This window comes from Streptomyces sp. NPDC091280 (assembly GCF_044768565.1).
Classification (GTDB): Bacteria; Actinomycetota; Actinomycetes; order Streptomycetales; family Streptomycetaceae; genus Streptomyces.
The window spans coordinates 167,909-281,023 of the sequence record NZ_JBIVUZ010000010.1; the positions used below are offsets into that span (position 1 = coordinate 167,909).

Annotated in this window: 102 protein-coding genes and 1 tRNA gene (2 of these 103 only partly in view); 54 read left to right on the top strand and 49 right to left on the bottom strand. The window is 70.1% G+C overall.

The window, feature by feature from the left end:
* Window positions 1-1,674, bottom strand: the 5' portion of a protein-coding gene (locus ACIQPR_RS29265) for a bifunctional glycosyltransferase 87/phosphatase PAP2 family protein (RefSeq protein WP_403654322.1). 375 nt of this gene lie to the left of the window's left edge; 1,674 of the gene's 2,049 nt are visible here — the first part of the coding sequence; the start codon lies at window positions 1,672-1,674; its stop codon lies beyond the left edge, outside the window.
* Window positions 1,675-1,991: 317 nt separating this feature from the next.
* On the opposite strand from ACIQPR_RS29265, the gene ACIQPR_RS29270 reads away from it, so the two are divergent.
* Window positions 1,992-2,663 carry an O-methyltransferase gene (locus tag ACIQPR_RS29270; RefSeq protein WP_403654323.1) on the top strand — a complete coding sequence of 224 codons (672 nt, stop codon included), beginning with the start codon at window positions 1,992-1,994 and terminating at the stop codon, window positions 2,661-2,663.
* A gap of 64 nt (window positions 2,664-2,727) precedes the next feature.
* On the opposite strand, the gene ACIQPR_RS29275 is transcribed toward ACIQPR_RS29270, so the two are convergent.
* On the bottom strand, window positions 2,728-3,120 hold the full coding sequence (locus tag ACIQPR_RS29275) for a hypothetical protein (protein WP_403654325.1): 393 nt from the start codon (window positions 3,118-3,120) through the stop codon (window positions 2,728-2,730).
* Between the two features lie 82 nt (window positions 3,121-3,202).
* On the opposite strand from ACIQPR_RS29275, the gene ACIQPR_RS29280 reads away from it, so the two are divergent.
* Window positions 3,203-3,640, top strand: coding sequence for a DUF1992 domain-containing protein (locus ACIQPR_RS29280; RefSeq protein ID WP_403654327.1), 438 nt, complete (start codon window positions 3,203-3,205; stop codon window positions 3,638-3,640).
* Here ACIQPR_RS29280 and ACIQPR_RS29285 read toward each other — a convergent pair.
* The 3 genes from ACIQPR_RS29285 to ACIQPR_RS29295 form a co-directional block, all read right to left on the bottom strand.
* Window positions 3,629-4,252, bottom strand: coding sequence for a hypothetical protein (locus tag ACIQPR_RS29285; RefSeq protein WP_403654329.1), 624 nt, complete (start codon window positions 4,250-4,252; stop codon window positions 3,629-3,631). The genes ACIQPR_RS29280 and ACIQPR_RS29285 overlap by 12 nt on opposite strands.
* Window positions 4,253-4,257: 5 nt before the next feature.
* Window positions 4,258-4,896 carry a hypothetical protein gene (locus ACIQPR_RS29290; RefSeq protein WP_403654331.1) on the bottom strand — a complete coding sequence of 213 codons (639 nt, stop codon included), beginning with the start codon at window positions 4,894-4,896 and terminating at the stop codon, window positions 4,258-4,260.
* A gap of 153 nt (window positions 4,897-5,049) precedes the next feature.
* Window positions 5,050-7,131, bottom strand: coding sequence for a DHA2 family efflux MFS transporter permease subunit (locus ACIQPR_RS29295; RefSeq protein WP_403654333.1), 2,082 nt, complete (start codon window positions 7,129-7,131; stop codon window positions 5,050-5,052).
* 157 nt (window positions 7,132-7,288) lie between these two features.
* Here ACIQPR_RS29295 and ACIQPR_RS29300 point away from each other — a divergent pair, with 157 nt between their 5' ends.
* Window positions 7,289-8,260, top strand: coding sequence for a peptidoglycan-binding protein (locus tag ACIQPR_RS29300; protein WP_403654335.1), 972 nt, complete (start codon window positions 7,289-7,291; stop codon window positions 8,258-8,260).
* 187 nt (window positions 8,261-8,447) lie between these two features.
* Here ACIQPR_RS29300 and ACIQPR_RS29305 read toward each other — a convergent pair whose 3' ends face one another.
* Both ACIQPR_RS29305 and ACIQPR_RS29310 read right to left on the bottom strand, forming a co-directional pair.
* Window positions 8,448-9,104 (bottom strand): HAD-IA family hydrolase, encoded by a 657-nt coding sequence (locus ACIQPR_RS29305; RefSeq protein WP_403654337.1) that lies wholly within the window; start codon window positions 9,102-9,104, stop codon window positions 8,448-8,450.
* 222 nt (window positions 9,105-9,326) lie between these two features.
* On the bottom strand, window positions 9,327-9,908 hold the full coding sequence (locus tag ACIQPR_RS29310; RefSeq protein WP_403654339.1) for a TMEM165/GDT1 family protein: 582 nt from the start codon (window positions 9,906-9,908) through the stop codon (window positions 9,327-9,329).
* Window positions 9,909-10,264: 356 nt separating this feature from the next.
* Between ACIQPR_RS29310 and ACIQPR_RS29315 the strand changes: the two genes are divergently transcribed.
* The 3 genes from ACIQPR_RS29315 (at window position 10,265) to ACIQPR_RS29325 (ending at window position 14,779) form a co-directional block, all read left to right on the top strand.
* Complete coding sequence (locus ACIQPR_RS29315) at window positions 10,265-10,909, top strand: HNH endonuclease family protein (RefSeq protein WP_403654341.1); 645 nt, start codon at window positions 10,265-10,267, stop codon at window positions 10,907-10,909.
* A gap of 91 nt (window positions 10,910-11,000) precedes the next feature.
* Window positions 11,001-12,629, top strand: coding sequence for an alkaline phosphatase D family protein (locus ACIQPR_RS29320; RefSeq protein ID WP_403654343.1), 1,629 nt, complete (start codon window positions 11,001-11,003; stop codon window positions 12,627-12,629).
* 140 nt (window positions 12,630-12,769) lie between these two features.
* Entirely contained in the window at window positions 12,770-14,779 is a 2,010-nt protein-coding gene (locus ACIQPR_RS29325) for an FAD/NAD(P)-binding protein (RefSeq protein WP_403654828.1), read from the top strand.
* Here the strand turns inward: ACIQPR_RS29325 and ACIQPR_RS29330 are convergent.
* Window positions 14,751-15,296 (bottom strand): superoxide dismutase family protein, encoded by a 546-nt coding sequence (locus ACIQPR_RS29330; RefSeq protein ID WP_403654345.1) that lies wholly within the window; start codon window positions 15,294-15,296, stop codon window positions 14,751-14,753. The genes ACIQPR_RS29325 and ACIQPR_RS29330 overlap by 29 nt on opposite strands.
* A 227-nt stretch (window positions 15,297-15,523) precedes the next feature.
* Between ACIQPR_RS29330 and ACIQPR_RS29335 the strand changes: the two genes are divergently transcribed.
* A complete protein-coding gene (locus tag ACIQPR_RS29335) occupies window positions 15,524-16,168 on the top strand; it encodes a DedA family protein (protein WP_403654347.1) in 645 nt (214 codons plus the stop codon).
* 353 nt (window positions 16,169-16,521) lie between these two features.
* Here the strand turns inward: ACIQPR_RS29335 and ACIQPR_RS29340 are convergent, their stop codons facing one another.
* A complete protein-coding gene (locus tag ACIQPR_RS29340; protein ID WP_403654349.1) occupies window positions 16,522-16,785 on the bottom strand; it encodes a DUF2277 domain-containing protein in 264 nt (87 codons plus the stop codon).
* Window positions 16,786-16,929: 144 nt separating this feature from the next.
* Between ACIQPR_RS29340 and ACIQPR_RS29345 the strand changes: the two genes are divergently transcribed.
* Together ACIQPR_RS29345 and ACIQPR_RS29350 are read left to right on the top strand one after the other, a co-directional pair.
* Window positions 16,930-17,286, top strand: a complete 357-nt coding sequence (locus ACIQPR_RS29345; protein ID WP_403654351.1) for a hypothetical protein — start codon at window positions 16,930-16,932, stop codon at window positions 17,284-17,286.
* A gap of 45 nt (window positions 17,287-17,331) precedes the next feature.
* Window positions 17,332-17,727 carry a nuclear transport factor 2 family protein gene (locus ACIQPR_RS29350; RefSeq protein WP_403654353.1) on the top strand — a complete coding sequence of 132 codons (396 nt, stop codon included), beginning with the start codon at window positions 17,332-17,334 and terminating at the stop codon, window positions 17,725-17,727.
* 19 nt (window positions 17,728-17,746) lie between these two features.
* Here the strand turns inward: ACIQPR_RS29350 and ACIQPR_RS29355 are convergent, their stop codons facing one another.
* Both ACIQPR_RS29355 and ACIQPR_RS29360 read right to left on the bottom strand, forming a co-directional pair.
* Entirely contained in the window at window positions 17,747-18,157 is a 411-nt protein-coding gene (locus tag ACIQPR_RS29355; RefSeq protein ID WP_403654354.1) for a hypothetical protein, read from the bottom strand.
* A 102-nt stretch (window positions 18,158-18,259) separates the two neighbouring features.
* Window positions 18,260-18,334 (bottom strand) — tRNA-Val (locus ACIQPR_RS29360).
* 191 nt (window positions 18,335-18,525) lie between these two features.
* On the opposite strand from ACIQPR_RS29360, the gene ACIQPR_RS29365 reads away from it, so the two are divergent.
* Entirely contained in the window at window positions 18,526-19,308 is a 783-nt protein-coding gene (locus ACIQPR_RS29365; protein ID WP_403654356.1) for a DUF4097 family beta strand repeat-containing protein, read from the top strand.
* Window positions 19,309-19,379: 71 nt separating this feature from the next.
* Entirely contained in the window at window positions 19,380-20,771 is a 1,392-nt protein-coding gene (locus ACIQPR_RS29370) for a hypothetical protein (RefSeq protein ID WP_403654358.1), read from the top strand.
* Window positions 20,772-20,800: 29 nt separating this feature from the next.
* Here the strand turns inward: ACIQPR_RS29370 and ACIQPR_RS29375 are convergent, their stop codons facing one another.
* From ACIQPR_RS29375 to ACIQPR_RS29385, 3 genes are all read right to left on the bottom strand, one after another.
* Window positions 20,801-21,970 (bottom strand): amidase domain-containing protein, encoded by a 1,170-nt coding sequence (locus tag ACIQPR_RS29375; protein ID WP_403654360.1) that lies wholly within the window; start codon window positions 21,968-21,970, stop codon window positions 20,801-20,803.
* Between the two features lie 109 nt (window positions 21,971-22,079).
* Window positions 22,080-23,357, bottom strand: coding sequence for a hypothetical protein (locus tag ACIQPR_RS29380; RefSeq protein WP_403654362.1), 1,278 nt, complete (start codon window positions 23,355-23,357; stop codon window positions 22,080-22,082).
* Window positions 23,358-23,400: 43 nt separating this feature from the next.
* Entirely contained in the window at window positions 23,401-25,581 is a 2,181-nt protein-coding gene (locus ACIQPR_RS29385; protein ID WP_403654830.1) for a transglycosylase domain-containing protein, read from the bottom strand.
* Window positions 25,582-25,880: 299 nt separating this feature from the next.
* Here ACIQPR_RS29385 and ACIQPR_RS29390 point away from each other — a divergent pair, with 299 nt between their 5' ends.
* On the top strand, window positions 25,881-26,093 hold the full coding sequence (locus tag ACIQPR_RS29390; protein WP_403654364.1) for a zinc ribbon domain-containing protein: 213 nt from the start codon (window positions 25,881-25,883) through the stop codon (window positions 26,091-26,093).
* Between the two features lie 60 nt (window positions 26,094-26,153).
* Here the strand turns inward: ACIQPR_RS29390 and ACIQPR_RS29395 are convergent, their stop codons facing one another.
* From ACIQPR_RS29395 to ACIQPR_RS29405, 3 genes are read right to left on the bottom strand one after another with little or no spacing between them, the layout of a single operon-like run.
* The gene (locus ACIQPR_RS29395; protein ID WP_403654366.1) at window positions 26,154-26,969 is read right to left on the bottom strand and encodes an HAD family hydrolase; all 816 of its coding nucleotides are present in this window, start codon (window positions 26,967-26,969) and stop codon (window positions 26,154-26,156) included.
* Window positions 26,969-29,395: a phosphoribosyltransferase gene (locus tag ACIQPR_RS29400; RefSeq protein WP_403654368.1), complete on the bottom strand. Its 2,427-nt coding sequence runs from the start codon at window positions 29,393-29,395 to the stop codon at window positions 26,969-26,971. Before ACIQPR_RS29400 ends, ACIQPR_RS29395 begins: the two co-directional genes overlap by 1 nt.
* A 14-nt stretch (window positions 29,396-29,409) precedes the next feature.
* Window positions 29,410-30,576, bottom strand: a complete 1,167-nt coding sequence (locus tag ACIQPR_RS29405; protein ID WP_403654370.1) for an HpcH/HpaI aldolase/citrate lyase family protein — start codon at window positions 30,574-30,576, stop codon at window positions 29,410-29,412.
* A gap of 175 nt (window positions 30,577-30,751) precedes the next feature.
* On the opposite strand from ACIQPR_RS29405, the gene ACIQPR_RS29410 reads away from it, so the two are divergent.
* Window positions 30,752-31,534, top strand: a complete 783-nt coding sequence (locus tag ACIQPR_RS29410) for a TerD family protein (protein WP_403654372.1) — start codon at window positions 30,752-30,754, stop codon at window positions 31,532-31,534.
* Between the two features lie 12 nt (window positions 31,535-31,546).
* On the opposite strand, the gene ACIQPR_RS29415 is transcribed toward ACIQPR_RS29410, so the two are convergent.
* The 6 genes from ACIQPR_RS29415 to ACIQPR_RS29440 form a co-directional block, all read right to left on the bottom strand.
* Entirely contained in the window at window positions 31,547-32,281 is a 735-nt protein-coding gene (locus tag ACIQPR_RS29415; RefSeq protein ID WP_403654832.1) for a Tellurium resistance, read from the bottom strand.
* A gap of 109 nt (window positions 32,282-32,390) precedes the next feature.
* Window positions 32,391-33,536 (bottom strand): DUF475 domain-containing protein, encoded by a 1,146-nt coding sequence (locus ACIQPR_RS29420; protein WP_403654374.1) that lies wholly within the window; start codon window positions 33,534-33,536, stop codon window positions 32,391-32,393.
* A 195-nt stretch (window positions 33,537-33,731) separates the two neighbouring features.
* Window positions 33,732-34,307, bottom strand: a complete 576-nt coding sequence (locus ACIQPR_RS29425; RefSeq protein ID WP_019067108.1) for a TerD family protein — start codon at window positions 34,305-34,307, stop codon at window positions 33,732-33,734.
* A 112-nt stretch (window positions 34,308-34,419) separates the two neighbouring features.
* A complete protein-coding gene (locus tag ACIQPR_RS29430) occupies window positions 34,420-34,995 on the bottom strand; it encodes a TerD family protein (protein ID WP_019060360.1) in 576 nt (191 codons plus the stop codon).
* Window positions 34,996-35,108: 113 nt separating this feature from the next.
* Complete coding sequence (locus tag ACIQPR_RS29435; RefSeq protein WP_403654376.1) at window positions 35,109-35,567, bottom strand: peroxiredoxin; 459 nt, start codon at window positions 35,565-35,567, stop codon at window positions 35,109-35,111.
* 141 nt (window positions 35,568-35,708) lie between these two features.
* Entirely contained in the window at window positions 35,709-36,146 is a 438-nt protein-coding gene (locus ACIQPR_RS29440; RefSeq protein ID WP_019067106.1) for a DUF3052 domain-containing protein, read from the bottom strand.
* A 374-nt stretch (window positions 36,147-36,520) separates the two neighbouring features.
* On the opposite strand from ACIQPR_RS29440, the gene aceE reads away from it, so the two are divergent.
* Together aceE and ACIQPR_RS29450 are read left to right on the top strand one after the other, a co-directional pair.
* The gene (gene aceE / locus ACIQPR_RS29445) at window positions 36,521-39,253 is read left to right on the top strand and encodes a pyruvate dehydrogenase (acetyl-transferring), homodimeric type (RefSeq protein WP_403654378.1); all 2,733 of its coding nucleotides are present in this window, start codon (window positions 36,521-36,523) and stop codon (window positions 39,251-39,253) included.
* 80 nt (window positions 39,254-39,333) lie between these two features.
* A complete protein-coding gene (locus ACIQPR_RS29450) occupies window positions 39,334-40,161 on the top strand; it encodes a potassium channel family protein (protein ID WP_403654380.1) in 828 nt (275 codons plus the stop codon).
* Window positions 40,162-40,258: 97 nt separating this feature from the next.
* Here the strand turns inward: ACIQPR_RS29450 and ACIQPR_RS29455 are convergent, their stop codons facing one another.
* Both ACIQPR_RS29455 and ACIQPR_RS29460 read right to left on the bottom strand, forming a co-directional pair.
* Window positions 40,259-40,510, bottom strand: coding sequence for a hypothetical protein (locus ACIQPR_RS29455; protein WP_403654382.1), 252 nt, complete (start codon window positions 40,508-40,510; stop codon window positions 40,259-40,261).
* Window positions 40,511-40,733: 223 nt separating this feature from the next.
* Window positions 40,734-42,353, bottom strand: coding sequence for an MFS transporter (locus ACIQPR_RS29460; protein ID WP_403654384.1), 1,620 nt, complete (start codon window positions 42,351-42,353; stop codon window positions 40,734-40,736).
* A gap of 83 nt (window positions 42,354-42,436) precedes the next feature.
* On the opposite strand from ACIQPR_RS29460, the gene ACIQPR_RS29465 reads away from it, so the two are divergent.
* The 3 genes from ACIQPR_RS29465 to ACIQPR_RS29475 all read left to right on the top strand — a co-directional run bounded on the left by ACIQPR_RS29465 (window position 42,437) and on the right by ACIQPR_RS29475 (window position 45,292).
* Window positions 42,437-43,072 carry a TetR family transcriptional regulator gene (locus tag ACIQPR_RS29465; RefSeq protein WP_403654386.1) on the top strand — a complete coding sequence of 212 codons (636 nt, stop codon included), beginning with the start codon at window positions 42,437-42,439 and terminating at the stop codon, window positions 43,070-43,072.
* 83 nt (window positions 43,073-43,155) lie between these two features.
* Window positions 43,156-44,385 carry an alpha/beta hydrolase gene (locus ACIQPR_RS29470; protein WP_403654388.1) on the top strand — a complete coding sequence of 410 codons (1,230 nt, stop codon included), beginning with the start codon at window positions 43,156-43,158 and terminating at the stop codon, window positions 44,383-44,385.
* Between the two features lie 58 nt (window positions 44,386-44,443).
* The gene (locus tag ACIQPR_RS29475) at window positions 44,444-45,292 is read left to right on the top strand and encodes a DUF4429 domain-containing protein (protein ID WP_403654390.1); all 849 of its coding nucleotides are present in this window, start codon (window positions 44,444-44,446) and stop codon (window positions 45,290-45,292) included.
* Window positions 45,293-45,340: 48 nt separating this feature from the next.
* Here the strand turns inward: ACIQPR_RS29475 and ACIQPR_RS29480 are convergent, their stop codons facing one another.
* Window positions 45,341-46,357, bottom strand: coding sequence for an aldo/keto reductase (locus tag ACIQPR_RS29480; RefSeq protein ID WP_403654392.1), 1,017 nt, complete (start codon window positions 46,355-46,357; stop codon window positions 45,341-45,343).
* On the bottom strand, window positions 46,354-46,815 hold the full coding sequence (locus ACIQPR_RS29485) for a MerR family transcriptional regulator (protein ID WP_403654394.1): 462 nt from the start codon (window positions 46,813-46,815) through the stop codon (window positions 46,354-46,356). The genes ACIQPR_RS29480 and ACIQPR_RS29485 overlap by 4 nt, the downstream gene beginning before the upstream one ends.
* Window positions 46,816-46,910: 95 nt before the next feature.
* On the opposite strand from ACIQPR_RS29485, the gene ACIQPR_RS29490 reads away from it, so the two are divergent.
* The gene (locus ACIQPR_RS29490; RefSeq protein ID WP_403654396.1) at window positions 46,911-47,735 is read left to right on the top strand and encodes a serine hydrolase domain-containing protein; all 825 of its coding nucleotides are present in this window, start codon (window positions 46,911-46,913) and stop codon (window positions 47,733-47,735) included.
* 16 nt (window positions 47,736-47,751) lie between these two features.
* Here the strand turns inward: ACIQPR_RS29490 and ACIQPR_RS29495 are convergent, their stop codons facing one another.
* On the bottom strand, window positions 47,752-48,414 hold the full coding sequence (locus tag ACIQPR_RS29495; RefSeq protein WP_403654398.1) for a pirin family protein: 663 nt from the start codon (window positions 48,412-48,414) through the stop codon (window positions 47,752-47,754).
* 204 nt (window positions 48,415-48,618) lie between these two features.
* On the opposite strand from ACIQPR_RS29495, the gene fasR reads away from it, so the two are divergent.
* The 5 genes from fasR (at window position 48,619) to fabF (ending at window position 53,569) form a co-directional block, all read left to right on the top strand.
* Window positions 48,619-49,824, top strand: a complete 1,206-nt coding sequence (fasR, locus tag ACIQPR_RS29500) for a fatty acid biosynthesis transcriptional regulator FasR (RefSeq protein ID WP_403654400.1) — start codon at window positions 48,619-48,621, stop codon at window positions 49,822-49,824.
* Window positions 49,825-49,913: 89 nt separating this feature from the next.
* Entirely contained in the window at window positions 49,914-50,831 is a 918-nt protein-coding gene (locus tag ACIQPR_RS29505; RefSeq protein WP_403654402.1) for an ACP S-malonyltransferase, read from the top strand.
* Window positions 50,832-50,848: 17 nt separating this feature from the next.
* Complete coding sequence (locus ACIQPR_RS29510) at window positions 50,849-51,847, top strand: ketoacyl-ACP synthase III (protein WP_403654404.1); 999 nt, start codon at window positions 50,849-50,851, stop codon at window positions 51,845-51,847.
* A gap of 83 nt (window positions 51,848-51,930) precedes the next feature.
* A complete protein-coding gene (locus ACIQPR_RS29515; protein ID WP_019067091.1) occupies window positions 51,931-52,179 on the top strand; it encodes an acyl carrier protein in 249 nt (82 codons plus the stop codon).
* A 118-nt stretch (window positions 52,180-52,297) separates the two neighbouring features.
* Window positions 52,298-53,569, top strand: coding sequence for a beta-ketoacyl-ACP synthase II (gene fabF, locus ACIQPR_RS29520; protein WP_403654406.1), 1,272 nt, complete (start codon window positions 52,298-52,300; stop codon window positions 53,567-53,569).
* 98 nt (window positions 53,570-53,667) lie between these two features.
* Here the strand turns inward: fabF and ACIQPR_RS29525 are convergent, their stop codons facing one another.
* Window positions 53,668-54,162: a DUF3145 domain-containing protein gene (locus ACIQPR_RS29525; protein ID WP_317880013.1), complete on the bottom strand. Its 495-nt coding sequence runs from the start codon at window positions 54,160-54,162 to the stop codon at window positions 53,668-53,670.
* A gap of 247 nt (window positions 54,163-54,409) precedes the next feature.
* Between ACIQPR_RS29525 and ACIQPR_RS29530 the strand changes: the two genes are divergently transcribed.
* Window positions 54,410-55,315 (top strand): SGNH/GDSL hydrolase family protein, encoded by a 906-nt coding sequence (locus ACIQPR_RS29530; RefSeq protein WP_403654408.1) that lies wholly within the window; start codon window positions 54,410-54,412, stop codon window positions 55,313-55,315.
* Between the two features lie 10 nt (window positions 55,316-55,325).
* Entirely contained in the window at window positions 55,326-56,297 is a 972-nt protein-coding gene (locus ACIQPR_RS29535; protein ID WP_403654410.1) for an aldose epimerase family protein, read from the top strand.
* Window positions 56,298-56,384: 87 nt separating this feature from the next.
* Here the strand turns inward: ACIQPR_RS29535 and ACIQPR_RS29540 are convergent, their stop codons facing one another.
* A complete protein-coding gene (locus ACIQPR_RS29540) occupies window positions 56,385-58,871 on the bottom strand; it encodes a glycoside hydrolase family 3 protein (RefSeq protein WP_403654412.1) in 2,487 nt (828 codons plus the stop codon).
* Between the two features lie 64 nt (window positions 58,872-58,935).
* On the opposite strand from ACIQPR_RS29540, the gene ACIQPR_RS29545 reads away from it, so the two are divergent.
* Window positions 58,936-59,511: a TetR/AcrR family transcriptional regulator gene (locus ACIQPR_RS29545; RefSeq protein ID WP_403654414.1), complete on the top strand. Its 576-nt coding sequence runs from the start codon at window positions 58,936-58,938 to the stop codon at window positions 59,509-59,511.
* Between the two features lie 15 nt (window positions 59,512-59,526).
* Here ACIQPR_RS29545 and ACIQPR_RS29550 read toward each other — a convergent pair whose 3' ends face one another.
* Window positions 59,527-59,877 (bottom strand): YrdB family protein, encoded by a 351-nt coding sequence (locus ACIQPR_RS29550; RefSeq protein WP_403654416.1) that lies wholly within the window; start codon window positions 59,875-59,877, stop codon window positions 59,527-59,529.
* A gap of 160 nt (window positions 59,878-60,037) precedes the next feature.
* Between ACIQPR_RS29550 and ACIQPR_RS29555 the strand changes: the two genes are divergently transcribed.
* On the top strand, window positions 60,038-61,291 hold the full coding sequence (locus ACIQPR_RS29555) for a pyroglutamyl peptidase (protein WP_403654418.1): 1,254 nt from the start codon (window positions 60,038-60,040) through the stop codon (window positions 61,289-61,291).
* Here ACIQPR_RS29555 and ACIQPR_RS29560 read toward each other — a convergent pair.
* Both ACIQPR_RS29560 and ACIQPR_RS29565 read right to left on the bottom strand, forming a co-directional pair.
* Window positions 61,277-62,095: an EI24 domain-containing protein gene (locus ACIQPR_RS29560; RefSeq protein ID WP_403654420.1), complete on the bottom strand. Its 819-nt coding sequence runs from the start codon at window positions 62,093-62,095 to the stop codon at window positions 61,277-61,279. The genes ACIQPR_RS29555 and ACIQPR_RS29560 overlap by 15 nt on opposite strands.
* A gap of 36 nt (window positions 62,096-62,131) precedes the next feature.
* A complete protein-coding gene (locus ACIQPR_RS29565; protein ID WP_403654422.1) occupies window positions 62,132-62,998 on the bottom strand; it encodes a hypothetical protein in 867 nt (288 codons plus the stop codon).
* A gap of 245 nt (window positions 62,999-63,243) precedes the next feature.
* Between ACIQPR_RS29565 and ACIQPR_RS29570 the strand changes: the two genes are divergently transcribed.
* Window positions 63,244-64,392: a serine hydrolase domain-containing protein gene (locus ACIQPR_RS29570; protein ID WP_403654424.1), complete on the top strand. Its 1,149-nt coding sequence runs from the start codon at window positions 63,244-63,246 to the stop codon at window positions 64,390-64,392.
* A 41-nt stretch (window positions 64,393-64,433) separates the two neighbouring features.
* Here the strand turns inward: ACIQPR_RS29570 and ACIQPR_RS29575 are convergent, their stop codons facing one another.
* A complete protein-coding gene (locus tag ACIQPR_RS29575) occupies window positions 64,434-65,432 on the bottom strand; it encodes an NADP-dependent oxidoreductase (RefSeq protein WP_403654426.1) in 999 nt (332 codons plus the stop codon).
* Window positions 65,433-65,568: 136 nt separating this feature from the next.
* On the opposite strand from ACIQPR_RS29575, the gene ACIQPR_RS29580 reads away from it, so the two are divergent.
* From ACIQPR_RS29580 to ACIQPR_RS29625, 10 genes are all read left to right on the top strand, one after another.
* On the top strand, window positions 65,569-66,021 hold the full coding sequence (locus tag ACIQPR_RS29580; RefSeq protein ID WP_403654428.1) for a MarR family winged helix-turn-helix transcriptional regulator: 453 nt from the start codon (window positions 65,569-65,571) through the stop codon (window positions 66,019-66,021).
* Window positions 66,022-66,082: 61 nt separating this feature from the next.
* The gene (locus ACIQPR_RS29585) at window positions 66,083-66,772 is read left to right on the top strand and encodes a hypothetical protein (RefSeq protein ID WP_403654430.1); all 690 of its coding nucleotides are present in this window, start codon (window positions 66,083-66,085) and stop codon (window positions 66,770-66,772) included.
* 229 nt (window positions 66,773-67,001) lie between these two features.
* The gene (locus ACIQPR_RS29590) at window positions 67,002-68,162 is read left to right on the top strand and encodes a mandelate racemase/muconate lactonizing enzyme family protein (protein WP_403654432.1); all 1,161 of its coding nucleotides are present in this window, start codon (window positions 67,002-67,004) and stop codon (window positions 68,160-68,162) included.
* 17 nt (window positions 68,163-68,179) lie between these two features.
* Entirely contained in the window at window positions 68,180-69,184 is a 1,005-nt protein-coding gene (locus ACIQPR_RS29595; RefSeq protein ID WP_403654834.1) for a zinc-binding dehydrogenase, read from the top strand.
* A gap of 122 nt (window positions 69,185-69,306) precedes the next feature.
* Window positions 69,307-70,281: a hypothetical protein gene (locus ACIQPR_RS29600; protein ID WP_403654434.1), complete on the top strand. Its 975-nt coding sequence runs from the start codon at window positions 69,307-69,309 to the stop codon at window positions 70,279-70,281.
* A 196-nt stretch (window positions 70,282-70,477) separates the two neighbouring features.
* Window positions 70,478-71,587: a multiple monosaccharide ABC transporter substrate-binding protein gene (chvE, locus tag ACIQPR_RS29605; protein ID WP_403654436.1), complete on the top strand. Its 1,110-nt coding sequence runs from the start codon at window positions 70,478-70,480 to the stop codon at window positions 71,585-71,587.
* Window positions 71,588-71,634: 47 nt separating this feature from the next.
* A complete protein-coding gene (mmsA, locus tag ACIQPR_RS29610) occupies window positions 71,635-73,185 on the top strand; it encodes a multiple monosaccharide ABC transporter ATP-binding protein (RefSeq protein WP_403654438.1) in 1,551 nt (516 codons plus the stop codon).
* Window positions 73,182-74,426, top strand: coding sequence for a multiple monosaccharide ABC transporter permease (mmsB, locus tag ACIQPR_RS29615; RefSeq protein WP_403654440.1), 1,245 nt, complete (start codon window positions 73,182-73,184; stop codon window positions 74,424-74,426). The genes mmsA and mmsB overlap by 4 nt, the downstream gene beginning before the upstream one ends.
* A 73-nt stretch (window positions 74,427-74,499) precedes the next feature.
* Window positions 74,500-75,654, top strand: coding sequence for an aldose epimerase family protein (locus ACIQPR_RS29620; protein ID WP_403654442.1), 1,155 nt, complete (start codon window positions 74,500-74,502; stop codon window positions 75,652-75,654).
* Window positions 75,655-75,820: 166 nt separating this feature from the next.
* Window positions 75,821-77,494, top strand: coding sequence for a pyridoxal phosphate-dependent aminotransferase (locus ACIQPR_RS29625; protein ID WP_403654444.1), 1,674 nt, complete (start codon window positions 75,821-75,823; stop codon window positions 77,492-77,494).
* Window positions 77,495-77,520: 26 nt separating this feature from the next.
* On the opposite strand, the gene ACIQPR_RS29630 is transcribed toward ACIQPR_RS29625, so the two are convergent.
* Complete coding sequence (locus tag ACIQPR_RS29630) at window positions 77,521-77,937, bottom strand: hypothetical protein (RefSeq protein ID WP_403654446.1); 417 nt, start codon at window positions 77,935-77,937, stop codon at window positions 77,521-77,523.
* A gap of 4 nt (window positions 77,938-77,941) precedes the next feature.
* Entirely contained in the window at window positions 77,942-81,922 is a 3,981-nt protein-coding gene (locus tag ACIQPR_RS29635) for an SGNH/GDSL hydrolase family protein (RefSeq protein ID WP_403654448.1), read from the bottom strand.
* A gap of 420 nt (window positions 81,923-82,342) precedes the next feature.
* On the opposite strand from ACIQPR_RS29635, the gene ACIQPR_RS29640 reads away from it, so the two are divergent.
* From ACIQPR_RS29640 to ACIQPR_RS29650, 3 genes are read left to right on the top strand one after another with little or no spacing between them, the layout of a single operon-like run.
* Window positions 82,343-82,840 (top strand): DUF2690 domain-containing protein, encoded by a 498-nt coding sequence (locus tag ACIQPR_RS29640; RefSeq protein ID WP_403654450.1) that lies wholly within the window; start codon window positions 82,343-82,345, stop codon window positions 82,838-82,840.
* 8 nt (window positions 82,841-82,848) lie between these two features.
* Window positions 82,849-85,887 (top strand): hypothetical protein, encoded by a 3,039-nt coding sequence (locus tag ACIQPR_RS29645; protein WP_403654452.1) that lies wholly within the window; start codon window positions 82,849-82,851, stop codon window positions 85,885-85,887.
* The gene (locus ACIQPR_RS29650; protein ID WP_403654454.1) at window positions 85,860-86,570 is read left to right on the top strand and encodes a hypothetical protein; all 711 of its coding nucleotides are present in this window, start codon (window positions 85,860-85,862) and stop codon (window positions 86,568-86,570) included. The genes ACIQPR_RS29645 and ACIQPR_RS29650 overlap by 28 nt, the downstream gene beginning before the upstream one ends.
* Before the next feature lie 73 nt (window positions 86,571-86,643).
* Here the strand turns inward: ACIQPR_RS29650 and ACIQPR_RS29655 are convergent, their stop codons facing one another.
* From ACIQPR_RS29655 to ACIQPR_RS29670, 4 genes are all read right to left on the bottom strand, one after another.
* On the bottom strand, window positions 86,644-88,242 hold the full coding sequence (locus ACIQPR_RS29655) for a methyltransferase (protein WP_403654456.1): 1,599 nt from the start codon (window positions 88,240-88,242) through the stop codon (window positions 86,644-86,646).
* 27 nt (window positions 88,243-88,269) lie between these two features.
* Window positions 88,270-89,445: a 4-hydroxybenzoate 3-monooxygenase gene (locus ACIQPR_RS29660; protein WP_403654458.1), complete on the bottom strand. Its 1,176-nt coding sequence runs from the start codon at window positions 89,443-89,445 to the stop codon at window positions 88,270-88,272.
* Between the two features lie 109 nt (window positions 89,446-89,554).
* Window positions 89,555-90,859 carry a DUF3500 domain-containing protein gene (locus tag ACIQPR_RS29665; RefSeq protein WP_403654460.1) on the bottom strand — a complete coding sequence of 435 codons (1,305 nt, stop codon included), beginning with the start codon at window positions 90,857-90,859 and terminating at the stop codon, window positions 89,555-89,557.
* Between the two features lie 37 nt (window positions 90,860-90,896).
* On the bottom strand, window positions 90,897-91,355 hold the full coding sequence (locus ACIQPR_RS29670; protein WP_403654462.1) for an ATP-binding protein: 459 nt from the start codon (window positions 91,353-91,355) through the stop codon (window positions 90,897-90,899).
* A 130-nt stretch (window positions 91,356-91,485) separates the two neighbouring features.
* Here ACIQPR_RS29670 and ACIQPR_RS29675 point away from each other — a divergent pair, with 130 nt between their 5' ends.
* Both ACIQPR_RS29675 and ACIQPR_RS29680 read left to right on the top strand, forming a co-directional pair.
* Complete coding sequence (locus tag ACIQPR_RS29675; protein ID WP_403654464.1) at window positions 91,486-92,310, top strand: helix-turn-helix domain-containing protein; 825 nt, start codon at window positions 91,486-91,488, stop codon at window positions 92,308-92,310.
* Entirely contained in the window at window positions 92,307-92,552 is a 246-nt protein-coding gene (locus ACIQPR_RS29680; RefSeq protein WP_403654466.1) for a DUF397 domain-containing protein, read from the top strand. The genes ACIQPR_RS29675 and ACIQPR_RS29680 overlap by 4 nt, the downstream gene beginning before the upstream one ends.
* On the opposite strand, the gene ACIQPR_RS29685 is transcribed toward ACIQPR_RS29680, so the two are convergent.
* Window positions 92,542-93,021: a hypothetical protein gene (locus tag ACIQPR_RS29685; RefSeq protein WP_403654468.1), complete on the bottom strand. Its 480-nt coding sequence runs from the start codon at window positions 93,019-93,021 to the stop codon at window positions 92,542-92,544. The genes ACIQPR_RS29680 and ACIQPR_RS29685 overlap by 11 nt on opposite strands.
* A gap of 220 nt (window positions 93,022-93,241) precedes the next feature.
* On the opposite strand from ACIQPR_RS29685, the gene ACIQPR_RS29690 reads away from it, so the two are divergent.
* A complete protein-coding gene (locus tag ACIQPR_RS29690; RefSeq protein ID WP_403654470.1) occupies window positions 93,242-94,978 on the top strand; it encodes a hypothetical protein in 1,737 nt (578 codons plus the stop codon).
* Between the two features lie 592 nt (window positions 94,979-95,570).
* Here ACIQPR_RS29690 and ACIQPR_RS29695 read toward each other — a convergent pair.
* On the bottom strand, window positions 95,571-95,969 hold the full coding sequence (locus tag ACIQPR_RS29695; RefSeq protein WP_403654472.1) for a MerR family transcriptional regulator: 399 nt from the start codon (window positions 95,967-95,969) through the stop codon (window positions 95,571-95,573).
* A gap of 64 nt (window positions 95,970-96,033) precedes the next feature.
* On the opposite strand from ACIQPR_RS29695, the gene ACIQPR_RS29700 reads away from it, so the two are divergent.
* Entirely contained in the window at window positions 96,034-96,453 is a 420-nt protein-coding gene (locus ACIQPR_RS29700) for a hypothetical protein (protein ID WP_403654474.1), read from the top strand.
* A gap of 7 nt (window positions 96,454-96,460) precedes the next feature.
* Here ACIQPR_RS29700 and ACIQPR_RS29705 read toward each other — a convergent pair whose 3' ends face one another.
* Complete coding sequence (locus ACIQPR_RS29705) at window positions 96,461-96,997, bottom strand: hypothetical protein (protein WP_403654476.1); 537 nt, start codon at window positions 96,995-96,997, stop codon at window positions 96,461-96,463.
* A 146-nt stretch (window positions 96,998-97,143) separates the two neighbouring features.
* Between ACIQPR_RS29705 and ACIQPR_RS29710 the strand changes: the two genes are divergently transcribed.
* Entirely contained in the window at window positions 97,144-97,938 is a 795-nt protein-coding gene (locus ACIQPR_RS29710; RefSeq protein WP_403654478.1) for an intradiol ring-cleavage dioxygenase, read from the top strand.
* 56 nt (window positions 97,939-97,994) lie between these two features.
* Here ACIQPR_RS29710 and ACIQPR_RS29715 read toward each other — a convergent pair whose 3' ends face one another.
* Window positions 97,995-98,651 carry a DUF4360 domain-containing protein gene (locus tag ACIQPR_RS29715; RefSeq protein WP_403654480.1) on the bottom strand — a complete coding sequence of 219 codons (657 nt, stop codon included), beginning with the start codon at window positions 98,649-98,651 and terminating at the stop codon, window positions 97,995-97,997.
* A gap of 269 nt (window positions 98,652-98,920) precedes the next feature.
* Between ACIQPR_RS29715 and ACIQPR_RS29720 the strand changes: the two genes are divergently transcribed.
* On the top strand, window positions 98,921-99,769 hold the full coding sequence (locus tag ACIQPR_RS29720; protein ID WP_403654482.1) for an intradiol ring-cleavage dioxygenase: 849 nt from the start codon (window positions 98,921-98,923) through the stop codon (window positions 99,767-99,769).
* Between the two features lie 43 nt (window positions 99,770-99,812).
* On the opposite strand, the gene ACIQPR_RS29725 is transcribed toward ACIQPR_RS29720, so the two are convergent.
* Window positions 99,813-100,736: a sulfite exporter TauE/SafE family protein gene (locus tag ACIQPR_RS29725; RefSeq protein WP_403654484.1), complete on the bottom strand. Its 924-nt coding sequence runs from the start codon at window positions 100,734-100,736 to the stop codon at window positions 99,813-99,815.
* A 106-nt stretch (window positions 100,737-100,842) separates the two neighbouring features.
* Window positions 100,843-101,301: an RrF2 family transcriptional regulator gene (locus tag ACIQPR_RS29730; protein WP_403654486.1), complete on the bottom strand. Its 459-nt coding sequence runs from the start codon at window positions 101,299-101,301 to the stop codon at window positions 100,843-100,845.
* A gap of 118 nt (window positions 101,302-101,419) precedes the next feature.
* Between ACIQPR_RS29730 and ACIQPR_RS29735 the strand changes: the two genes are divergently transcribed.
* Window positions 101,420-104,404, top strand: a complete 2,985-nt coding sequence (locus tag ACIQPR_RS29735; RefSeq protein ID WP_403654488.1) for a beta-galactosidase — start codon at window positions 101,420-101,422, stop codon at window positions 104,402-104,404.
* 1 nt (window position 104,405) lies between these two features.
* Here ACIQPR_RS29735 and ACIQPR_RS29740 read toward each other — a convergent pair whose 3' ends face one another.
* Window positions 104,406-105,923 (bottom strand): alpha-N-arabinofuranosidase, encoded by a 1,518-nt coding sequence (locus tag ACIQPR_RS29740; protein WP_403654490.1) that lies wholly within the window; start codon window positions 105,921-105,923, stop codon window positions 104,406-104,408.
* A gap of 516 nt (window positions 105,924-106,439) precedes the next feature.
* Between ACIQPR_RS29740 and ACIQPR_RS29745 the strand changes: the two genes are divergently transcribed.
* From ACIQPR_RS29745 to ACIQPR_RS29760, 4 genes are all read left to right on the top strand, one after another.
* Window positions 106,440-106,976, top strand: coding sequence for a toxin (locus ACIQPR_RS29745; protein ID WP_403654492.1), 537 nt, complete (start codon window positions 106,440-106,442; stop codon window positions 106,974-106,976).
* Window positions 106,973-108,148, top strand: coding sequence for an MAB_1171c family putative transporter (locus ACIQPR_RS29750; RefSeq protein ID WP_403654494.1), 1,176 nt, complete (start codon window positions 106,973-106,975; stop codon window positions 108,146-108,148). The genes ACIQPR_RS29745 and ACIQPR_RS29750 overlap by 4 nt, the downstream gene beginning before the upstream one ends.
* Window positions 108,145-109,320 (top strand): MAB_1171c family putative transporter, encoded by a 1,176-nt coding sequence (locus ACIQPR_RS29755; protein WP_403654496.1) that lies wholly within the window; start codon window positions 108,145-108,147, stop codon window positions 109,318-109,320. The genes ACIQPR_RS29750 and ACIQPR_RS29755 overlap by 4 nt, the downstream gene beginning before the upstream one ends.
* 70 nt (window positions 109,321-109,390) lie before the next feature.
* Complete coding sequence (locus ACIQPR_RS29760) at window positions 109,391-110,782, top strand: NAD(P)/FAD-dependent oxidoreductase (protein WP_403654498.1); 1,392 nt, start codon at window positions 109,391-109,393, stop codon at window positions 110,780-110,782.
* A gap of 30 nt (window positions 110,783-110,812) precedes the next feature.
* On the opposite strand, the gene ACIQPR_RS29765 is transcribed toward ACIQPR_RS29760, so the two are convergent.
* Complete coding sequence (locus tag ACIQPR_RS29765) at window positions 110,813-111,655, bottom strand: SMP-30/gluconolactonase/LRE family protein (RefSeq protein WP_403654500.1); 843 nt, start codon at window positions 111,653-111,655, stop codon at window positions 110,813-110,815.
* Window positions 111,652-112,425 carry an IclR family transcriptional regulator gene (locus ACIQPR_RS29770; protein ID WP_403654502.1) on the bottom strand — a complete coding sequence of 258 codons (774 nt, stop codon included), beginning with the start codon at window positions 112,423-112,425 and terminating at the stop codon, window positions 111,652-111,654. The genes ACIQPR_RS29765 and ACIQPR_RS29770 overlap by 4 nt, the downstream gene beginning before the upstream one ends.
* A 142-nt stretch (window positions 112,426-112,567) precedes the next feature.
* Here ACIQPR_RS29770 and ACIQPR_RS29775 point away from each other — a divergent pair, with 142 nt between their 5' ends.
* A protein-coding gene (locus tag ACIQPR_RS29775; RefSeq protein WP_403654504.1) for a hypothetical protein crosses the window boundary here: on the top strand, window positions 112,568-113,115 show its 5' portion. 52 nt of this gene lie beyond the right edge of the window; the window shows 548 of its 600 coding nt (coding positions 1-548); it begins with the start codon at window positions 112,568-112,570; its stop codon lies beyond the right edge, outside the window.

Here is a 113,115-nt window from a genome sequence, read left to right on the forward strand (position 1 = left end):
GAGCAGGCGCGGCGGGGCCAGGGGGTAGAGCCAGAAGCCGACCAGGGCGAGGAGGGTGGCGAAGCCGAGGGAGGAGCGGGCCCAGCGGTAGTCGACCGGGCGGCGCCAGTACAGGACGGCCATCACGCTCAGCGGGACCACGAAGTGGAACGACTCGTAGTAGAAGTTGAAGAACTCCCGCAGGAAGTCGACCTTCACGACCCAGTGGTTGACCGCGTGCTCGATGTCGATGTGCAGGAAGCGCTCGATCGAGAGGATCTGGTGGCCGTGGTGCTCGGCCGTGGCCCGGCCGCCCGAGTTCGTGCCGCCGGTCGCCGCGAGGCGGACCTGCTGGTAGGCGGCGTAGGTGACCCGGATGAGGAGCAGTTCGAGGAGCAGGTTCGGGCGGGTCAGGACGCGGCGCAGCTGCGGGATCAGCGGGACGTGCTTCCAGCGGGCCGGGACCGGCTCGGCGTACTCCGTGGGAACCGGCCGCCGGTAGTACTCCGACGTACGGGGCAGGAACGGCACGACCGTCGCCGCCGCGAGCGCCATGAGCAGGACGACGTTGTCACGCACCGGGTACATGGCCGGCATGTTCGGCAGCATCATCTTCGCGGGCAGCGTGACGACGAGGACCACCGCCACCGGCCACACGTACCGGTCCGAGGCCCGCTTGCCGACCCGGCCCACCACCGCGAGCAGCACCCACAGCAGCTGGTGCTGCCAGGTCGTCGGCGACACGGCGATGGCCGCGCAGCCGGTGACCGCGACCGCGAGCAGCAGCTGCCCGTCGCGCGCGTAGCGCACGGCCCGGCGCAGCCCCAGGAAGGCGACGACCGCGCCCAGCGTCAGGAAGACACCGATCTCCAGCGGCCCGGTCAGGTCGAAGCGCAGCAGCGCGCCGTGCAACGACTGGTTGCCGAGGTCGTCCGCCTTGCCGCCGAGGCCGACCCCCGCCATGTGGTGCACCCAGTAGGTGTACGAGTCGTGCGGCATCGCCGCCCAGGCGACCAGCACGCTCGCGGCGAACGTCAGCGCGGAGGTCACCGCGGCCCGCCGCCGGTCGGTGAACCACAGCAGCGGCGCGAACAGCAGCACCGTCGGCTGGAGCGCGGCGGCCAGCCCGATCAGCACACCGCTGGCCCGCTCGCCGCGCACCGTGAAGCAGGCGAGCAGCACGAGCAGGACCGGGATGATGCTGGTCTGGCCGAGCCAGAGCGTGTTGCGCACCGGCAGCGACAGCATCAGCAGGCTGATCGCTACAGGCGCGGCGAGCAGCGAGGCACGGCGGGTGACGGGCTGCGGCAGCGCCCGGGAGACGACCAGGCCGAGCGCGACGACCAGCAGCAGCGTGCCGAAGGTCCAGCCCCAGCCGAGGGCCTGCTCGGCGGCCCGGGTGAGCGGCTTGAGGACGAGCCCGGCGAAGGGGGTGCCGGTGAACTGCGTCGAGTCGTACAGCGAGCCCTTCACATGCAGCACGCCGTTCGGACCGACCCAGGTCTCCAGGTCGGTCAGCCGGTCCCCGCGCGGCGTGCTGAGGACCACGGCCACCTGTCGTACGGCCAGGACCGCGGCCACCAGCCACAGGACCAGCCGCGCCGCGCGCAGCCGTGCCCTGGCCGTGCCGCCGGCCGTCGACCCGAAAGCTCCCACGGCTCCCGCCGGTCGCCCGCTGTGCTCCACGTTCGCCACGCCTCGTAGGCCTCCCGCCCCGCTCGTCCCACGCGTCGCACGCGTGGCTGTTCCCTCTGCGAACCCTATGAGGTTCGCACCCCCTGCGGGAGGGACGCAGGCAACCCCCTCTTCACCTGTCGGCCGCCCTCCTTTTGTCCGGATGACGATAGTCGGCCCCGGGTTGCCTGGGCACGGCGGACAACGGCGCATCCGTAGAGTGAGGGATCGCACACGAACGCACACGAACGGGTCGCAACGATTCTCACCGGATTCACGATCAACGGATTCACGATCACAGGATCCACGGTCACCGGATTCACGAAAGGCACCGGCACATGAGCCAGTCGCAAGTGTGGAACGACGTCGACGACTACCTGACCGGCCACCTCGCGCCGCACGACGAGGTCCTGGAGGCGGCCCTGCGCGACAGCGACGCCGCGGGTCTGCCGCAGATCGCGGTGTCCGCCGCCGCGGGCAAGCTGCTGCACCTCCTCGCCGCCGTCCAGGGCGCCGCCCGCATCCTGGAGATCGGCACGCTCGGCGGCTACAGCACGATCCTGCTGGCCCGCGCGCTGCCCGCCGACGGCCGCCTGGTCACCCTGGAGTACAGCCCCAAGCACGCCGAGGTCGCCGCCCGCAACATCGCCCGCGCGGGCCTCGACAAGCTCGTCGAGATCCGCGTGGGGTCCGCCCTGGACTCACTGGCCGCGCTCGCCGACGAGCACGCGGCCCCCTTCGACCTGGTCTTCATCGACGCCGACAAGGCCAACAACCCGCACTACGTGGAGTGGGCCCTCAAGCTCACCCGCCCGGGCAGCCTGATCATCATCGACAACGTGGTCCGCGGCGGCCGGGTCGCCGACCCGGCCAGCACCGACCCGGACGTCCTGGGCACCCGCGCGGCCATCGAACTCATCGGCTCCCACCCGCGCCTCACCGGCACCGCGATCCAGACGGTGGGCGAGAAGGGCTACGACGGCTTCGCGCTGGCCCGCGTCATCGACTGAGAGCCGTTCTCCCGTCTCCTCGTCTCCTCCTCGCCTGTCCGTCTGCCTCGGCTCTCTTGCTGCCTCAACTCTCGTGGTAGAAGCCGACGTTGACGCTGCGCGGTCCGGTCCGGTCCTTGATGACGATCTCGCCGCTGCCACCGCGGGGCAACGGCACGCTCCCGCCGTAGCCGACGGTCTGGGCGTACTCCCCGACGATCAGCCGCACTTCGGAGGACGGGTCGGACTGGGAGCCGCGCAACCAGCTCACCTGCCAGGTGCCCTCTGGTCCGCACAGGAACTCCAGATGGACCCGTGAGATGAACAGCCAGTCGTCCGGTGTCACCAGCCGGCACACCGATTCGTCCCGGCCCACCCGCAGCACCGCGCCCGGGTCGTCGGGCGCCTCGGCCATCAGCATGCCGGCCGTGGCGCCCTCGTCCGTCCCGGAGACCGAGGCCATGGTGAGTTCGAGCACGTGCGCTTCCCCCTTGAAGTGTCCTTACACAGCCGCCGCATGATAAATCGCCCGGCCGCGTCACGTCCGGCACAATGAAGTCATGACCGAGCGAAAGCCACCGGGTGTGTCCTTCGAGTCCTGGGTCGACAAGCAGATCCGGGACGCCGAGCGGGACGGCGAGTTCGCCCAACTCCCGGGCGCGGGGAAGCCGTTGCCCTCCGGTTCCGACACGACGTACGACGAACTGTGGTGGATCAAGCAGAAGATGGCCCGCGAGGGCATCTCCGTGCTCCCCCCGACGCTGGCACTGCGCAAAGAGGCCGAGGACGCCCTGGCTGCGGCGTACTCGGCCCCTTCGGAACGGATCGCACGGCAGATCATCACCGAAGTCAACGTGAAGATCCGCGACATGATGTTCAAGCCACCGCCCGGCCCTCCGCTGGGGATGAAGCCGTACGACGTGGAAGAGGTCGCACGGGAGTGGCGGGAGCGCCGGGCGGCCGGCGGGGCGGGTGGCCCCGGCGGGTCAGATGTGTAGCAGCCGTTCCGTCAGCTCGCGGTAGTCCCGCAGGGCGAGCCGGAGTTGCTCGGTGTCGCTGTCGTCCGGGCCCGCGGACTCCCAGGACTTGTGCAGGTTGTCCCGGCGCCTGGTGACGGCCTCCGCGAGCCGGTCGGCGACGTCCTCAAGGACGTGCGCGGCCTCCTCCACGGCGGAACGGGGCTCGTCGACGAACCCGGTCACCGCGTGCTGCAAGCGCAGGCTGAACTTGTCGCTCTCGTCGTGCGGCAGCAGGCTGCCGTCCGTGGCGGCCGGACGGTCGTGCCGCTTGTCGGCGGCGGTGGTCATCGCCGTGCCCGTACCCGTGCCCATGCCCGTGCCCGTCGTGGGCGCGGTGGCGACGGGGGCGGGAGGGGGCTCGGGGGCGTGCACCGGCCGGGGTGTTCCCTTGCCGTCCTGGCGGTCGCCCGGCCGCTCGCTCTGCCGTTCGCTCTGCCGTTCGCTCTGCCGCGGGATCGGCGTGACGACCGTGGGCTCCCGCCGATCCGTGCCCGTGCCCGTACTCGTACCGGTATCCGTGCTCGCGCCCTTGCGCTCGTCGCCCGTGTCGCTGTCGCCGGTGTCGCCGTTGGGTCGTGTCACATCGGTCATGCGGCTCAACTTCCCTTCACTGCTTGCCTGTTGAATGAGCCGAACGCATGGCGTCCGGTACCTCCGCGACCACTGCCGCCGCTGTCGTCCGCGCTCATCAGGTCGTCGAAGAGGGCACGGGCTTCGAGCATGGCCTCGCGCATCTCCTCGGTACCGGCCTGGCTCTCCGGGGCGCCGTTCGTACGCGCGGTGACGACTCGGTGCACGCGTCGGTAGCCGTGGACGTGGTCCGCGTGGTGCACGGACAGCGCGTCGAACTGCTTCTCGTACTCCTCGACACCGGGGAAGCCCCGGGCCCCGGCCACCTCGCCGAGCAACTCGTCCACGTCGGTCACGGCCTGCCGGGGCGAGTCGACGAAGAGCTCCTGGGCGGCGGCCCAGCGGGCCTGGTACTGCTCACGGGCCGCGGGCTCCAACGGCTGCTCCCGCAGCGCGCCGTGCTGTTGGACGCGCTCGCCGAGTTCCCGCTCGGCGGCCTTCGTGTCGCCGTCGTGCCGGGCCACGGTCCGGTCGTACTCGGGGCCGAAGCGGCGCTTCAGTCCCGAGCCGCCGAGCGCGCCTCGGTTGCGCAGCGCCAGGGCCGCCGCGGCAGCGACCACGCCGACCACGATCACGATCAAAACGATGATCACGCCTGTGGACATGAGTGCCTTCCCGGTTCTTGGCCGACCGGCTCCCTTAGTCGGTCGGTTCCCGTACCGGGTTGCCGCAAAGGCACCCTTCAAACGACGGCCACGACTCCGGGGATTCCGTGGCGGCGGTGTGTCGACGCGCCCCGCGAGAGCGTCGACACGGCATCAACGCGCCTCGCCGACCGTCCCGTTGTGCGGTTGCTCCCGGTCGGAGCCGCACAGCTCGCCGTTGAGTTCGTGCACCAGCTGGATCAGATCCGTGGGCCGGTCCGGCCCCCACCAGTCGCCCAGGGTCTGCGCGAGGGACTCCTCCCGTGCCTGCGCGAGCCGTTCGGCCGTCTCCCGCCCCTGGTCGGTCAGTCGGAGGTCCAGGCCTTCGCGCACCGCGAGCCGCCGTCCCTCGATCTGGCGGACGGCGGCGAGGATGACCGGCAGGGGCACGGAGCTGCGTTCGGCCAGCACTCCGGGTTCCGCCCAGCCGTCCCGTCTGATCCGCAGCAGCAGCCAACTCGCCGCCGGCTGAAGGTCGTAGCCCGCCTTCGCGGTGATCGTCCGGTAGATCTCGCGGCGCCCCTCCCGGGTGCCGAGCACGGACAGCGCGCGGCACACCTCGTCGTAGGAGGAACGTTGGACGGGGTTGCTGGCGAGGGTCTCGGTGAGGTCGGGTGCCGTGACCGAGCCGCGCAGCTTGTCCTCCTTGAGGAACCACGCCAGGACGAAGCCGACGAGGGCGACGGGAGCCGCGTACAGGAAGACGTCGGTGATCGAGGACGCGTACGCGTGCAGGGCCTCCGGCCTTACCGCGACCGGCAGTTGGGAGATGCCGCGCGGGTCGGACTCAAGACCGTCCGGTGTGACGCCCGCGGGCAGCGACGTGCCCCGAAGCGCCTCCGTCAGCTTGTCGCCCAGCCGGCTCGCGAAGATCGTGCCGAAGATGGCGACGCCGAACGAGGCCCCGATGGACCGGAAGAAGGTCGCGCCGGAGGTGGCGACGCCGAGATCCTCGTACGACACGGCGTTCTGCACGATGAGCACCAACACCTGCATGACCAGGCCGAGTCCGAGCCCGAAGACGAAGAAGTAGGCACTCATCTCGCCGGTGGAACTGTTCTCGTCGAGCTGGTGGAGCAGCAACAGACCGAGCGCGGTGACACCGGTGCCCGCGATCGGGAAGACCTTCCAGCGGCCGGTGCGGCTGACGATCTGGCCGGAGGCGGTGGACGAGATCAGCATGCCGAACACCATCGGCAGCATGTGCACACCGGACATGGTCGGCGAGATGCCCTGCACGACCTGGAGGAAGGTCGGCAGATAGGTCATCGCGCCGAACATCGCGAAGCCGACGATGAAGCTGATGACGGCGGCGAGCGAGAAGGTGCGGACGCGGAACAGCTTGAGCGGGAGGACGGGTTCGGCGGCGCGTCGTTCCACGGCCACGAACGCCACGGCGAGGACCACCCCGAGCACCGCGAGCCCGATGATCTGCGGCGAGCCCCAGCCCCAGGTCGTGCCGCCGAGCGAGGCGACCAGCACCAGGCAGGTCGCGACGGCGGCGATGAGGAAGGTGCCGAGATAGTCGATGACATGGCGGGTGGACCTGCGCGGGATGTGCAGGGCGGTCGCGATGACGGCGAGGGCGACGACACCGACGGGGAGGTTGACGTAGAAGACCCAGCGCCAGCTGAGGTGTTCGGTGAACAGCCCGCCGAGCAGCGGCCCGAGGACACTCGTCGCGCCGAAGACGGCGCCGAACAGCCCCTGGTAGCGCCCGCGTTCGCGCGGCGAAACGACATCGCCGACGATCGCCATCGACAGCACGATCAGCCCGCCGCCGCCGAGTCCCTGCAACGCCCTGAAGCCGATCAGCTGGGGCATGTTCTGCGCCGCTCCGCAGAGCGCGGACCCGACGAGGAAGATCACGATCGCGATCTGGAACAGCCGTTTCCGGCCGTACTGGTCGCCCAGCTTGCCCCACAGCGGGGTCGCGGCGGTCGAGGCCAGCAGATACGCCGTGACCACCCACGACAGATGCTCCAGCCCGCCCAGATCGCTGACGATCGTGGGCAGCGCGGTCGACACGATGGTCTGGTCGAGGGCTGCCAGCAGCAGCCCGAGGAGCAGCGCCCCGATGGAGACGAGGACGTTGCCCGACACATGTTCCTGGGCGGCGCTGCCCCGCCGCGGGGACTTCTCCGGTGGCTGCGCGTCGTGCACATTCCCTGTCATACCGTGCGCATCGCCGGCCATGAAGACCTCCCGAGGCTCTCGTTACACATCCATGGTGATCGGTGTGTCCCGTTACGGCCTGTCGAGTCCGAATGGAAGCGGTCATTCCGGGGGTCGGAGGAGACGGTGTGGAGGAGACCCGAATAACCTCGGGAGTCCGACGGGGAGGGACGAACACGTGAACGAGGCGAAGGGCCACATATGCCCGCGGTGCGGGGCGCCCCGGGCGACCGACGGTTCCCCGTCCTGCGCCTGCACCCAACGGGCGTCCGACGCGCTGCGTGACGCGCGCACGGCGGAGGCGGCAGCGGCGGAGGACTTCGACCCGCTGCGGATCAGACCGTATGTGGAACTGCACGGCGACACACGGGAGCAGCCGTCGGCGTCGTCGGCACCTTCGGCGGCGGCTGGTTTCGAGGGTGAGACACAGCGGCTGCCCGCGGTCGAGGAGACGATGCCGCTGCGCGCGGTGCCGCCCGCGCCGGCGGAGACGTCACTCCTCCCGGTCCTCGCCACCCCGGAGCCGCCCGAGCAGGACGCCTCCCCGCGCCGTCGCCGCCGTACCGTGCTGCTCGCCGCGACCGGAGCCGTCGTGGCGGTGGTCGCGGCGGCCGGTTTCGCGAGCGGCCTGCTCTCGTACCAGACGCCGTCGCGCGACGAGGCGGCCCCCAAGGACGTCCGCGCGAGCGTCCCCACCCTGACGAAGAGCTCGGCACCGGCGGCACCGTCCACGAGCGCCGCCACGTCCGTACAGCCGACGTCGGCGCCCCCGTCCCCGACGCTCAGCGCGAGCCCCTCGCCGTCGACGACGAGCAGCCCGTCCGCCACGGCGTCACGGTCCGCGGTGTCCAGTCCGACCGCGACGACCAGCGCCACGGCGTCGGGCGCGGCCGGTACCGAGCGACAGGCCGGCGGCAGCAGCACGGCCCCGGTCCTACAGCGCGGCGACGAGGGCCCCGAGGTCACCGAACTCCAGCTCCGGCTGGCCCAGTTGAACCTCTACACCGGCCCGGACAACGGCGTCTTCGACAAGCAGGTCCAGGCCTCGGTACGCACGTACCAACTGGCCCGCGGCATCCAGTCCGACGCGGCCGGGGTGTACGGGGCGGCGACCCGGGCGAAGCTGGAATCAGAGACCACGGAGCCGTGAGCAACGGGTGTTGGCCTACGGGCGTTGGCCAACGAGTGTTGACCAACGGCTGTTGCCTTGCGGGGGGCGTTGGCCTACGGCCGTAGGCCAACGGTTGTGTGCCAACGGTCGGGCCAACAGTCGTAGGCCTACAGCCGTGGGCCAACAGCCGTAGGCCTAGAACCGTAGGCCAACACCCGTAGGCCCACTACCCCACATGCAACCGAATCTCCCCGCCCACACCCTCCACCCGCACCCCACGCAGATCCCGCACCAGCACATCCGGCCGGTGATACGCGGCCTGCGGCCCGACCCCCACCACCCGCATCCCCGCGGCGCGCCCCGCCGCGATCCCCGCCCCCGAGTCCTCGAAGACGACACAGTCCGCGGGCGCGACGCCCAGTTCGGCCGCGCCCTTCAGGAAGCCCTCGGGGTCGGGCTTGCTGGCGCCGACCGACTCCGCGGTGATGCGGACGTCGGGGAGTTCCAGTCCGGCCGCGCCCATCCGCGCCGTGGACAGCGCGACGTCCGCCGAGGTCACCAGCGCGTGCGGCAGTCCCCGCAGCGCGGCCAGGAACTCCGGCGCGCCCGGGATCGGGACGACGCCCTCGATGTCGGCGGTCTCCTCAGCGAGCATGCGGGCGTTCTCCGCGTGGTTCTGCTCCATGGGCCGGTTGGGCAGCAGCAGCGCCATCGACGCGTAGCCCTGGCGGCCGTGCACGACCTTCATGACCTCGTCCGCGTTCAGCCCGTGCCGCTCGGACCAGCGCCGCCAGATCCGCTCGACGACGGCGTGCGAGTCGACGAGGGTGCCGTCCATGTCCAGCAGGAGGGCGCGGGCGGTGAGCACGGTGGTGGCCGTCATCGGCAAGCTCCAAGACGCGTGGGAGGGACAAGGCGGCCCCGTCCGCCGGTCAGGGAAAACGGACGGGAGCCACTTTGTTTCTCTACGGTACAAAATCGGAGCGGCATCGCGCCACCACCCCCGGAAACAGTTCACCCACCGTTCAGCTCGCGCACCCGCCCGGCCGGCGACGGCCCGCGGCCGGACGACCACGGCCCGCCGTCGGACGACCGCGGCCCGCCGTCAGCCGGCCACCGCCTCCCACAGGCTCCACGCCCCCAGCGCCAGCATCAGCACCGCCGCGATCCGCGTGATCAGCTCCAGCGGCACCCGCTTCATCAGCGCCTTTCCGCCGACGATACCGAGACCGGCGACCGCCCACAGCGCGAGCACCGCGCCGAGACCGACCGAGAACGGGTCGTCGTAGCGGGCCGCGAGGTTGGCCGTCATGATCTGGGTCAGGTCACCGAACTCGGCGACCAGGATGAGCATGAAACCGGCGCCGGAGACCTTCCAGAAGGACTGGTCCTTGGGCTTGCGGACCTCCTCCTCGTCGTCGCCCTTCTTGAAGAGGAGCACCGCGGCCCCGCCCAGGAAGAGCGCACCGGTCACGGCGGCCACGAGCCGCTGCGGGAGCAGCGTGAGCACGCTGCCCGCCGCCACCGCCAGCACCACGTGCAGCAGGAACGCGGCGGCGACGCCGGCGAAGACGTACGAGGCGCGGTAGCGGGTGCCGAGGACGAGTCCGGCGAGCGCGGTCTTGTCGGGGAGTTCGGCCAGGAAGACGACGCCGAAGACGAGCGCCGTCACACTGATGCTGATCAAGGTTCCTCAATCGGTCGGGGGCTGCCCCACCGAGAGTGCGAAAACCGCCTGCGGACACCTCGGCACGGCAGCACACACGGGTGGTGCACTGCGTTGCCGAAGGTCTCGCTGGCCGATCCACAAGAGATCGTCCTCCGGGCGCCGGCTCAGACGAGCTGAGCAGTATGTCGACGGTCCGGCGAAGAGCTACTCCCCTTCTGCGCCGTCAACTGTACGCGACGACAAGTTCGACCGTAAACCTTGTCTTGTCATGCGCGCGTCACTAACTTCTTACCGGACGCACACCCGGCCGCAACACGGCACCGCAAGCATTCCTTCGCTCGACTCCAACACCCCCACACCCCAAGGGAGTTCGTATGCCGAAGTTCTACGCGCGTCGACGGCTGAGCATACTCGCGGCCTTCACCGGACTCATAGCCTCCGTCGCGCTTTTCAACGGTCCGACCGCCTCCGCCGCCCTCCCCACACCGGTCAGCGCGGCCACCGCCCGCACCTACCTCGCCTCCCTCACCGTCGCGACCGAGGTCCGCACCGGCTACGCGCGCGACCTGTTCCCGACCTGGGACACCATCAGCGGCACCTGCAACACCCGTGAGTGGATCCTCAAGCGCGACGGTACGAACGTCGTCACCAACTCCGCCTGCACCGCGACCAGCGGCAGCTGGTACTCCCCCTACGACGGCGCCACCTGGACCGCCGCCTCCGACGTCGACATCGACCACCTCGTGCCGCTGGCCGAGGCCTGGGACTCCGGCGCCCGCAACTGGACCACCGCCCAGCGCGAGGCCTTCGCCAACGACGTGACCCGCCCGCAGCTCCTCGCGGTCACGGACAACGTCAACCAGTCCAAGGGCGACAAGGACCCGGCCGAGTGGATGCCCTCGCTCACCTCGTACCGCTGCACGTACGTCCGTGCCTGGGTGCAGGTGAAGTACTACTACGACCTCTCGGTCGACACCGCCGAGAAGACCGCGCTGACGAACTACCTCGCCGGCTGCTGACCCCCCGCTGATCCTTTCGTACCGCACCGGACCTGGTCACCGGCCTCCGTCGTTCCGTACCGTACGGGGCGACGGAGGAGAGTGATCACCCGTGGCCGGACTGCGTCTTGGACCACTGCTGCGCTACGCCGACGGCTCGTCCGCGACCGTATGGGTCGAGGCGAGCCGTCCGTGCACCGCCGAGGTGCGCTGCGCGGACGGCGCGGCCGGCAGCGCCCGCACCTTCCAAGTCGCGGGCCACCACTACGCGTTGGTGCCGGTGGAGGGCCTCACACCCGGGACCTCGACGCACTACGACGTGCTCCTCGACGGGACACGGGTGTGGCCGCTGCCCGACTCCCCGTTCCCGCCCTCCGCGATCCACACCCCGGACGCCGACGGAACCGTCCGGGTCGCCTTCGGCTCCTGCCGGTGGGCCGCGCCGCCCGCCGACGACCACGACCCGGTGGGCCCGGACGCCCTGGACACACTGGCCTCGCGCATCGCGCGCGACCCGGAGGCCGAACGGCCGGACGTACTCCTCCTGTTGGGCGACCAGGTGTACGCCGACGAGGTCTCCGACGCGACCCGCCGCTGGCTCTCCGCCCGCCGCGACCTGAGCGAACCGCCCGGCGGCGAGGTCGCGGACTACGAGGAGTACACGCGCCTCTACTACGAGTCCTGGCTGGACCCCGAGATCCGCTGGCTGCTCTCCACCGTGCCCTCGTGCATGATCTTCGACGACCACGACGTCATCGACGACTGGAACACCTCCGCCGCCTGGCTGGCGGACATGCGGGCCACCCCGTGGTGGCGTGAGCGGCTGCTGAGCGGACTGATGTCGTACTGGGTGCATCAGCACCTAGGGAACCTCTCCCCCGCCGAACTGGCCGCCGATCCCCTCTACTCGGCGGTCCGTGACACCCCGGACGGCACCGACGCGCTCCGTGCCTTCGCCTGCCGCGCCGACGCCGACCCGGCCTCCGCGCGCTGGAGCTACCGGCGCGACTTCGGGCGGGTACGCCTGCTGATGGTGGACAGCCGCGCCGCCCGCGTCCTCGACGAACAGCACCGCGCGATGCTCGACCCCGGCGAGGCCGCCTGGCTGCGCACCGAGGCACTCGCCGACCCCGGTTCCTACGACCATCTCCTCATCGGCACCTCACTGCCCTGGCTGCTGCCCCACCTCGTGCACGACGCCGAGGCCTGGGACGCGGCCCTGTGCCGGGGCGAACGAGGCGCCCGCTGGGCCGAGTTCGGGGAGAGGCTGCGGCGGGCGGGCGATCTGGAGCACTGGGCGGCGTTCCCGGAGTCCTTCGAGGAGCTGGCGGGGCTCATCGCCGAGGCGGGGTCGGGGAAGGCGGCACCGGCGTCGGTGCTCGTACTGTCGGGGGACGTGCACCACGCGTACGTCGCGGAGCCCAAGTGGCGTACCGGCGGGCCGACTTCACGCGTCCTCCAGCTGACCTGCTCGCCCGTCCACAACTCGATCCCCCGCTATGTCCGGGTCGGTTTCCGCTTCGGCTGGAGTGCCGTGGCCCGCGGCCTGGGCCGCCGCTTCGCCCGGCACGGCCGCTGCGCGGAGCCCTCGGTCACCTGGCGCAGGACGGGCGGGCCCTGGTTCGGCAACCAGCTCATGACCCTTACGCTGCGCGGCCGTTCGGCCCGGCTGCGACTGGAGCAGGCACGGTCGGACGGGACGCTGCGGACGGTCGAGGAATCCCCACTGACCTCTCCCTGACCTCTCCCTGATCCCTCACCGGCCTCCCCGCTGACATCGCCGTGATGTCGCTGAGGGCATGATGAGGCGGACCGTCCGCTTCCGGTGGGCGGTCTGCTCCATCGCGCCCCACACGCCTGGGAGTCCACCTTTTGTCTGTAGTGAACGCGTCCGACGACGAACGGGCATCGATCTCCGGCACCGCCGTCTCCGTCCCCGTCTCCGTCGCCGTGGTCGGTGCCGGTCCGCGTGGCACCAGCGTCCTGGAACGCCTCTGCGCCTCGGCTCCCGAACTCCTCCCGCCCGGCACCCGGCTCACCGTCCATGTCGTCGACCCGGCGCCCCCGGGCCCCGGCCGCGTCTGGCGCTCCGCGCAGTCCCCCGAGCTGCTGATGAACACCGTGGCCTGTCAGGTCACCCTCTTCACCGACGACAGCGTCGACTGCTCCGGCCCGATCCGCCCCGGCCCGAGCCTGCACGAATGGGCACCCGCCGAACTCGGTCCCGACGACTACCCCACCCGCGCCCACTACGGCCGCTATCTGGAGTGGGTGTTCGCCCGCACGGTCCGCGAGGCGCCGGACTCCGTCGAGATCACCACCCACCGGGCGAGCGCGGTACGGCTCGACGACACACCCGACGGCCACCAGACCCTCACCCTGGACAACGGCCGTACTCTGACCGCCCTTTCGGCGGTGGTCCTGGCCCAGGGCCACCTCCCGAGCGCCGGTGACCCGGCCCAACAGCGCCTCGCCGCCTACGCCTGCCACCAGGGCCTGCGCCACCTCCCGCCCGGCAACCCGGCCGACGCCGACCTGTCCGCCGTAGCACCGGGTGAACCAACGCTGTTGCGCGGCCTCGGTCTCAACTTCTTCGACCACACCGCCCTGTTGACGACGGGCCGGGGCGGCCGTTTCGTCCGCGCGGAGGACGGCGCGCTCCGCTATCTGCCCTCCGGCAACGAGCCCCGCCTGTACGCCGGTTCACGCCGAGGTGTCCCGTACCAGGCGCGCGGCGACAACGCGAAGGGCCCGCACGGCCGCCACACCCCGCTCGTCCTCACCCCGGAGGCCACCGCCGCCTTCCGCAAACGCGCGGACTCCGGCGAGCCCCCCGAATTCCGCACGGAGATATGGCCGTTGGTGGCCAAGGAGGTGGAGACGGTCTACTACTCCACCCTGCTCCGGACGCCAAGGACGCGAGGGACGCTACGGCCGTCCCCGTCCACGCGCCCATCCCCATCCCCATCCCCGTGGGCGGCGTCGGAGTTCGCGGAGCGCTTCCTCTCCGTCCCGCACCGCGATCCTCAAGAGGCCCTGATGCTGGGCGAGTTCGGGATACCGGCGGCCGACCGCTGGAGCTGGGACCGGCTGTCGCGCCCGTACCCGGACCGCGCGCTCGCCGACCCGGCGGCCTGGCGGGACTGGCTGCTGGGGTATCTGCGCGAGGACGCCGGGCAGGCCGCGCTCGGCAATGTGGACGGCCCGCTCAAGGCCGCGCTGGACGTGCTGCGCGATCTGCGCAACGAACTCCGGCTGGTCGTCGACCACCGCGGCCTCGCGGGCGACTCGCGCCGCGAGCACCTGGACCGCTGGTACACCCCGCTCAACGCGTTCCTGTCCATCGGCCCGCCCCGGCGCCGGATCGAGGAACTGGCCGCGCTGGTGACGGCGGGCGTGGTGGAGGTGCTCGGACCGGGGCTGGAGGTGCGGGAGGCGGACGGCGCCTGGGTGGCGCGCTCCCCCGCGATACCGGGCTCGGCGGTGCGGGTGACCACGCTCGTCGAGGCCCGGCTCCCGGAACCGGACCTGCGGCGCACCGCCGACCCGCTGCTGGGCCGGCTGCTGAGGACGGGCGGCTGCCGGCCGCACACCGTGGACGGCTACGAGACGGGCGGGCTGGACGTCACACCGCGCCCGTACCGCCTGATAGACCGTCAGGGGCAGCCGCACGCACGGCGGTTCGCGTTCGGAGTGCCCACGGAGGGCGTGCACTGGGTGACGGCGGCGGGTGCCCGGCCCGGCGTCGACTCGGTCACGCTCTCGGACGCCGACGCGGTGGCGCGGGCGGCGCTCCGGGCCGCGACGACGAGAGGGCGGGTGCCGTCGGCCGACGGCACCCGCCCCTGGACGTGTCCCCCGCTCAGGGAGCCCAGCCGAACGGCACGGTGAAGCAGGCGGCGCGGACGCGGCTGCCGGGCATGTCGTGGATCACGACGGAGGACGCCTCGCCCTCCCGGAAGTTCCAGTCGTGCCGGGCGCTCGCCTCGGCGGCGCCGTGCTCGTCGGCGGTGAAGTCGAGCCAGACCTCGTTGTCGGCGGTGGCGTCGGCCGGGTCGGTGGACGGCTTGTGCTGGAAGTGCCCGCCCGCGGCGGCGGGGTCGGCGCCGCACGGCTTCTGGTGCACATGGACGGCGTACGCGTGCCCCGGCACCATCCCGTCGACCCGCAACCGTACGGTCGTGGCGCCGTTCGCGGCGGTCCGCTGGCCGACCTCGATCCACGCGGCGGCGGGGACGAGCTTCGTGTCGTACGTCACCGCCGCGGACGGCACGAGGGCGGCGACCGGCGCGAACCGGGCGTCCGTCCGCATCGAGTAGCCGTCCGGGGCGCCGCTGCCGCCCGCGCCGCCCGTGCCGCTCGCCAGTAGGGCCGCGACGACGGCGCCCGCACATATGCCTGCCACCATGATGTGTACCGTTCCTCACGTTAAGGTGCGCTTCAGCGCTTCAGTCCCCTTTACGTTGCTACGGGATGCGGGCCCGTCCCGCCCCTCGGGACGGGGCAGCCGAGTGAACAAGCTGTGCCGATCACACGTGCCCCCCGTGGATCTCCTGTCACGGCCCAGGCGTACGCTGTATGGCTGTCACTGGCCGTCCTTGCCGCGGCCCACGGGGGAGTTCACGGGGAGCCGCGTTGTTCGAGAGTGTGGGGTCGCTGACCGGCAGCCCATGGATCTACGCCATGATCGCCCTGTCCGTGCTCCTTGATGTGTTCCTGCCGGTCCTGCCGAGCGGGGTGCTGGTCGTCGCGGCGGCCACGGCGGCGGCAGCGGGCACCGGCGCGGCGACCGACGCCGTACCCGTCCCGCACGAGGTCCCCAGCATCCTGGCCCTGATCGCGTCGGCCGCCGCCGCGTCCGTCCTGGGCGACCTGGTGGCGTACCGCCTGGCCTGGCTGGGTGGCGAACGTCTCGACCGCGCCATCTCCCGTTCCCGCCGGCTCACCACCGCGCAGGAACGTCTCGGCCACGCCCTGGCCCGGGGCGGCGGCGCCCTGGTCATCCTGGCCCGCTTCGCCCCCGCCGGCCGCTCGGTCGTCTCCCTCGGCGCGGGCGCCGCCCACCGCCGCGCCCGCGACTTCCTCCCCTGGTCGGCCCTGGCGGGCCTGTCCTGGGCGGCGTACAGCGTGGCACTGGGCTACTACGGCGCACAGTGGCTCGGCGCGACGTGGCTGGCGACGGCGGTGTCGTTCGCGGCGCTGTTCGGCGCGGGAGCGGGAGCGGCGTACGTCATGCGCCGCCAGCCGACGGGGACGCCGGAGGCGACGGCCGCGCAGTAGCGGAGCCGGCCCGCTCCGAGGGCTGGGTGCCGAGCCGCCGCGCCCCGCCCCCAAGGATCGGGCGCGGAGTCGGCACGACCCAGGGACGGGGCCGAGCCGACGCACCCCAGAGACCAGGCGCCCCCGGAATCAGCCCCCGAGCCAGCCCGCCCCGGAGACCGGGCGCCGAACCCACACGCCCCCATCGGACGGACGCCGAGCGGCTGTCGCCCTCAAGGGGCAGGGCGCCGCAGGCAACTGCCTTCAGAGGCACGGCTCCACACGCAACCACCCCCAGGCCCGCGCGACTACGCCCCCCGCGGCTCCGCCGCCTGAGCGCCACCGGTCTCCGCCGACCCCGCCCGCCGCTCCACTCAAGGCGCCCCCCGCGAAGCCCCGGCCCCGGCGCCGGCGCCGGCGCCCGCGCCCGTGCCCCTCACCTCCAGTCCCGCGAGGAGTTCCGCCGTCGCTTCGGCGATCGTGGTGACCGCGCGGTCGAAGACCTCGCGGTTGTGGGCGGCGGGTGCGCGGAAGCCGGAGACCTTGCGGACGTACTGCAACGCGGCGGCGCGGATCTCCTCCTCCGTGGCCTCGTCGGGCAGGGCGGGCGGGCGAAGGGTCTTGATGCTGCGGCACATGCGTCCAGTCTCGCGCCCCGCGAGCGATACCGCCGCCCCTCTCTCGAACACACCGTCGACGACCACGGGCCCCGTTCGTGTGAAGTCCCGCGAAGTCCCCGAAGGAACTCGCGACCCAAATTCGAACAGGCGTAGCATTAGCGCGTGGCAACGACCTATGACTTCCCGAGTGACCTCCTCGCCGGTCAGGAGGAGCTGCATCAGGTCCGGGCGGAGCTGTCGGCCCTGCTGAAGCGGCTGCCCTGGTCGGTCGAGCCCCTGGACGGGTTCAGCGACACGGGCGGCTGGCGCAAGGTGGAACGCCCCGCCTCCCCCGGCTGGACGCCCGACGAACAGGCCGAGGTGGAGAAGCTCCGGCAGCGCGAGCACGAACTCGCGGTCTTCGTCAGCGGCCACCGCTTCTGGACGGAGGTGACCGCGACGGAGCGCGTGGAGTCACGGATGAAGCTGAAGCACGCCCACGAGGTGCCAACGGCGGACGAAGAGGCGGACAATCACTGAGAGAAGCCACATATCGCCGAAGCAACCGAGAGGCGGCGATCGACCATGGCCGACCACCCGCACGCACTCCTCGTCCGCGAGGGCTACGACGCCTTCGTCCGCGGTGACATGGACACCCTGCGCGGGCTGATGTCCTCCGACGTCACGCACCACGTCCCCGGCAGCCACCCGCTGTCCGGCGACTTCAAGGGCCTGGACGCGACCATCGACATGTACGGGCAGCTGTTCGCGCAGACGAACGGCACCCTGCACGTCGAACTGCGCGACGTCCTCGTCGACGGCCGGGGCCACGCGGTCGCGCTCCACCGCATCACGGCCGAGCGCGACGGCAAGCACCTCGACGAGACCGGCGCCATCGTCTTCCGCGTCCTCGGCGACAGGATCACGGACCTGGACGAATGCGTCGAGGACATCGACAGGTCGAACGCGTTCTGGTCCTGACCGCCGAGCCGTACCCGAACTACGGCTTGCGCAGCGCCCGTTGGGCCAGCGTCAGGGCCGCCACCGCACCGACCGCCGCGACGACCCCGGCCGTACCGACGACCGGCACCCCGCCGAAACGGACCCCGGTGCCGGTCCCCGTCCCGGCCCCGACCGCCCGGAAGCCGCGCGTCGCACGCCACGACAGCACCGACCACCGCGACTGCGCGGACAGTGCGGAACCCATGCTCAGCCACGAGCCCGCCGAGACCAGCGACAGCGCCGAGCCGATCGAACCGACCGACAGCGAACTGCCGATCGACCCGATGGACAGCGCCGACCCGACGGACCCGATGGACAGCACCGAGCCCACCGAACCGATCGACAGCACCGAGTCGTGCGACCACAGGGACAACACGGAGCCCGAGGGCGTGGCGCCAGGTTGAGTCATGCGCCCATCCTGCCCACCACCCCCGGAAACCGCGAGCCCCCGACCACAGAAAAGAGGCCTCCCGCGGAACTCCGCGGAAGGCCTCCGACCTGCTGTCCATCCTGGTGGGCGCGGACGGTTTCGAACCGCCGACATTCGCCTTGTAAGGGCGACGCTCTACCCCTGAGCTACGCGCCCAGGACGAGTCGACAGCCTACATGGCCAGGGGGCCTGTCCCGAAACCCGTATCGCCGAGGTGGAGTGCCGGGGGTTTTCCCCACCCCGGGTCCGGGAGTGCGCCGGATGCCGTCGCCGAGCCCGGCTCTCTACGGTCGAGGGGAGCCGTAGGAGTCACCGGGACTCCGCGACCGCCTCAGGGGGAAAGCATCGTGACCCGCACCCGCAGCACCCGCCGTGTCCTCGCCGCCACCGGCGGCCTCGCCCTGCTCCTGGTCGGCGTCACCGCGTGCGGTGGCGCCTCCGCCGGGGACGACAAGCACCCGGACCACCGGACCTTCGCGCTGTCCGGCCGCACGCTCACCGTCGACTCGGACGACTCGGCGCTCGACATCGTCGCCTCGGACGCGAATCCGGCGGGGAAGATCGAGGTCACCCGGTGGTGGCAGGGCAGCGTGGCGCTCGGTTCGGACCCCAAGGTGACCTGGGCCATGAAGGGCGACCGGCTGGTGCTGCGGCTGAAGTGCTCCGGAGTGGTCGCCGACTGCGCGGCCAAGCACCGGATCGAGGTGCCGCGCGGGGTCACCGTGAAGGTGGAGGACGGGGACGGGAGTGTGCGGGCGCGCGGGTTCAAGGACGCGCTGAGTGTGCGGACCGGCGACGGCTCCGTGCTGGTGACCGACTCCACCGGGCCGCTGACCCTGCACACCGGGGACGGTTCCGTGCACGCCCAGGTGTCGTCCCGGGAGGTGCGCACGAGCACCAGCGACGGGTCGGTGCACCTGGAACTCGGGGTCGTACCGGACCTGGTGGAGTCCCGCAGCGGCGACGGGTCGGTGACGGTCGCGCTGCCCAAGGGGGACACCAAGTACCGGGTGACGACCAGGACCGGGGACGGCGGGGTGGACGTGTCGGTGCCCCGGGACGCGTCGAGTTCCCATGTGGTGAGCGCCCGTACGGGCGACGGGAAAGTCACGGTGCGGAACGCGAACTGACCGGCTCGTGTGTTCGTCCTCTACCGGTGGGAGAATGACAACGGTCAGGACGCAAGACACGGGAGAGGGATGTGACGGCGACACCTGCGCAGCCGTATTCGCCGCTCACACGGTCCCGGCGCGGTTCCGCCGCCGCCCGTGCCGCCTTCGACACCCTCACGCTGCTGGGCCTGCCGCTGCTCGCCGCGCCGGTGCTGGCCGCCGCGTTCGCGGGCGGTGGCACCCGGCGCTGGTTCGGCGGGCGGGCGGAGAGCCAGCGGGCCGAGGCGCAGGCGGCGAAGGACGCCGCGGCGGCGGCGTTCTACGAGCTGGACACCGCCCAGCGGGATCTGCGGATCTCGATAGACACCATCACCGCGGTCGACGACTCGCCGGCCGCGCGGCGCGCGGTGACCGACTTCGAGGCGCTGGGCCGGCGGATCGACGAGGCGAGCGGCCGGTACATCAACGCCGTCGACGCGCACGACCTCGACCGCGACGACCTGGAGGCCGCCGCCGCCAACCGCGCCCGCGCCGAGCTGACCGCCGCCAAGGACCAACTCGGCCAGGTCAAGCAGGAGTTGGACCGGTTCGAGAACGGGCTCGGGCCGCTGCTCGGCAAGGCGGAGACACAGCTCGCGCGGCTGGCGCCGGCCGTGGAGCGGGCCCGGCAGGCGCTGCTGGCCGCGAGCAACGCGCTGGACGCCGTACGGGCGTCGGGGCTGCGGGCCGACGATCTCGCCGGGCGGCTGGCCAGGCTCGGGCCGGAGCTGACGAAGCTGAACCAGGGCGCGGGGCAGCACGGCGTGCCGCAGACGCTGGAGCGGGCGACGCAGGTCGCGCGGGAGGCGGAGGCCATCACGGCCGAGGCGGGTCAACTGCCCGAGCGGGCCGCCGAGATCGACCATCGGCTGGTGTCGCTGCGCACCCGCGCCCAGGCGCTGACCACCCGCGCGGGGCAGGTCGACCCGGTGCTGAGCGAGCTGCGGCGGCGGTTCTCGGCCGCCTGCTGGCAGGACCTCCAGCACGTGCCCGACCAGGCCGGCGAGAACGTGCGGCAGGCCGAGCTGAAGCTGACGGAGGCGCAGGCCGCGCGGGACGCGCAGCGCTGGCCGGACGCCACGTCACTGCTGTCGACGGTACGGGCGCTGCTGAACACCACCGACGAGGCCGTGTCGGCGGCCGGTGACCGGCTGCGGCGGCTGAACGCCGTGCAGAAGGACCCCCAGCAGGAGATCGACCGCACCCGGTTCGCGATCCGGGACGCGCAGCGGCTGGCGATGTCGGGCCGGACCACGCCCGAGCCGCGGCACGCCCGCCCGCTGGACGACGCGGTGGCGCGCCTGGACCGCGCGGTCGCCACGCTGGAGGGCCGCCACCCGGACTACTGGCACTTCCTGACCGAGACGGAGGCCGTACGGCAGACCGTCGCGCGGGTGGTCGGGCAGATCCGCGAGGAGCGCGGGACCGCCGCCGGGCACTGAGCCCGGCGACGGACGAGGACCTGAACGGATCAGGTGCGGTACGCGTAGTAGTAGGCGTTCGGGTACGACGCGATGAGGCTCGACAGCGACCTGCGGTAGGTGTTGTTCGAGTGGTAGGTGACGTACGGGATGCCGTTGGCCTTGTACGTCACGATCATCGTGTGGTCCTTGGAGCCGTCCCGGTCGAAGTCGACCTGGATGACGTCGCCGACCTCGGCCTGGTACACGTTGGCGAGCGGGGTGGTCCGCTTGGAGTTCTGGGCGAACCAGGACCACTCGTTGACGCCGACGAAGGAGTCCGACTGGATGTCGGCGGTGCCGAACCACTTCGTGTAGTCGTAGACGTAGCCCGGGACGTGCTTCCAGCCGCCGGCCTTCAGGGACTGGCTGACGAAGTTGGTGCAGTCGCCGCCGTCCGCGTGGCCGTTGAAGTTCGGGTAGTCCGTGTTGTAGACGTTCCAGTACTTCTCGGCGTACGCGGCCATCGCCTTGTAGTCGTACGTCGTGCCGGTCTTCGGGACCGCCACCGGGTTGCGGGTGATGGCGGCGCGCGGCGCGTCCGGCGTGGTGTTGCCGTCGTCGGCCGGGGCGGGCGACGCCTTGACCGCGGGCTTGGCCACCGTGTTGACGGCGAGGCCGCCCGTGTCGGTGTCCTGGATCTTCGACAGCTGCCAGGTGCCCTGCTGGTCGGCCTTGAAGGTCAGCTCGTGGTGGGCCTGGAAGCCGGTGGTCTTCGGCGCGCCCGCGGTGGCCTTCGCGTACGTCAGCGTGGTCGTCTCGGTGACGTCGGCCTTGGCGGTACGGCCGGTGACCCGGGTCGCGTCGAGCGTGACCTTGGTGCTGCCGGCGCTGTACGTCTCGCCGAGCTTCGCGATGCTGCTCTGCCGCCCCCGCAGTCGGCTCAGCGCCGACTTCTCGTCGCGCGACTGGGTGCTGGAGAGCCGGACGTCGCCGGAGAAGCGCGAGGTGCTCTGCTTGGTGCCCGCGCCGCGGACCAGGGCCTGGGTGCGGTCGGTGAAGACCGCGTCGGCCAGCTTCTGGAAGGTCGCCTTGGTCGAGGCGTCCACGGTCGGGTCGTTCACGACGGCCGCGCCCGCGCTCCAGTTGGGCACGAGGGCGACTCCGGCGACGACCGAGACGGCCGCCGCCGAGACTATGGCCGTACGGCTCCTGTTACGGCTCAGTTTTCTGGATTTCAATGGGGTTCCCCTCTACGCCGGTACGCCTACCGGGCGAGGGCATCTTCGCACGCCATGTGTGGCTCCTGTGAAGGGGGTTGCGCTTCGTGACCTCAGCGGTCCCCACAGGTCACTTGACCACCGTGGACCAGTCGGGCGACTGGGCCGGGTCCAGACTGCGCAGCTGCTGGAGGGTCTGCGGCGACTGCACGTCCATCCAGTCGGACAGCTCCTTGAAGGACACGCACTTCACGCCCTTCTTGGTGCAGATCTTCGGGATGATCTGGTCGATGGCCTTCATGTAGATGCTGCCGTTCCAGTTCTCGAAGTGGTTGCCGATGAACAGGGGCGCGCGGCTGCCGTAGTAGACCCGGTTGAAGCCGGCCATGTACGAGTCGACGGTCTTCTGTTCCCACTCGGCGTACTTCGAGGGGTCGCCCTGGGTGGCGCCGTTGGACTGGTTGTAGAGGAAGTTGAAGTCCATCGACAGGGCCTGGATGTTGTTCCCGTAGGGGAGCAGTTCGAGCGGGAAGTCCCAGAGGCCGTCCTTCTTGGTGGGCCATATCTGGAAGTCGCCCGGGGAGCTGGCGTCGTACTTCCAGCCGTAACCCTTCAGCGCCTTCAGGAGGTTGGGCTGGCCCTCCAGGCAGGGGGCACGGCCGCCGACGACCTCCTTCTTGAAGTCGAAGGGCAGGGCCGGGATGTCGGTGTAGCCGGTGTTGGTCTTCCAGTTCTCGACGAAGGAGAAGAACTGGTCGATCTCGCTCTTCCACTGGGCGACGCTCCAGTCGCCGCCGCCCTTGGCCTCGCAGAAGTGGCCGTTGAAGTGGGTGCCGATGTCGTTGCCCTGCTCGTAGGCCAGGCGCAGCTGTTCCAGGGTGTCGCGGATGTGCTGGTCGGTGGGGAAGTCGATCGCGGCCGAGCCCACCGGGTGCATCGGCGGGTGGTAGAGGTCCCGCTTGCTCTTGGGCAGCAGATAGATGCCCGTGAGGAAGAAGGTCATGTGGGCGTTGTACTCCTTGGCCATCTCCCGGTAGTGCGAGAAGAGTTTGTCGTCGCCCTGGAGTGCCCCGTCCCAGGAGAACACCACGAACTGGGGTGGTTTCTCACCGGGCTTGAGCGGTACGGCCTTCAACTGGTCCTTCTGCGGCCCCGTGTACGAGGTCGAGCCGTCCCCCAGCACCTGCGTCTTGCCGTCCCAGACGGGTTCCTTGGTCGACTTCGGCTCGGTGTTCCTGCCCGCCGAGGCGGTCGGCGTCGTGCTGTCCCGGTTCAACGCCAGATACCCGGTCACCAGGGAGGCGACGACGAGGAACAGGGCCAGGGTGAGGAATCCCGGCTTGGGGGTGCGGCGAGGCTCACGGGCTCGGCGGCGCCTGCCTGACGGCGCCTGCTTCGGGGACTTCATGGGCGGCTCATTCTGCGAGGAGGTGGCGGGTGCGCTGCGGTGGTCAGCCGAGCGGGGTCATGGCTCTCGACCAGATGCCGTAGGGGACGTCGGTGACTGGGGTGCCGGAGATTCCTTTCAGCGGCAGGGGTTCGAGGCTCTTGCTCAGGTCGATGCGGTAGACGACGACGGCGGTGGACACGGACTTGGCCGTGCCCACGTACCAGGCGGCGGTGTCGTCCTGGGTGGTGCCGGTCTTGCCCGCCACCCCGGCACCGGCGGCCTGGGCGGCGGGGTGCGCGAGACCGTAGGAGTCGGTGAGCGCCTGCGTCACCTCGGCGGCGGTCGCCTTGCTCATCGCCCGGTTGGGTCGCGGCCGCTCCAGCGGCACGGCGGCGCCGTTGCGGGTGATACGGCGGACCGAGTACGGCTCGGTGTGGACGCCCCCGGCGTCGAACGTGCCGTAGGCGCTGGCCATCCGCAGGGCGCTGGGTGTGGCGTTGCCCAGGGACAGCGCGGGCACCTGTGCCCCGAAGCTGGACGAGAGCAGCCCGGCCGCCTCGGCGGTCTTCCGTACGGTCGACAGGCCGGTGTCCATGCCGAGCTGCATGAACGGCGTGTTCACGGAGCGCGCGAGGGCCTGGCTCAGACTGATCTGCCCGTAGGACTTGTTGCCGTCGTTGTGGGCGGCGACCTTCTTGCCGCTGCGGTCCCAGTAGGGGCCCTCCGGTGTGGTGACGGGCACGCCGTCGTTCCCGTCGTACAGCGTCTCGGGGGTGACCGGGGTCGGCGGGCTGCCCCGGGTCTTGGTGACCCCGTGCTCCAACGCGGCGGCGTAGACGAAGGGTTCGAAGGCCGAGCCCGCCGGGACGGTGGTCGCGTTGGACTCGTTGTAGCCCTGCGTACGGTGGTCCGGGCCGCCGTAGACGGCGAGGATGCGGCCGTCGGAGGCCACCGAGGTGGCGCCGTAGTGGGCGGCCTTGGCGTTGGCCGGGTCGCTCTTCTGCGCGTCCTTGCGGGCCTTGGTGACGGCGTCCGTCAGCTGGGTCTCGCGGTCGCGGTCGAAGGTCGTGTAGATCTGGTAGCCGCCGAGGTCGAAGTCCTTGTCCGAGATGTGCGCGGTCTTCTTCACGTACTGCGTGGCCAGTTCGACCAGGTAGTCGCTCTGCTTGCCGGTGTCGTAGGTCCTCGACTGCTTGAGCGGCTCGGGGAACTTCGTGTACTTGGCGCGCTCGGCCGGCGACAGCTTGCCGATCTTCACCATGCGGTCCAGGATCCACGACCAACGGGCCACCGCGCGGGCGTGGTTGGCCTTGCTGATGGTCGGGTCGTAGAGGCCGGCGCCCTTCAGCAGGGAGGCGAGGAAGGCGCCCTCGCTGGCGTTGAGCTGGCTGACGTCCTTGCCGTAGTAGGCCTGCGAGGCGCGTTGCAGTCCGTAGGTGCCGCGGCCGAACCAGCTGGTGTTGAGATAGCCCTCAAGGATCTTGTCCTTGCTCATCTTGTTGTCGAGTTTGAGGGAGATCATCGCTTCGGTGAATTTGCGGCTCACCGTCTGGTTCTGGGTCAGATAGACGTTTTTGACGTACTGCTGGGTGATCGTCGAACCGCCCTCGGTGTCACCCTGCCCGACCGTGCGGTAGAGGGCGCGGGCGATGCCTTTCATGGAGATGCCGGGGTCGCTGTAGAAGCTCTCGTTCTCGGCGGCGAGCACCGCCCAGCGGACGTCGGTGGGGATGTCCTTCAGCGGCATCGCCTGCCGCTGCACCCAGCCGGTACGGGCCATGGGCGTGCCGTCGGACCAGAAGTACACGTTGTCCTGCTGGGTCGCGTACGAGTTCAGGTTCGAGGGGATGTCGGTGGCCGCGTAGGCGACCACCAGGAACAGTCCGCTGAGGCCGACGGAGGCGAGCGCTCCGCCGAGCCACTGCCGCCAGGACGGTATCCAGCGGCGCCAGTCGGTACGGCCGGGCCGTGGGTACTGCGGGCGCATCCTGCGGACGTACGGCGTGAGGAAAATCACGACCGGGGCGAGGCGGGCGATGAGGGGAGCGAAGCGGGGGCCGAGTGCCTGGGCGAGGCGGGAGAGACGGGTGCGGAGGGACGGGCGGGGTGCCTTGCGGCCCCGGTGACGTACCGGTTTCGTCTCCCCCTCGGGTATCTCGGGTGCCTCCGGAACCGCCAGATCGGACAACCGCAACTGCATCGTCTCGTCCGGCCGGAATCCGGCGGGGAGCTTCAACTGCATGGTCTCGTCCGGTCGCTGAGGCTCCTCCCCCTCCCCCTCGTGGGTCACTGACGACTCCCTCCGCACTCCGAATTGCTCGCACAGGCAGACGCACAGACGTACGAGGGTCTTACAAGGTTGCCGTGAACACGACCGCAAATCCCGGTTCCCCCCGGCCTCGCAGGTCACGCGGCGAACTCAAATTACCAGTGGTCTTCGCAAGTTCTCCATATAAGAAGACCGCAGAACGGGACACAGGGGAAACCTTCATGAAAAAAGAAGGTGCCGTACTCATGTGAGAGCGGCGTTAGCCTGATGACATGCCTCGCTACGAGTACCGCTGCCGCACCTGCGGGTCCACGTTCGAAGTCAGCCGGCCGATGGCGGAGTCCGCGGCACCGGCCGCGTGCCCCTCCGGGCACGACGACACCGTCAAGCTGCTGTCCGCCGTCGCCGTGGGCGGTACGAAGTCCGCCCCCTCGCCCGGAGCGGGCGGAGGGGGCGGGTGCTGTGGTGGAGGGTGCTGCGGCTGAGAGCCCGGTGCGTTGTCGGGTGCGGGTACGTTGTGGCTGGTCGCGCAGTTCCCCTCGCCCCTAGGGAGTTGCCCTCAGGAACTCCTGGAGGATGCGTTCCCCCGCCAGCACTCCTCGCTCCGGCAGGGCCGTGATGTTGGGGGCCGTCCAGGTCTCGTCCGCCAGTTCGCCGTGGCCCGGGCGCCAGCCCCTGTCCGCGGCCAGCAGGAGGTCGGCGTCCAGCAGGGAGTCGCCGGCCGCGAGGGTCAGGGTCGCGCCGGTGCGGCGGGCCACTTCCCGCATGGCCGCGCTCTTGGTCAGCGGCTTCGGCACGGCGTAGATCTTGCGGCCCTGGAGGGAGACCGTCCAGCCCCGGTCCTCGGCCCAGACCGCGAGTTCCTTCACCCACTCCGCCGGGAGGAGCTCGCGTTCCACGACGAGGTAGGCGAAGAGGTCCTCGGCGACGCGGTGCTTGCGCACCCAGGCCGGGTCGGCGGAGTCGGCCAGGTACTGGCGGACCTCCTCCAGCGGCGCGCACTCGGCCGCCAGCCTCGACTGCACTCCGGCGTGCCAGTCCTCGTCCGTCGTGCCGTCGACGAGGAGATGGCCGCCGTTGGCGCAGATCGCGTACCTCGGCTGCGGGCCGGGCAGGCTGATGCGCTGGTACTGCTTGCGGGTACGGGTCGTGGTCGGTACGAACACGGCCGTGTCCGCACCGAGCCCGCCGAGTTCGGTGAGGAGCCCGGCCGCGGTCTCGGTCATGAAGGAGAGCGGCCTGCTCTCGTGCACCTCGACACAGAGCAGCCGGGGCGCCCGCGCGTCCGGCATGGTCAGGGCGAGGGCCGCCGAGGAGTAGATGAGCGTACGGTCGAGGTCGCTCGCGACGAGTACCGGCATCAGACCGCCACCGCCCTGCCGTCGGCACCGGTCGCCCCGCGCGTGTACTTGGGATGGATCAACCCCACGCAGGTGTACGGCAGTTCGGCCACCTCCTCGACGGGTACGCCGCGTTGCTCGGCGAGCAGTCTGACGTGGTCGAGGTCGGCGCCCGCACCGGCCCGCGCGAGGATCTTCCAGGGCACCCGGCGCAGCAGCACCCGGGTGGTCTCGCCGACGCCGGGCTTGACGAGGTTCACGTCGTGGATGCCGTACTCCTCGCTGATGCGCTCGACCGCCGCCCAGCCCTCCCAGGTCGGGGTGCGGTCGGCGGCCAGCAGTTCCTTGGTGAGGGTCGCCACCGCGTCCGAGACCTCCGGGAAGCGGGCGGCCACCGCGTCCAGGAAGTCCACCGAGACGTCCGCGCCGGCGAGTTCGCGGTAGAACTTCGCGCCGTGGAAGTCGTGCGGGCCGACCAGGTCCGAGCGCAGGACCGTACGGGAGATCAGGCCCGACACCGTCGAGTTGAGGCACGCGGAGGGGATGAGGAAGTCCTCGCGGGTGCCGTACGTCCTGACGCAGGAGCCGGGGTCGGCCAGGACCGCGATCTCCGGGTCGAAGCCGGTGACGCCGTCCGACTCCTCGAACTCCGCGATCGCGTCGGCGAGTTCGCGGGTGATGGCGCCCTTGCCGGTCCAGCCGTCGACGAACACGACGTCGGCGGGGTCGTGATGGGCGGCGAGATAGCGCAGCGCGTTGGCGTCGATCCCGCGACCGCGCACGATCGACACGGCGTAGTGCGGGAGTTCGAGGCCGTGGCGGTACTGGGCCCAGCGGCGCATCAGGATGCCGACCGGGGTGCCGGCGCGGGCGAGCGAGACCAGCACGGGGCGCGGGGAGCGTTCGGCGAGGACCAGTTCGGTGACCGCGCCGACCGCCAGCGCGAGACGGCCGGCCGCCTCGTCCAGGGCGGTGTGGAACAGCTCCTGGTACTGCTCGCTGGGCTGGTACTCCACCGGCAGCGACTCCGCGTAGTGCGCGCCGCCGCTCTGGATGGCCTCCTCGCGCTCCTCGGTCGGCGCCTCCAGCGTCACGTCCGAGAGGTCCTGGAGCAGCCAGCCGACCTCTTCCGGCGCGTACGAGGAGAAGGCGGGGCCACGGAGGGGCTCGGGCAGCATGGGGGGCCTTTCGGGGACGTACGAGGGGACCACCGCGAGGACGACATGCGGGGTGTGTGCGGCCAACTCGGCCAGCAGGCCGTGCAGTTCGGGGGTGTCGCCGTGGGAGTCGACGACCGCGACCACCGCGTCGAAACCGGCGCCGGCGATGTTGTAGGCGTAGCGGTCGCCGGGGCCGTCCGCGGGGTCGTCGTGGGCCGGGAAGACGATGCGGGTGCGGATCGCGTAGCCGGGGTCGTCCACCGCGAGGACGGGGGAACGGGTGGTGGTGGAGTAGGTGACGTCGGCGTCGACTATCTGCTCCAGTTCGCGGGCGAGTCTGAGGGGGGCGTACATCAGCTCTTCGAAACCGAGGACGTGCACGCGGTGCGCGTCCTCCGGGAGTGCCTCAGCGAGGCGGGCCGCCATGGCCGGGAGGGCCGCCTCCAGGCGTATTCGGTGGTGGGGCGTGAAGCCGTGGCGTCCGCCGTCGGGGAGGTTGTGGGGCCAGCGCAGGTCGACTCGTCCCGGGTGCGGGCCGGTGGGGGCCGGTCGCGCATCCGAAGCAGCCGCCTCGTACCGTGCGACCAGTTCCTGGCCCTTCTCCAGTACGCCGTCCGGCAGCCGTACCGTTCCCGATGCCGCTGCCACCAGGTCCACCCGGGCGCCCAGTTCCGCCGCGAACTCGTCCAGGCGGCCCGCGTCGGCCGCCGAGCGCATGTCGACCAGGGCGACGACCACGTACCGCTCCCGCGGGTAGCGGCCGTGCAGCTCCCTGATCGTGTTCAGGACGGTGTTGCCGGTCGAGAACTCGTCGTCCACCAGGACCAACGGCCCCTCGCCGGACAGCAGTTCGGGGTTCTCCGGCAGCAGCAGATGCGATGTCGCGTGGGAGTGGGACTCCTCGAAGCCGCCCGCGGGGGCGACGCCGGGGACGGGGCGGCGGGTGGAGTGGAGGTAGGGCGCGACGGCGATGCCGTCGGCCACCGCGTGGCCCAGGCCCGTCGCGGTCTCCGCGTAGCCGAGGACCACCGCCCGGCGGGACTCCTCCGGGCCCAGCAGCTCCCGCACCCGGCGGCCCAGGGTGACGCCGTGGCCGTAGACGATCGACGGGGACTGGGGGACGTGTTTGCCGAGCACGTTCGAGACCAGGAGGTGGGCCCGTTTGGGGTTGCGGCGGAGGGCCAGGCCCAGGAGGCCGGTCAGTCCGGGGTCGCCGAGGAGTTCGACGCCGAGTCGCTCCGCGACCCAACTGCCGGACCAGACCGAGTCGTTCACTGCCTTGTTCATGCGTCCCTTGGGATTCAGCCGGGGATTCCGGCGGCGAGCAGCTCCACGAAGCCGACGTCCTCGCGTGCGACACCGAAGATCTCGGCGCGCAGCATGGTCCGCTCGGCCCAGGCGCGGTGCGGCTTCACCTCGTTCATCTTGTTCGTGTACGCCGAGCGCAGCACGCCCCCGCCGCCCCGCTCCGGCCGCAGGATGTCCTGCGCGTCGCAGAACTCCTCGTGGCTGACCACGGACAGCGCGTGCACGGGCAGCACGTGCGAGGGGTGGATGCAGGTCTTGCCGGTCAGCCCGTTGGCCTGGTCGAGGGCGATCTCGCGCAGCAGCCCGTCCATGGCGTGCTCGATCAGCGCCTCGCGCAGCTCCTCGGCCTGGCCCTCCAGGAAGGGGCTGCGGCGCAGCTGCGGTTTGAACATGCGCTCCTGGACCCGGAAGTACTCCCACACCGGGCCGGTCACCGTGAAGCCGGTGCCGTCGGCGCGGCCCAGCATGTTCACCACGTCGGCGATCACGTTGGCGACGATCTGGACGTCGTAGGCCGTCATGTCGGAGGCCCGGCGCAGGCCGTAGGAGGAGCAGAAGTCGGTGACGCCCAGGCGCAGGGCGAGGACCCGGTCCCGGTACTTGTCGACCGCGCGGGAGATGCCCTCCAGGGTCTCCACCCGGGACTCGCGGTAGAGCAGCTCGGGCGACTCCAGGACCGGCATGCCGAACAGCCGGTGGCCGCTGGCCGCCTCGGCGTCGGAGAGGGCCTCCAGGAAGGGCATCCCGCGTTCCTCGGTGAACTTCGGCATCACGAAGCCGGAGAGGAGTCGTACGGCCGGGCCCATGCGCCGCACGAGGTCGGGGATCTGTTCGGGCACCCGGACCCGGATGAAGAGGAGGGGCAGTTCGGCGGCCGGGCGGGCGGCCAGCTCGGTGAACTGCCGGACCAGGTTCTCCTCGGCGGCCGGGACGTCCTCGTCGCCGATCGAGTCCTCCAGGCACAGCACCATCGACACCACGCCGCGCCCGGCCAGCTTGACGATGTCGTCGGCGAGGCGGGGCCGGGTGGCGGGGCTGTAGAGCGTGGCGCCGAGGGCGGCGGCGAGCAGCCGGGCCGGGGAGTCCGCGTCGAACTCGCACGGCTCCTGGAAGAAGAGACGCTGCCGCACCTCAGGGGCAATGTGCCCGAAATGACGCATAAAGCTCCCCCGTGGTGACGTTGTGAACCGTGAGTGTTGTCGATAGGTGGCCGGTAATAGTACGTACAAACCCATGTCAGGGGTTCCCGCCGGGCATGAACTTCAGGTAACTCGGCCGTGTCGGAGTCCGCACCCCACGTTGTCGTGACCAGGACCGAGAAGGCAGGATGACCGCATGACGCACGCCATGCTGAAGGGGTCGAACGTCCCGCTGGAGGCCACCACGGTACGTGCCGTGCTGCGCTGGACGCCCGGGCAGGGGGGCCCGGACGTGGATGTCTCGGCGCTGCTCCTCGGCCCCGCCGGTCGGGTGCGTTCCGACGAGGACTTCGTCTTCTACAACCAGCCCCGGCACCCCTCCGGGAAGGTCTGGCGGCTCGGCAAGAAGCGCGTCGCCGAGGGTCCCACCGACACGATCCAGACAGATCTGGCCGGTGTCGAGCCCGAAGTCAGCCGGATTCTGGTGGTCGCATCGGCGGAGGACGAGACCTTCGACCGCGTACAGGGCCTGCGCATCATGCTGTACGACGCGGCGGTCGCCGAGGGCGATCCGCTGCTGTATTTCGACATCAAACCGGAGACCGGCGAGGAGACCGCGCTGATCTGCGGGGAGCTGTACCGGCGGGGCGAGGGGTGGAAGTTCCGGGCGCTCGGGGAGGGGTACTCCAACGGGCTGCGGGGGCTGGCCACGGACTTCGGCATCACGGTGGACGAGTCGGAGGCCTCGGCCGGGCCCGAGGTCTCGCAGCCGTTGCCTCCGGCGGTTCCGGCGGTCACGGCGGTTCCGGTGCAGTCCGGGTACGGGTATCCGCAGACGCAGGAGCCGGTGACCCAGCCCGCGTACGGGTACCCGCAGCCGGCTCCCGCCGGGACGTACGGGTATCCGCAGCCGATGCCTGTCGCCTCCGCGGTGGACCCGGATTTCCGGTTGCCGCCGCAGGGGCCCCAGTTCATCTGAGGGTGAGGGGAGCTACTGCTCCACCTTCGTTTTGTAGCCGCGGCCCCATTGCAGTCCCCACCCGTACAAGCGGTCCAGTTCCGCCTGGAAGCCGTAGACGAACTTGACCTCCCGGCGGACCACCAGTTCGCCCTTGACGTTCTCGATCATCACCACCGCGCAGGAACGGGCCTGGGGGTGGCGTTCGTCGAGGCCGATCTCGATGCGGGGGCCGTTGCTGGGGTAGAGGGTGACGATCGCGTGGGTGCGGTCGAAGGCCGGGGTCTGGTCGTAGATGTAGACGAAGACCAGGAGGCGCTTGATCTGCTCGCGGTGGTCGAGGTTGACGTACATCGTCTCGCCGGACGCGGAGCCGAAGCGGTCGTCGCCGCTGAGCTTCACGTACGGGGGTGAGTTGACGTCGCCGAGCAGGCCGCCGAGGGGCTGGACGACTCCCTTGGTGCCGTCCATGAGTTCGTAGAGGCAGCCGAGGTCGAGGTCGACGTTGACCATGCTCTGGCTGTGGCCCATGACCTCCGGCGGCTTGAGGGCCTTGAAGGGGTGGCGGAGCAGGCTGTCGCGCTGGGGGCCGCCGATGTCGGAGGTCCGCATCCGCCAGGTGAGGTTGACGCGCAGGTTGCCGGTGGCCGCGCCCTGTTTGGTGAGCGAGACCTGGTGGTGCCGTTTGGTCAGTTCTATCGCGTTGCTGGCCGCGCTGCCCGAGTCGAAGTCGGCCTCGCGGCGCCAGATACCGTCGAAGAAGCCCATTCCCGCCCCCACGTCCACATGTCTCACGACAAAGCTGTCGGGGCGGCGGACCGAGGGCATGTCCTCTGTCTGCCGCCCCGAACAGAGCGTTCCCTTACCAGGGAGCTTGTCACACCCCGGACGAGACCTCAGTCTTCTCGTCCGAGCCGGCTTTTCCCTCGGCTTCCGCGAGGGCCCGGTTGCGGCGGACCGAGGACCAGAAGGACCAGCCGATGAGGACGACGCCGACCAGGCCGGTGATGACCTCGTTGATCTGGTACTGGATGGTCACCATGAGGATCACCGCGAGGGCGCCGATCGCGTAGTGGGCGCCGTGCTCCAGGTAGACGTAGTCGTCCAACGTGCCCTGGCGGACCAGGTAGACCGTCAGCGAGCGGACGTACATCGCGCCGATGCCCAGGCCCAGTGCCATCAGGACGATGTCGTTGGTGATCGCGAACGCGCCGATCACGCCGTCGAAGGAGAAGGAGGCGTCCAGCACTTCCAGGTACAGGAACATGAAGAAAGCGGCCTGGCCGGCGAGGACGACCGCCGAGCGCTGCTTTCCGGTGCGCGCGGCCTCTTCCTCCTCCTCGTGCTCCCGCTCCTCCGCTTCTTCGAGACGGTCCTCGAAGAAGCCGGAGAGACCGCCGACGATCATGTACGTGATCAGACCGGCGATGCCGGAGATCAGGACCGTCTGCGCCTTGTCGGTGTGCGCGCCGCCGTGCTGGTGGGCGTGGGCCGCGAAGGTGAAGGACGTGATCAGCAGGACGATCAGCGCGATGCAGACCGACAGCATGTCGACCTTGCCGAGCTTGGCGAGCGGGCGCTCGATCCAGCGCAGCCACTGGATGTCCCGCTCCTCGAAGATGAAGTCGAGGAAGATCATCAGCAGGAACATGCCGCCGAAGGCCGCGATCGCCGGGTGGGCGTCGGTGACCAGCTGCTGGTAGTGGTCCTTGTTGTTGAGCGCGAGGTCGACCGCGTCGATCGGGCCGATCTTGGCGGTGACCGCGACGATGACGACGGGGAACACCAGCCGCATGCCGAAGACGGCGATCAGGACACCGATGGTGAGGAAGATCTTCTGCCAGAAGGCGGACATCTTCTTCAGGATCCCGGCGTTGACCACCGCGTTGTCGAAGGACAGCGAGATCTCCAGGACGGCCAGGATCGCCACGATGCCGAAGGCTTCCCACCCCCCGTAGAACGCCGCCGCGACCAGGCCGAGCGCGGTGACCGCGAACGACCAGCCGAAGGTTTTCAGAAGCACTGGCTACCCAATCCCTGTTGTACGGGTCTCCCCCGCGCCGCACTCGGCTTTACTTAAAATTTGACGTCGAGCACCGAGTCTAGAGGGAGACCGCCCCGACCGGGACAGCTACCCCATTCCGGTCGGGTAACCCGCAGGTCCTGGGTGTACATGCGTCGCGGCGGGCCCCCTGGAGCCACCCCGAGTGAGCGGTCTCTACGAAACGTTGACCCCGAAGTCCAGGGCGATGCCCCGCAGGCCCGACGCGTAGCCCTGGCCCACCGCGCGGAACTTCCACTCGCCCTGGTAGCGGTAGAGCTCGCCGAAGATCATGGCGGTCTCGGTGGAGGCGTCCTCGGAGAGGTCGTAGCGGGCCAGCTCCTGGCCGTCGGCCTGGTTGACGACGCGGATGAAGGCGTTGCTGACCTGGCCGAAGGTCTGGCCGCGGTTGTCGGCGTCGTGGATCGAGACCGGGAAGACGACCTTGTCGACGTTGGCCGGGACCTTGGAGAGGTCGACCAGGATCGACTCGTCGTCGCCCTCGCCCTCACCGGTGAGGTTGTCGCCGGTGTGCTCGACGGAGCCGTCGGGGCTCTTGAGCTGGTTGTAGAAGATGAACCACTCGTCGCCGAGCACCCGGCCGCCGTTGCACAGCAGGGCGCTGGCGTCGAGGTCGAAGTCGGCTCCGGTGGTGGAACGCGCGTCCCAGCCGAGTCCGATCAGTACGTTCGTGAGGTTCGGTGCGGCCTTGGACAGGGAGACGTTGCCCCCCTTGGCGAGTGTGACGCCCATAGTGCTGGTCCTCCCCGAGGCGATGCTGTGTGAGTTGTCCCGCGCTCCCCCGGAGGGGAGCACCCGGCGCCGCACACGAACGGTGCGGCGCCGGGTGTGAAGCCTGGTGACGTCAGACGTTGACGCCGAAGTCCTGGGCGATGCCGCGCAGGCCCGAGGCGTAGCCCTGGCCGATGGCGCGGAACTTCCACTCCGCGCCGTTGCGGTACAGCTCGCCGAAGACCATGGCCGTCTCGGTCGAGGCGTCCTCGGAGAGGTCGTAGCGGGCGATCTCCGCGCCGCCGGCCTGGTTCACCACGCGGATGAACGCGTTGCGGACCTGGCCGAAGGACTGCTGGCGGTTCTCGGCGTCGTAGATCGACACCGGGAAGGTGATCTTGTCGACGTCCGCCGGGACGGCCGCCAGGTTCACCTTGATCGCCTCGTCGTCGCCCTCGCCCTCACCGGTGGTGTTGTCACCGGTGTGCTCGACGGAGCCGTCGGGGCTCTTGAGGTTGTTGAAGAAGACGAAGTTGGCGTCGCTCGCGACCTTGCCCGCGCTGTTCAGCAGCAGAGCGCTGGCGTCGAGGTCGAAGTCGGTACCGGTGGTGGTGCGGACGTCCCACCCCAGACCGACGATGACCGCGGTCAGGCCCGGGGCCTCCTTGGTCAGTGAAACGTTGCCGCCCTTGCTGAGGCTGACTCCCACGAGTCCTCCATTGGTGTCCAGGGGCGGGGATGCCCCGTAGTGCGTCGGTATCGGATCAACGTCTCGATCCTAGTGACGGGTTCCCGACCCTCGCAGGCCCTGGAACCGAACAATCACAGGGTGTCGAGCGCCTTCACGTACTCGCCCAGGTCACGCGCGTCCGGGAGACCGTTGACGACGGTCCAGCGCACGACACCCTCCTTGTCGATGATGAAGGTGCCGCGCAGCGCGCACCCCTTGTCCTCGTCGAAGACGCCGTAGGCGCGCGAAGTGTTGCCGTGCGGCCAGAAGTCGGAGAGCAGCGGGTACTCCAGGCCCTCCTGCTCGGCGAAGACGCGCAGGGTGTGGATGGAGTCGTTGGAGACCGCGAGGAGTTGGGTGTCGCGGTCGGTGAACTGCGGCAGGTTGTCGCGCAGGGAGCACAGTTCGCCGGTGCACACGCCGGTGAAGGCGAAGGGGTAGAACAGGAGCACCACGTTCTTCTCGCCGCGGAAGTCGGAGAGCCTCACGGTGGCGCCGTGGTTGTCCTTGAGCTCGAAATCGGGGGCCTTGTCGCCGACCTGGATCGCCATCTCGTCCTGCATCCCTTCGGTGGGGCTGTTCGGGTGAGACCAGCCTGGGCCCACCACCCTACGCAGCGATCACGGCATGCGGACGGACGGGCCGGCGTGGCCGGCCCGTCCGGGGTTCGACGATCGAGGTACCTCCGTGGACTACCTCTTGGACTTGGCGGCCTTGGGCGTCACCAGCCGGCTGCCGCTCCAGTCCTTGCCCACGCTGACGCTCTTGGCCGCGGAAAGGCCCGCGGTCGTGGCGGCTTCCGAGATGTCGCTCGGCTCGACGTAGCCGTCACGGCCGGTCTTCGGCGTCAGCAGCAGGATGGAGCCGCCCTCCTCGACGTACGAGATGGCGTCCACCAGCACGTCGGTCAGGTCGCCGTCCTCGTCGCGGAACCACAGCACCACGGCATCGGCGACGTCGTCGTAGTCCTCGTCCACCAGGTCGCTGCCGATGACTTCTTCAATGGCCTCGCGGAGTTCCTGGTCTACGTCGTCGTCGTAGCCGATCTCCTGGACCACCTGCTCGGGCTGGAACCCCAGCCTTGCGGCAGGATTCGTCCGCTCCTCCGCGTGGTCCGCGGTCGCGCTCACGGGTTGCCTCCTGATCATGTCTTGATGAATGTCCAGCCACGCGCGTACGCGAAGCGTTGGCCGTAGTCCACACGGACGGGCCGGATCGCGCAAGTACCCGGCGATTCGGAACGCCGAAACGGTGACGATCCTGGCCGTGTCGCCGCAACTCCAGGCACGCTATCGCGGCCACCGGTGACGTACACCACAGCGTTCTGCCCGGTTTGCACGTTTGAGAACCCTCCGAGGGTACGCGACTCGAATGACTTTGCTAAACGAGTCACGGTTACCTCACGGTAGAGATGACGATTGCCGCCCCGCGGTAGACCATGGGGAACGGTGCAGCCCCTCACCCAATCCCCTCACTCAGCTCCCTCTGACAGGTAAGGAACAGCGTGGCTTCCGGATCCGATCGCAATCCGATCATCATTGGCGGCCTTCCGAGTCAGGTTCCTGACTTCGATCCCGAAGAGACCCAGGAGTGGCTCGACTCCCTCGACGCCGCCGTGGACCAGCGCGGCCGTGAACGGGCCCGCTATCTGATGCTCCGGCTGATCGAGCGGGCCCGCGAGAAGCGCGTGGCCGTGCCCGAGATGCGCAGCACGGACTACGTCAACACCATCGCCACCAAGGACGAGCCGTTCTTCCCCGGCAACGAGGAGATCGAGCGCAGGATCCTGAACGCCACCCGCTGGAACGCGGCCGTGATGGTGTCCAGGGCCCAGCGTCCCGGCATCGGGGTCGGCGGCCACATCGCCACCTTCGCCTCCTCCGCCTCCCTCTACGACGTGGGCTTCAACCACTTCTTCCGGGGCAAGGACCAGGGCGACGGCGGCGACCAGATCTTCTTCCAGGGGCACGCCTCGCCGGGCATCTACGCCCGCGCGTTCCTCCTGGACCGGCTGACCGAGCAGCAGCTCGACGCGTTCCGCCAGGAGAAGTCGAAGGCGCCGTACGGACTGTCCTCGTATCCACACCCGCGGTCGATGCCGGACTTCTGGGAGTTCCCGACCGTGTCGATGGGCCTGGGCCCGCTCGGCGCGATCTTCCAGGCGCGGATGAACCGCTACATGGAGGCGCGCGGGATCGCGGACACCTCCCGGTCGCACGTGTGGGCCTTCCTCGGCGACGGCGAGATGGACGAGCCGGAGTCGCTGGGCCAGCTGTCGATCGCGGCGCGCGAGGGCCTGGACAACCTGACCTTCGTCGTCAACTGCAACCTCCAGCGGCTCGACGGCCCGGTGCGCGGCAACGGCAAGATCATCCAGGAGCTGGAGTCGCAGTTCCGGGGCGCCGGCTGGAACGTCATCAAACTGGTCTGGGACCGCACCTGGGACCCGCTGCTGGCCCAGGACCGCGACGGTGTGCTGGTCAACCAGCTCAACACCACGCCGGACGGCCAGTTCCAGACGTACGCCACGGAGACCGGCGCGTACATCCGCGAGCACTTCTTCGGGCACGACCACCGGCTGCGCGCGATGGTCGAGAACATGACGGACGACCAGATCCTGCACCTGGGGCGCGGCGGCCACGACCACCGCAAGGTGTTCGCGGCCTTCGAGGCGGCCAAGGAGCACAAGGGCCAGCCGACCGTCGTGCTCGCGCAGACGGTCAAGGGCTGGACGCTGGGCCCCAACTTCGAGGGCCGCAACGCCACGCACCAGATGAAGAAGCTGACGGTCGCCGACCTCAAGGGCTTCCGCGACCGGCTGCACCTGCCGATCACCGACCAGGAGCTGGAGTCCGGCGCGCCGCCGTACTACCACCCGGGCCGGAACTCGGAGGAGATCCAGTACATGCACGACCGGCGCAACGCGCTGGGCGGCTACGTCCCGACCCGTGTCGTCCGCTCGAAGCCGCTGGCACTGCCCGCGGACAAGACGTACGCGAGTGTGAAGAAGGGTTCCGGCCAGCAGTCGATCGCCACCACCATGGCCTTCGTACGACTGCTCAAGGACCTCATGCGGGACAAGGAGATCGGCAAGCGGTTCGTGCTGATCGCGCCGGACGAGTACCGCACGTTCGGCATGGACTCGTTCTTCCCGAGCGCGAAGATCTACAACCCGCTCGGCCAGCAGTACGAGGCGGTGGACCGCGATCTGCTGCTCGCGTACAAGGAGTCGCCGACCGGGCAGATGCTGCACGACGGCATCTCGGAGGCGGGCTGCACCGCTTCGCTGATCGCGGCGGGTTCGGCGTACGCGACGCACGGCGAGCCGCTCATCCCGGTCTACGTCTTCTATTCGATGTTCGGTTTCCAGCGCACCGGTGACCAGTTCTGGCAGATGGCCGACCAGTTGGCGCGCGGTTTCGTCCTGGGCGCGACCGCCGGGCGTACGACTCTGACCGGTGAGGGTCTGCAACACGCGGACGGGCACTCGCAGTTGCTGGCGTCGACCAACCCGGGCTGTGTCGCCTACGACCCGGCGTACTCGTACGAGATCGCGTACATCGTGCAGGACGGGCTGCGCCGGATGTACGGCCCGGACAGTGAGGACGTCTTCTACTACCTCACCGTCTACAACGAGCCGATCCAGCACCCGGCCGAGCCGGCGGACGTCGACGTCGAGGGCATCCTCAAGGGTGTCCACCGGATCAGCCAGGGGACCTCGGGCACGGTTCCGGCGCAGATCATGGCGTCGGGGGTGGCGGTGCCGTGGGCGATCGAGGCGCAGCGGATCCTCGCCGAGGACTGGAACGTACGGGCCGACGTCTGGTCGGCGACCTCCTGGAACGAGCTGCGGCGCGAGGCCGTCGAGGTGGAGCGGCACAACCTGCTGCATCCCGAGGAGGAGCAGCGGGTTCCTTATGTCACGCGGAAGTTGAGCGGGGCGGAGGGTCCGTTCGTGGCGGTTTCCGACTGGATGCGGTCGGTTCCGGACCAGATCGCGCGATGGGTGCCGGGCACGTACCAGTCGCTGGGCGCCGACGGCTTCGGCTTCGCCGACACCCGGGGCGCGGCGCGCCGCTTCTTCCACATCGACGCGCAGTCGGTCGTGGTGGCCGTGCTGACGGAGCTGGCCCGCGAGGGCAAGGTCGACCGTTCGGTGCTGAAGCAGGCCATCGACCGGTACCAGTTGCTGGACGTCACGGCCGCGGATCCCGGTGCGGCCGGTGGTGACGCCTAGGCGAGAGCCACGGCGTGCGTGAGGAGGGCGGCGGAGCCGGGTCGGCTCCGCCGCCCTTACGCGTTCCCTACGATGCGGCCATGAAGCAACAATCGGCGCAGGCCCGTTGGGAGCAGCGCACCCAGCGACCGCTGCTGGGGCTCGCGGTCGCGTTCGCCGTGGCCTATGCCGTGCCGATCGTGGACTCGACCGCCGGGCACTCGCTGACCACGGTGTGCACGGCCGTCGAGTGGGTGGTGTGGGGGGCGTTCGCGGCCGACTATCTGATGCGGCTCGCGATGTCCCGGCACCGGCGGCGGTTCGTGCGCACGCACTGGATGGACCTGTGCGCGGTGGTGGTGCCGATACTCCAGCCGCTGCGGCTGCTGCGGATGGTCTCGACGCTCATACTCGTCGGGCGGCGGGCCCGGATGGCCTCGCAGATCCAGCTGACGACGTATGTCGCCGGCGCGGTGGTCGGGCTGCTGATGTTCGGCTCGCTCGCGGTGCTGTCCGTGGAGCGGGACTCGCCCAACGGGAACATCCGGACGCTGGGTGACGCCGTGTGGTGGTCGTTCACGACGATGACGACGGTGGGGTACGGGGACCACGCGCCGACCACCGGTCTGGGCCGGATGATCGCCGTCGGGCTGATGCTGTCCGGGATCGCGCTGCTCGGTGTCGTCACCGCGAACATCGCCACCTGGTTCATCGCCCGGTTCGAGAAGGACGACGTGGAGGAGCGCCGGCAGACCGAGGCCATCGAGGCGCTGACGGAGGAAGTGCGCGCGCTGCGGGCGGAGGTGGCGGCGCTGTCGGGGGTGGGGGTGGGGGTGGGGGTGGGGGTGCCCGGCGTGGTCGGCGCGGGAGTCGCGGAGGTGCTCGGGGCGGGAGTCTCGGAGGTGCTCGGGGACGAGGTGTCCCGCTAGGCGCCGCCCCGGAGACGTCGGTCCCGGTTCATCGGCCTCGGTTCTCCGGTCCGGTTCATCGGCCTCGGTTCATCGGTCCCGGTTCATCGCTCCCGGTTCAGAAGAACGTCCACAAGACCGCCGCCACCGTGTCGATCACGCCCAGGACCAGGGCCACCAGGGCCACCACCCGGCGTGCGCCCGCCCACCTGCGGCCCATGGCGAGCCAGCCGCAGACCACCGCGATCGGGCCGAGGACGATCCCCAGGTTCCCGGCCAGGAAGAAGCCCGCTGTCGCGCAGACCAGTCCGACGACGGCGAGCGTCGCGCGGTCCGGCCGGGTGCGTGTTGCGTTTCCTGAGCGCGCCATCGTCAACTCCCTGAGGGTGCACGCGAGTTCCGTCCTACGACGGATACCCCCGTACGCGCGGGGAAAGCCTGCTTGCGCGCTGCCCCCCTCCGGCAGCGCGCCGCAGACCACCCGTCCCCCCTGTCCTGCGGAGGACTTGACTTACTGTGACCTGCGGCGCGTACCGAGCGCCAGGAATCTTTAGTGCCGTCACCCTGATAGGCGAACTCGCCCTGGAAAAGGGTTAGATGTGGGCGGCTCCCGCGCCCGCCTCCGCGTTCTCGCCGCGCTTGGTCAGCAGGGCGACGAACACCGCGACCACCGCCACGCCGGCGGCGACCAGGCAGGCCAGGCTCATGCCGGAGATGAAGGTGTCGTGGGCGACCGTCGTGATCTTCGCGGCGATGGCCTCCGGGGTGCCCTTGGCGACCGGGGCGACACCGACCTGGACCGCTTCGGAGGCCGCGTCCAACTGGGGCTGGGTGAGCTTGGGCAGGCCCGCGCCGGTCCAGTTGCCGGGCAGGTCGCTGTCGACGCGGGAGGCCATGACGGCGCCGAGGACGGCCGTACCGAGGCTGCCGCCGATCTGCATCGCGGCCTGCTGGAGACCGCCGGCCACGCCGGACAGCTCCATGGGCGCGTTGCCCACGATGACCTCGGTGGCGCCGACCATGACCGGGGCGAGGCCGAAGCCCAGCAGGGCGAACCAGATCGACATGACGGGGCTGCTGGTGTCGGACTCCAGGGTGGACATGCCGTACATGGCGATGGCGGTGGCCGCCATGCCGCCGGCCAGCGGGACGCGCGGGCCGAGCTTGGTGATCGCGGCGCCGGCCAGCGGGGAGCCGACGATCATCATCCCGGTGAGCGGGAGGAGGTGGAGACCGGCGTCGATGGGGCTCATACCGTGCACGTTCTGCAAATAGAACGTCACGAAGAACAGGCCGCCCATGAAGGCGATGGCCATCAGGACCATCAGCACGACGCCCGCGGACAGCGGGACCGAGCGGAACAGGCCGAGCGGGATCAGGGGTTCCTTGACGCGCTGCTCCCAGAACGCGAACAGGGCGAAGCCCAGCACGGACACGGCGAGGAAGGTCCAGGTCGTGCCGGAGCCCCAGCCCCAGGTCGGCGCCTTGATGAGGGCCCAGACCAGGCAGAACATCGCGCCGGAGAGCAGGGCGATGCCGAGGAGGTCGAAGGAGCGGGGCGCGTTCTCCGCGCGGTGGTCGCGCAGGATCAGCAGGCCGAGGATCAGCGCGAGGGCGCCGACCGGCACGTTGATGAAGAACACGGACTGCCAGTTGACGTGCTCGACGAGGACGCCGCCGAGGATCGGGCCGCCCGCGGTGGAGGCGCCGATGACCATGCCCCACAGGCCGATGGCCATGTTGAGCTTCTCGGCGGGGAAGGTGGCCCGCAGCAGGCCGAGCGCGGCCGGCATCAGCAGGGCGCCGAAGAGGCCCTGGAGCACGCGGAAGGTGACGACGAACGCGATGCTGTGGGAGAGGCCGATGGCGCCGGAGGCGGCGGCGAAGCCGGTGACGCCGATCAGGAAGGTCTGGCGGTGGCCGAAGCGGTCGCCGAGCTTGCCCGCGGTGATGAGGGAGACCGCGAGGGCGAGGAAGTAGCCGTTGGTGATCCACTGGACGTCGGCGAAGCTGGCGCCGAGGTCCTTCTGGATGGCCGGGTTGGCGATGGCGACGATGGTGCCGTCGAGGGCCACCATCATGACGCCGACGGCGACGGTTATGAGGGTGAACCACGGGTGGCCGCGCAGTCCCGTGGACGGCGTCGGGTCGGACGGGGCGGCTGCTGCCTTGTCCCCCGGCCCCGTCGCGCTGATGGTGGTCTGACTAGTCATGCGTTCGAGGCTAGTGTCAGCCGCTGACAGTTGACAAACAGGTTCAGATGTCGGTGGCTGTCAACAATCGCGAGGAGAACGGCATGGAGACTTTGCGCGAGCGCAAGAAGGCCCGCACGCGGGACGCGCTGCTGCGTGCCGCGCTCGAACTGTTCACGGCCAAGGGCTACGAACGGACCACCGTCGACGAGATCGCCGAGGCCGTCGACGTCTCGCAGCGCACCTTCTTCCGCTACTTCGCGGGCAAGGAGGAGGCCGCCTTCTTCGTGGCCCGGCTCACCGAGACGCACTTCGTGGAGGCGGTCCGCGCCCGCCCGCCGCACGAAGCCCCGCTGGAGGCGCTGCGCCGGGCCGTGCTGGAGAGCTGGGACACCATCAACGAGGCGATCCAGCAGGTCGTACCGCTGGAGCTGCACATGCGCACCTACCGGGTCATCGAGTCGACGCCCGCGCTGCTCGCCGCGCATCTGCGGCGCTCGATGGAGCTGGAGGAGGAGCTGGCGCGGATCATCGCCGCGCGCGAGGGGCTGGCGCTGGACACCGACGCCCGGCCGCGGCTGGTGGTCGCGGTGTTCGGCGGGGTGATGCGGGTGGTGGAGCGGCTGTGGATCGCGGGGGACGACCTCAGCATCGAGGCGATGCGGGAGCTGACGGCCGCCTACCTGGACGGGGTGGGACCGGCGCTCGCGGGGAACTGGCGCGCGAGCGGCTCGCACTGAGTTCCTCATCACGTACCACTGAAACGTGATCCCCGTCACTCGGTTAACGCGAGACCCTCTCGTTCTCCTAGTGTGTCCTCCCAGTGACTTCCTTCGACTCCTCCCCCACGCTGAACGCCTGGCGCGCGCTGCTCGCGCTGGCCGTGGTGTTCGTGATGCTGGCGACCACCGGCTGGACCGCGGTGCGCAGCCATCCCGGGAAAACGGCGCTCCAGGCCTCCCTGTCCGCATGGGAGCACGGCCACATCGACGGGCGCGAGCTGCCCGACCCGGACGCCTCCCCGACCCGGCTGGCCCACTTCTTCGCCTCGCTCACCGCACAGCAGCGCACCCGCCTCGCGCACCGCTACCCGCTCGCGGTCGGCAACATGAACGGCGCCCCGGTCCGGCTGCGCTACCGCGCCAACCACATCGCTCTCGACCAGGCCCGCAAGGTCGAGAAGAAGCGCATGCACGACAGCCGCCTCACGCCCTACGGCAAGCAGGAGGCCGGGCGCCTCATGCACCGTTTCGAGGCGCTGATGAGCGGGGACCGCCACATCCTGGCCTTCGACCCCGAGGGTTCGGGCCGGATCGCCGAGGTCTTCGGCGACCTGGACACCGCGCAGCGCGTCTCGATCGTCGTCCCCGGTGTCGACACCGACCTGCTGACCTTCCAGAAGACCAACAAGAGCTACTCGGCGCCGGTCGGCATGGCGCAGAACCTGTACGCCGCCGAGAACACGGCGAGTTCCGCGACCGGCGCCGGCACCCGCACCGCCGTCATCGCCTGGGCCGACTACACCGCGCCCGGCGGCCTCGGCATCGACTCGGCCACCGCGGGCCGCGCCGAGGCGGGCGCCGTACGGCTGAACGCGCTGGTGCGCGCGCTGCCCGGCGCCTCTCAGGTCGCCCTTTTCTGCCACAGCTACGGCTCGGTGGTGTGCGGGGTCGCCGCGCACGAACTGCCGCACCGGGTGACCGACATCGCGGTGGCCGGCAGCCCCGGGATGCGCGCCTCGAACGCCTCCCATCTGCACACCCCCGCCCGGGTGTGGGCGATGCGGGACGCCGACGACTGGATCCAGGACGTGCCGTACATGGAGGTCGGCGGTCTCGGCCACGGCGAGGACCCGGTGTCCAGGGCGTTCGGCGCGCGGGTGCTGGCGGCGGAGGACGCCCAGGGTCACACCGGCTACTTCGCGTCGGGCACCGACAGCCTCGCCAATTTCGCCGACATCGGTGTGGGCGCGTACGACGCGGTGTCGTGCGCGCACGGCACCGACGCCTGCCGACAGGGTCTGTCCGGCGCCTCGGCGGCCGGACGCGCGTAGAAACAGCAGGAACTGCGGTCTGCGCGGGGATGGGACGGAGGAGTGTGTGCCGCCTACGATGAGCCGCATGGGTGACGTACTGGCCGGATTTCATGCCGCTTGGGAGTTCGAGTCCGACTCCGTGCGCATCCGCTACGAACGAGGCATTCGGACACCGAAGCTGTTCCAGGCGCTCGGTACCCGCGTGATCCCCTACGAGGCGATCGACACGGTGACCCTCGCCCCCGGCAAGCGCGGCACCGTCGTACTGCGCGCCGTACCGCGTCCCGGCGCCGACCCGCTCATGGAAGCGGCGGCCGGCCAGCTGAAGGAGGGCGGCGATCCCTATCAGCTGGTGCTGCCCGCCGAGCGCGAGACCCTCGCCGAGTACTACGCCGACGAGCTGCGCGCGCAGCTGAAACAGGACCGGGGTCCCGCCGAACGCTTCCTGGTGGCCGCGCCCGAGGTGCCCCTGCGCTTCAAGGCGTACGACGGCAAGGCGACCTTCGACGGGAAGACGGTCTCCTTCCGCTGGTTCTGGACCGGCGCCTCGTCGGCCAAGTGGAAGGCCGGCGACCAGAGCTTCCCGGTCGCCGGCCTCATCGGCGTCGAGTGGCGCTCCCCCGAGGTCTTCGAGGGGCATCTGCGGCTGCTGCGGGGGCCCGAGCCGCTGCTGCCGGTGGACCAGGACCCGGCGGCCGTGGTGTTCGGGCTGGGCTACGGCCCGGTGCACGAGTCGTTGCCGTTCGCGGCGGCGGTCCTGTCCGCGGTGCGCTCCGCGCGTCCAGCGGGTGTGGTCCCGGCCGGTCGGCGTGACCCCGCGGACATCGCCGAGCGGATCCGGCACCTTGGTGAGTTGCATGCGGCGGGGCTGGTGACGGACGAGGAGTTTTCCGCGAAGAAGGCGGAACTGCTGGCCGAGTTGTAGCCGCGGGTATGTCGTGGCCGGCCGCGCGGTTCCCCGCGCCCCTCTGTCCTACTCCCTGCTGAAAGAGGCGGAGGTCATGTCCGCGTACCGGTCGCCCGCGACCTTGTCGGCGATCGGCTCCAGCAGGGCCAGTTCCTCGTCGCTCAGGACGATCCGGGTCGCCGCCGTGTTCTCCTCCACCCGGGTGCGCTTGGTGGTGCCCGGGATCGGGACGACCGGGAGGCCGTGGACCTGGGCGCGCTGCTGGACCCAGGCCAGGGCGATCTGGCCGAGGGAGGCGCCGTGGGCGTCGGCGACCGTGCGGACCGGGTCCAGGAGCGCCGCGTTGGCCGCCGCGTTCTCGCCGGTGAAGCGGGGCTGCGTACGGCGGAAGTCGTCCTCCGTCAGATCCTGTTCGGCGTTGGCGAAGGAACCGGTGAGGAAGCCCCGGCCGAGCGGCGAGTACGGCACGACGGCCGAGCCGAGTTCGACGGCCGCCCCGACCATGCTGATCTCGACGTCCCGGCTGAACAGCGACCACTCCGACTGCACGGCGGCGATCGGATGCACGCTGTGCGCGGCGCGCAGCTCCGCGCCCGTGACCTCGCTCAGCCCGAGGTGCCTGACCTTGCCCTCGGCCACCAGCTCGGCCATCGCGCCGACGGTCTCCTCGATGGGGACGGCCGGGTCGCGGCGGTGCATGTAGTAGAGGTCGATGACATCGATGCCGAGCCGCCGCAGGCTCGCCTCGACGGCCTGGCGGATGTAGGGCCGGTCGTTGCGGATGACCCGCCGGGTGGGCTCGCCGGGCGGGACGGACATGGCGAACTTGGTGGCGATGACGACCTCGTCGCGGTGCGCCTTGAAGAACGGCGCGAGGAACCGCTCGTTCTCCCCCATGCCGTACATGTCCGCGGTGTCGTAGAAGGTCACGCCGAGTTCCAGCGCCCGGTCCAGGGCGGCCAGCGACTCCTTGGCGTCGACGGGGCCGTAGGCGAAGCTCATGCCCATGCAGCCCAGGCCCTGGACGCCGACCTCGGGGCCGTCCGCGCCGAGTCGTGCGGTCGGGATCGTGGGGTCGGTCATCCCGCTTTCTCCTTCTCGTAGGCGTGGGCGTCGCCGTAGAAGGCGATCTTCCGGTCGAGCACGGCGAGGGTGTCGCGCAGTTCGTCGATCCTGGCGAGGACGTCCCGGCGGGTGGCTTCGAGGAGTTCGAAACGGTCGGCGTAGGTGTGCTCGCCCTCGCGGACCAGTTCGGCGTAGCGGACCATGTCGGCGACCGGCATGCCGGTCAGGCGGAGCTTGCCGACGAGGTCGAGCCAGTCGAGGTCGCGGTTGCAGTAGCGGCGCTGGCCGGTGTGCGAGCGGTCGACGTGCGGCATCAGCCCGATCCGCTCGTACCAGCGCAGGGTGTGTGCCGTCAGGCCGGTGAAGGCGACGACCTCGCTGATCGTGTAGCTGTCCGCGCCGTCGGGGCGCCGCTCGGCCTGTGGCGGGCCCGCGCAGCTGTCGGTCCTGGTACCCGTGGTCTCCATCACCGTCATGACCACCACGCTATGGCCTTGGAGTGCGCTCCAAGCAAGCGGAACCGGTAAGAAATCGGCGGGACGGCCGAGACCGAGCGCTTAGGCTCGACGGCATGTCCTTGCAGAGCCTCGCGTTGATCGAGAACTGGCCGGTGCCGACCGCGGCGGCGGGAGCCGTACGAGCCGACGGTACCGTCCTCGGGAGCCACGGCCCCACCACCCACCGCTTCCCGCTCGCCTCGGTCACCAAGCCGCTCGCGGCCTATGCCGTCCTCGTGGCCTACGAGGAGGGCGCCGTCGACCTGGACGAGCCGGCCGGCCCGCCCGGCTCCACCGTGCGCCACCTCCTCGCCCACACCTCGGGGCTGGCCTTCGACGAGCACCGCGTGACGGCCCCGCCCGGAGAGCGCCGGCTGTACTCGAACGCGGGTTTCGAGCAGCTCGGCGACCACATCGCGAAGGCCACGGAGATCGAGTTCGCGGAGTATCTGCGCCAGGCGGTCCTGGCCCCCCTGGGCATGAACGCGACGACCCTCGACGGCTCCCCGGCGAAGGACGGCGTCTCGACGGTCGAGGACCTCCTCCGCTTCGCCGCCGAACTCCAGTCCCCCCGCCTCCTCGACCCGCGCACGGTCGCCGCGGCGATGACGGTCCAGTACCCCGGCACCAAGGGCGTCCTGCCCGGCTACGGCCACCAGAACCCCAACGACTGGGGCCTCGGCTTCGAGATCCGCGACTCCAAGTCCCCGCACTGGACGGGGAGTTCGTCCTCGCCGCGCACCTTCGGCCACTTCGGCCAGTCCGGCACGTTCCTGTGGGTGGACCCGGCGGCGGACACGGCCTGCGTGGCCCTGACGGACCGCGCGTTCGGACCGTGGGCGGTGGAGGCGTGGCCGACGTTCACGGACGCGGTCCTGACCGAACTCCGCACCCCCTAGGCCGTATCCGCGCCCTCTAGAGCATCTCCCACATCAACACCTCGGCCCCGCCCGCCCCTTCCACCGCTTCGACCGCCAGATCCCGCGCGTCCGTGAGACGAGCGGCGTCCCCCGGCCCCAACTCGGCTCCGCCCAGCCGCACTTCACCGCGCACCACATGCACATACACATGCGCCGCGTCCGGTACGGCGGTGCGCTCGCCCGGGACCAGCCGCCGCACGTGCAGCATCGCGCCGGCCTCCGGCACCGCGTAGGGGGTGGAGTCGGCGATGCCGTGGACGATCTCGTACGAGGGTTCGCCGCCCGGCTCCAGGGGTGCCAGCCACATCTGCACGAAGGTCAGGGGCGAGTCGCCGTCGTTGCGCTCGACGTGCCGCACACCGGCCGCCGAACTGAGCCGCTGCACGTCACCGGGGCGGACCCGGGTCAGCCGGCCCGTGGAGTCGCGGTGGCTCAACTCGCCCTCCACCACCCAGGTGACGATCTCGGTGTGGCTGTGCGGGTGTTCGTCGAACCCGGCGCCCGGGGCGAGCCGTTCCTCGTTGCAGGCGAGGACGGCACCGAACCGGAGGTTGTCGGGGTCGTAGTGCGGCCCGAAGGAGAAGGCGTGCCATGACTCGATCCCGGCCGCGGGGTCCCCTCCGGGGTAGCGCTCGGCGGAGCGCCGTACGTCCATCACACCCACCACGGTAGTCGCGCCGGCGGCACGGGCCCACCCACTCCCACCATCCCCACGCGCCGGCCGAGAGGGAGCCGCGGGGGCGCGCCGGGGTCGAGAGGCCCGGCGCGCGGAGGCCCGAAGGGCTGAGCACGGTGGGCCTCTCGACCCCGGCTTGAAGCGCCCCGAAGGCGACCGAACCAACGGATGGTGCAGTCTTGTCACGTGCCCGAACCCGAAACCACCGAACCCGCAGGCCCCCTGCCCCGCGCCCACTCGCACCCGGCGACCCTCAAGCGGCTGGAGCAGTCGTCCGGGAGTCTCGCCGCCCAGGCCATCGCGCGCATGGACGAGTCGCTGCCGTGGTACCGGGCGATGCCGCCGGAGAACCGCTCCTGGATCGGGCTGGTCGCGCAGGCCGGTATCGCCGCGTTCACCGAGTGGTTCCGGCGTCCGGACGCCCCGCAGGCCATCTCCACCGATGTCTTCGGTACGGCGCCCCGCGAGCTGACCCGGGCCATCACGCTGCGCCAGACCGTGGAGATGGTGCGTACGACGATCGAGGTCATGGAGTCCGCGATCGACGAGGTCGCGGCGCCCGGCGACGAGTCCGTGCTGCGTGAGGCGCTGTTGGTGTACGCCCGGGAGATCGCCTTCGCGACCGCCCAGGTCTACGCGCAGGCCGCCGAGGCGCGCGGCGCCTGGGACGCGCGGCTGGAGTCACTGGTCGTGAACGCCGTGCTGAGCGGCGAGGCCGACGAGGGGGCCGTCTCGCGGGCCGCCGCGCTCGGCTGGAACTCGCCCGAGCATGTGTGCGTGGTGCTCGGCACCGCCCCGGACGGCGACAGCGAGCTGACGGTCGAGGCGATCCGCCGGGCCGCCCGGCACGCCAAGCTCCAGGTGCTGACCGGGGTGCTCGGCGACCGGCTCGTGGTGATCGCGGGCGGCGACGACAACCCCCTCGCCGTGGCCAAGTCGCTGATCGGGCCCTATGCGGCCGGACCCGTGGTCGCGGGGCCGATCGTGCCCGACCTCCTCGCCGCGACCCGGTCCGCGCAGGCCGCCGCGGCCGGGCTGAAGGCCTGCTCCGCCTGGCAGGACGCACCGCGCCCGGTGCTGGCGGACGACCTGCTTCCGGAACGCGCGATGGCCGGTGATCCCAGTGCGCGCGACCAGTTGGTGGAGGAGATCTACAGACCGCTGGAGGAGGCCGGGTCCGCGCTCCTGGAGACGCTCAGTGTCTATCTGGAGCAGGCGAGCAGCCTCGAAGGCGCGGCACGCATGCTGTTCGTCCATCCCAACACCGTGCGCTACCGGCTTCGACGTGTGACTGACGTCACCGGCTGGTCGCCGTCCGATGTACGCTCCGCGTTCACACTGCGGATCGCGCTGATCCTGGGGCGTCTGGCCGATGGAGATCTCCAGACCTAGCTTTTTGTAGGGGCCCCACAAAACCCCCTCGTGTTCTTCGTCCCTGTCCCCACGGGCGGCCGTGCCCGTCCCCAAGAGAGAGTGTGAGAGTGCTCGTACTCGTCGCTCCCGGCCAGGGCGCCCAGACGCCCGGCTTCCTGACCCCCTGGCTCGACCTCCCCGGTGTCGAGGACCGTCTGCGTGCCCTCTCGGCCGCCGTCGACCTCGATCTGGTGCACTACGGCACGAAGGCCGACGCGGACGAGATCCGTGACACCGCCGTCGCCCAGCCGCTGCTGGTCGCCGCCGGCCTGGTCTCCGCGACCGCGCTCGGCGAGGTGTCCCCGGGCGCCGTCGCCGGACACAGCGTCGGCGAGATCACCGCCGCCGTCCTCGCCGGTGTCCTCGACGACACGGCCGCGCTGACCCTCGTACGCAAGCGGGGTCTGGCGATGGCCGAGGCCGCCGCGATCACCGCGACCGGGATGGCCGCGCTGCTCGGCGGGGACCACGACACGACCGTCGCGCACCTGGAGAAGCTGGGCCTGACCCCGGCCAACGTGAACGGCGCGGGCCAGATCGTGGCCGCCGGCACGCTGGAGCAGATCGCCGCGCTGGAGGCCGACAAGCCCGAGGGCGTGCGCCGGGTCGTGCCGCTGAAGGTGGCCGGCGCGTTCCACACGGCGCACATGGCCCCGGCGGTCGACGCGCTCGCCGAGGCGGCGCGCGCGCTGACGCCCGCCGACCCGAAGTCGACGTACGTCTCGAACAAGGACGGCAGGGCGGTCGCCACCGGCGCCGAGGTGCTGGAACGTCTCGTCGGCCAGGTCGCCAACCCGGTCCGCTGGGACCTGTGCATGGAGACCTTCAAGGAACTCGGCGTCACCGCGCTCCTGGAGGTGTGCCCCGGCGGCACCCTGACCGGTCTCGCCAAGCGTGCCCTGCCCGGCGTCAAGACGCTGGCCCTGAAGACCCCCGACGACCTGGACGCGGCCCGCGCGCTCATCACCGAGCACGCCGACGCCTGACGAAGGAGCCGTAGAACATGTCGACGAAGATCAAGCCGGCCAAGGGCGCCCCGTACGCGCGCATCCTCGGTGTGGGCGGCTACCGGCCGGTGCGGGTGGTGCCGAACGAGGTGATCCTGGAGACGATCGACTCGTCCGACGAGTGGATCCGCTCGCGGTCCGGTATCGAGACCCGGCACTGGGCGAACGACGAGGAGACCGTCGCCGCGATGTCCGTCGAGGCGTCCGGCAAGGCCATCGCCGACGCGGGGATCTCCGCCGAGCAGATCGGCGGCGTGATCGTGTCGACGGTCTCGCACTTCAAGCAGACCCCGGCCGTGGCGACGGAGATCGCCGACAAGCTGGGCACGAACAAGGCCGCCGCGTTCGACATCTCGGCGGGCTGCGCGGGCTTCGGCTACGGCCTGACGCTCGCCAAGGGCATGGTCGTCGAGGGCAGCGCCGAGTACGTGCTGGTCATCGGCGTGGAGCGGCTGTCCGACCTGACCGACCTGGAGGACCGCGCGACGGCCTTCCTGTTCGGCGACGGCGCGGGCGCGGTGGTGGTCGGCCCCTCGAAGGAGCCGGCGATCGGCCCGACCGTGTGGGGCTCGGAGGGCGACAAGTCCGAGACCATCAAGCAGACCGTGCCGTGGACCGAGTACGACTCCACGGGCAAGTTCCCTGCGATCACGCAGGAGGGCCAGGCGGTGTTCCGCTGGGCCGTGTTCGAGATGGCGAAGGTCGCCCAGCAGGCGCTGGACGCGGCCGGGATCACCCCGGACGACCTGGATGTCTTCATTCCCCACCAGGCCAACGAGCGGATCATCGACTCGATGGTGAAGACGCTGAAACTTCCCGAGCACGTCACGGTCGCGCGTGACGTTCGCACCACCGGCAACACCTCGGCCGCCTCGATTCCGCTCGCTATGGAGCGGCTTCTGGCGACCGGCGAGGCGAAGAGCGGCGACACCGCGCTCGTCATCGGCTTCGGGGCGGGTCTCGTGTACGCCGCGACGGTCGTTACCCTCCCCTAGGCACTCCGTGCCGGATCATCATCGGATCCGGTGCAGGAGAAGCACCGCCACACCCTCTGGATCACATAGAAGGAGCGCCTGACATGGCCGCCACTCAGGAAGAGATCGTCGCCGGTCTCGCCGACATCGTGAACGAGATCGCCGGCATCCCGGTTGAGGACGTCCAGCTGGACAAGTCCTTCACCGACGACCTGGACGTCGACTCGCTGTCCATGGTCGAGGTCGTCGTCGCCGCCGAAGAGCGCTTCGACGTCAAGATCCCCGACGAGGACGTCAAGAACCTCAAGACGGTCGGCGACGCGACCGACTACATCCTCAAGAACCAGGGCTGAGCCACCCCGTAGGCCCGGACCACCACCAGGCCCGAGCCACCCCCTAGGCCCGGCTGCATGGCCCCGCCACCCGGCGGTGGCGCCGCTTAATCCTCGTACCGTTGGAGAGAGAATTCCCGTGAGCCCGACCAATCGCACCGTGGTCGTCACCGGTATCGGCGCAACCACACCGCTGGGTGGCGACGCAGCCTCGACCTGGGAGGGTCTGATCGCCGGCAAGTCCGGCGTGCGGGCCCTCGACCAGGAGTGGGCCGCCGAGCAGGCGGTCCGTATCGCCGCGCCGGCCGCCGTGGACCCCTCCGAGGTGATCCCGCGTCCGCAGGCCCGCCGTCTCGACCGCTCGGCGCAGTTCGCGCTGATCGCGGCCAAGGAGGCGTGGGCCGACGCCGGCTTCACCGACAAGGCCGGTGAGGACGAGGCCGTCGACCCCGACCGCCTGGGCACCGTCATCGCCTCCGGCATCGGCGGTGTGACGACCCTCCTCGACCAGTACGACGTGCTCAAGGAGAAGGGCGTCCGCCGCGTCTCCCCGCACACCGTCCCCATGCTGATGCCGAACGGCCCGTCCGCCAACGTGGGTCTGCTCGTGGGCGCCCGCGCGGGTGTGCACACGCCGGTCTCCGCGTGCGCGTCCGGCGCCGAGGCCATCGGCTACGCCATCGAGATGATCCGCACCGGCCGCGCCGACGTCGTCGTCGCGGGTGGCACGGAGGCGGCCATCCACCCCCTGCCCATCGCCGCGTTCGGCAACATGATGGCGATGTCCAAGAACAACGACGACCCGCAGGGCGCCTCGCGTCCCTACGACACCGCGCGTGACGGCTTCGTCCTCGGCGAGGGCGCGGGCGTCCTGGTCCTGGAGTCCGCCGAGCACGCGCAGCGACGCGGTGCCCGTGTCTACGCCGAGGCGGTCGGACAGGGCATCTCCGCCGACGGCCACGACATCGTGCAGCCGGAGCCGGAGGGCCGCGGTATCTCGCAGGCCCTGAAGCACCTGCTCGGCAGCACCGACCTGGACCCGGCGGAGATCGTGCACGTGAACGCGCACGCGACCTCGACGCCGGCCGGTGACGTGGCCGAACTGAAGGCGCTGCGCAAGGTGTTCGGCGACGACGCCGACCACATGGCGGTCTCGGCGACCAAGTCGATGACCGGTCACCTGCTGGGCGGCGCGGGCGGTGTCGAGTCGGTCGCGACCGTCCTCGCGCTGTACCACCGCATCGCCCCGCCGACCATCAACGTCGACAACCTCGACCCGGAGGCGGAGGCCAACGCGGACGTGGTCCGCGGCGAGGCCCGCAAGCTGCCGGTCGAGGGCCGTATCGCCGCGCTGAACGACTCGTTCGGCTTCGGCGGGCACAACGTGGTGCTGGCGTTCCGCACGGTCTGAGAACTCCCCGTACGACGCTGAGGGCCCCCACCGGTCGGTGGGGGCCCTCGGCGCGTACTGGAACGGGACCGTGTGCTGGGACGGGACTCAGACGGGACTCAGACCACCTGGTGCAGCCAGCGCACCGGGGCGCCCTCGCCCGCGTACCTGAACGGCTCCAGCTCGTCGTCCCAGGGCTTGCCGAGCAGCTTGGCGATGTCGGCCTCCAGGTCCGTCTCGCCCTGCTGGGACCTCGTCAGGGCCGCGCGCAGGCGGTCCTCCGGGATGAGGATGTCGCCGTGGATGCCGGTGACGGCGTGGAAGATGCCGAGTTCGGGGGTGCAGCTGTAGCGCTCGCCCTCGGCGGTGGGGCAGGGCTCCGCGGTGACCTCGAAGCGCAGGAGGTGCCAGCCGCGCAGCGCGGACGCCAGTTTGGAGGCGGTGCCGGCCTCCGCCTGCCAGGAGAATTCGGAGCGCCAGGTTCCGGGCGCCGCGGGCTGCCGGATCCAGTCGAGGCTGACGCGCGTGCCGAGCACCCCGGCGACGGCCCACTCGACGTGCGGGCACAGCGCGCGCGGCGCGGAGTGCACGTACAGAACTCCACGTGTCGTCACCGGGACCTCCGGACAGAGCGGGGCATCTTGCTGACTGGCAAACGGCGGTGGCGGGGCAGCCACGTTGAGGGCGAGGCTACCGTGCGGCGGCGCGCGGAGTGTGACGTACCGTCCCTCCAGGTGCCAGGAAACCCCGCCATTCACCCATGGGGACGCTTGTACGGGGTGAGTCGTTGCATCGGGCGGCCGCGGGAACCATGACGCGTTGTTATGGGTTGAGACCGTTATGGAGGGGATGGGTCTCAACATGCGTATGCGACGTCGTCGTTCACGGGCCGCGCTCGCCCTCGTGACAGCGGCCGTGCTGGGCGCGGCCGGCTGCGACTCGGGCGGGGGCGCGTCCTCGGCCGCCCACAGCAGAAGCGGTACGGCGACGAAGGCGAAGCCCTCGCCGACCCCGGTGTGGGACCGCAGCCCGTCCTCGGTCGCGGCGGTCGGCGACTCCATCACCCGTGGTTTCGACGCCTGTACGGTCCTGTCGGACTGCCCGGAGGTGTCCTGGGCGACGGGCACCGAGTCCTCGGTCGACAGTCTCGCGGTCCGGCTGCTGGGCAGGACCGGGGCGGCCGAGCGGAGTTGGAACTACGCGGAGACCGGCGCCCGGATGGCCGACCTGCCCGCCCAGATCACCCAGGCGGTCGCCCACGGACCGCAGTTGGTCACGGTGATGATGGGCGCCAACGACGCCTGCCGGGCCTCGGCCTCGGCGATGACCTCGGTCGCCGACTTCCGCACCGGGTTCGAGACCTCGCTGAAGTCCCTGCGCCGGGCCCTGCCGAAGACGCAGGTCTACGTCGCGAGCGTGCCGAATCTCAAGCGGCTCTGGTCGCAGGGGCGCACCAACCCGCTGGGCAGGGCGGTGTGGCAGCTGGGCATCTGTCCCTCGATGCTGGCCGACGCGGACGCCCTGGACTCGGCGGCCACCGAGCGGCGCGACGCCGTGCAGGACCGGGTGGAGGCGTACAACAAGGTCCTGGAGCAGGTGTGCGCGACGGACGTCCGCTGCCGGTTCGACGACAACGCGGTCTACGACTACCGCTTCGACACGGACCAGTTGAGCCACTGGGACTGGTTCCACCCGAGCAAGGACGGTCAGGCGAAGCTCGCGGCGATGGCCTACCGGCGGATCACCGCCCCCGAACCCGTGACCTAGGGTTTCCCTCATGAACGAACTTTTCGGCACGCTTCCCGACGGCACCCCCGTGCACCGCTGGACGCTGGAGCGGGCGGGCGTACGGGTCCGGGTGCTGTCGTACGGCGGGATCGTGCAGTCGGTGGAGGTCCCGGACCGGGCCGGGCGCGCGGCGGACGTGGTGCTCGGGTTCGCGGCCCTGGACGGCTATCTCGCGCACCCGGAGCCGTATCTCGGCGCGCTGGTCGGCCGGTACGCGAACCGGATCGCGGGCGGCCGTTTCGCGCTGGAGGGCGTGATCTGCTCGCTGGCGCGGAACAACGGGCCGAACTCCCTGCACGGCGGCGAGCGCGGCTTCGACAAGCGGGTGTGGGACGTCGAGCCGGTCGGGCACGGGGTGCGGCTGAGCCGGGTCAGCGAGGACGGCGAGGAGGGCTTCCCGGGGCGGCTGGACGTCTCGGTGACGTACACGCTGGACGCGTCGGGCGCGCTGCGCATCGCCTACGAGGCGACGACGGACGCGCCCACCGTCGTGAACCTCACCAACCACAGCTACTTCGACCTGAGCGGCTCCGGCGGCGCGGCCGGGCACGAACTGCGGCTCGCCGCCTCGCGGTTCACGCCGGTGGACGCGGACCTGATCCCGACCGGCACGCTCGACGACGTCACCGGTACCCGCTTCGACTTCCGCGAGTCCCGGAAGGTCGGCGGCGGCTACGACCACAACTTCGCGCTCGACAAGGGGCTGACGCCCGCCCCGGTGGAGATCGCCGAGCTGCACGACCCGGCGTCCGGCCGGGTGCTGACGATCGCGACGACCGAGCCCGGCGTCCAGCTCTACACCGCCGACCATCTGAGCGACCCGTTCGCCCCGGGCGCCGGGATCGCCCTGGAGACCCAGCACTTCCCGGACTCCCCGAACCGCCCCGAGTTCCCGAGCACGGTGCTGCGGCCCGGCGGGACCTACCGCTCGGAGACGGTCTACGCCTTCTCGGCCCGCTGACCGGGTCGCCGGCGCGGGGAGGTAATGAGCCCCGGTCCAGGGGTCAGGTCCCGGACCGGGGCTGTCCGTGGGGAGACGGCTCCCGGGTCAGACGTTAATCGTCGTGGCGAGCCTGCGGTCCGCGATCGAGCGGCCCGCCTGGATCTCGTACGAACCCTTTACAACTGCCCACCTGTTCGCCGTCTCATCCCAGATCTCGAAAGATCGGCGCGGGAGTTCGATCCGCACCTCGACGCTCTCGCCGGGCCCGGCCTCGGCCCCGGCGAACCCGGCCAGCCAACGGCCCGGACGCTCCGGGTCGTGCGCGGTCGGCGCCAGATAGAGCTGGACGACCTCACGCCCGTGCCGCGCGCCGGAGTTGGTGACGCGCACGGTGACGGACGAGCTGTCGGCCTTGATGTCGTCGTAGGTCCAGTCGGTGTAGCCGAGACCGTGTCCGAAGGGGTACGACGGTGTACGGCCCGCCCGCTCCCAGGCGCGGTAGCCGATGAACACGCCCTCGGTGTACGGGAGTTCGCCGTTCTCGGGGAGCACTCGGCTGACCGGGGCGGCGGCGAGGGAGCCCCAGGTGGTGGGGAGCCGGCCGCCGGGTTCATGGGTTCCGGTGAGGACGTCGGCGAGGGCGGCACCGGCCTCCTGGCCGGGGAACCAGCCGAGCAGCACGGCGGCGACCTCCTCGCGCCAGGGCAGTTCGACCGGCGAGCCGGAGTTGACGATCACGACGGTGTTCGGATTGGCGGCGGCGACGGCGTGCACCAGGTCGTCCTGGCGTCCCGGCAGCCGGAGGTCCGTGCGGTCGTAGCCCTCCGACTCGACCCGCTCGGTGGTGGCGACCACGACGACGGCGGTGTCGGCGGCGCGGGCCGCCGCGACGGCCTCGGCGATCAGTTCGTCGGGGTCGCGCCGCGGTACCTGGTGGGCGAGCGTGAAGCCGACGACCCGCAGGGGGATGCCGACGGGCTGGGCGACGGTGTGGCGCAGCGACACCTCGACCGGACGGTCCGCGGCGAGTTCGACCACGGCCCGGGGTTCGGGGGCGCCGAAGAAGGAGATGAACGGGTCGTCCTCGACCGGGCGTTGGACGTCGTCGTAGTACGCCGTGCCGTCGACGGTGAGGGTGAACGCGCCGATGCCCGTGATGCCGAAGGTGTGCGGGCCGGTGGCGCGCGGGGTGAAGGTGCCGGTGAGTTCGACGGTGTGCAGGGTGTCGTGGGTGACGCCCTCGGGCAGGTCCGAACCCATCCACTTGATCTGCCCGTCGGGTACGGGCACGGTCGCGAGGACCCGGTCCGCCGTGTCCCGGCAGATCGCGCGCAGCGTGAACCCCTGGTCGGCGACGCCGAGTTCGGTGTTCGGGTCGGCGCCCACGGTGTAGGTCAGGGCGCCTTCGGGGAGTGCGGCGGTGAGCCCGTCGAGCGGCGAGACGGTCCGGGCCGGGAAGACGGTGGCGGAACCGCCGCCGAGGACGCGGGCGTCACGGGCGGCGGCGCCGCTGAGCGCCACGGTCGTCCGCGGCTTCAGCGGAAGGGCGGCGCCCTCGTTGCGCACGAGGACGAAGGAGCGGCGGGCGATCTCGCGGGCGAGGGCCGTTCCGTCGACGGGGGACGGGAGTTCGGCCCGCGCGACGACGGGTTCGGCGCCGGCCAGGACGCCGACGCGGGCGGCGAGCCGCAGCACGTTCCGTACGGCGGAGTCGACGAGCGCCTCGGTGACCTCGCCCTCGCGCACGGCGCGGGCGAGCGCCTTCCCGTACACGGTCTTCGGTCCGGGCATGGCGACGTCGAGACCGCCCTCGACGGCGCCGACGGTGGAGCGGGCGGCGGTCCAGTCCGAGACGTTGAAGCCGTCGAACCCCCATTCGCCGCGCAGGACGTCGTTCACCAAGCGGCGGTGTTCGGTCATCGTCGTGCCGTTGACCGTGTTGTAGGCGGTCATGACGCCCCAGGGGCGGGCCTGTTGGACGATGGCTTCGAAGGGGGCCAAGTACAGCTCGCGCAGGGCGCGTTGGGAGATCAGGTTGTTCACGGTGAAGCGTTCGGTCTCGGCGTCGTTGGCGACGAAGTGCTTGACGGTGGTGCCGACGCCCCCCGACTGCACACCGGCCACGTACCCGGCGCCGATCCGCCCGGTGAGGTACGGGTCCTCGCTGTAGGCCTCGAAGTGCCGGCCGCCGAGCGGGGACCGGTGCAGGTTGACCGTGGGCGCGAGCAGCACGTGCACGCCCTTGCGGCGGGCCTCCTGGGCGAGCAGCGCACCGGCGCGGTGGGCGAGTGCGGGGTCCCAGGCGGCGGCGAGCGCGGTCGGGGAGGGCAGCGCGACGGAGGGGTCGTCGGCGGTCCAGTGCCGTCCCCGGACGCCGATGGGACCGTCGGACATGACGAGGGAGGTCAGCCCGATCTCCGGGAGCGCGGGCAGGGACCACATGTCCTGGCCGGCCAGCAGCCGGGTCTTGGCGTCGAGATCGAGCGCGGCGAGGGCCGCCTCGACGACTGCTTCACGCGCTGCACGCGCTTCGTGGGTCTCCGCCACCGCGGCGCCTCCTCGTCGAGTCCGTCCTGTGCGCTGCGCCTCCATCGTGCATCGCTCACCTGTAGATCGGTAGGTATCGTGACCTTGCCGTTATTTTCGCGAGGGGCGGATGTCGTACGGTGACGCCATGAACGCCAGGGCCAAGAGTGCGGAGCGGCGCGCCGAGATCGTGCGGGCGGCGCTGGAGGTGATCGCCGAGCGGGGCTACCGGGGCGCGAGCCTGGCGGCGGTGGCGGAGCGGGTCGGGCTGACCCAGCAGGGCCTGCTGCACCACTTCCCCACGAAGGACGCGCTGCTCGTGGCCGTCCTGGAGGAACGGGACCGGTGGGACGCGATCCCGGACAGCCGCTGGCCGATCGACCTGCTGGCGTCCCTGGTCGAGTACAACGCGATGCGGCCGGCGATCATCCAGACCTTCTCCGCGCTGCTCGGCGAGAGCGTCACGGAGGGGCACCCGGCCCGCGACTACTTCACCGCGAGGTACGCCCGGGTACGGGCGGGCATGGCGGACGTACTGCGCGCCGAATACGGCGACACCCTGCCGAACGGCCTCACCCCCGAGCGCACGGCCCCCCTGCTGGTGGCGGTGATGGACGGCCTCCAGTACCAGTGGCTACTGGACCCGGAGTCGGTGGACATGCCGGCTGCGTTCCGCGACTTCGTGACGCTGCTGGGCGAGCGATGACATCCCCCGACTCCCCTACACCTGCCGCCAGATGACGGCGAGCGCCTTGCTCACCACACACACCAGAGCCAGGACGAGGGCCCAGTCGTAGGCCCCGGCGAAGCCCAGCGCCACGACGCCGGCGCCGAACCACACCGCCTCGAACACCACCCGGCCGGCGCCACGGGTCTTGAACCTGGCCTTGGGCGAACCGCACAGCCCCCACGACACAGCGAGCACGACAGGCGCGCCGAGCCCGAGCAGCCAGATCAGCGGGGTCGCGAGATCCCGGGTGAACCCCCAGTAGGAAACGGCGACCAGGGCACCGAGCTCGATGGCGAAGAGCACGCCCAGATTCGCCGCCTGCGCGGTCTTCACTGCCGTCATGAGCGGCAGTATCCCCCGGAAGGGATCACTCCGCCCCGCCCGAGGAGGCAGGGTGTCGGACCGTCCCCGGCCGTCGCACCCGTGGCGTAGACCACTCCCGTCACGCGATACTGCGGCCGTCCGGCACCGCACCCCACTGCGACGGAAGGTCCCAACCACCTTGAATGTCATACGAGTTCGGACAGGCGTCCTCGGGCTGGCGCTGCTGGCCGGCTTCTCCGCCCCCGGTACGGCGGCTGCCGACACCACGCTCCCGCCGACCGTCGAGGAGCAGCGGCTCGACCGGGCGGTGCCGCAGGAGATCCTCGAACACTCCGGGTTCGACACCGTGGCACCGGAGTTCAGCCACGCGCTCGAAGGGGCGCACAGCTACGCGCAGGCCCGCCGGATCGTCGTACGCGAGGGAACCGCGCTGTGGCGGCGGGCGGTCGACCGTGCGCAGGGGCGGGGGCCGGCCGGCGGGGACCTCAGCCGGGACGACGACCGGCCGCTGTACTGGGCGCGGTTGGGCATGACGAGGGAAGTACGGACCTGGGCGCCGGAGTTCGGCATCAGCGCCGGTCAACGGGCCGTGCTGCTCAGCCAGTTGGAGCAGACGTCACGCGGGCAGAGCGGTATCCGCTATCCGGCCCGCGACAAGGGGCTCAAGCGGATCCTGGTGACGGGCTTCGACCCGTTCACGCTGGACGCGGACATCAGGATCTCCAATCCGTCCGGGGCGACCGCGCTCGCGCTCGACGGCACGGTGATCCGGACGGCGCAGGGCCCGGCGCGGATCGAGACCGTCGTGTTCCCGGTGCGCTGGGCCGACTTCGCGGAAGGAACCGTGGAGCGCACGCTGCGGCCGTATCTCCCGAAGGTGGATCTGTTCACCACCGTGAGCCAGGGCCGGGTGGGCCGCTTCGACGTCGAGCGGACCAACGGGGCCTGGCGGGGCGGCTATCCGGACAACGACACCGTCTCGCGCACGGAGACCGTCCCGGTCACCGACCCGGCCTCGCAGCCCCAGTGGACGTCGACGACCCTGCCGTACAAGGCGATCGTGGCCGCGGACACCGGGCGTTTCCCGGTCTACGACCACACCGAGGTCACCGAGATCCCGGCGGGCCAGACGGCCTCCGTCGTACGGCCGGACGGACCGACCGCGGGCTCGACGGCCCGTGCCGGTGGCGGCGGCAACTACCTGTCCAACGAGATCGCCTATCGCGCGACCCTGCTGCGGGACCGGCTCGGGCTGCACGACTCGCTGCCGGGCGGGCACATCCACACGCCGGTGCTCCAGTTCGGCGCGGGGAACACGGACCCGGCGACCGGGACGATCACCGATCCCCGGTTCGTACAGAACCGGGTGGACATCATCGCGCAGGTGAAGGCGATGGTGACGGCGGCCGTGGACGCGTCAGCGACCCGCTGACCCCGGCTCGCCGACTTCCCCGCCCGCGCCGCTCTCCCCACCCTCCTCGGTGTCCTCGGTGTCCTCGCCCAGCAGGTCCCTGGCCATCATCGTCGCCCCGGCCACCGCGCCCGGCATCAGGAAGACGGCGACGAACGGGACCAGGAAGGCGAGGCCGAGGGGGGTGCCGAAGCCCCAGATCAGGGTCTTGCGGGAGCGGAGGAGGGTGAGGCGGGCGCGGAGGTCGACATCACGGCGTTGCAGGGCGACGGCCGTCAGTTCCTCGGTGAGGAAGAACCCGGTGACGAAGAAGCCGATCACCGGGACGGCCGTCTGCCCGACGAAGGGCAGGAAGCCCAGGGCGAAGAGCAGCACGCCCCACACCAGCGCGCGGACCAGGACGCGGACGCTGTCGCGGGCCGAGATCCACAGTTCGCGCCAGAGCGGGAGCCCCGACTCGGGGGCGGTGCCGTCCGGCGAGAGGTCCCGGTCGACCTTCTCGGAGAGGTTCTCGTAGAAGGGCTGGCCTATCACCAGCGTGACCGCCGTGAAGGTCAACACCGAGAGCAGCAGGGCGAGTACGAACAGGACCGCCGTGAGGAACCAGCGGAACAGCCCCTGCCAGGGGCTCGCCCAGTCGTCCGCGAAGGGGGTCGCCCAGCCGACGAAGTCCTCGCCCCAGAGCGCGAGCGCGACGAGGGCCGCGAGGTACAGGACCAGCGTGATCAGCCCGGGAACGAGCCCGAACCCGTACTGCCGTCCGTGCCGGGCCACCCAGCGCTGGCCCTTCAGGAGATAGCCGAATCCCGCCCCAAGATCATGCATGGGGAGAACTTTACTCAGCGTCGGCGTCGGCCACGGCTACCGGGCCGCCGACACCGCGACCACGACCCCTTGGTCGGCCGCGGGCGAGACCGCCGCGGTCACCCGCACCGCGGTGGACCGGGCCGCCCGCCCCGCGCGGAAGGCCGCGGCCAGCAGGACCGGCTGGACCCGCTCCAGGGCGCCGACGACCAGTTCCTCCCCCGCCACCAGCACCGGTCCGGCCGCCTTCGTGGTCGCCGCCGCGGCCTCCGTGAGGTCGGCGAGCGGCGGCAGGCCCGCCCGCAGAAGCTGGGTTCCGGCGCTCGCCGCCCGCTGGGCGAGGGCGACCTGCGGGGGCAGCAGCGGAGCGAGCGCGGACGTCAACGCCTCCGCGATGCGCCGCAGTTCGGGCGAGGATTCGGCGAGGGCGTCGGCCGCCGCGCGGAGCAGCGGGGTGAGGGCGAGCAGCACCCCGGCCGCCACACCCGCCGCGGCGGGCAGCAGCGGTGAGGCCGCTTCGACGAGGTCCCCGAGGGCGGCGGCGAACTCCTCGACGGCGGGTTCCACCGCGTCGAGGACCGGCAGCAGGCTGTCCCCGATCACCCCCAGCAGCGCCTGCGCGGGCCGGCTGACCGGATGCACGGCCAGCGGCGCGCCGGTCGTGCCGAGCCGGGTCAGCGTGTCGACGATCCGGTAGAACGCCTCCTGGGCCTGGGGCGACGCGCTCGCCTCGGCCAGTCCGGCGGTGGTCTCGCGCAGCACCCGGAGCGCCTCGGCGCCCGAACCGTCGCGTGGATCAAGGGTGTTGATCGCGATCCGGGTGATGTTCTGGGCCGTGTCGAGGAGTTGCCCGGTGATGTCGGTGGTGCTGCGCGCCATGCGCAGGACCTCGTCCCTGCTCGGAAGCGAAGGAATGGTCGCCATGGGAACCCCTCTCCACGCGCCCGCCGCCCGGTGCCTGCTCTCAGCATGCCCGTTCCGCACCCTCCTGAATGCGACATCCGGGCATCGACGACACCAACACCTTCCCTCTCCCGTTGAGTCGAACGGGGGCCGCTCGCCGTACCGATCTCTGGAACCAGGAGGAGGTCCGAGGGGGAACTCCCGCAGGTCGGACAGGCGTTGTTCACCATGGCACACGCGAGCAGCGGATCAGTTGAGGAGAGCGGATGACCCAGGAGATCCACGGCACCGTAGCCGACGGCTTCGAGACGGTCCGGGAGGAGTTCGCCGCGTTCGTGTCGACGGAACGCGCGGACTACGAGGGCCAGTTGTGCGCGTATGTACACGGCCGGCGGGTGGTCGACCTCTGGGCGGGACCCGGCACCGCCGCCGACTCCCTCTACGGCGTGTTCTCGTCCACCAAGGGCGCCGCCCATCTGGTGGTGGCGCTGCTCGTGCAGGACGGCACGCTGGAGCTGGACCGCAAAGTCACCTACTACTGGCCGGAGTTCGCCTCCGAGGGCAAGGGCGCGCTGACGCTGCGCGAGCTGCTGGCACACCGGGCGGGTCTGGTCGGCACGGACACGGGCTTCACCCTCGAAGAGCTGGCCGACGACCGCGCGGTGGCCGAACGCCTCGCCGACCAGCGCCCGTTCTGGCGCCCCGGCACGGCCTTCGGCTATCACGCCCTGGTCATCGGCGCGTTGACGGGCGAGATCGTACGGCGGGCGACGGGCCGTTCACTCCAGGACGTGTACGAGGAGAGGGTCCGCGCCCCCTATGGCCTGGACCTCTTCCTGGGTCTGCCCGCCGCGCAGGAACCGCGCTTCCGCTCCACGCGGCTCCCCTCCCCCGCCGACGGGTCGGCCCCGCGCTCCCCGGAGCCGGACAGCCGCCACAGTCTCGCGGGCATCGCCTTCAACGAACACGCGGCCCAGCCGACCGAGCTGGCCTTGCTGCCCAACGAGAGAGTCATCCGGGCCAAGGGTCCCGCGTCGGTGGGCGCAGTGGCCTCGGCACGCGGTCTCGCCGGTCTCTACGCGGCGGCGATCAGCGAGTTCGGGGACCGGGCCCCGCTCCTGAAGCCGGACACGGCGGCCGAGTTCGGCCAGTTGCACTCCGTCGGCCACGACCTGGTCACCGGCACCCATCGCGCGTACGGCCTGGGCTTCCAGGCCACGGCGAGCACCTGGTACCCGTTCCTGGGCGCCGGCACGATCGGCCACAGCGGGGCCGCCGGCTCCCAGGCCTTCGCCGACCCCCGCACCGGCCTGGCCTACGGCTACACCCGGCGTCGCTTCGCGCTCCCGGGCGGCGCCGCCCCGGAGAACCTGCGGTTCGTCGAGGCCGCCCACCGGGCGGCCCTGGCCGGCTGAATCCGCGGCGCGGGCCCTCACCCACGGCGAGGGCCCCCGGCTCACAGCTTGACGATCATCTTCCCGGTGTTGTCCCCGCGCAGCTGTCCGAGGAACGCCTCCAGGTTGTTCTCGATCCCCTCGACGACGGTCTCGCGGTACTTCAGCTCTCCGGAAGCCACCCACGCGCCGACCTCGCGGACGAACTCCGGCTGGAGGTCGTAGTGGTCGCCGACGAGGAATCCCTCGATGCGCCCGCGGGTCTGGATCAACCGTCCCAGGTTCTTGGGGCCGGGAGTCGGCTCGGTGCTGTTGTAGACCGAGATCATGCCGCAGATGGCGATGCGGCCACGCTCGTTGAGCGAACCGATCGCGGCCTCCAGGTGGTCGCCCCCGACATTGTCGAAGTAGACGTCCACGCCGTCCGGAGCGGCCTCGCGCAGCTGCCGGCTCACCGGTCCGTTCTTGTAGTTGAAGGCGGCGTCGAAGCCGTACTCCTCGACGAGCAGCTTGACCTTCTCGTCGGACCCGGCGGAGCCGATGACCCGCGACGCGCCCTTGAGCTTGGCGATCTGCCCGACCTGGCTGCCCACGGCACCGGCGGCACCGGAGACGAACACGGAGTCGCCCGCCTTGAAGGAGGCGGTGCGCAGCAGCCCGGCGTAGGCGGTGAGGCCGGTCATGCCGAGGACGCCGAGGTAGGTGGAGAGCGGGGCGAGGTCGGGGTCGACCTTGACGGTGCCCTTGGTGTCGATGGTGGCGTACTCGCGCCAGCCGCCGAAGTGCAGGAGGTGGTCGCCGACGGCGATGCCCTCGGCGTTGGACTCGACGACCTCGCCGACCGCGCCGCCCTGCATGACCTTGCCGAGCTCGAAGGGAGCGACGTACGACTTGGCGGCGCTCATCCGGCCGCGCATGTACGGGTCGACGGAGAGGAACTTGTTCCGCACCAGCACCTGGCCCTCGCCCGGGGTCCGGGTCTCGGTCTCCACCAGGGCGAAGTCCTCGGGCTTCGGCCAGCCGACCGGGCGGCTGAGCAGGTGCCATTCGCGATTGATCATCACAAGCGCCTTTCTTCGTGTCTCCGTGCGGGTCTCCCGGGTGTCACCGCTCGGGAAGCCGCAAATACTTCAGTACCTGAAACAACCATGCCTCTGAATATTTCATGATGTCAAGTAACGGGGTACGCTGGAGCGCATGTCCACACCCGAGAAGACGCGTCCCGACCCGGCACGCCGCGCCGACCCCGTGACCCTGGAGGTCGTCGAGCTGATCGGCGATGTCGTGGCGCGGTTCTACGAGGACTACGAGGCCGCGGCGGGCGACCACTCGCTGACCGGCGCGCAGGCGCGGCTGCTGAGCCTGCTGTCCCTGGAGCCGCTGCCGATGCGCAAGCTGGCGCAGAAGCTGAAGTGCGAGCCGTCGAACGTCACCGGGATCGTGGACCGGCTGGAGGCGCGCGGCCTGGTGGAGCGCCGCCCCGATCCGGCCGACCGGCGCGTGAAGCTGGCCGCGACGACGGACGAGGGGCGCCGGGTGGCCCGTAGCCTGCGGGAATCACTGCGGTTCGCCAGGGAGCCGCTGGCGGGGCTGTCCGACGACGAGCGGTCGGCGCTCAGGGGCCTGCTGCGGCGGATGCTGGAGGTCTGACCCGGGCGCGCCCACTCGGCGCCCGCCCCGGACGGCTCAGGAACACCACCACAGGAACTGCTTGCAGGTTTCCGATGGCGACGGGGTCGGACTCGGGTCCGAGGACGAGGGATCGGCGGTCGGAGTGGCCGTCGGATCGGCGCTGGACGTCGAGACGGGAGACGTGACACCGCCGCCCGCCCGCGTGGTGGGCACGATCGACCCGGCGCCGGGACTGCTCGTGGCCGACGCGGACCCCGAGGGCGAGGGCGAGGCCGACCCGGAGGGCGACGCGTCCGCAGACGCCGTACCCGTGCCCGCGGTCTTCGTGTCACCCAGGGGTTCGGCCGTGCCGCTCGCCTCCGAGGACGCGGCTCCCTCCGCCGAGGCCGCTCCCGGCGCGGCGGGCTTCGAGGACGCGAACGGCGCGTCCGCGCCCAGTTCGGCCAGGCTCAGTCCACCGGCCGCGAGGACGAATCCGGCCGTGACGAGCAGTACCCGGCGCCGCCGCCGGCGATGGGCCGCGGCCTTGCGATCGCGACGGCTCGCACCCGGCGTGTCCGGGCCCCCGGCGTCACCCTCGGCCCCCTCGTCGGCCGCGCCGCCGGGCCCGCCCGGCTCCGCCACGCCGTCCGTCGGCGGACGCGCGTCGACTCCGGCCGCGGGGGCGGGAGTCGGAGCGGGATACGACTCGACGGGCAGTTGGGTCGACGCGCCGCACCCCGGGCACGCGAGGGCGCCGTTCAGGTGCCGTCCGCAGGGGTGGCAGTAGTTCATGACGCGGGAAGACTAAGTTCCCCGCAGGTAACGTTCATAGTCACGGCTGTGAAAGTTGTGCAAGGAACCGCACGGCCGGTCCGACCGGCGATCGAAACCCTTGCCGAAACCGTTACGCGTTCGACCCATTGACACTCCACCCTCACCGTCCTTACTGTCTGCCCAGCATTTCGAACGTGAGCCGAAATTTCGAACAGCACCGAAGAGTACAGGGAGCATCTGCCGTGCGCATCACGGGAATCAGCACGCACGTGGTCGGAACGCCATGGCGCAATCTGACGTACGTCCAAGTGCACACCGACGAAGGCGTCACCGGCGTCGGCGAGACCCGGATGCTGGGCCACACCGACGCGCTCATCGGTTACCTGCGCGAGGCCGAGGCAAACCACATCCTCGGTTCCGATCCGTTCGCCCTGGAAGACCTCGTACGCCGGATGAAGTACGGCGACTACGGCCGCGCGGGCGAAATCGTCATGTCCGGCATCGCCGTCATCGAGATGGCCTGCTGGGACATCAAGGGCAAGGCCCTCGGCGTGCCGGTGTGGCAGCTGCTCGGCGGCAAGGTCACCGACAAGGTGAAGGCGTACGCCAACGGCTGGTACACCACCGAGCGGACGCCGGAGGCGTACCACAAGGCGGCCCAGGGGGTCATGGAGCGCGGCTACAAGGCGCTGAAGATCGACCCCTTCGGCACCGGGCACTTCGAGCTCGACCACGAGCAGACCCTGTACGCCGTCTCCCTCATCGAGGCCGTACGGGACGCGATCGGCCCGGACGCCGAGCTGATGCTGGAGATGCACGGCCGCTTCTCGCCGTCCACCGCCGTGCGGCTCGCGCGCGAACTCGCGCCCTTCAAGCCCGCGTGGCTGGAGGAGCCGTGCCCGCCGGAGAACCTGAAGGCGCTGGAGAAGGTCGCCGCGAAGGTGGACATGCCCATCGCCACGGGTGAACGCATCCACGACCGCGTCGAGTTCCGCGAGCTGTTCGAGAGCCAGGCCGTCGACATCATCCAGCCCGACGTCGGTCACATCGGCGGCATCTGGGAGACCCGCAAGCTCGCCGCGACCGCCGAGGCGCACTACGTCCTGGTCGCCCCGCACAACGTGGGCGGGCCGGTGCTGACCGCCGCCTCGCTCCAAGTCGGCTTCTCCACGCCGAACTTCAAGATCCTGGAGCACTTCAACGACTTCGCGGACGCGGAGATCAAGAAGGTCGTCAAGGGTGCCCCGCAGGTGATCGACGGCTACTTCCACCGCTCCGACGCGCCCGGTCTCGGCGTCGAGCTGGACGTCGACGCGGCGGCCGAATTCCCGCAGCAGCAGGCGCGGTTCGACCTGTGGGCGGACGGCTGGGAGCAGCGCAAGCCGAAGGGCACCCAGCAGTGAGCACGGCGCCCCCGGCGGTGCACACGGCGGTCGTCGTGGCGGGGCCGGGCGAACACAGCCTGGTCTCGCACGAGTTGCGGCAGCCGGACGCGGGCGAGGCGCTGGTGCGCGTCCACGCGGTCGGCATCTGCGGCAGCGACCGCGAGGTGTACCAGGGCAACAGGCCCGAGGGATACGTCCGTTACCCGCTGACGCCGGGCCACGAGTGGTCCGGCACGGTGGAGGCGGTCGGTTCCGGGGTGCCGTCGAGTCTGGTCGGCCGCAAGGTGGTCGGCGAGGGCTTCCGCAACTGCCAGGTGTGCGACCGCTGTCACGCGGGCGAGACGACGCTGTGCACGGCGGGCTACGAGGAGACGGGCTTCACCCAGCCCGGCGCCATGGCCACCACGCTCACGCTCCCCGCCCGGCTGCTCCATGTCCTCCCGGACGAGGCCGACCTGACGGCGGCGGCGCTGCTGGAGCCGGCGGCCTGCATCGCGGCGGCGGCGCTGAAGGCGAACGCCCGGCCGGGTGAGCGGGTCGCCGTCGTCGGCACCGGAACCCTCGGCATGCTCGCGATCCAGTTCCTGAAGGCGAACTCCCCCTCCGAACTGCTGGTGGTGGGCTCCCGTCCGGACCGCGCGGCCCTGTCCCGGCAGTTCGGCGCCACGGACTTCCGCACCAAGGACGAAGCGCTCCCGGACGACTTCGACGTGGTGATCGAGACCGCCGGTTCGGCGGACGCGGCCCGTACGGCCGCCGCCCTGCTGCGGCGCGGTGGCCGTCTGGTCCTGACCGGCATCCCGGCGCCGGGCGCGGAGGGCCTGGACCCGACCGATCTCGTCGTACGGCAGCTGGAGGTGCACACCGTCTTCGGGGCACCGCCGGACGCCTGGGCGCACACCGTGCGGGTGTTCGGGGCGGGTCTGCTGGATCCGCTCGCCCTGGTCACCCATGAGCTGCCGCTCGCCGAGTTCCCGCAGGCCATCGAGCTGGTGGGGTCCGGCGATCCCAAGGTCGGCAAGGTGCTGCTGCGGCCGTAGAAAACCCCCAGCCGTACGTCGGCACGGGGTGTCCTGACCACCCCGTGCCGGCGTACCACCAACGTTTTTCCGTACCGCGAGCCGCGAACCGCGTCCGAAATACCGAACACGAAGGACAGCCAGTGACCGACACCGCCACGGCAGCACGCAGGCCCGGGGAGCAGGCGCTCTCCGCGCTCGGCCTGGGCGCGCCCGCACTCGACCCCGCCGACGCCTCGCCGCACACCTTCCCCGGCGGCGGTCGCTGGCGCACCGAGATCCCCTCCTGCGAGGGTCCCGAGGCGCTGGCGGTCATCCTCAAGGAGTCCTCGCGCCTCGACGTCCCGATCCACCGGATCAGCCAGGGCAGCGGTGTGTGGATGCTGACCGACGCCGAGATCACCGAGATGGTCGAGGCCACCGCCGAACGCGACATCGAGCTCTGCCTGTTCACCGGTCCGCGCGGGACCTGGGACATCGGCGGCTCGGTCCGCTCGGACTCGCGCGGCGGCGGGCTGCGCGCCCGGGGCCACGACGCGGTCGCCGGTTGCGTCGAAGACGCCGTCCGGGCAACGGAGTTGGGCGTCAAGTGCCTGCTCGTCGCCGACGAGGGCGTGCTGTGGACACTGCACCGGGCGCGGGTCGCCGGGATCATCCCGGCCGACACCACGCTCAAGGTCTCCGCGCTGATCGGGCCGGTCAACCCGGCCGCGTACGCGGTCTACGAGCAGCTGGGCGCGGACTCGCTGAACGTGCCCAGCGATCTGACGCTGGATCACCTCACCGAGATCCGGCGGGTGTCGGCGGCCCCGATGGACATGTACATCGAGGCGCCGGACGACCTCGGCGGCTACATCCGGATGTACGAGGTCGCCGAACTGATCCGGCGCGGCGCGCCGCTGTACCTGAAGTTCGGCCTGTCCAAGGCCCCCGGCATCTACCCGTGGGGCACCCACCTGCGTGACGTCACCCTCGACACGGCACGCGAGCGGGTCCGCCGGGGCCGGCTCGCCCTCGACCTGCTGGCGAGGCACGGCGCCGACGGCGACATGGCTCCGCTGGGCTCCAGGTTGCCGGGGTCCTTGAACCGCTTCCCCGTCGGGGACGCCACCGACTGACCATCGGGGCCGCGGGCCGGTGGGGGCCGGTCACGCACCTGCCGACACCGGCCCGGTGTCCAGGGGCGCGGGGCTGCGTCACATTGCGGCCCCGCCCAGCCCGCACCACACAACTCAACCGCACCACCCGCGTCCTGAACCACCCCCCACGCACTCTCTGCACCTCTCAACGACGAGAAGAATGAGGCCAGTTCACATGCGCATCCGCAGAAGCGCCCTCCCCGTCATAGCCGGCGCCGCCACCCTCGCGCTGACCCTGTCCGCGTGCGGCCAGAGCGGCTCGGGCGGCAGCAAGGAGAAGGCGGGCAGCGCCAAGGGCGGCACGATCGGCATCGCGATGCCGACGAAGTCGTCCGCGCGCTGGATCTCCGACGGCGACAACATGGTCAAGGACCTCAAGTCCAAGGGCTACAAGACCAAGCTGGTCTACGGCGAGGACGACCCGGACACCCAGGTCTCCCAGATCGAGAACATGATCACCCAGGGCGTCAAGGGCCTGATCATCGCGGCGATCGACAACAAGTCCCTGAACAACGTGCTCCAGGAGGCGGCCGACGCGAAGATCCCGGTCATCGCCTACGACCGGCTGATCCTCGGCACGAAGAACGTCGACTACTACGCCTCCTTCGACAACACGAAGGTCGGCGTGCTCCAGGGCACGTACCTGATCGAGAAGCTGGGACTCAACAGCGGCAAGAAGGGCCCGTTCAACATCGAGCTGTTCGCCGGCTCGAACGACGACAACAACACCAAGTACTTCTTCAACGGCGCGATGAGCGTGCTCCAGCCGTACATCGACAAGAAGGAACTGGTCGTCAAGTCCGGGCAGACCGCGCTCAACAAGGTCACCACGCTGCGCTGGGACGGCACCACCGCGCAGAACCGCATGGAGGACATCCTCACCGGCTCGTACAAGACCGGCCGGGTCGACGCGGTGCTCTCGCCCTACGACGGCATCTCCATCGGCATCCTGTCCGCGCTGAAGTCGGACGGCTACGGCTCCGCGAGCAAGCCGCTGCCGGTGATCACCGGCCAGGACGCCGAGTTGGCGTCGGTGAAGTCGATCATCGCGGGCGAGCAGACGCAGACCGTCTACAAGGACACCCGCGAACTCGCCAAGGTCGCCGACACGATGATCGACGACGTGCTCAACGGCAAGACGCCGCAGACCAACGACACCAAGACCTACGACAACGGCACCAAGGTCGTCCCGGCCTACCTGCTCCAGCCGGTGAGCGTGGACAAGTCCAACTACGAGGACGTGCTGGTCAAGGGCGGGTACTACACGGACGCGCAACTCAAGTAGTCCCGCGGCCCGTCACCCGACCCCACACCTGATTGGAAGGCACGACCATGGCGGGACCCGTCCTGGAAATGCGCTCGATCGTCAAGACCTTTCCCGGTGTCAAAGCGCTCTCGGACGTCACTCTGACGGTCCGTCAGGGCGAGGTCCATGCCATCTGCGGTGAGAACGGCGCCGGGAAGTCCACCTTGATGAAGGTGCTCTCCGGCGTCCATCCGCACGGCAGTTACGAGGGCGACATCCTCTTCGAAGGGGAGGAGTGCCACTTCCGTGACATCCGGGCCAGCGAGCAGCACGGCATCGTCATCATCCACCAGGAACTGGCACTGGTGCCGTTCCTGTCGATCGCGGAGAACATCTTCCTCGGCAACGAGCACGCCACGCGCGGGCTCATCAACTGGAGCGAGACCCTGCGGCACGGCACCGAACTGCTGCGCCGGGTGGGCCTGAGCGACCACCCCGAGACCCGCGTCGCGGACATCGGCGTGGGCAAGCAGCAGCTGGTGGAGATCGCGAAGGCGCTGTCGAAGAAGGTGAAGCTGCTCATCCTGGACGAGCCGACGGCGGCGCTGAACGACGAGGACAGCGGCAAACTCCTCGATCTCATCCTGGAGTTGAAGAAGCAGGGCATCACCTCGATCATCATCTCGCACAAGCTGAACGAGATCCGCAGGGTCGCCGACTCGGTGACGATCCTGCGCGACGGCCGCTCGATCGAGACGCTCGACGTGAAGGCGCCGGAGACCACCGAGGAGCGGATCATCTCCGGCATGGTCGGCCGCGACCTCGACCACCGCTTCCCCGAGCGCACCCCGTACGCGGGCGAGCCCGAGGCGGCGCCCGCGCTGGAGATCCGGGACTGGACGGTGTTCCACCCGATCGACCAGCAGCGCAAGGTGGTCGACGACGTGTCGATCAGTGTGCGCCGGGGCGAGATCGTCGGCATCGCCGGACTCATGGGCGCCGGCCGCACCGAACTCGCGATGAGCGTCTTCGGCCGCTCCTACGGCCGTTACGCGGGCGGCACGGTCCTCAAGGACGGCCAGGAGATCCGCACCAAGTCGGTCGCGGAGGCGGTCCAGCACGGCATCGCCTATGTCACCGAGGACCGTAAGCACTACGGCCTGAACCTCATCGACACGATCAACCGGAACATCTCGCTGACCGCCCTGAGCAAGGTCGCCAAGCGCGGTGTGGTGGACGAGCACGAGGAGCGGCAGGTCGCCGAGCGGTTCCGCACCTCCATGAACATCAAGGCGCCGACCGTCTTCGAGCCGGTGGGCAAGCTGTCCGGCGGCAACCAGCAGAAGGTCGTCCTCAGCAAGTGGATCTTCGCGGGTCCCGAGGTGCTGATCCTGGACGAGCCCACCCGCGGTATCGACGTGGGCGCCAAGTACGAGATCTACACGGTCATCGACCAACTCGCCGCCGAGGGCAAGGCGGTGGTCTTCATCTCCTCCGAACTGCCGGAGCTGCTCGGCATGTGCGACCGCATCTACACGATGGCGGCGGGCCGGCTGACCGGTGAGGTGCCCCGGGCCGAGGCCACGCAGGAAGTGCTGATGCGCCAGATGACGAAGGACAAAGAGGTAACGCGATGAGCACGGACGTGACCGCCAAGAGCCCGGCCCCCGCGCCACCGGGCAAGAGCGGATCGGCCGCGGGCGGCAGCCTGTTGTGGCTGGTGCTGGACGGCCTGCGGCGCAACATGCGGCAGTACGGGATGCTGATCGCCCTCGGTCTGATCATGGTCCTGTTCGAGATCTGGACCGGCGGGGACCTGCTGCTGCCGCGCAACGTCTCCAACCTGGTGCTCCAGAACAGCTACATCCTGATCCTCGCGATCGGCATGATGCTGGTCATCATCGCCGGGCACATCGACCTGTCGGTCGGCTCACTCACGGCGTTCGTGGGCGCGTTCGCGGCGGTCCTGATGGTCAATCACCAGGTGTCGTGGCCACTGGCGTTGGTGCTGTGCCTGCTGATGGGCGCGGTGGCCGGCTCGATCCAGGGGCTGCTGATCGCCTACGCGGGCATACCGTCGTTCATCGTCACGCTCGCCGGGATGCTGCTCTTCCGCGGCCTCACCGAGATCCTCCTCCAGGGTCAGACGCTCGGCCCCTTCCCCGGCGGTCTCCAGAAGTTCGGCAACGGCTTCCTGCCCGAGGTCGGCCCGAACACCAACTACCACAACATCACGCTGCTGTTGGGCATCGTGATGATCGCCGCGGTGGTGTGGCAGGAGTTCCGCGACCGGCGCCGCCAGCAGGAGTTCTCGCTCGACGTGGCACCGACGAAGCTGTTCCTACTCAAGCTCGTCGTCATCGTCGCCGCCATCGCCTGGCTGACCCTGCTGCTCGCCAGCTACAACGGCGCGCCGATCATCCTGATCGTGCTCGCCGCCCTGGTCGCCGGTTACGGCTATGTGATGCGCAACTCCGTCTTCGGCCGCCACATCTACGCGATCGGCGGCAATCTGCCGGCCGCGAAGCTGTCCGGCGTCAAGGACAAGCGCGTCACCTTCCAGGTGTTCCTGAACATGGGCGTGCTCGCGGCCCTGGCGGGTCTGGTGATCACCGCCCGCCTCAACGCGGCCTCGCCGAAAGCGGGCGACGGCTACGAACTGGAGGCCATCGCCTCCTCGTTCATCGGTGGCGCGTCCATGAGCGGCGGTGTCGGCACCGTCTTCGGCGCCATCATCGGCGGTCTCGTCCTCGGCGTGCTGAACAACGGCATGAACCTCCTCAGTGTCGGCACCGACTGGCAGAAGGTCATCAAGGGCCTGGCCCTGCTGGCCGCGGTCGGCTTCGACGTGTGGAACAAACGCAAGTCCGGTTCGTAACTTCAGCCAGGGCCCCGCGCGTCTGTCATCCGCACAGCACGGCGGGGCCCCTTCCATGTGCAGGAGCCGCTCAATGGAACTGAACAGACGCACGGTCATTGCAGGCGCCGCGGCAGCCGGTATCGCCGCGAGCACCCTCGGTACAGGTACGGCGCAGGCGGCATCCGGAGGCAGAAAGCCCGTGAAGGAACTCTTCGGCACCCTCGCCGACGGCAGCAAGGTCCACCGCTGGTCCCTGGAGAACGGCGGCACCCGGCTCAAGGTCCTGTCGTGGGGCGGGGTCGTCCAGTCCCTCGAACTCCCCGACCGGCACGGCAAGTACGCCAACGTCTCGCTCGGCTTCGACAACATCGCCGACTACGTGGCGAAGACCCCGTACTTCGGCGCGCTCATCGGCCGCTACGGGAACCGCATCGCCAAGGGCCAGTTCACCCTGGACGGCAAGAGCCACCAGCTCTCCGTCAACGACGGGGTCAACAGCCTGCACGGCGGCACCCAGGGCTTCGACAAGCACATCTGGGACGTCGAGGGCTTCACCGCCGGCTCCGACGTCGGCCTGCACCTGCACTACACCAGCGTCGACGGCGAGATGGGCTACCCCGGCACCCTCAAGGTGAAGGTGACGTACACGCTCAACCGGCACGGCGACTGGCGCATCGACTACGAGGCCACCACCGACAAGGCCACGGTCGTCAACCTGACCAGCCACGTCTACTGGAACCTCGCCGGCGAGGGCAGCGGCACCATCGAGAACCACGAGCTCACGATCCCCGCCGCCCGCTACACGCCCACCGACTCGGGACTGATCCCCACGGGCGAGCTGGCCAAGGTCTCCGGCACCCCCTTCGACTTCCGGAGGACCAAGTCGATCGGCCGCGACATCCGGGCCGCCCACGTCCAGCAGGTGCAGGCCAAGGGCTACGACCACAACTGGGTGCTCGACAAGGGCATCACCGCGAAGCCCGAGCACGCGGCGACCCTGCACGACCCGCACTCCGGCCGCACCCTGAAGATCGCCACGGACCAGCCCGGGTTGCAGTTCTACTCCGGCAACTTCCTCGACGGCACCCTGACCGGCACCGGCGGCCACACCTACCGCCAGGGCGACGCGCTGTGCCTGGAGACCCAGCACTTCCCGGACTCGCCGAACCACGCGAACTTCCCGTCGACGGTGCTGCGGCCGGGACAGACATACCGGACGTCGACGATCCACACGTTCAGCGCCTGACGCCGGACACGGGCCCGGGGTTCCCGAACTCACACCAATTTCACATCCGTTGAACAGTGCCACTCCCGTCTCCGTATTGAAGGGCGGCCCGTGCTCCCCCGCGCGGGCCACCCAAGACGACGGGCCCGGTCGTCCCCGCCGGGCCCGCCTTCATACGGAGGTTCCATTGGCCGACTCCAACGTCACCTCGCTGTTCCGCAGTACGGCGGCGCACAGCCCGTCGATGGCAGCGCTGGCGCGTGAGAGCGACGGGACCGGCCCCGTGGACTTCTGCATCCCGTGCAATCCCTACTTCCCCACGCCCGCCATGTTCGACCAGATGGCGGCCCGGTTGCGCGAGATCATCACGTACTACCCGAGCAGCGCCGACACCATCACGGCCGAGCTCTGCAACCTGCTCCAACTCCCGCCCAGCTGTGTCGCGATGGGTAACGGTTCCACCGAACTGATCACCTGGATCGACCACTTGCTGGTCCGCGAATCCCTCGCCATCCCCGTCCCCACCTTCGGCCGCTGGACCGACCAGCCCATGGAGACCGGCAAGCGGGTCGACATGTTCCCGCTCCAGGAGTCCAACGGCTTCGCGCTGGACCTCGCGCAGTACGCCGAGTTCATCCGCAAGCGCAACACCAAGGTCGCCGTCATCTGCAACCCGAACAACCCCGACGGCGGCTTCCAGCACAAGCAGGCGCTCGTCCAGTTCATGGACGCGATGGCCGACCTCGACCTCATCGTCATCGACGAGTCGTTCCTCGAATTCGCCGACGCCGAGGTCGAACCCAGCGTCGTGCAGGAGGCGATGATCCGCCCCAACGTGGTCGTCCTGCGCAGCCTCGGCAAGAACTTCGGCCTGCACGGCATACGGTTCGGCTACCTCGTCGCCAACCCCGCCCTGGCCGGGCGTATCCGCTCGATGCTGCCCAAGTGGAACCTCAACGCCTTCGCCGAACACGTGGTGTTCATCCTCAAGGAGCACGGCGCGGAGTACGCGCAGAGCCTCCAGCAGGTGCGCCGCGACCGACTCGACATGGCGAGCCATCTCTCCGCGCTGCCCGGCCTGACGGTCTATCCGTCGCAGGGCAACTTCCTCTTCGTACGCCTGCCCGTGGGCGCCGAGGGGACCGTGGTCCGGGACCGGATGCTCACCGAGCACCGCATCCTGGTCCGCGAGTGCGGCAACAAGATCGGTTCGTCCAGCCGCTTCCTGCGCCTCGTGGTGCGCCCCCAGGTGGACGTGCGTCGCCTGGTGTCCGGCCTGGAACAGGTGCTCTACGGGACCAGGAGGGGAGCCGCCGTGCCCGAGCTGAGCACAGGGACCAGCTACAGCTCGGGTACGGCGGCCGTGGACCGCCTTGTCGGCGCGACCAACGGTGCCGGTATGCAGATGCCCGCCGCGATCACGCAGATGCAGCCGCAGCCCGTGCCGATGCAGGCACCGGCGGCGGCCGTCGCACCGCCTCAGCCGCAGCCCGTGCCGGTGCCTCAGCCCCAACCCCAGCCGCAGTACCAGCCGATGGTGGCCGCGGCGCAGGTTCCGCAGCAGATGCCGATGCAGCCGGTCGCGCAGATGCCGGAGCAACTGGTCCAGATGTCGCAGCAGATGCCCGTGATGCAGCCTCAGCAGCAGCCCTACGGCACGCCCGCGCCCGCACCTGCTCCCGCTCCCGTGGCCCAGGGTCCGACGCCCACCGGTGTGCCCGCGCGCAACGGGCTCACGGCGGCCCAGGTGCGGGGAGCGACCAGCCCCAACGGGATGCAGAACCTCGCGCCCGCGCCGGCCACCGGCTGGCCCAACGCGCAGAGCTGGCCCAACGCGGCAGGGATGGGGCAGGCGGGCTAGGGGGGCCAGGGTTCGCCGCCGGTCCGTCAGCCTCCGCATTCCTTGAGCGGGCGGGCCGTCACCGCGCCGGTCGGCAGTGCCGTATAGGAATAGCACTGGGCCCAGGACGACGCGGCGATCTGCACCACGAGGACCGCTCGGTCGCCACCGCGATCGACCGAGCGCGCCCGCACCTGCCCCAGCGCCTGGGTGATCTCCCGGTCGGTGAGCGTGCCGTCGGCATCGGCGTTCTCCAACCTGGTTCGCAGCCGCTCCGCCGCGGCCACCACCGCGCCCCGCGCCGCCCGGTCCTGGTCCCGCTGGTTGTCCCGCACGGACTGGAAGAACCACACCACCACCCCCGCCGCGAGCAGCACGCAGACCAGGCAGATCAGCGCGAGCGCGCCGAGGCAGCCGACCGGCCGGCCGCCTCGGCGGGGTTGCACGGAAGTCACCTGAGCCATGCGCTCATGTTCCCGTGTATCCGATGGCGGTCAAGGCGTCCTCCACCACATGCTCGTACCCGGTGGTGCCCGCGTTGTTCGGGTGGAATGCCTCGCGGCTCAGACAGGTCTGCCCGATTCCGGCGACCGCGACGCACGCGGAGTGCGGGTCGCCCTCGTGGAAGTCGCCGTCGCCGTTCGGCCCGAGCACGATCTTGTTGATCCACTCGTCGCTGTCGCAGCCACCGTGCCCGACGAACGCGTCGACCGGATCGGCGTACGACACATCGATCCCGCCCGCGTGCAGTTCGTCGACCTTGTCCTTCTGGACGCCGTCGATGTAGTTGGCCAGGGTGGCCAGAGCATCGGCCTCGTCGCCGTCGATGTACCAGGAGCCGGTGCACTTGACGGTGCGGCTGAGGATCTCCGGGTAACCGACCAGCAGGATCTTGGCGTTGGGGGCCTGTTGGGCGATGGCCGCCAGAGTGTTGCCGACGTCCTCCTTGATCTGGTCGGCCAGTGCCTCGTACTTGGCGAGGTAGTCGCTGTTCGCGCAGTCCCCGAGGGTCGCGCAGTCGGAGATGGCACCGACGAACGTGCCGTAGTTGTTGCCGCCCATCGTGACCGTCACCAGGGTGGTGTCCTTGGTGAGGACTCCGGACTGGATCTGCGGGATCTCCCGGAACTCGCCCTCGGCCGCGCCGACATCGCCGCTCTGCCAGTATCCGGTGTCGGCGGTGCCGTCGATGTTCCACGTGGTCGAGCCCGAGCAGGCGACGAAGCCGAGTTCGGCGTTCGGGCTGTAGTTGTCGGAGAGTGTCGCGAGACCCGTCGGCATGCCCGGCAGCACCAGCTTGCGCGGCCAGGCGTTGGCGCTGCGACTGCACGCGTTCCAGTCGACGGTGCCGTGCTCTTGGTCGGTGGACGGGTCGTAGTCGCCGGCCCCTTCGCCGGAGGAGTAGGAGTCGCCGAGCGAGGCCACGATGTGCTGGGGCTTGGCGGAGAGCCACTGGAAGCCGACCGCGTCCCAGGCGATGTCGTTGTCCGCCTGCCCCTCGCCGGTGTAGTTGGACAGGGTGACGCCTTGGAAGTCGGATCCGGCGGTGAAGTGGTAGATGCCCAGACTCACCCAGCGGTTCTCGTGGGACACGGCGTTGATGATCCGGTTGTGGGTGGTGCCGTCGCCCGGATGAATGGTGTAGACGGCCTGCTGGCTCGCCGACCCGGTGTCGGGCAGATGGACCAACACCCTTGTCCAAGAGGTCCGTTGACTGCTGAGCCGCCAGGTTCCGGTCGCCGCCATCACACCCGAGGCGGTACCCGGGTCCGTGGCGGGGTCGTCGATGTGGGCGGAGGCGCCGTGCGCGTCGTCACGGGCGTGGGCGTACCAGAAGTGGTCGCCGAAGCCGCCGCCGATCTGGTGCAGGTCGCCCTTGGCCTCGTAGTGGCTCTGGGCATCGGCGTTGAAACGGAACGAGAAGCTCCCCGAGTCGGTCCAGCCCGACTTGTCGCAGCCGTCGGTGAAGGTCGGCACACTGCTCGGCACGTCGTCGACGATCGTGAAGCCGACGTCGGAGTTGTCGCACTTGGTGCCGGCGCCGTTGTCGCCGTTGCCCAGCTCGGCCCTGAGAGTCTTGTAAGTGAGGTACTCGTGCCCGCAGCTCTGGTCACAGCCGACCTTCCAGGTCGTCTGGGCGCCGTGGTACCAGTGCGGTGGATCGCAGGTGTCGCCGAGGTGGTCGACCTCGCAGCGCGGCGGGTCGGCGGGATCGCAGGCGTTGACGTCCGGGGCGCAGAAGGTGTCCAGGCCCGGCTTGACCGTGGAACGGTCGCTGTCGGAGTTCCACCAGGCCGCCGAATAGCCCGCCGTGTTGCTGTCGTTCGCGGTGCCGTCGTCGGCGTATGCCCGCCCGGTGTCGATGGGCCAGGCGCCCCAGCCCAGCACCTTCTCCTCGTACGGCCAGTCCTGCGGATGCGCGGCGTCGGCATAGGTGTTGCCGTCGAGGAAGGCGTGCCGGTCGGGCGGATAGAGGGGGTTGGAGGGGTTGTTGAGCCAGCCCAGGCCCCAGTCGGCGCTCGGGTTCGCCGGAACGTAGTAGTTGAGGCCCGAGTTGTAGTCCCACAGTGCGGCGAACCAGTTCTCCGGGGCCGCCGGGTCGTCGGTGTTGAGCTTGATGCCGCCGGGTGTGATCGCGTCGTCGTGCAATTCGTTCCACTTGGTCGCGAGGGTCCGTGCGGCAACCGCGATGTTGGACGTGTAGTCGAGGGCGATCGCCTTCTGCTGGACGGCGGGGAACTCGTCCACGTCACCGGTCTTCATCCCGCTGGTCTGCTGGCCGATGCCGTAGCCGCAGTCGGCCTTGGACCAGTCGATCAGCCACTGGTCCTCGGGGGTCGCCGGATCGCCGGGATGGCCGTAGAAGCCGTTGGTGCTCGCGAGGGTGGAGCTGGTCTGTCCGGGCAGCGCTCCGCCCTCCGCCTGCCACAGGTTGGACTCCTGCGCGAGCACACCGAGCAGTACCTGGGCGGGGATACGACCGCCGGAGGTACCGGTGAGCGTGGGCAGAGGGAACATGCCCTGGGGGTCGACGGTGCCGAGTCCGGCTGCGGTACGCCAGCCGCCCTGACGGACGTAGGTGCTGGTCAGGTCGCCGCGGATGGCCATGTCCACGGCCCATTCGACCTGGTTGGGAGTGGGCTGGTAGGCCTGTTGGCCGGGGTCGTTGCGGGGCTGGGAGCAGGTGCGGTCGTCGTCGACGGTGGAGGTGGGGTCACCGGCCACGGTCGCGGAGACTTCGCCGCTTGAGCCCGTCAGAGCGGGGGACGTCGTCAGGCCCGAGGCCGCCGCGTCGTCGGTCGCCGCGTCGAGCGTGAAGGGCACGGACTTTCCGGTCGCGGGGATCTCGGTCGTGAGCCGGAGCGGCGCCGGGGTGTTCCACGCGGTGGCCGCGAGCGGATCGCTGACGTGGCTGCGCAGGCTCTGCGAGACGGCCTGGTCGACGACGAGAGCACCGGTGGAGGAGACGGTCGCGTCCGCCGGAACCGCCAAGTGCCGGACAGTCGACGGTAGTTGTTGCGTACTCGGATCTCCCGTGAGGAAGACCCGTCCCGAAGTACCCGCCCGTAGACCCAACTTGCCGGACGAGCCCTCGGCGAAGGTGGTGGTTCTTCCTCCTGCGGTACGGCGCGCTCGGGTCGTATCTCCTCGCTGGTCAAGGAAGTTGATACCACCCTGGCTGTCGACCCGTAGGTCGAAGGCGGGACCGGAGGTGGTCGTGAGCGCGGTGGTGCGGTTGCTCCGGTCGAAGGTGACGAGTCGGCCGGAGGCCGCGCCGACGATGCCGTCCCGCGTGGGCACCGCCGAGGTGACCTGGACGTTCTCGGTCTGTCTGCGGGTGACCGTGCCGGTGGCGGCGTCCACCGTCAGCAGCCGGGTCCGGTTGTCCTCGTCATCGCCGACCTGGGTGAGGACGGCGGTCTCGCCGGTCCCGCAGCCCGGGTTGAAATAGGCCAGCGTCACCGTGTCGGCGAGCTTGGTCACCTTGCCGCTGGTCAGATCGACGACGGCCGCGAAGGCGCCGCGCTCCATCAACCGGGGTTCGTTGGTGAAGTCGCGGGGTGCGTACACGACGACCGCGCGCTTGCCGGATCCGGTCACGCAGGCGTTCCCGATCCACAGGTCGGTGGTGAAGCCGGGCTCGGAGAGGGTGGTGACCGAGCGCCACGCGTAGGCCGTACGGCTTTCGGCGGCGAGCAGGTGGAGCCCGGATCCGTCACCGGCGACGGTCACCGCACGGTCGGCGGAGGTCTTCCAGGTCTTCGGGAGCACGGTGTCGGGGGAGAGGACTTTGGCGGACTGGCCCTGAGAGCCCTGGCCGGGTGTCGGTGGATCGGCGGTGCCGGCGTTGCTCACGGCTAAGGCCGGGCCGCCGCTCAGCAGGGCGGCGATCGTGGTCGCCGCTACCGCCAGACAGAGGGATCTTCGTGTTCCACGTCTCGTTCTCACGGATTCTCCACGCGTAGATGGCAACCGAGTTTGCGATCGAAGCCGAGCAATGTGCGTTTCTGTCGTAAATCCACCCGTTCCTCGCGTTGCTCCGGCACTGGGCAACAGTCGCGCTGGTCAACGATGTTGGTGGATGAAAATCGTGCGCATGAGGTTCCATGACACGGCGTTACTTGACGACTTCTTGGGTGAATCTTGGTTGGTGTTGTTGAATCCTGAGGGTGATTCTGTGACGGTCGCGTGATCGGCACACAGGACCACGCGACGGCGAGACGGGGGGTGTCGCCACCGCATGACCCTTTGGCGAATCGGCCTCCCCTGCACGGAGATTGCCCGCGTTCACCTTCGAAAAGGACGGTCATGCGTCGTTGGCTCCCGAAAGCCTTCCAACTCTCGAAAAGTAGACATCGGGCGGGCGGCGTGACAGCCGCACTGCTCTTAGCCGCCGCGGTCCAGGGGGTGGCCGCGCCCCAGGCATCGGCCGCCCCGAGCTGCTGGCGTGACACATGTTCGGGTGTCGACCCGGTCGAGGCGGGGTGCGACGCGGACGCCGAACTCCTCCAGCAGGTGGACGAGGCGGACCAGTCGGTCGAGGTGAAACTCGTCTGGTCCCCGGACTGCCAGGCCGTGTGGATGAAGATCTCCTACGACCCCCAGGCCTCCGTCACAGACGTGTACGGATCGTTGTGGACCACTGACGACTTCACCGGCGGCATCGAATGGGCCAGCACGACCGGCCAGCTCACGAGCACTCGGGCGAGCGCCTACACGCCCATGCGCAACTGGAAGGACACCACCACCAAGGCCTGCTGGAACGATCAGGGCGACCGCTTCGACCCGTTCCCGCTCCACTACGAGCAGAACGGCAACGACGCGAGCCTCGCTCCCCAGCACGGTCTCTGCACGGACTGGATGTGAGGACGCCCATGGACCGCTCACAGACGTTCCGCTCGCGGATGTTCCGCTCGCGCATCAGAAGGCCCCGCCTGTCCGGCCCGGCCCTGGCCCTGTTCGTCCTGGCCGGCTCCCTCGCCGCACTCCCCGCGGCGACGACCACCACCCCCGCACAGGCCGCGCCCGCCTCCGGGGAGCTCTTCTCCGACCCCGGCAAGGCCCTTGGCTCCCACTACACGGACTCCACCGACATCGATGTCCAGGCCACCGGCGACTCGGGCGGCCTGCACATCCTCGCGGCCAAGGAGAGCGACGGCTTCACGTTCCGGGAGATCGCCCGCCTGGGCAACGGTGAGCTGTCCGACGTAGGACCGTGGACCGGCTACGTCTGCACCACCGGCTCCGGCCGGTACGCGGCGGCCGTGTACGCGCCCTCCGCATGGACCAACCAGCCCGGTGCCACCGCCCGCGGCGCCTTCGCCGCCGTGATCCGCCTCTCCGACGGCAAGGTCACCGAGGTCGCCGACGGCGTGCAGCTCGCCTACTTCAGCCCCGGCTGCGGAGACGGCGACCGGGTGATGTTCACCTCCAGCTCCGTCACGGACACCGACATCGGCGACACGACCCTCATCGAGGCCGACGCCGCCACCGGGCAGGTCAGCAGCAAGCGGAAGATCTCGGGCCAGCTCACCCACGTCGTACCGACCGCCCACGGCGACTACGGCGTCCTGGGCGGCGAGTTGGTCACACTGAACGGCACCGGCAAGAAGCTGAAGGCCACGCCCGAGGCGAAGGTGCCGGGCCCGCTGTTCGCGCTCACGGCGTCGGCGGACGGAGCCGTCGACATCGGAACCGTCCAGGACGGCAAGAGCGTCGTCACCCGCTGGCAGGGCGGGGCACTGACCCGGCTCGGCGCCGGCGCGGAAGGCGCGGTCAAGCTGTTCCCGGCGAAGGGCGGCGACATCGTCGCCGGTGACGTGGCAGGCATCGACACCACACACGCCCCCGGCCTCGTCCGCCGTGCCTTCGACGGCCGCCCCACCGGCGCCTCCCGCGAGGGCCATCTGGTGACCACCTCGGTCTTCTCCGAGCAGATGAAGGGCGTCACCAGCAAACTGGGCTCCCCATCGGACGAGGGCTCCGGACTGATCACGGTGAAGGCGACCGCGACCGGAACGGGAACGGCGGCCACCACCGAGGTCGACGCGAGCCGCCAACTGCCCACGGACGCCGACACCACAGCGACGGAACCGGCCACGTACACCACGGCGATCACCGCGGCGCAGGACGACGTGGACCCGCTCACCTGCGGCGAGGGCAGCCCCGAATCCCAGTGCCTGACCTCCAGCGGAGCCGACGTGAACGGGCCCGTCATCTCCATGGAGACGCCCTGCGTGGTCAAGCGCAACGACCCCACGCGCCAGGCCCTCCAGCCCAGCGCGAACATGGTCGAGTGGGCCGTGGACCAGGCCGTGCACGGTGACCTCACCATCACCCGCCCGGCGAACTGGCACGACACGGGCCTGGCGGCCTACAGCCCCCAGGGCCTGTTCCCCAAGGCGGACCTGACCGACGGCGACAGCGTCCCCGCCCAGGTCATGCTCGGCATCCTCGCCCAGGAGTCCAACTTCAAGCAGGCGTCCTGGCATTCGGTCTACGGCGACTCGGGCAACGTCCTGCAGGCCGACTGGTTCGGCAACGGCGCGAGCATCCACTACTACCCGGACCGCGCCAAGGCCGACTGCGGCTACGGCATCGGTCAGGTGACCACCGGTATGTCGGAGATCAAGGACGACCCCTACGACGCCCTGCACGCCGGCGCCATCACCACCGACTACGCCGCCAACATCTCGGCCGGACTCCGCATCCTCACCGAGAAGTGGAACCAGCTGAAGGCCCTCGGGATGAACGTCAACAACGGCGACTCCAAGTACATCGAGAACTGGTACATGGCCCTGTGGGGCTACAACTCCGGTGTCTACACGGACGCTTCGGCGAAGACCGGGCTCGGCTTCCTCAACAACCCGGCCAACCCCGTCTACCCGGCCGACCGTGCCGCCTTCCTCCGCTTCGACACCGGCGACGCCGCCCACCCGGCCGACTGGCCGTACCAGGAGAAGGTCCTGGGCTGGGCCGAGGTACCGCAGCAGACCTGGGACGCCGAACCGTCGTACTCGAAGCCCGACATGCCGCTGGCCAACGTCATGCTCAACACGCCCACCAGCTACGACCTGTTCTGCGACCCGGGTGTCAACGCCTGCACCCCCGGCGCGGCCGACCCCTGCCCCTCGCTGGACGAGCAGTGCCGCTGGACCCAGAGCGTCAGCTGGATCACCGACGAGCAGGACGGCAACGCGTCGACGGAGAACCTGGCCTACAGCCTCGGCTCCGGCGAACCGGCGCTGGAGAGCAAATACGACCACGGACCGTGCATCGACTACCCGAACGGCGACGAGACGGCCCTCATCGTCGACGACCTGGGCGAGCACCAGAACACCTACGGCTGTCAGGACATCGTGGGCGCCGACGACGGCAAGTTCACGCTCCAGACCGGCGACAACATCACCATGCAGCGCGCGGACTCGACCTGGCGTGCCACTCCGTACATCGCCCAGATCGACATCCACCAGCTCGGCGCCGGCTACGACAACCACATCTACTTCACGCACAGTTACCCGGCGGGCGACATCTTCCACAAGGTCACCGGCCGCTGGGAGCTCAACCAGGACCGCCTGCCCGCCGGTGACCAACCCGGCAAGCGCTACGACGTGTTCGTCCACCTGCCCAGCCATGGCGGCCAGGCGATCGTGAAGTACAACTTCATCCCCGGCGACAACACCGAGGGGGCCGAGGCAGACTACTGCCGCATCAACCAAGCGACCCACAGCAACGGCAGCGACACCTGGTTCGAGTTCGGCACCTTCACCTTCTGGAAGGGCGGCCGAATCGAGGCGGACAACCTGCACGATCCCGGAACCGGAGACGCCGACGTCGCCTTCGACGCGATGGCCTTCGTCCCCCACAACAGCAAGGTCACCACGGCATGCGCACTGAACGACAGCGGTACGTGACGGGCATGGGCAAGGGGGTGTCGCTGGCGCTGACCGCGGTGGTGGCGGCCTTGGCGCTCACCGCCTGTACCAAGCACGAACAACAGGATTCCCCGGTGGTCGTGGGCGCCGAGGACAAACCCTCCCCGACGAAGCCGAGCCCCACCCCCTCCTTCACCCCACCGTCGGCCGCCACTCTGCCCACTCACGCGATCCTGGCCAACGAGCTGCCGAGACTGGGTGAGTCGACGGCCATGGCCAAGGGCTATACGGGCAAGGCGTTCCTGACCGGCCTCACGAAGACCTGGGGCATCACCCTGGGCGACCCGAAGGAGCAAGAGCTCCCCGGCGACCGCAAGAAGACAGTGATCACCGGTGACAACGGCAAGGGCCTGTCCCTGTACCTGACGGTCACCAAGGCCGACGAACTCGTTTTTTTGGACTGCGTCGCAGCGAACGGCAACACCGACACCGCCGCCTTCCTCCGCGCCTGTGCCGCGGTCGACGCCCCTGGCACCGACCCGAACAAGGCGACCGCATGGTTCGACCAGGCCAAGAAGGAGACCGACACCCTGTACGCGCAGAAGAAGGAGGCCATCGTCAGCGGCGTCCTCACCACCGGAAAGCTCGTCATGTTCGTGAACAGACTGACCGACTCCGAACAGCTGAAGATCTTCGGCGGCGGAACCGCGGAGAACTCCTGATCCGCTCCGCACTCGGCCCCCGTCCGCATCAGCGGCCGGGGGCCGAGCCGTACAGTGTCGCGGCCCCGCGCGCCTACCCGCGCACGGCGTGCAGCAGTGAGGCGCCCAGGGGGAGATCGTGGCTCGCCTGTACGTCGAAGCCCGCCTTCTCCAGCAGCAGGCGGTAGTGGTCCTCGTCGCGTTCCTGGCCGCCGACGTTGCACAGCATGTGGATGTCCCAGGCGATGGCCGTGGGCGCCGGCAACAGGCGTTCCACGACGAGGAGTCGGGCTCCCGGGCGCATCGCCTCGGCGCAGTTGTGGAGGATGGTCAGGCAGCGGTCGTCGTCCCAGTCGTGGAGGACCCGGGACAGCAGGTAGACGTCGCCGCCCTCCGGGACGGAGCGGGTGAAGTCGCCCGCCACGAACGCGCAGCGTTCGGGGAGTCGCGGGCGGGCCGCCTCCAAAGCCTCCGGGCGTTCCAGGAGCACGCCCTCCAAGTGGGCGTGGGCGCGCAGGAGTCGGGACAGCAGGGCACCGTTCCCGCCGCCCACGTCGACCACGCGCCGTACGGCCGAGAAGTCGACGAGGGCCGGTACCGGGGCGAACATCTCGGCGCTGGCCGCCATCGCGCGGTGGAACAGGTCGCCGAGTTCCGGGTGCTGGGCGAAGTAGGGGAAGTGGTGCTGCCCGTAGCGGTGGGCGAAGGCCTCCTGGCCGGTGCGTACGGAGTGGGTCAGCCCGTTGAAGGAGTCGTAGAACGGGCCGCCGTAGAGCCGGGCCAGTGGGTGGAGGGAGAACTCCGTGCCGGTGCGCAGGGGTTGGCCGGTGGCGGTGAGGTGGTAGGTGCCGTCGGCGGAGGTGAGCAGGCCCAGTGAGGTGAGGTAGCGCAGCAGGCGGCGCAGTGCGTCCGGGTCGGTGGCGGTGAGGTCGGCGAGGTGGTCGGCGCCGATGCCCGGGTGGTCGGCCAGGTGGTCGGCGATGCGCAACTCGGCCATGGTGGCGACCGCTTGGGTGGCCCAGGCGCCGGTCATCACGCCGAGCAGGGCGGTCGTGGGGTCGGGCAGCGGGGTGTGGCGGCCGGGCAGGCGGAGTTCGAAGCGGCGATGGGCCTTGGTGCGGTGGTAGAGGACGGTGACGTTCTCGTGGCCGTTGTAGCCGCCGCCGTCGGGGACCGCGCCGCCGCGCTCCTGGAGCAGGAGCCGCAGGCCCGCCGGGACGACCGGGCCGGGGGCGGTGACCGCGAAGGCGTGGTGGGACTCGTGTTCGGCGGCGCGTTCGGCGGCGGCCACGGCCTCCAGGGGCGAGTCCGGGGGGACGGGGAGCGCGAAGATCTCCACGCTGCGGGTGCCCACCGTGACGTGCACGATGGCGACCGGGGTCTCGGCGAGGGCGGGGCCGTGGCGGCGGGCGAGGCGTTCGCGGACGACGACGCTCGGGGTGACGGCGCCGGGTGCGAAGCCGAGGCGGCCCAGTTCCTCGCAGAGGCCGTCGAGGGAGTCGGGGAAGACGAGGACGGCGGTGTGGTCGAAGACCAAGTGCCGTGCCACGTCGGCCCGTTCGGCGGGGGTGAGGTCGGGGAGCAGTTCGGCCAGGACGGCGTCCGTGTCGTGGGCCTCGACGTAGGCCGCCGCGCGCCGGATGCGGAGTACGTCGGCCTCGGCGAGGCGCGCCTGTGCGACGGGGAGGTTCATGTGGGGTCCCGGTGATCGTGGGGAGGGTCAGATGCCGGTGTAGTTCTCGGCGAAGAAGTCCTGGTGCGTGCGGGAGGTGCGCAGGCTGTCGAGGCGGGCGTACTGGAGCGCGCGGCCGTAGCGGGCCTCGGCGTCCTCGGTGGTCGGGCCGTGCAGCAGGGTGCTCATCCAGTGGGAGAACTCGTGGGCCCGCCAGACGCGGGGCAGGCAGTCGGCGGCGTAGCGGGCGAGGTCGCCGTCGTCGCCGCGGGTGAGGGCGGACACGAGGGCGCCGGCGAGGCGTTCGGCCTGGAGCACGGCGAGGTTGGCGCCCTTGGCGGCGGAGGGGCTGATGAGTCCGGCCGCGTCACCGGCCAGCCAGAGGCGTCCGGAGCCGGGGCTGTCCAGGACGTCGGAGCGCAGGTCGACGACCGTCCTCTCCAGCACGGGCCCCTGCTTCAGCACGCCGAACTCGTCGGTCCTGAGCCGGATTTCCAGCTCGCTCCAGATCCGGTCCTCGCTCCAGTCGGCGGGATCGGTGCCGCGCGGGCACTGGAGGTAGTAGCGGGTGACGGTCGCCGTCCGGGCCATGTGCCCGGCGAATCCGCGGGCGTGCAGGGCGTAGCCGACGGCTTCGAGGCTGGGCGGGGCCTCGGCCAGCACCGCGAGCCAGGTCACGCCGTGGTCCCAGCGGGCGGCCCGGGTGCCCTGGGCCAGCAGGGTGCCGCGGCCGACGCCCCGGTGTCCGTCGCAGCCGGCGACATGGCGCCCGGTGATGTGCTGCCCGTCGCGCAGTCGCACCCGGCCCTCGGAGATCTCCTCGGCCTCGGCGCCGAAGCGGATCTCGCCGCCGCGCCGGAGGTACTCGGCGAGCAGGTCCCGTACCAACTCCTGCTGGGGGTAGACGGTGTGGACCTCGCCGCGCCCCAACTCGCCGTAGTCGAGGGTGAATTCGCCCTGCTCGCTGCGGAAGAGGCAGGTCTGATGGGTCCGGCCCCTGGCCGACAGCCCGGCGTCCAGCCCGTGTCGGGCGAGTACGCGCACGGAGTGGGCGGCCAGGAACCCCGCCCTGGCCCGCCCTTCGACCGCCTCGCGTCCGCGCCGCTCCAGGATCACGCAGTCGATGCCCCGGTCCAGGAGCAGGTTTCCCAGGACCAGCCCCGCCGGGCCCGCCCCGACGATCACCACCCCGGTCCGCTCCCCGGAGTCGAATCGTTTCCCCACAACCACCCCTGATCTTGCTTTTTAGGCCAATGCGTTTCATATCAGCCAGATCAGGGAGATGAACAATCAAAACAGGTTGCTTACCCCGTAAGGGTCAATTGGGCATATGTCAGTGGTCGTTGTCCAGGTGCAGCTTCAGCAGGTCCACGCCGTAGTCGCCCCCGTTGGGGGTACGGACGACGGTGTGGATGTGCTCCTGGGACGGGGTGCCGTTCGCGGCGGAGGCCCCGTGGTAGAAGAGCGGGGCCTGCGCGTCGTACTCGATGAGCACGACCGGGCTGTGCACGCGGTAGTAGAAGGCGGAGTCGTCCTTCGTCTCGCCCATCCAGTAGAAGTACGTGTCGTCGAGGTGCTTCTCCACCTCGGCCGTCCTGACCTCGGCGTGCCCCTCGCTGATGTAGCCGATGTACACCGCGGCCACGGCCAGGAGCTTCTTCCGCTGGGCGGCGGTGAGTTCGGAGCCGCGCAGGCCCTCGTAGGCGAGCTTCAGGTTGTCCGAGCCGGCGCCCGCCTTCATGTCCTCGTTGCCGTTGCCCTGCGAGGAGACCGCCTTCGCGAGCTGCGCGGCGGTGAGGGAGCGGATCATCGCCAGGCCCGCCGTGGTCTCCGGCCGGAACAGGCTGATCTTCTCGCCCTGGTACGTGGCCGTGGTCGGCTCGGAGCCCATGAAGGTCGGGGTCGCCACGACCTGGTCGCCGAGCACGAAGTAGTTGATGGCGACATGGTGGCCCTCGTACTGGAAGCCCCAGGGCTTGGTGGTCGACGGGGTGCCCATGAAGGTGAAGAAGTAGTGGCCCTCGGTCAGGGTCTTCTGGTTGCCGCCGTTCGAGTCGCCCAGGAACTGGTTGAGCTTCATGATGTTGCGGGTCTGCGTGAGGCCGTCGGCGGACAGCGCGACGCCGAGCAACGCGTAACCGAGGTCGCGCTTCTTCTCCGTCAGATCGCCCATCCGCACGCCCTTGCGGTCGTAGCCGTCGACGTTGCTCCAGGCCGTCCATTCGTCGGCGTCGACGTCGAACGTGCAGGACTTGCGCTCCTTCGCGGAGAGCCCGTCGAGGAACGCCTGCGCCGCCTTGACCAGCCCGTCCGTGGAGACGCCGGTCGAGTGGACGGTGAACAGGTCGTCGACGACCGTACCGTCCGCGGTGACGCCCTTGACGTCCGCGTACTTCACCTGCGAGACCCCCGGACCCATGCCACCACCTCCGCCCCCGCCCCCGCCGGGCCCGCCCGAGGGCATACCGCTCGGGGCGCCGGACGGCGCGGCGGAGGTCGAACTCGCCGTGTCCGACGAGCCGTTGGAGCATCCCGTCATGGTCGCCACGGCGGCGACACCACCGGCGAGCAGCGCCTTGTTCATGAACCAGCGGCGGCTGCGCTCGGATGCGGGGGTGTGGGGTCGGTGTCCATGCATGGGGGTCAGCGTCCACGCCCAACCTGAAGCGTTCTTCTCAGGGACCTGTGAGCAGGGACAAACAGCGCGGCACGTCGACCTCCGCGCACACGGTCTTCCCCAGCAGCGCCCGGTCCACCACCTCCCACCGGTCGGCCACGGCCGCCACGAGCACGAGCCCGCGCCCGGACTCCGCGAGCGGCAACGGCTCCCGTACGGCTCCGGGTCCCGGCGGACACGGCCCGCTGCGGGTGTCGGTGACCTCGATGCGGACACTCCCCGTGACGAGCGAGAGCCGCAGCTCGAAGTCCCGTCCCGGTACGCGGCCGTGCGTCACCGCGTTGGCGGCGAGTTCGGCGACGATCACGGCGACGGCGTGGGAGGTGTCGCTTCCGTACCGGATACCCCAGGTGTGGAGCTCGTTCAGAGCCAGGTGACGGGCGAGCCGGGCACCGCGGGGCGTGGGGCTGAGGCGCTGGGTGAACGTGTGTACGGTGGCGGGGGGCTGGGTGGTCATGTGCCCAATGTGGCGTTCAGGAAGGGCACTTCACCAGCTTCCGGGCCCGTACGCCGTGCGAGCGTACGGGGTCACCCGCTGGACAGTACGCGCTACGTTCCGTGACCATGTGCGCGGGAGGTGGGTGACCATGGTCGAGGGCAGCGGCGAGCCGGAGCCGTCCGACAGCCTGCGGACGTTCGGGGCGATGTTGCAGGCGTTGCGGGAGCATGCGGGGTTGAGCAGGGAGGAGTTCGGCAGGCAGATCGGCTTCTCCAAGCACACGGTGGAGTCGGTGGAGTTGGGGAGGCGGATGCCGGACACGGCGTTCGTCGAGCGGTCGGAACCGGTACTGGGCAATACCAGTGCGGTACGGCGGGCGGCGGAACATCTTGAGCGGCGACCGGGGTTGGCGTCCTGGTTCCGGCAGTGGGCGCTGAAGGAGAAGACGGCGATCACGCTGTACACATACGAGTGCCGGATGATTCCTGGGTTGTTGCAGACGGAGGCATACGCACGACAGCTGTTCACGGACGAGTTGCCGCCCCTCGACGACGAGCAGATCGAAGCGCAGTGGATGGAGAGGGCGAAGCGGCAACGATTACTGCGGGAACGACCGAACACCGCGTTCAGCTTCATCCTTGAAGAGCAGCTGTTTCTGCGGCAGACGGGCGGAGCAGAGGTCACGCGGGGACTCATCGACCACATCCTTGAGACCGCACGACTACGGAACGTCGAGATCCAGGTCATGCCGCTGCTACGCGAGTCACACGCCGGATTGCACGGTGCCGTCCAGCTGCTGGAGACCCCGAACAACAGATGGTTCGCCTACACCGAGGCTCCGGAGAGCGGGCAATTGATCTCCGAGGCGAAAGTGGTCAGCGTGCTGCAACAGCGGTATGCCAGGATGCGTTCACAGGCTCTCACTCCCGAAGACTCCATGAGCCTGTTGCAGCGGATACGAGGAGCGCTATGAGCAGCAGCGAACTCACCTGGTTCAAGTCGAGCTACAGCAGCAGCGGTTCCGGCGACTGCGTCGAAGTCGCCCTCTCCTGGCACAAGTCGAGCTACAGCAGCAGCGCCTCCGGCGACTGCGTCGAAGTCGCCACCTGCCCCTCCACCATCCACATCCGTGACTCCAAGAACAACCAGAACCCTCAGGGCCCCCAACTCGCCCTCTCCCCTGCCACTTGGGCCAAGTTCATCGTCACCCTGTGATCGAGGACTTCGCCATGCAGCCGCCGGCCGTCGCCGAACCGACGGCGCTCTGCTCCGCAAAAACCTTGCCCTTGTAGGTGATCCGGCCGTCGATGTCCGCGGCGATCGGCATGATCGCCGCGGACATGATGCCGCGCAGCACGACCGTCTTGGTCCAGGACAACTCGGGTTCCGACACCATTTCGGTCTTCGGCTCCACGGCCTTGCCACGGCCACCACGGAAGCCGATCGAGTCGACATTCCTCCCCGTGACCTCATAGGTGACGACGTACGTCTCACTCACCGGCCTGTCGACCGGATCGACCGGATCGGAACATGCGCTGAGGCCGATGGCGAAGCCTGTGACAGAGGCGCCGCAGGCAGCAGTGCGGATGACCCCGTTGATGAAGATCTCCCGGATCGTGAAGGTCGAACCCACGACCAACGGCAAAGGGAAAGTAAGGCCAAAGAGGTCGAAGATCCAGCCCAACCACCCACCTTCGGGAAGCCGCACAACACCGGCACGTCGGGCGGATGAACACGACGACAGCACGGACACAGACAGGGAAGCCCGGTGATCACTTAACCGCCGAAGGGGCAATCTTAAAGAGCCGCGATCTCCCAAAGAATGGCAAAGTGTCGGCGCATCCTCTAGGACCACCCTCATACTGAGGCACTCGCCATGACTGAACGTTGCCGGGGGGAACGTTTTGAAGACGCTGACGCTCACTTTTTTGTTTTTCATTGTGGTTGCAATTGTCCCGATCGGCGGCTTGGGGCAATCATGGGATGCGACAGTAATACGCAGCTCCTTGGCGGGAGCGATTTTTATCGGCGTCTGCCTGGCAGGGCAGAGATATCACGTAAAGAAAATCAAGAAGACGATCGTGACGCGAGAGTCTTACACCTCCGTCCCTGAGGACCGAGCAAAATCCCTCCAGAGGATGGCGGCGACGGGCGGCCTCCTGGACTCCTTTCAGGCCACGATCTTCGCCTTGGCCGTCACCCAGCCGATCGAGCTGAGGCAGAGAGTGGACGAGGTTTACGTGCCGCAGAAGCGTACGCTTCAACGATCGGTGACAGTGGAGTTTCAAATACCACCCGAGCTGATGCCCCTTCCCGAACAGGGCTCGGAGCAGGAAAAGAAAGATCCAACGAAGGAACAGCGAGTCCTCATACCCTTCGTCTTCGCCCGCAAAGGAAAGTATCTGGACAATCTCAAGGTCACCGACGGAGCCGGAAAGAATATCGGGGTTCTCTCCTACCGGGAATCCCTGCTCCTCTCTGCGGGCGTATTGCGAGTTCTCATCCTTGGCGCACTTCAGGCGAGAGACGGGAAACTGAGCCCAAAAGCCGCAGAGGCCGAACGACTCGCTCTCGCAGCGATCATTGAGCGCAACAATCCTGACATCGAACGGACTGCCAACTCCGCCGAGAGTGAGGCGGCTGTACGCGGACATGAAGCGCTGCTGATGATGCAGGATATTCGCAACACAGACTCTCGTGCTCTGGCCGTTCTCCTCGTGGAAAAACTCGCCAAGAACTACGCACTCGTCGCATCCGTCCCGCTCCCTCAGGACGGGCGCTTCGTTATCCGGTACGAGGAAACCACCATCCCCAAGCTCGATCTCGTACCCGAGAGGATCACGAGCAGGTTCGGCGAACGGGGAGTGGACCTCAAGAGACGCTTCAAGGCATTGCTGCGCGTCCTCCTGGGCACGCGGCCAGTCAGCCTGAAGGTACCTCTGGACAATGCAAGCACCTGTCAGAGCTTTCATGTCCACGTACAGAGCCCGGAAGGTCTCTATCTTGCCCACCAAGAATTTTTGCTGGGCGAAGAGAAGGAGGAGTATCTCACCAAACTGCAATACAACGCGCCCACCCCGCCGCATTACAGATTCCGCCGCAGACTTGGACAGCCGTACGCTCACTTCTATGGGCGATTCTTCCCGGAACCGAAAAATCCAGACAAAGCACCGACCCTGACGTTCCATTTCTTCGAGACTCCACCAGGGTCGTCATTCCGGGCGGCCATCGCCGCTGCGACATGCTTCTGGCTTGTGTGGGCAATTGGTCTTGTTATATCGATCAAGGGTAATCCTGGCACGGACGCACCGGCCTTTTTGCTGGTTTTCCCCGGCGTAGCGGCGAGTTGGCTGGGGTTCGACTCGAAGCCCAATAATCTCTTCGAGGGAACACTGACAGCACGCGTCTCCCTCTTCATCACCACAGTAGTGTCGATGACCGCCAGCGGCCTGTACATGATCAATGTGTCAAAAGTTGCGCTTCCTGTGCACCCAGGCACCTGGGGATTCGATTTCCTGGGGGTCAGCCGCCTTCCCTGGATGTTCCTGGTGGCTGTATCGCTGGTCAACGCCGCATGGATCATCTACAAGTGGCTGATGCACACGGCGACGTTTAAATTCCTTGCCGAAAGGGAACAGTAGCCGAGCGACTCGTTTTACAAGGACCGAGGGGGGAAGATGAATGTGAAGCAAGGAGTAAATGTTATGGATGGGAACAGTGATACTGCGGAAGGGGAGTCAGAAAAGGACTCTACAGAGGGTTCCGAGGAGGCAGGCCTCCTTGATTCTCTCTCCCGATGGATGCATGAAAAAGGCCCATTGCGGCACAGCGAAAAGGGCCAGTCGCAACAAGGTGAGGCAAGGCGAGTCGGCTACTCGGTGGAACCCGTCGGCTCTGTAGGCGAACCGAGCGTCCCAGTACCTCCGCGAGAGGCGCTCTACCGCGCTCTCCAAGGAATGTCCGCTTACTACGAACCGGCGATGACCGGCCTCAGCCAAGTGGATGTACCCCCTGACACAGACGAAGTTCCGTCCTGACCTCGATATCTCGATCGCTCACGAGAGCCCGCCGATTCGCCGGCAGGACCTGTTTTGCACACGGAATCCATGCTGCTGGGCGTCGCCTCGGGTCTCTGGGACTCTTCACACGAATGACGCTGGACTCGGCACGCATCGCCCTGGAACTGCGGACCGAATGGACGACATCATTTCCATCACTGCGGTGAGCACATCCTCACCCCGGGAATCCTGACCGTCCGCCCGCCCTCGCCACAGGCCGCGACTGCTCGCGCAGGGGGCAGTCCGTGCCTGCGCGGGCCGCCAACTCCGCGCGGAGGGCGGCCAGTTCGGCCATGCGGGTGTCAACGATCCGGATCTTGTCGGCGAACAGGGCCGACAGGGCCGCCGCCTGGTCGGGGGCCTGTGCCAACTCCTCGCCGTGTGAGGCGATTTCGGCCAGGGTGAAGCCCAGGGACTGTGCCGTGCGGACGTAGGCGAGCCAGGGGACCGCCTCGGGCGGGTAGTCGCGGTAGCCGTTCGGTCTGCGCTCGCTGGTGAGGATGCCGACCTGTTCGTAGAAGCGGAGGGCGTCCCTGCTCAGGCCCGCCCGTGTCGCCAACTCTCCTATGCGCATGCCCACATGATGACCCGCCGACCGCTTGACCTTGGACCGTGCTCCACTGTTTAGCGTCGGCGGCATGACGATCACTCGCTATCTCCGGGTCGTGCGGGCCAGTGCCTGGTACGACCTCGTCGTGACGGCCGGCTTCGCGACCCCGTGGACGTACGCGACGGTGCACGACGCGCTGTCGGCCCTCGGCCGGGACTGGGGGCTGGGTGTGCTGCCCGAACTCGACCCGGTACAGACCCTGTACGCGAATCTGATGGGGTCGGTGGTGGTCGTCTGGGCCGTGCTGCGGCTCGTCCGGCCGCTGGTGTCGCACGGGTTGCTCGACGGGGTGGCCCGGGTGCTGTTCACCGCCTGGCAGGGGTACGCCCTCGCCCAGGGTGCCCCTCGGTTCCTGTGGCTGTTCCTGGCCGTGGAGGCGGTGTTCGGCGTGCTCCAACTGGCACCGTGGTGGCGGGGAACCGAGTTGCGCGAGGCACCGGCGCGATGACGCGGGGCTACGGCAGGGCCCGTGGCGTACGCCCCTTCCTCCGTTCCCCGCGCCGGAGTTCGCGCCGCCGCTTCCCGGGCAGCGCCCCGGCGAGTTCGCCCACCGTCGCGAGGTCGTGGCAGTCGGCGCCGCGATGGCCCCGGCACCACCACACCACGCGTGCGCCATGGTCGGGCCCGTACTCCCAGTCCGCGCCCGTCCCCTCGGGGCGGGAGTGGGTGCCGAGCTTGTGGAACGGGCACTCCGGCCAGACCTGCCAGAGCAGTTCGATCACCGTGTCCTGCGCGGCTTCCGCGACGAGGGCGAGCGCGGCGCGGTCGGCGGCGGCACCGTCCGGTTCCGAGATCCCGTTGCCGTGCCAGGTGCCGTCGGACAGGGCGACGTAGATCTGCTCGCCGAGGTCCTCGTCCCCGGCCCAGGCCATCAGGACCAAGGGCTCCCGGTCGGGGAAGGTCGCCGCGAAGTCGCGGTTGACCGCGGCGAGCGCGGCGTCCAGGCGCGGGTACTCGCCGGGCTCGACGCGGCGGAAGTCGGAGTCGTTCACCTCTCGATCCTCCCCCGGCGCATCGCGCGGACCGGCGGCAGGTATCACCGTGGCCCATGTGCCGTGTCTCACAACGGACTTGACGCCTCGTCACTTTGCCACCTCCACAGCCGCCGGACAGACTCGGTTCCTAAGGTGCCGTGTCCATGACAGAAACCGAAGCGGGAACAGCAGGAACGGCAGGACCAACAGGAACCAATCCGATCGGGCGCCGCACCGTACTGATCGCCACCGGCACCACGGCCGCCGTGCTGGCCGTGGGCGCCGCCGCACCCGAAGCCCCCACGACCACCACCGCGGAGACCGCTCCGGCCGCCGCCGCGGCCGTCTGCACCCTCACCAAGGAGATGACCGAGGGTCCCTACTACCTCGACGGCGCCCTCGTCCGCGCCGACGTCACCGAAGGCAAGGCCGGCATCCCCCTCAAGCTGGCGCTCACGGTCGTGGACGACAGCACCTGCGCCGTGATCCCCAACGCGCTCGTGGAGATCTGGCACTGCGACGCGCTCGGCGAGTACTCCGGCTACGTGGGCAACAACGGCCACAGCGAACCGGACGACGGCACCTTCCTGCGCGGCGGTGTCCTCACGAACACGGCCGGACTCGCCAACCTCACCACGATCTACCCCGGTTGGTACCGCGGGCGCTGTGTGCACATCCACGTCAAGGTGCACACCGGCGTCACGCTCACCTCGGACGGCTCGTTCACCGGCGGCCAGGAACTCCACACCGGCCAGCTGTTCATCGACGAGACCATCACCACCGCGGTCGCCAAGATCTCCCCGTACTCGACCAACACGGTCACCCGCACCACCCTCGCCCAGGACTCGATCTACGACGGCGGAGGCGCCGCCTCCGGCCTCATGACCCTGACCGCGCTGGGCAGTTCGACCTCGTCCGGCTACACGGGCACGCTGACCCTCGGCGTCGAACAGAGCTGAGCCGAAGGGGTGGCCCGCGGTGCGAAGCGGGCCACCCCTCCGTCCGTCACCTCAGGTCACGAGCCCGGGCAGTGTTGCCACGCCATGTGGTAGATCGTGCTGATGTCGCCGTCCGTCGAGTCCATGGTCATGAAGCTGACCGCGCTCGACGAGGAGGAGCCGGCGGTGACCCGCAGCTCCGTGTTGATGTTGAAGTTGCGCTGAACTCCGCAGGGCGCCCACACCAGTTGGGCCCAGTCGGTGCTGTCGGTCGCCTGCCAGTTGTCGTCGTAGGGGCCGTTGAAGGGGTGGTTCTTGGCGACGGTCGCCGACGAACCCTGGAAGTAGTACGAGGCCTTCTGCGCACCGCTCGCGCCGCGCTGGAGCGAGGCGAAGCCCCGGTAGTCGGCGCTCGCGATGGCGTAGGTGAAACCCGCCGGAACGTGGACGACCAGGTTGAGCTGGCAGTTCTTGCGGAACGCGGTGGGGTCGGAGTTGCCGCCGACCTGGGCGAGATACGCGCTGTAGGTCACGGTGAAGGCGGTGTTGTCCTCGGAGACGGCGACCGCCGTCGTGCCCTGCGGGCAGCCCGAGCCGTTCACGGTGGCGACGTTGATGACGATCTTGTCCGGGGGCGGGTCGTCGAACACGGGCGACGAGGAGTGCTGCGCGGACGGCAGCGCGGTGGCGAGCAGCGCGGCGACCGCACCACTCAGGAGGAGCCCACCAGGCATGGTTTCTCCTTGGGGTTGGGGGGTGGCTGCGCCCCAAGTCTTTGAAGAAACAATGAAGTTCCTGTGAAGACCGACGGCGCGCTCGCATCGTAGGAAGCCGCGGCCGAAACGGTCAGGACGAACTCAGGCCATTCACAGACGCGCCTTTCACACTCTCTCCACAGTGTGTGAACTCTGTTGAAATAAGCGGGCGTTGACCGTTCCGTCCCCAGGACCTTCACAGCGGCACATTAAGGAATTCTTCAGGTACGCCCCTAACTTCGCTGCCCATGACGGGAAAACGAGAGCACTCAGAGCAACACGACGACCCATCCGCCCGGCACCGCCGGGCCAAGGGTCCGCAGCGCCGCCGGGTCCTGATCGGCGGCGGCACGGTGGCCCTGGCGGGCGGTCTGGTCGCGGCCGGCCTCGCCTCGGCCGACACGGTCACCAGCGGCACTTCGGCCACCGACGAGGCGACCAGCACCGTCGCCGCGGACGCGTCGGCCTCCGCCTCCTCCGGCGTCTGCACCCTCACCGCCGAGGTCACCGAGGGGCCGTACTCCCTCGACGGCGCACTCATCCGCACGGACCTCAGAGAGGACAAGGAGGGTGTCGAGGTCCAGTACACCTTCACGGTCGTCGACCAGGACAACGACTGCGCGCCGCTGGCCGACGCCCTCGTCGAGCTCTGGCACTGCGACGCGCTCGGCGAGTACTCCGGCTACGTCGGCAAGAACGGCCACACCGAGGACGACGACGGCACCTTCCTGCGCGGCGGGGTCCTCACCGACTCCAACGGCCAGGCGAGCCTCATCTCCATCTGGCCGGGGCACTACGTCTCCCGCGCCGTCCACGTCCACATGCGGGTGCACACGGACGTGACCGTCGCCGACGGCACCTACACCGGAGGCACGGTCGTCCACACCGGCCAGCTGTTCTTCGACGCGGACCTCAACGAGGCGGTGCAGGCCACCTCGCCGTACTCGGACAACACCACCGCCGAGACCACCCTGGCCAACGACACGATCTACGACGACGGAGGGGCCGCGTCCGGGCTGCTCACCCTGACCGCGCTCGGCACGAGCGTCTCCGACGGCTACACGGCCACCCTGACCGTGGGCGTCAGCACCAGTTGAACGGGAGGCAGTTGACCGAACAGCACTGATCGGCGAGCACCGATCACACCCTGACGGGCTGCCGCCCTTCGGCGGACTCGGACTCGGTCCGCGCCTTCCTCGCCTCGTCCCTGCGATGGGCGCGGACCGAGTACGCCAGAGCGGCAGCCCACATCCCGTACAGCCCGACGTAGACCGGTGTGCCCAGCGCGTCCGGCACACTGATCCAGTCGCCGTGCAGCAGCGTACGGACGTTGGTCACGACGATGATCCCGCCGACCGCCGAGCCCAGTACCCGGGGCGGCACCAGCCGGACCAGCCAGGCGGCGACCGGCGCGGCGACCACCCCGCCGAGCAGGAAGGCGACCACCCAGGTCCACTTCAGCCCCTGGGAGCCCAGCGAGAACAGGAAACCGAGGCTCGCGGCCACCGCGACCAGGAACTCGCTCGTGTCGACCGAGCCGATCACCTTGCGCGGCTCCAGCCGGCCGCCGGCCAGCAGCGCGGGTGTGCCGACCGGCCCCCAGCCGCCCCCGCCGGTGGCGTCCAGGAACCCGGCGACCAGGCCCAGCGGCGCCAGGAACCGCTTCCGCAGCGGCTTGCCGAGCCGCCCCTGCGGCAGCCCCTTGAAGGTGAACCGGGACATGACGTAGACGCCGAGGCCGAGCAGGATCAGCGACATGACCGGCTCCGCGGCCTCCGTCGAGAGCTTCGACAGCACGGTGGCCCCCAGGAACGAGCCGACCGCGCCCGGTACGCCGATCCGCACGACGACCTTCCAGTCCACGTTCCCGAACCGCCAGTGCGCGGCCCCGGACATCAGGGTCGTACCGATCTCGGACAGATGGACCGTGGCGGAGGCGGCGGCCGGATTGGTCCCCATGGCCAGCAGCAGCGTCGTCGAGGTGACCCCGTAGGCCATGCCGAGGCTGCCGTCCACGAGTTGGGCCCCCAGGCCCGCGAGGGCGAGCAGTATCAGCGTGCGCATGTGGTGCGTCCCGTCCGTTCCCGGCTTTCCCACCGATTGAGTAGGGATGAACGGGAGGTGACGCTAAAGGGTGAATCTGAGCGCGGCCTGAGACGACGGTGAACGGCTACGGGTTCTCCCAGGCCGCCGGTTCCGCCGCCAGCTCGCGTACCGGCTCCGGCAGCGCGTCCGCCGCGATGTCCGCAAGCGTGACGCCCTCCAGGATCTTGCGGACGTTGGCGCGCAGCGCGATCCACAGCGGCAGGAGGGGTTCGGCGGAACCGGTGTAGGCGAGGCCGGTGGGACGCTCGCCGCGCACCGACACGATCGGGCCGTCCACCGCGCGGATGACGTCCGCGACGGTGATCGTGGTCGCCGCGCGCGCCAGCCGGTAGCCGCCGCCCCCGCCGCGCCGGCTGTCGACGATCCCGGCGCGCCGGAGATCACCGAGAATGCCCTCCAGGAACTTGTGCGGGATGCCCTGCGTGGTGGCGATGGTCTCGGCCTTCAGCGGGCCGTCGTCACCCCGTACGGCGAGTTCCAGTACCGCCCGTACCGCGTAATCCGCCCGTGCCGAGATCCTCATGCGTCCATTGTGGGCCGTTGTGGCGTAGAGAATGACCCCGCACGACGGCCGCCCGGGATCACCACGGAAAATGGCTTCGCACGTGCCGCCGACGGACCGGACCCGAAAGGAGCTTCCAGTGGAGCTGAGCAGGCGTACCTTCAGCACCCTCGCGGGTACGGCCGCGCTCGGACTCGCGCTGGGAGGCGGCAGCGCCGGCTCCCCGGACGCGTACGCCGCGCATGTCGTGCCGACCGGCCCGCCGCCCGCCCCGCCGGCCGCGGACGGGCTGCCGCACACGATCGGCTACGACCGCTACTCGCTGCTCGTCGACGGCCGCCGCCTGGTCCTGTGGTCGGGCGAGATGCACCCGTTCCGGCTGCCGAGCCCGTCCCTGTGGCGGGACGTCCTGCAGAAGATGCGCGCCTTCGGCTACAACGCGGTCAGCATCTACGTCTCGTGGAACTACCACTCCCCCGCGCCGGGCCGCTACGACTTCACGGGCGTCCGCGACCTCGACCTGTTCCTGCGCACGGCCGCCGAGACCGGCCTGTACGTCATCCTGCGCCCGGGCCCCTACATCAACGCGGAGATCGACGCGGGCGGCTTCCCCGGCTGGCTGACCGCCACCAAGGGCACCGCGCGGACGGCCGACCCGACCTATCTCGGGCATGTCGACGAGTGGCTGACGCAGGTCGACTCCATCGTGTCCAAGCACCTGTTCACCCAGGGCACCGGCACGGTCCTGCTGTACCAGATCGAGAACGAGTACGACGCCCAGACCACCCAGCCGACCGGCGCCGCCTACATGTCCCACCTGTACAAGAAGGTGCGCGCCGACGGCATCGACGTCCCCCTGTTCCACAACGACAAGGGCCGCAACGGCTATTGGACCCCCGGCTCCTTCGACACCGGCGGCGACACGGGCGGTTGGCTCTACGGCTTCGACGGATATCCGACGCCCTCCCAACCGCCGCCGGACTGGGGCCACTTCGGGATCGGCGGGGCCAAGGGCGGGGCGACGGCCAGCCCCAAGACCCCTGGTTTCGTGCCCGAGTTCGGGGGCGGCTGGTTCGACCCGTGGGGCGGGTCCTGGTTCCAGGGGAAGGGGTACGCGGAGTCGCGCCGGACGCGGGACGCGGCCTACGAGCGGCGCTTCTACCTCACCAACCTCGCCAACGGACTGACCCTCCACAACGTCTACATGACCTTCGGCGGCACCTCCTGGGGCTGGCTGCCGGCGCCGGTCGTCTACACGTCGTACGACTACGGCGCCGCCTTCGACGAGGGCCGCAACCCGACCCCGAAGCTGGTGCCGATGCACCAACTGGGCCATCTGCTGCGGACCGTGCCCGACTTCGCCAAGCTGGACCCGGCGGCGGACGTCACGGTGGCCGGACTGAAGACGTACCACCTCACCAACGCCGACACCGGCTCCCACGTCTACGTCCTGCGCAACGACACGGCGGCGGAGGTGACATCGACGCTGACGACCGCCGACGACGACATCGAGGTCACCGTCCCGGCCCAGGACGCCCGGCTGCTGGTCACCCGACTCGCCCTGGGCGGGCGGAGGTTGAGGTACTCGACGGCCACCCCGATGATGTTCGTCACCGCCGGGCGGCAGGACATCGCCGTGTTCGCCGGGAAGCGCGGCGAGATGGCGCACGCCGTGGTGGAGTGCCCGGAGGAGCCGGTGGTGACCCGGCTCGACGCGCAGGCCGCCTGGGTCTGGGACCGCGGCATCCTGCACGTCACCGTCCCGCTCGGCATCGGCGGCCTGACCCGGGTCCTGGTCCAGGGCGGGGGCGTCGACAACCCCCTGCTGCTGGTCTTCGCCGACGAGGCCGGTTCGGTGCGCCTGTGGCCGTACGAGACCGGTTCGGGCACCGCGCTGGTCTACGGCCCGGCGCTGCTGCGCGAGGCCGCCGTCAGCGGTACGACCGTCCGGCTCACCGGCGACACCATCGCCGAGACCGGCCTGGAGGTGTGGGGGCCGCGCGGGATCACGGAGGTCACCTGGAACGGCAGGCCGGTGCCCGTCACCGTCACCGACGCGGGCAGCCTGCGCTCCACCCCGGGCACACTGCTGCCGGGTGTGTCCGCGGTACCGCTGCCAGTGCTCGACGGCTGGCGGCGGAAGGTGGAGAACCAGGAGGCCGCGGTCGCCTTCGACGACTCCAAGTGGACACCGGCGAACCGGACTTCGTCGTTCAGCACGACACCCGTCCCCTCCGGGCAGCCCGTCCTGTTCGCGGACGACTACGGCTTCCACTACGGCGACGTCTGGTACCGGGGCCGGTTCAGCACGGCCGCCGCCGACGCCCTGGAGTCGGTGACCCTCGCCTACAGCACCGGCACCCAGGGCCTGCTGATGGCCTGGCTCGACGGCGAACCGCTCGGCACCCACCGGATGCCGGTGCCGACCACCAGCAGTGTGCGGCAGGGGAGTTGGACCGCCAAGGCGACTCTCGCGGTCCCGGAGAAACTGCGCACGACCGGTCCGCACGTCCTGTCCGTCCTGGTCCGGCGGATGCAGCACGACCAGGACGGCAAGGCCCTCGACACCCACAAGGTCGCCCGCGGCCTGACCGCCGCGACCTTCAAGGGCGCCTCCCCGAAGGTGAGTTGGCGCCTCCAGGGCGCGACGGCACCCGACCCGGTGCGCGGCCCGCAGAACAACGGCGGCCTGTACGGCGAACGCGAGGGCTGGCATCTGCCGGACTTCCCGGACTCCGGCTGGGACGCGGTCACCCTCCCCCGGGCGGACCGGCGGCAGGGCGTGGCCTGGTACCGGACCACCTTCAAACTGGCCGTGGACAGCGGCGTCGACGCCTCGATCGGCCTCGTCCTGGACGACGACCCGGCCCGCGCCTACCGCGTCCAGATCTTCCTGAACGGCTGGAACATGGGCCAGTACATCAACGACGTGGGCCCGCAGCACACCTTCGCCCTGCCGAACGGCATCCTGCGCACCCGGGGCACCAACACCCTCGCGCTGGCGGTCCTCTCCGACGGCACCACACCGGTGGGCCCGAAGGACGTCCGCCTGACCCTGCTGGGCAGCGCGGCCGGAGGAGTACCGGTCACCCCGGTGGCCTCCCCCGGCCGGCAGCGGGTCTGAGCTAGGCCAGCCGGATCACGTTCCAGGACAGCGGCTCCAGTACGGCGGTCAGGCTGCCGCCCTCAAGTGCGGTGCCCTCGGCCTGATGCGGGGCCACCCGCTCCGGGTGCTCCAGGGTGTTGCGGGCGTCCGGGTCGGCGTCCGCGAGCACGCTGTGCTCGACGACCGAGGTCAGGTCGAGGCCGTTGAGGCCGACTTGGAGCGGGAGCGAGTCGGTGCGGCTGCGGTTGACGGCGAACACGGTGACCGAGCCGTCCTCGGCGCGCACGGCGGTGGCGTGCAGCAGGTCCGCCTCGCCGTACTTCTTCGTCTCGTGCGTCGGGGAGTCGACGCGGACGTCGAGGACCTCGCCCCGGCCGTACTTCGACGCCTGCGCGAACGGGAAGAACGTCGTCTGCCGCCAGGCCGGGCCGCCCGGCTCGGTCATGATCGGCGCGATCACGTTGACCAGCTGGGCGAGGCAGGCGACGGTGACCCGGTCGGCGTGCCGCAGCAGGGCGATCAGGAGCGAGCCGAAGACGACCGCGTCCATGACGCTGTAGTTGTCCTCCAGGAGGCGGGGGGCCTCGGCCCAGTCCCGCGCACCGGAGTTCTCGATCGCGTGCCAGTCCGAGACGTACCAGACGTTCCACTCGTCGAAGGAGAGGTTGATCTTCTTCTTGGACTTCAGCCGGGCACCCACGTGGTCGGCGGTCGCGACCACGTTCTCGATGAAGGACTCCATGTCGACGGCGGAGGCGAGGAAGGAGTCGAGGTCGCCGTCCTCGGGCTGGTAGTAGGCGTGCAGGGAGATGTAGTCGACGAGGTCGTACGTCTCCTCCAGGACCGTCGCCTCCCACGCGGCGAAGGTCGGCATGGACTGGCTGGAGGAGCCGCAGGCGACGAGTTCGACGTCCGGGTCGATCTGGCGCATCGCGCGGGCCGTCTCGGCGGCGATCCGGCCGTACTCCTCGGCCGTCTTGTGGCCGGTCTGCCAGGGGCCGTCCATCTCGTTGCCGAGGCACCAGACGTTGATGCCGAAGGGCTCCTTGTCGCCGTGCGCGACGCGCTGGTCGGAGAGGGCGGTGCCGGCGGGGTGGTTGGCGTACTCCTGGAGCTGGAGGGCCTCGGCGACGCCCCGGGTGCCGAGGTTGATCGCCATCATCGGCTCCGCCTGGGGGCCGATCTTCTTCAGGAAGGCGATGTACTCGGAGAGGCCGAAGCGGTTGGTCTCCGTCGAGCGCCAGGCCAGGTCGAGGCGGCGGGGGCGGGATTCGGCGGGGCCGACCGAGTCCTCCCAGCGGTAGCCGGAGACGAAGTTGCCACCGGGGTAGCGGATCGCCGTCACGCCGAGTTCGCGGACGAGGTCGAGGACGTCCTGCCGGATGCCGTCCGCGTCGGCGGTGGGGTGGCCGGGTTCGAAGACGCCGGTGTAGACGCAGCGGCCGAGGTGTTCCACGAAGGAGCCGAAGAGACGGGGGTTGACCTCACCGACCGTGAAGGCGGGGTCGAGGGTGAAGCGGGCGGTGCGCGTGCTCATGGGGTCCTTTCGAACGGGTGCTTGCCGTATGCCAAGACATACTGACCTTTGTCCTGGAGGGCCGTCGGTCTCCCGTCCGCTTCTTTCACGCCGTACTTGGCGAGCGGGTCCGCGCCCCGGGGAGCGACGGCGCGGCCGGACGCGCGGCCCGGACCGGTCGCGGCCAGGGGCGTCCGCGGTCCGGATCGGGGGTTCCGCGTCCCCGCCCCTGCCGGTAGGAGTCCCCTGGAGTTCGAAATACCGTACGGCACTCGCAACCTCGAACAAGACCGTAAAATCGAAGCGCGTTCACGTCAATGGGTTGAGCACAGTGCAACATTCATTCACGGGGTCGATTTCCGGACACAGCGGTCGTTCCCGGTCCCACAACGGCCATCGAACGACATGACGGCGGCAGTTGTGGACGCGTAACCTCGGACCGGCTGTGCGGCGGATCTCGGTGGAAGCGGCCGGTTTCCCGCTGCCGCGGCGACGGTGAGGTGGCTGAGTCGACGTATGTCCTGGCATATTGCAGCGGTGCGCACGAAGAAGGAGATGAGGCGGCTCGCCGGCGCCCTCATCGACCCCATGCGCGTCCCGGTCCCCGCCGACCCCGAGGCCCTGTTCGAGGCACTGGTCGACTCCGTCGTCCGCTGGCGTGGGCGCGAAGTCCTGGTGCGCCGCGAGGTGTTCCCGCCGCACACCGCCAGCGGGCTGTGGCTGGAGGGCGACACCTACGACGTCATCGTCATCGACAAGCGGGCCGCCGCCTGGCACCAGATCGTGATCTTCTGCCACGAGGTGTGGCACATGCACCGGCGCACCACACAGCACACGCTCCAGCTGACCGCCGAGCGCGGCCCCCGGCCCGTCGCCGCCCGCACCGACTTCAGCGTCGCCGACGAACAAGAGGCGGACCGGTTCGGCATGTTGATGAGCGGACGGCTGCGCCCTTGGCTGGAGTCCGCGGCCGACACCGACTCCGCCTCCGGCGCCGAGACCGACGACGGCACCCAGCAGGGCGTCGCCGACCGCATCGGCGCCGCCCTCAACTACCGCGGGACCAGAAAATGAGCGGCCTCATCAACTACCTCAGCTGCGGCCTGCTGTGGCTGGGCCTGCTGGTGAAGGCCCCGGACCTGATACGTCACTGGCGCGACCCCTACCTGCGCGTCATCTGCGTGCTCCTCGCCCTGGCCGGAGCCTGCTTCTTCCTCGGGGCGCCGCCCACCGTCGGCGCGATCAACCGGCTCAGCGGCGTCCCCAACCTCGCCGCCCCCCTCACCTACGCGTCGATCACCGCCTACAGCGCCTCCTCCCAGGTCCTGATCGTCTACTGGCGGGGCGGACCGCACGTCCACCGCACCGCCCGCCGCTGGATCGTGGCCTACACGATCGTCCTGGTCGGCATCGCCGTGATGTTCCCGCTCGGCCACACCCCCGTCGAGCGCCGCACCGACTTCGACACCTACTACGCGACCACCCCCTTCACCGCCGAGATGATCGTGCTGTACCTGGCCGGGCACCTCGCCGCCGTCAGCGTCACCACGGTGTCCTCGCTGCGCTGGGCCCGCCAGGTGCACGGCTGGCTGCGCGCCGGGCTGCTCACCCTGGGCATCGGCTCGCTGTGCGGCGCCGGATACAGCCTCACCAAACTGGCGGCGGTGACGGCCCGTTGGTCCGGACGGGACTGGACGACACTCGGCACGACCGTCTCACCGGCCGCCGCCGGCCTCGGCGCGGTCCTGATAGTCGTCGGCGTGCTCATCCCGCTCGGCGGCCCCCGGCTCACCCAGCGACGGCAGGCCCGGCGGACGTACGCCCGGCTCGAACCGCTCGAACACGAACTGGACGAACTCCTCACCCGCCGTGCGCTCCGGCTGCCCCGGCCGCGCTTCGCCTCCCCCGCGACCCGGCTGGTGTGGCGGCAGACCAGCATCCACAACGCGCTCGGCCACCTCGACGCGTTCTTCGACCGGGCCCTGTACGAACGGACGCTGGAGGCCGCGGCCCGCACACCGGGCGGCACCGGACACGCCGAGGCGACCGCGTGGGCGGCGGTCGTCGCCGCGGCCGTCGCCCAGGAACGCGCCGCCGATACGCACGACCTGCCCGCCGACCCGCCGGACCAGCTCCCCGACCGGGCCCCCACCGCCCTCCTCGTGCACATCGCCGACGCGCTGACCCACTCCCCGCTCGTCGCCCGGGTCCGCACCGGCACGACGGAAGGGAGCACCCGGGCATGAGCCTCATGGTGTACCTCGCCGCCGCCGTCTTCCTGCTCTCCTGCACCGCCCTGCTGGCCCGCCCCGCGAACGTCCCGCGCGACCCGCTCACCGTGTCCACCTGCGCGGCGATCGTGCTCGGCTCCCTCGGCCTCATCTGCGCGGCGCCCACGACCCTGAGCGCGGTCAACGACCTGACCGGCATCCCGAACTTCGGCGCGCCCCTCACCTACGGCATGATCTCCGCGTACAGCTGCTCCCTGCTCATCCTGCTCATCAACTGGCGGGGCGGCTCCCCCGCCCGCATCCGCCGCATGGTGCTGCGCAGCATGGCCGCCTACGGCGCGCTGATCGTCGCCATCGTCGTGCTGTTCGCGCTGTCCGACGCGCACACCGAGCGGCTCACCGACCTCGACACGTACTACGCGAACACGCCCTGCATGCGCGAGATGATCGTGCTCTACCTGGTCGGGCACAGCGCGGCCACCCTGGCGATGTGCTCCGTGTGCGTGACCTGGGCCCGGGAGGTCACCGGTCTGCTGCGCACCGGCCTGCGTCTCATCCTGCTCGGCACCCTGCTGGACGTGGTCGGCTTCCAGCTCGCCAAGTACACGGCGGTGGTGGCCCGTTGGAACGGCCACAACCTCGACTTCCTGTCCACCGGGATCGCCCCGCCGATGGCCTCGCTGGCCGCGCTGACCTGTTCCGCGGGCTTCGCGCTGCCGAGGCTGCTGCCGGCGGTCCGCGCGCACTGGCGCGACCTGGGCGCGCTGCGCGGACTGGGCCCGCTGTGGACGGAGGTCCGCTTCGCGTCCCTCGCCCCGAAGCCGCCCAGCGCGCTGTGGCAGCTGCCCCGGATGCGGCTGCACTGGCGTGAAGTGTCCATACACGACGGCCTGTTGGCGCTCGCCCCGTACTTCGACGACCGGGTCCGCGAACGCACCCGGGACACCGCGCTGCACGAGGGCCGCTCCGCGCACGAGGCCCGGATGGCGGCCGAGGCGGCGATGGTGGCCGACGCCGCGCGGCGCGCCGCCGCCCGCGAGGAGCCGTTCGGCACGCCGAGCACCTACCGCCTCTACTCCACCGAGGTCTCCGACACCTGCGGCCTGGTCGAACTGGCCCGCGCCCTCGCCCGGGCCCGCCTCTCCTCGGCCGTGGCGGAGAACACCGTGAAGGCCACCCCCCGCTGATCCCCGCTGATCCCTTGCTGATCTCTTGCTGTGCGAACACCCTTGTTTCCAGGTTGACTTGAGGAGCCCCATGCCGCGGAGAGCTGTCGTCGTCGGTGCCGGACTGGCCGGCCTGCTGGCCGCCGCCGCCCTGTCCGTCCACGCGGACGAGGTGATCGTGCTGGACCGGGACGAGCTGCCCGACGGACCGGAGCACCGCAGGGGTCTCCCGCAGGGCCGGCACGCCCATCTGATGATGGCCGGCGGGCTGCGGGCGATCGACGACCTCGTGCCCGGCCCGAGCGTGCGCGGACAGCTGCTCGCGGCCGGCGCCCACGAGATCTCCCTCAGCTCGGGCATGCTCGCCCTGACCCCCGAGGGCTGGCTGCGCCGCTGGCGGCACGAGGGTCCCCGGATGCTGACCTGCACCCGCGCGCTGCTGGACTGGGTGGTGCGCTCGGCGGTGCTGGCCGGCACCAAGACCGAGATCCGTACGGCCCGGGGCCTGGACCTGCTCGGTGACGCCCGGCGGGTGACCGGTGTCCGCCTCTCGACGGACGCCGGAGTCACGGAACTTGAGGCCGACTTCGTGGTCGAGGCCAGTGGCCGCGGCTCACGGATCGTGCGCTGGCTGGACGCGCTGGGAGTCACCGGCGTCGAGGAGCGCACGGTCGACTCCGGCCTGGTCAACGCCACCCGGATCTACCGCCGTCCCGAGGGCGCCGAGCACTTCCCCCTGACGATCCTCCAGGCCAACCCCTACGAGTCCCGGCCCGGCCGCGCCGGAATGGTGCTGCCCATCGAGGGCGACCGCTGGATGGTCAGTCTGGCCGGCACCCGCGGCGGCGAACCCCCCGCCGACCCTGACGGCTTCCTCCGGTACATCCTCGACCTGCCGGACCCCATCCTCGGCCGCCTGGTCTCCGGCGCGGAACCCCTCACGGACATCCACACCAGCCACAGCAGCAAGAACGTCCGCCGCTATCTGGAGAAGGTCCGGGACTGGCCCGCCGGCCTGGTCGTCCTCGGCGACGCGCTCGCCACCTTCAACCCGGCCTACGGACAAGGCATGTCGGTGGCCGCGCTCGGCGCCCGCGTGCTCTCCCGCGAACTCGGCACCGAGGGCTTCACCGCCCCCGGCCTGGCCGCCAAGGTCCAGCGCGCGGTGGCCGCCCCCGTGGAGGGCGCCTGGGCGCTGGCGGTCGGCCAGGACGTCTGGTACCCGGAGACGAGGGGCCCCGAGCCGACCAGGGCGGACCGGGTGATCACCGCCTACTCCCGCCGTCTGCTGAAGTCGGCGACGGGTTCGTACCGGGCGGCGGCGGCACTGGCGTCGGTGACGAGCATGGAGGCGGACGCGTCCACGCTGATGCGCCCCGGCACCCTGCTGGCCGCCCTCAACGGCCCGCTCCTGCCCCCGCTTTCGGGCCCGCCGCTGACTCCGGCCGAGCGGCGGACACTGGCCGCGCTGAGCGGTTCCTAGGAGCGCGGACCCGCACCCGAAGCCCAACTCTCAGCCGTCGAAGGCAGGTTGCGCCAACCCCTTCCCCGCCCCCGGCACAACCAGCAGCGAACCGGCGACAGGATGCGGCGAGTCGAGCCCCACCCGTGCCGTGGTGACGTACAGGTCGGTCAGGTCCGCGCCCCCGAAGGCGCACGCGGTCACCAGCGGCACGGGCAGCGGGATCACCCGCTCCAGCTCCCCGTCCGGCGCGTACTTGCGCACCGCGCCCCCGCCCCACAGCGCGACCCACACGCCTCCGTCCGCGTCGACGGTCAGCCCGTCCGGGAACCCGGCCCCGTCCTCCATCTCGGCGAAGCGGCGCCGCTTGGACACCCGCCCGTCCGCGTACTCGAACACGTCGATCCGCCGCGTGGGCGAGTCGACGTAGTACATGAGCCGCCCGTCCGGACTCCACCCGGTCCCGTTGCTGACGGCCACGTCGTCGAGGACGAGCCGCACCGACCCGTCCCCGGTGATCCGGGACAGCGTGCCGCCGCAGGCCGCCTCGTCGTACCGCATCGTGCCGACCCACAGCGCGCCGTCCGGCGCCACGGCCGCGTCGTTCGCCCGCCGCCCGGCGACCGGATCCCGGTGCAGCCAGCGGAACGCCCCGTCGGGGTCGACGAGTCCGACCCCGTCCCGGAGATTGAGGACCAGTCCGCCGCCGGCCCGGGGCTTCGCCGCGCCGACGTGCTGTTCGGTGACCCGGACCGTGCGCGCGCCGGTCGCGGGGTCGTAGGTGTGGACCCGGGAGCCGAGGATGTCGATCCAGATCAGGCGTCCCGCCGCCGCGTCCCACGTCGGCCCCTCGCCGAGGGTGGCCTCGGCCCGTACGGCCACTTCGTACGTCATGCCACGCTCCGGTGTCCGAGCCGCTCCGACAGTTCGGCCGCGCCCTTCACGGCGAGCCGCTCCAGTTCGTCGCGCCGCTCGTCGCTCCAGCGGATCATGGGCACGGAGATGGAGAGCGCGGCGACGACCTGGCCGGTGCGGTCCCGGACCGGGGCGGCCACGCAGGACACGTCCGGGTTGGACTCGCGGCTCTCGACCGCGACCCCGCGCCGCCGGATCTCGGCGAGGGCCGCGCGCAGGGCGTCCGGCTCGACGATGCTGTTGGGCGTCATCGCGACCAGCGCCGCGTCCGCGGGGATACGGGAGGTCAGTTCCGGCTCGGGGAGGGAGGCCAGCAGCATCTTGCCCACGGAGGTGCAGTGCGCGGGCAGCCGGCGGCCGGCCGCCGACACCATGCGCACCGCGTGCGTGGAGTCGACCTTGGCGATGTAGATGACGTCGGTGCCTTCGAGGATGGCCACGTGCACGGTCTCGTCGCAGGTCTCGGCGACGGACCGGGCGACCTGCTGGCCCTCGGCGGCGAGGTCGAGCTGCTCGGCGTATCTGCTCCCGAGCTGGTAGGGACGGACTCCGAGCCGGTAACGTCCGGGTTGTCCGGGCACGGGCACGATGTACGAGCGTGCGGAGAGCGTGGTGACCAGTTCGTGCACGGTGGTGCGCGGCAGTTGCAGTTTGCGCACGATGTCGGGGGCGGACAGGGTCCCGTCCCCGTCGAGGAAGAGCTCAAGAATGTCGAGAGCCCGGGTCACGGCAGGTACGAGGCGTCCCACAACCGGCCCCCTTCCAGGTGTAGGCGAATGGCTGTGTTCGAAATTTCAACTGGCGATCGGAATAACGAACACAGGCTAGCCATCACAAGGGGCACGGGCAATGGTCGGGTGACCGTGCGACTACCGAGGGCCGTGCGCGACGATGGATCGCATGCCCGACCCGAAACGCCCCACGAGCCCCTTCGGCCCCCTCGACCTCCAACTCGTCCTGCTGCGCCGCATGGCGGACCACAATCCGGATCTGGTCGAGGACGCCCGCCATGAGCTGGGCGTCTCGATCGCCGACATGCGTGAGGCCAACAAGCGTTGGCAGGCGATGCTGCACTCCCCGCGCGGCCGGGCCGCCGCCGCCCGCTACCGCTCGGTCCTCGGCACCCCGGAATCGGCCACGCGGCGCCGGATCGGCGACCTCGACTGCGAGGCCCGGCAGTGGCCGCTCCCCCTCTGGCCCGACCTCCGCTTCGAGGTACTGACCGCCCCGAACGGCGCCGTGTGGAACGAATGGCTGGTCCGCGCCCCCGGCGCCCCGCCCCCACCCCTGCACACCCTCGACGACCTGACCCCCTGGTCCTGCACGGTCGACGAGGCGGCCCGCGCCTTCGCCCCCGCCCGCCCCCTGGAGGGCACGGCCCCCACCCGCTGGGGCCTCGCCTTCACCGCGCCGGACGCCCGGGGCGTACGGCACCAGTG

Coding starts and splice junctions, on each gene's coding strand:
- ACIQPR_RS29405 (WP_403654370.1), bottom strand. CDS start 30,576: ATGCGTCATTTCGGGCACATTGCCCCTGAGGTGCGGCAGCGTCTCTTC.
- ACIQPR_RS29475 (WP_403654390.1), top strand. CDS start 44,444: ATGAGCCGCATGGGTGACGTACTGGCCGGATTTCATGCCGCTTGGGAG.
- ACIQPR_RS29485 (WP_403654394.1), bottom strand. CDS start 46,815: ATGACGGTGATGGAGACCACGGGTACCAGGACCGACAGCTGCGCGGGC.
- ACIQPR_RS29670 (WP_403654462.1), bottom strand. CDS start 91,355: ATGACCACCCAGCCCCCCGCCACCGTACACACGTTCACCCAGCGCCTC.
- ACIQPR_RS29680 (WP_403654466.1), top strand. CDS start 92,307: ATGAGCAGCAGCGAACTCACCTGGTTCAAGTCGAGCTACAGCAGCAGC.
- ACIQPR_RS29630 (WP_403654446.1), bottom strand. CDS start 77,937: ATGGCTCAGGTGACTTCCGTGCAACCCCGCCGAGGCGGCCGGCCGGTC.
- ACIQPR_RS29580 (WP_403654428.1), top strand. CDS start 65,569: ATGTCCACACCCGAGAAGACGCGTCCCGACCCGGCACGCCGCGCCGAC.
- ACIQPR_RS29650 (WP_403654454.1), top strand. CDS start 85,860: ATGCGCACTGAACGACAGCGGTACGTGACGGGCATGGGCAAGGGGGTG.
- ACIQPR_RS29330 (WP_403654345.1), bottom strand. CDS start 15,296: ATGGTGGCAGGCATATGTGCGGGCGCCGTCGTCGCGGCCCTACTGGCG.
- ACIQPR_RS29545 (WP_403654414.1), top strand. CDS start 58,936: ATGTCGTACGGTGACGCCATGAACGCCAGGGCCAAGAGTGCGGAGCGG.
- ACIQPR_RS29765 (WP_403654500.1), bottom strand. CDS start 111,655: ATGACGTACGAAGTGGCCGTACGGGCCGAGGCCACCCTCGGCGAGGGG.
- ACIQPR_RS29460 (WP_403654384.1), bottom strand. CDS start 42,353: ATGACTAGTCAGACCACCATCAGCGCGACGGGGCCGGGGGACAAGGCA.
- ACIQPR_RS29295 (WP_403654333.1), bottom strand. CDS start 7,131: ATGGCCGGCGATGCGCACGGTATGACAGGGAATGTGCACGACGCGCAG.
- ACIQPR_RS29550 (WP_403654416.1), bottom strand. CDS start 59,877: ATGACGGCAGTGAAGACCGCGCAGGCGGCGAATCTGGGCGTGCTCTTC.
- ACIQPR_RS29530 (WP_403654408.1), top strand. CDS start 54,410: ATGCGTATGCGACGTCGTCGTTCACGGGCCGCGCTCGCCCTCGTGACA.
- ACIQPR_RS29515 (WP_019067091.1), top strand. CDS start 51,931: ATGGCCGCCACTCAGGAAGAGATCGTCGCCGGTCTCGCCGACATCGTG.
- ACIQPR_RS29535 (WP_403654410.1), top strand. CDS start 55,326: ATGAACGAACTTTTCGGCACGCTTCCCGACGGCACCCCCGTGCACCGC.
- ACIQPR_RS29435 (WP_403654376.1), bottom strand. CDS start 35,567: ATGGCGATCCAGGTCGGCGACAAGGCCCCCGATTTCGAGCTCAAGGAC.
- ACIQPR_RS29675 (WP_403654464.1), top strand. CDS start 91,486: ATGGTCGAGGGCAGCGGCGAGCCGGAGCCGTCCGACAGCCTGCGGACG.
- ACIQPR_RS29700 (WP_403654474.1), top strand. CDS start 96,034: ATGACGATCACTCGCTATCTCCGGGTCGTGCGGGCCAGTGCCTGGTAC.
- ACIQPR_RS29340 (WP_403654349.1), bottom strand. CDS start 16,785: ATGTGCCGCAGCATCAAGACCCTTCGCCCGCCCGCCCTGCCCGACGAG.
- ACIQPR_RS29280 (WP_403654327.1), top strand. CDS start 3,203: ATGACCGAGCGAAAGCCACCGGGTGTGTCCTTCGAGTCCTGGGTCGAC.
- ACIQPR_RS29395 (WP_403654366.1), bottom strand. CDS start 26,969: ATGCCGGTACTCGTCGCGAGCGACCTCGACCGTACGCTCATCTACTCC.
- ACIQPR_RS29565 (WP_403654422.1), bottom strand. CDS start 62,998: ATGGCGACCATTCCTTCGCTTCCGAGCAGGGACGAGGTCCTGCGCATG.
- ACIQPR_RS29400 (WP_403654368.1), bottom strand. CDS start 29,395: ATGAACAAGGCAGTGAACGACTCGGTCTGGTCCGGCAGTTGGGTCGCG.
- ACIQPR_RS29305 (WP_403654337.1), bottom strand. CDS start 9,104: ATGACGGCCACCACCGTGCTCACCGCCCGCGCCCTCCTGCTGGACATG.
- ACIQPR_RS29380 (WP_403654362.1), bottom strand. CDS start 23,357: ATGAAGTCCCCGAAGCAGGCGCCGTCAGGCAGGCGCCGCCGAGCCCGT.
- ACIQPR_RS29285 (WP_403654329.1), bottom strand. CDS start 4,252: ATGACCGATGTGACACGACCCAACGGCGACACCGGCGACAGCGACACG.
- mmsA (WP_403654438.1), top strand. CDS start 71,635: ATGGCGGGACCCGTCCTGGAAATGCGCTCGATCGTCAAGACCTTTCCC.
- ACIQPR_RS29465 (WP_403654386.1), top strand. CDS start 42,437: ATGGAGACTTTGCGCGAGCGCAAGAAGGCCCGCACGCGGGACGCGCTG.
- ACIQPR_RS29760 (WP_403654498.1), top strand. CDS start 109,391: ATGCCGCGGAGAGCTGTCGTCGTCGGTGCCGGACTGGCCGGCCTGCTG.
- ACIQPR_RS29455 (WP_403654382.1), bottom strand. CDS start 40,510: ATGGCGCGCTCAGGAAACGCAACACGCACCCGGCCGGACCGCGCGACG.
- ACIQPR_RS29620 (WP_403654442.1), top strand. CDS start 74,500: ATGGAACTGAACAGACGCACGGTCATTGCAGGCGCCGCGGCAGCCGGT.
- ACIQPR_RS29665 (WP_403654460.1), bottom strand. CDS start 90,859: ATGCATGGACACCGACCCCACACCCCCGCATCCGAGCGCAGCCGCCGC.
- chvE (WP_403654436.1), top strand. CDS start 70,478: ATGCGCATCCGCAGAAGCGCCCTCCCCGTCATAGCCGGCGCCGCCACC.
- ACIQPR_RS29415 (WP_403654832.1), bottom strand. CDS start 32,281: ATGGGCTTCTTCGACGGTATCTGGCGCCGCGAGGCCGACTTCGACTCG.
- ACIQPR_RS29570 (WP_403654424.1), top strand. CDS start 63,244: ATGACCCAGGAGATCCACGGCACCGTAGCCGACGGCTTCGAGACGGTC.
- ACIQPR_RS29575 (WP_403654426.1), bottom strand. CDS start 65,432: ATGATCAATCGCGAATGGCACCTGCTCAGCCGCCCGGTCGGCTGGCCG.
- ACIQPR_RS29390 (WP_403654364.1), top strand. CDS start 25,881: ATGCCTCGCTACGAGTACCGCTGCCGCACCTGCGGGTCCACGTTCGAA.
- ACIQPR_RS29355 (WP_403654354.1), bottom strand. CDS start 18,157: ATGACTCAACCTGGCGCCACGCCCTCGGGCTCCGTGTTGTCCCTGTGG.
- ACIQPR_RS29655 (WP_403654456.1), bottom strand. CDS start 88,242: ATGAACCTCCCCGTCGCACAGGCGCGCCTCGCCGAGGCCGACGTACTC.
- ACIQPR_RS29450 (WP_403654380.1), top strand. CDS start 39,334: ATGAAGCAACAATCGGCGCAGGCCCGTTGGGAGCAGCGCACCCAGCGA.
- ACIQPR_RS29350 (WP_403654353.1), top strand. CDS start 17,332: ATGGCCGACCACCCGCACGCACTCCTCGTCCGCGAGGGCTACGACGCC.
- ACIQPR_RS29480 (WP_403654392.1), bottom strand. CDS start 46,357: ATGACCGACCCCACGATCCCGACCGCACGACTCGGCGCGGACGGCCCC.
- ACIQPR_RS29490 (WP_403654396.1), top strand. CDS start 46,911: ATGTCCTTGCAGAGCCTCGCGTTGATCGAGAACTGGCCGGTGCCGACC.
- ACIQPR_RS29755 (WP_403654496.1), top strand. CDS start 108,145: ATGAGCCTCATGGTGTACCTCGCCGCCGCCGTCTTCCTGCTCTCCTGC.
- ACIQPR_RS29715 (WP_403654480.1), bottom strand. CDS start 98,651: ATGCCTGGTGGGCTCCTCCTGAGTGGTGCGGTCGCCGCGCTGCTCGCC.
- ACIQPR_RS29410 (WP_403654372.1), top strand. CDS start 30,752: ATGACGCACGCCATGCTGAAGGGGTCGAACGTCCCGCTGGAGGCCACC.
- ACIQPR_RS29740 (WP_403654490.1), bottom strand. CDS start 105,923: ATGAGCACGCGCACCGCCCGCTTCACCCTCGACCCCGCCTTCACGGTC.
- ACIQPR_RS29710 (WP_403654478.1), top strand. CDS start 97,144: ATGACAGAAACCGAAGCGGGAACAGCAGGAACGGCAGGACCAACAGGA.
- ACIQPR_RS29425 (WP_019067108.1), bottom strand. CDS start 34,307: ATGGGCGTCACACTCGCCAAGGGGGGCAACGTCTCCCTGTCCAAGGCC.
- mmsB (WP_403654440.1), top strand. CDS start 73,182: ATGAGCACGGACGTGACCGCCAAGAGCCCGGCCCCCGCGCCACCGGGC.
- ACIQPR_RS29540 (WP_403654412.1), bottom strand. CDS start 58,871: ATGGAGGCGCAGCGCACAGGACGGACTCGACGAGGAGGCGCCGCGGTG.
- ACIQPR_RS29560 (WP_403654420.1), bottom strand. CDS start 62,095: ATGCATGATCTTGGGGCGGGATTCGGCTATCTCCTGAAGGGCCAGCGC.
- ACIQPR_RS29290 (WP_403654331.1), bottom strand. CDS start 4,896: ATGTCCACAGGCGTGATCATCGTTTTGATCGTGATCGTGGTCGGCGTG.
- ACIQPR_RS29510 (WP_403654404.1), top strand. CDS start 50,849: ATGTCGACGAAGATCAAGCCGGCCAAGGGCGCCCCGTACGCGCGCATC.
- ACIQPR_RS29315 (WP_403654341.1), top strand. CDS start 10,265: ATGCCGAAGTTCTACGCGCGTCGACGGCTGAGCATACTCGCGGCCTTC.
- ACIQPR_RS29730 (WP_403654486.1), bottom strand. CDS start 101,301: ATGAGGATCTCGGCACGGGCGGATTACGCGGTACGGGCGGTACTGGAA.
- ACIQPR_RS29270 (WP_403654323.1), top strand. CDS start 1,992: ATGAGCCAGTCGCAAGTGTGGAACGACGTCGACGACTACCTGACCGGC.
- ACIQPR_RS29645 (WP_403654452.1), top strand. CDS start 82,849: ATGGACCGCTCACAGACGTTCCGCTCGCGGATGTTCCGCTCGCGCATC.
- ACIQPR_RS29720 (WP_403654482.1), top strand. CDS start 98,921: ATGACGGGAAAACGAGAGCACTCAGAGCAACACGACGACCCATCCGCC.
- ACIQPR_RS29725 (WP_403654484.1), bottom strand. CDS start 100,736: ATGCGCACGCTGATACTGCTCGCCCTCGCGGGCCTGGGGGCCCAACTC.
- ACIQPR_RS29695 (WP_403654472.1), bottom strand. CDS start 95,969: ATGCGCATAGGAGAGTTGGCGACACGGGCGGGCCTGAGCAGGGACGCC.
- ACIQPR_RS29385 (WP_403654830.1), bottom strand. CDS start 25,581: ATGCAGTTGAAGCTCCCCGCCGGATTCCGGCCGGACGAGACGATGCAG.
- ACIQPR_RS29750 (WP_403654494.1), top strand. CDS start 106,973: ATGAGCGGCCTCATCAACTACCTCAGCTGCGGCCTGCTGTGGCTGGGC.